Origin of the sequence: Algibacter pectinivorans, assembly GCF_900112595.1 — a bacterium.
In the GTDB taxonomy this organism is placed as follows: domain Bacteria; phylum Bacteroidota; class Bacteroidia; order Flavobacteriales; family Flavobacteriaceae; genus Algibacter_B; species Algibacter_B pectinivorans.
In genome coordinates this window covers 115,343-213,698 of record NZ_FOMI01000008.1, presented here as the reverse complement: position 1 = coordinate 213,698, position 98,356 = coordinate 115,343, and the positions used below count along the sequence as shown (strand labels likewise).

At 32.8% G+C, this 98,356-nt stretch carries 89 protein-coding genes and 2 tRNA genes (1 of these 91 only partly in view); 27 read left to right on the top strand and 64 right to left on the bottom strand.

Going from position 1 to position 98,356, the window contains the following annotated elements:
* From BMY96_RS12690 to BMY96_RS12625, 14 genes are all read right to left on the bottom strand, one after another.
* A partial coding sequence (locus tag BMY96_RS12690; protein WP_139205256.1) for a transposase occupies positions 1–284 on the bottom strand: 284 nt, incomplete at its 3' end.
* Positions 285–811: 527 nt separating this feature from the next.
* Positions 812–1,516 (bottom strand): response regulator transcription factor, encoded by a 705-nt coding sequence (locus BMY96_RS12685; RefSeq protein WP_092852737.1) that lies wholly within the window; start codon positions 1,514–1,516, stop codon positions 812–814.
* A 2-nt stretch (positions 1,517–1,518) separates the two neighbouring features.
* Complete coding sequence (locus BMY96_RS12680) at positions 1,519–3,051, bottom strand: sensor histidine kinase (protein ID WP_092852763.1); 1,533 nt, start codon at positions 3,049–3,051, stop codon at positions 1,519–1,521.
* A 115-nt stretch (positions 3,052–3,166) separates the two neighbouring features.
* A complete protein-coding gene (coaE, locus tag BMY96_RS12675) occupies positions 3,167–3,751 on the bottom strand; it encodes a dephospho-CoA kinase (protein WP_092852735.1) in 585 nt (194 codons plus the stop codon).
* Entirely contained in the window at positions 3,748–4,704 is a 957-nt protein-coding gene (locus BMY96_RS12670) for a CdaR family protein (protein ID WP_092852733.1), read from the bottom strand. Before BMY96_RS12670 ends, coaE begins: the two co-directional genes overlap by 4 nt.
* The gene (locus BMY96_RS12665) at positions 4,704–5,711 is read right to left on the bottom strand and encodes a glycosyltransferase family 2 protein (protein ID WP_092852731.1); all 1,008 of its coding nucleotides are present in this window, start codon (positions 5,709–5,711) and stop codon (positions 4,704–4,706) included. Before BMY96_RS12665 ends, BMY96_RS12670 begins: the two co-directional genes overlap by 1 nt.
* Positions 5,712–6,047: 336 nt before the next feature.
* The gene (locus BMY96_RS12660) at positions 6,048–6,872 is read right to left on the bottom strand and encodes an enoyl-ACP reductase FabI (protein ID WP_092852729.1); all 825 of its coding nucleotides are present in this window, start codon (positions 6,870–6,872) and stop codon (positions 6,048–6,050) included.
* Between the two features lie 56 nt (positions 6,873–6,928).
* Entirely contained in the window at positions 6,929–8,581 is a 1,653-nt protein-coding gene (gene recN, locus BMY96_RS12655; RefSeq protein WP_092852727.1) for a DNA repair protein RecN, read from the bottom strand.
* 76 nt (positions 8,582–8,657) lie between these two features.
* Positions 8,658–9,545: a type IX secretion system protein PorD gene (gene porD / locus BMY96_RS12650; protein WP_092852725.1), complete on the bottom strand. Its 888-nt coding sequence runs from the start codon at positions 9,543–9,545 to the stop codon at positions 8,658–8,660.
* The gene (gene coaBC / locus BMY96_RS12645) at positions 9,538–10,749 is read right to left on the bottom strand and encodes a bifunctional phosphopantothenoylcysteine decarboxylase/phosphopantothenate--cysteine ligase CoaBC (RefSeq protein ID WP_092852723.1); all 1,212 of its coding nucleotides are present in this window, start codon (positions 10,747–10,749) and stop codon (positions 9,538–9,540) included. Before coaBC ends, porD begins: the two co-directional genes overlap by 8 nt.
* Positions 10,750–10,835: 86 nt before the next feature.
* On the bottom strand, positions 10,836–11,165 hold the full coding sequence (locus tag BMY96_RS12640) for a DNA-directed RNA polymerase subunit omega (protein ID WP_175473573.1): 330 nt from the start codon (positions 11,163–11,165) through the stop codon (positions 10,836–10,838).
* A gap of 11 nt (positions 11,166–11,176) precedes the next feature.
* Complete coding sequence (locus BMY96_RS12635; protein ID WP_092852719.1) at positions 11,177–12,016, bottom strand: outer membrane protein assembly factor BamD; 840 nt, start codon at positions 12,014–12,016, stop codon at positions 11,177–11,179.
* A gap of 118 nt (positions 12,017–12,134) precedes the next feature.
* Positions 12,135–13,013, bottom strand: coding sequence for a 4-hydroxy-tetrahydrodipicolinate synthase (dapA, locus tag BMY96_RS12630; RefSeq protein WP_092852717.1), 879 nt, complete (start codon positions 13,011–13,013; stop codon positions 12,135–12,137).
* A gap of 3 nt (positions 13,014–13,016) precedes the next feature.
* Positions 13,017–13,538 carry a DUF6913 domain-containing protein gene (locus tag BMY96_RS12625; protein ID WP_092852715.1) on the bottom strand — a complete coding sequence of 174 codons (522 nt, stop codon included), beginning with the start codon at positions 13,536–13,538 and terminating at the stop codon, positions 13,017–13,019.
* A gap of 58 nt (positions 13,539–13,596) precedes the next feature.
* Here BMY96_RS12625 and BMY96_RS12620 point away from each other — a divergent pair, with 58 nt between their 5' ends.
* The 3 genes from BMY96_RS12620 to BMY96_RS12610 all read left to right on the top strand — a co-directional run bounded on the left by BMY96_RS12620 (position 13,597) and on the right by BMY96_RS12610 (position 15,743).
* Entirely contained in the window at positions 13,597–14,355 is a 759-nt protein-coding gene (locus BMY96_RS12620) for a 5'-nucleotidase C-terminal domain-containing protein (RefSeq protein ID WP_175473572.1), read from the top strand.
* 3 nt (positions 14,356–14,358) lie between these two features.
* Positions 14,359–15,276 carry a bifunctional metallophosphatase/5'-nucleotidase gene (locus BMY96_RS12615; RefSeq protein WP_092852713.1) on the top strand — a complete coding sequence of 306 codons (918 nt, stop codon included), beginning with the start codon at positions 14,359–14,361 and terminating at the stop codon, positions 15,274–15,276.
* A gap of 68 nt (positions 15,277–15,344) precedes the next feature.
* Positions 15,345–15,743: a DoxX family membrane protein gene (locus BMY96_RS12610; RefSeq protein ID WP_092852711.1), complete on the top strand. Its 399-nt coding sequence runs from the start codon at positions 15,345–15,347 to the stop codon at positions 15,741–15,743.
* Here BMY96_RS12610 and BMY96_RS12605 read toward each other — a convergent pair.
* The 4 genes from BMY96_RS12605 to BMY96_RS12590 all read right to left on the bottom strand — a co-directional run bounded on the left by BMY96_RS12605 (position 15,733) and on the right by BMY96_RS12590 (position 19,873).
* A complete protein-coding gene (locus tag BMY96_RS12605; RefSeq protein ID WP_092852709.1) occupies positions 15,733–16,464 on the bottom strand; it encodes a hypothetical protein in 732 nt (243 codons plus the stop codon). The two genes, BMY96_RS12610 and BMY96_RS12605, sit on opposite strands and share 11 nt — an antisense overlap.
* 78 nt (positions 16,465–16,542) lie before the next feature.
* Entirely contained in the window at positions 16,543–18,540 is a 1,998-nt protein-coding gene (gene ligA / locus BMY96_RS12600) for an NAD-dependent DNA ligase LigA (protein ID WP_092852707.1), read from the bottom strand.
* Positions 18,540–19,385, bottom strand: a complete 846-nt coding sequence (prmC, locus tag BMY96_RS12595; protein ID WP_092852705.1) for a peptide chain release factor N(5)-glutamine methyltransferase — start codon at positions 19,383–19,385, stop codon at positions 18,540–18,542. The genes ligA and prmC overlap by 1 nt, the downstream gene beginning before the upstream one ends.
* Positions 19,382–19,873, bottom strand: a complete 492-nt coding sequence (locus BMY96_RS12590; protein ID WP_092852703.1) for a GNAT family N-acetyltransferase — start codon at positions 19,871–19,873, stop codon at positions 19,382–19,384. Before BMY96_RS12590 ends, prmC begins: the two co-directional genes overlap by 4 nt.
* A gap of 54 nt (positions 19,874–19,927) precedes the next feature.
* On the opposite strand from BMY96_RS12590, the gene BMY96_RS12585 reads away from it, so the two are divergent.
* Genes BMY96_RS12585 through BMY96_RS12570 form a run of 4 tightly spaced genes read left to right on the top strand, consistent with a single transcriptional unit; the run spans position 19,928 to position 22,608 of the window.
* On the top strand, positions 19,928–20,383 hold the full coding sequence (locus tag BMY96_RS12585) for an LEA type 2 family protein (protein WP_092852701.1): 456 nt from the start codon (positions 19,928–19,930) through the stop codon (positions 20,381–20,383).
* Between the two features lie 2 nt (positions 20,384–20,385).
* Entirely contained in the window at positions 20,386–21,390 is a 1,005-nt protein-coding gene (ribD, locus tag BMY96_RS12580) for a bifunctional diaminohydroxyphosphoribosylaminopyrimidine deaminase/5-amino-6-(5-phosphoribosylamino)uracil reductase RibD (RefSeq protein ID WP_092852699.1), read from the top strand.
* Complete coding sequence (locus BMY96_RS12575; RefSeq protein WP_092852697.1) at positions 21,383–21,994, top strand: HAD family hydrolase; 612 nt, start codon at positions 21,383–21,385, stop codon at positions 21,992–21,994. The genes ribD and BMY96_RS12575 overlap by 8 nt, the downstream gene beginning before the upstream one ends.
* A gap of 5 nt (positions 21,995–21,999) precedes the next feature.
* A complete protein-coding gene (locus BMY96_RS12570) occupies positions 22,000–22,608 on the top strand; it encodes an IMPACT family protein (RefSeq protein WP_092852695.1) in 609 nt (202 codons plus the stop codon).
* 1 nt (position 22,609) lies between these two features.
* On the opposite strand, the gene BMY96_RS12565 is transcribed toward BMY96_RS12570, so the two are convergent.
* Entirely contained in the window at positions 22,610–23,008 is a 399-nt protein-coding gene (locus tag BMY96_RS12565) for an acyl-CoA thioesterase (RefSeq protein ID WP_092852693.1), read from the bottom strand.
* 188 nt (positions 23,009–23,196) lie between these two features.
* On the opposite strand from BMY96_RS12565, the gene dnaA reads away from it, so the two are divergent.
* The 3 genes from dnaA to BMY96_RS12550 are packed head-to-tail and all read left to right on the top strand — an operon-like array spanning position 23,197 to position 25,812.
* The gene (gene dnaA, locus BMY96_RS12560) at positions 23,197–24,624 is read left to right on the top strand and encodes a chromosomal replication initiator protein DnaA (RefSeq protein WP_092852691.1); all 1,428 of its coding nucleotides are present in this window, start codon (positions 23,197–23,199) and stop codon (positions 24,622–24,624) included.
* Positions 24,625–24,639: 15 nt separating this feature from the next.
* Positions 24,640–25,089, top strand: coding sequence for a low molecular weight protein-tyrosine-phosphatase (locus tag BMY96_RS12555; protein ID WP_092852689.1), 450 nt, complete (start codon positions 24,640–24,642; stop codon positions 25,087–25,089).
* 6 nt (positions 25,090–25,095) lie between these two features.
* Positions 25,096–25,812: an SAM-dependent methyltransferase gene (locus tag BMY96_RS12550; protein WP_092852687.1), complete on the top strand. Its 717-nt coding sequence runs from the start codon at positions 25,096–25,098 to the stop codon at positions 25,810–25,812.
* A gap of 6 nt (positions 25,813–25,818) precedes the next feature.
* Here BMY96_RS12550 and BMY96_RS12545 read toward each other — a convergent pair whose 3' ends face one another.
* From BMY96_RS12545 to dapF, 5 genes are all read right to left on the bottom strand, one after another.
* Entirely contained in the window at positions 25,819–26,478 is a 660-nt protein-coding gene (locus BMY96_RS12545) for a lysozyme family protein (protein ID WP_092852685.1), read from the bottom strand.
* 110 nt (positions 26,479–26,588) lie between these two features.
* Positions 26,589–27,473, bottom strand: a complete 885-nt coding sequence (locus BMY96_RS12540; RefSeq protein ID WP_092852759.1) for a DUF2279 domain-containing protein — start codon at positions 27,471–27,473, stop codon at positions 26,589–26,591.
* 26 nt (positions 27,474–27,499) lie between these two features.
* Positions 27,500–28,543 (bottom strand): endolytic transglycosylase MltG, encoded by a 1,044-nt coding sequence (mltG, locus tag BMY96_RS12535; RefSeq protein ID WP_092852683.1) that lies wholly within the window; start codon positions 28,541–28,543, stop codon positions 27,500–27,502.
* Positions 28,544–29,068 (bottom strand): GNAT family N-acetyltransferase, encoded by a 525-nt coding sequence (locus BMY96_RS12530; protein WP_092852681.1) that lies wholly within the window; start codon positions 29,066–29,068, stop codon positions 28,544–28,546. It abuts the gene before it with no gap.
* The gene (gene dapF / locus BMY96_RS12525; RefSeq protein ID WP_092852679.1) at positions 29,065–29,838 is read right to left on the bottom strand and encodes a diaminopimelate epimerase; all 774 of its coding nucleotides are present in this window, start codon (positions 29,836–29,838) and stop codon (positions 29,065–29,067) included. Before dapF ends, BMY96_RS12530 begins: the two co-directional genes overlap by 4 nt.
* Positions 29,839–30,149: 311 nt before the next feature.
* On the opposite strand from dapF, the gene BMY96_RS12520 reads away from it, so the two are divergent.
* The 3 genes from BMY96_RS12520 (at position 30,150) to BMY96_RS12510 (ending at position 33,972) form a co-directional block, all read left to right on the top strand.
* The gene (locus tag BMY96_RS12520; protein ID WP_092852677.1) at positions 30,150–31,553 is read left to right on the top strand and encodes a trypsin-like peptidase domain-containing protein; all 1,404 of its coding nucleotides are present in this window, start codon (positions 30,150–30,152) and stop codon (positions 31,551–31,553) included.
* A gap of 182 nt (positions 31,554–31,735) precedes the next feature.
* Entirely contained in the window at positions 31,736–33,184 is a 1,449-nt protein-coding gene (locus BMY96_RS12515) for a glyceraldehyde-3-phosphate dehydrogenase (RefSeq protein ID WP_092852675.1), read from the top strand.
* A gap of 158 nt (positions 33,185–33,342) precedes the next feature.
* A complete protein-coding gene (locus tag BMY96_RS12510; protein WP_092852673.1) occupies positions 33,343–33,972 on the top strand; it encodes a tRNA (guanine-N1)-methyltransferase in 630 nt (209 codons plus the stop codon).
* 59 nt (positions 33,973–34,031) lie between these two features.
* Here BMY96_RS12510 and BMY96_RS12505 read toward each other — a convergent pair whose 3' ends face one another.
* The 4 genes from BMY96_RS12505 to BMY96_RS12490 form a co-directional block, all read right to left on the bottom strand.
* Positions 34,032–35,333, bottom strand: coding sequence for a leucine-rich repeat-containing protein kinase family protein (locus tag BMY96_RS12505; RefSeq protein ID WP_092852671.1), 1,302 nt, complete (start codon positions 35,331–35,333; stop codon positions 34,032–34,034).
* 307 nt (positions 35,334–35,640) lie between these two features.
* Positions 35,641–35,722: transfer RNA gene (locus tag BMY96_RS12500), tRNA-Tyr, on the bottom strand.
* 174 nt (positions 35,723–35,896) lie between these two features.
* Positions 35,897–38,629 (bottom strand): TonB-dependent receptor, encoded by a 2,733-nt coding sequence (locus tag BMY96_RS12495; protein ID WP_175473571.1) that lies wholly within the window; start codon positions 38,627–38,629, stop codon positions 35,897–35,899.
* A 29-nt stretch (positions 38,630–38,658) separates the two neighbouring features.
* Positions 38,659–39,519: a GLPGLI family protein gene (locus BMY96_RS12490; protein WP_092852669.1), complete on the bottom strand. Its 861-nt coding sequence runs from the start codon at positions 39,517–39,519 to the stop codon at positions 38,659–38,661.
* A 191-nt stretch (positions 39,520–39,710) separates the two neighbouring features.
* Between BMY96_RS12490 and BMY96_RS12485 the strand changes: the two genes are divergently transcribed.
* Together BMY96_RS12485 and BMY96_RS12480 are read left to right on the top strand one after the other, a co-directional pair.
* On the top strand, positions 39,711–40,490 hold the full coding sequence (locus BMY96_RS12485; RefSeq protein ID WP_092852667.1) for a hypothetical protein: 780 nt from the start codon (positions 39,711–39,713) through the stop codon (positions 40,488–40,490).
* A gap of 4 nt (positions 40,491–40,494) precedes the next feature.
* Complete coding sequence (locus BMY96_RS12480; protein WP_092852665.1) at positions 40,495–41,109, top strand: deoxynucleoside kinase; 615 nt, start codon at positions 40,495–40,497, stop codon at positions 41,107–41,109.
* A gap of 231 nt (positions 41,110–41,340) precedes the next feature.
* On the opposite strand, the gene BMY96_RS12475 is transcribed toward BMY96_RS12480, so the two are convergent.
* The 3 genes from BMY96_RS12475 to BMY96_RS12465 all read right to left on the bottom strand — a co-directional run bounded on the left by BMY96_RS12475 (position 41,341) and on the right by BMY96_RS12465 (position 45,483).
* Positions 41,341–42,339 carry an App1 family protein phosphatidate phosphatase gene (locus BMY96_RS12475; RefSeq protein ID WP_092852663.1) on the bottom strand — a complete coding sequence of 333 codons (999 nt, stop codon included), beginning with the start codon at positions 42,337–42,339 and terminating at the stop codon, positions 41,341–41,343.
* An 83-nt stretch (positions 42,340–42,422) separates the two neighbouring features.
* Positions 42,423–44,819, bottom strand: a complete 2,397-nt coding sequence (locus BMY96_RS12470) for a sodium-translocating pyrophosphatase (RefSeq protein WP_092852661.1) — start codon at positions 44,817–44,819, stop codon at positions 42,423–42,425.
* A gap of 130 nt (positions 44,820–44,949) precedes the next feature.
* On the bottom strand, positions 44,950–45,483 hold the full coding sequence (locus BMY96_RS12465; RefSeq protein WP_092852659.1) for an inorganic diphosphatase: 534 nt from the start codon (positions 45,481–45,483) through the stop codon (positions 44,950–44,952).
* A 217-nt stretch (positions 45,484–45,700) separates the two neighbouring features.
* Here BMY96_RS12465 and BMY96_RS12460 point away from each other — a divergent pair, with 217 nt between their 5' ends.
* From BMY96_RS12460 to BMY96_RS12450, 3 genes are all read left to right on the top strand, one after another.
* On the top strand, positions 45,701–47,920 hold the full coding sequence (locus BMY96_RS12460; RefSeq protein ID WP_092852657.1) for a M1 family metallopeptidase: 2,220 nt from the start codon (positions 45,701–45,703) through the stop codon (positions 47,918–47,920).
* The gene (locus BMY96_RS12455) at positions 47,895–48,593 is read left to right on the top strand and encodes a hypothetical protein (RefSeq protein ID WP_092852655.1); all 699 of its coding nucleotides are present in this window, start codon (positions 47,895–47,897) and stop codon (positions 48,591–48,593) included. The genes BMY96_RS12460 and BMY96_RS12455 overlap by 26 nt, the downstream gene beginning before the upstream one ends.
* Before the next feature lie 119 nt (positions 48,594–48,712).
* A complete protein-coding gene (locus BMY96_RS12450; protein ID WP_139205255.1) occupies positions 48,713–49,006 on the top strand; it encodes a hypothetical protein in 294 nt (97 codons plus the stop codon).
* 1 nt (position 49,007) lies between these two features.
* Here the strand turns inward: BMY96_RS12450 and murA are convergent, their stop codons facing one another.
* The 3 genes from murA to BMY96_RS12435 form a co-directional block, all read right to left on the bottom strand.
* On the bottom strand, positions 49,008–50,318 hold the full coding sequence (murA, locus tag BMY96_RS12445; protein ID WP_092852651.1) for a UDP-N-acetylglucosamine 1-carboxyvinyltransferase: 1,311 nt from the start codon (positions 50,316–50,318) through the stop codon (positions 49,008–49,010).
* Between the two features lie 7 nt (positions 50,319–50,325).
* On the bottom strand, positions 50,326–50,976 hold the full coding sequence (locus BMY96_RS12440; protein ID WP_092852649.1) for a DUF4290 domain-containing protein: 651 nt from the start codon (positions 50,974–50,976) through the stop codon (positions 50,326–50,328).
* A 67-nt stretch (positions 50,977–51,043) separates the two neighbouring features.
* The gene (locus tag BMY96_RS12435; protein ID WP_092852647.1) at positions 51,044–51,337 is read right to left on the bottom strand and encodes a DUF493 family protein; all 294 of its coding nucleotides are present in this window, start codon (positions 51,335–51,337) and stop codon (positions 51,044–51,046) included.
* 269 nt (positions 51,338–51,606) lie between these two features.
* Between BMY96_RS12435 and BMY96_RS12430 the strand changes: the two genes are divergently transcribed.
* The 6 genes from BMY96_RS12430 (at position 51,607) to BMY96_RS12405 (ending at position 56,924) form a co-directional block, all read left to right on the top strand.
* Complete coding sequence (locus tag BMY96_RS12430; protein ID WP_092852645.1) at positions 51,607–52,146, top strand: AAA family ATPase; 540 nt, start codon at positions 51,607–51,609, stop codon at positions 52,144–52,146.
* A 1-nt stretch (position 52,147) separates the two neighbouring features.
* Positions 52,148–54,055, top strand: coding sequence for a RecQ family ATP-dependent DNA helicase (locus BMY96_RS12425; RefSeq protein ID WP_092852643.1), 1,908 nt, complete (start codon positions 52,148–52,150; stop codon positions 54,053–54,055).
* Positions 54,056–54,172: 117 nt separating this feature from the next.
* Positions 54,173–54,631: a hypothetical protein gene (locus BMY96_RS12420; protein WP_092852641.1), complete on the top strand. Its 459-nt coding sequence runs from the start codon at positions 54,173–54,175 to the stop codon at positions 54,629–54,631.
* 204 nt (positions 54,632–54,835) lie between these two features.
* Positions 54,836–55,783, top strand: coding sequence for a methionyl-tRNA formyltransferase (gene fmt / locus BMY96_RS12415; protein WP_092852639.1), 948 nt, complete (start codon positions 54,836–54,838; stop codon positions 55,781–55,783).
* A gap of 189 nt (positions 55,784–55,972) precedes the next feature.
* Positions 55,973–56,245, top strand: coding sequence for an HU family DNA-binding protein (locus tag BMY96_RS12410; protein ID WP_092852637.1), 273 nt, complete (start codon positions 55,973–55,975; stop codon positions 56,243–56,245).
* Between the two features lie 118 nt (positions 56,246–56,363).
* A complete protein-coding gene (locus BMY96_RS12405; protein WP_092852635.1) occupies positions 56,364–56,924 on the top strand; it encodes a YqgE/AlgH family protein in 561 nt (186 codons plus the stop codon).
* Between the two features lie 31 nt (positions 56,925–56,955).
* On the opposite strand, the gene BMY96_RS12400 is transcribed toward BMY96_RS12405, so the two are convergent.
* Together BMY96_RS12400 and BMY96_RS12395 are read right to left on the bottom strand one after the other, a co-directional pair.
* A complete protein-coding gene (locus BMY96_RS12400; RefSeq protein ID WP_092852633.1) occupies positions 56,956–57,798 on the bottom strand; it encodes an aminotransferase class IV in 843 nt (280 codons plus the stop codon).
* 166 nt (positions 57,799–57,964) lie between these two features.
* Positions 57,965–58,360, bottom strand: a complete 396-nt coding sequence (locus BMY96_RS12395) for an START-like domain-containing protein (RefSeq protein WP_092852631.1) — start codon at positions 58,358–58,360, stop codon at positions 57,965–57,967.
* 133 nt (positions 58,361–58,493) lie between these two features.
* On the opposite strand from BMY96_RS12395, the gene BMY96_RS12390 reads away from it, so the two are divergent.
* Positions 58,494–58,567, top strand: a tRNA-Met gene (locus tag BMY96_RS12390).
* A 122-nt stretch (positions 58,568–58,689) separates the two neighbouring features.
* Here the strand turns inward: BMY96_RS12390 and BMY96_RS12385 are convergent.
* From BMY96_RS12385 to BMY96_RS16030, 6 genes are all read right to left on the bottom strand, one after another.
* Positions 58,690–59,391, bottom strand: a complete 702-nt coding sequence (locus tag BMY96_RS12385; protein ID WP_092852629.1) for a WG repeat-containing protein — start codon at positions 59,389–59,391, stop codon at positions 58,690–58,692.
* Positions 59,391–60,356 (bottom strand): methyltransferase, encoded by a 966-nt coding sequence (locus tag BMY96_RS12380; protein ID WP_092852627.1) that lies wholly within the window; start codon positions 60,354–60,356, stop codon positions 59,391–59,393. Before BMY96_RS12380 ends, BMY96_RS12385 begins: the two co-directional genes overlap by 1 nt.
* A complete protein-coding gene (locus BMY96_RS12375; RefSeq protein ID WP_092852625.1) occupies positions 60,349–61,770 on the bottom strand; it encodes a tyrosine-protein phosphatase in 1,422 nt (473 codons plus the stop codon). Before BMY96_RS12375 ends, BMY96_RS12380 begins: the two co-directional genes overlap by 8 nt.
* Positions 61,770–64,070: a glycosyltransferase gene (locus BMY96_RS12370; protein ID WP_092852623.1), complete on the bottom strand. Its 2,301-nt coding sequence runs from the start codon at positions 64,068–64,070 to the stop codon at positions 61,770–61,772. The genes BMY96_RS12375 and BMY96_RS12370 overlap by 1 nt, the downstream gene beginning before the upstream one ends.
* A 217-nt stretch (positions 64,071–64,287) precedes the next feature.
* Positions 64,288–64,464 (bottom strand): hypothetical protein, encoded by a 177-nt coding sequence (locus tag BMY96_RS16035; protein WP_175473569.1) that lies wholly within the window; start codon positions 64,462–64,464, stop codon positions 64,288–64,290.
* A gap of 59 nt (positions 64,465–64,523) precedes the next feature.
* Positions 64,524–64,667, bottom strand: coding sequence for a hypothetical protein (locus BMY96_RS16030; protein ID WP_092852621.1), 144 nt, complete (start codon positions 64,665–64,667; stop codon positions 64,524–64,526).
* A 164-nt stretch (positions 64,668–64,831) separates the two neighbouring features.
* On the opposite strand from BMY96_RS16030, the gene BMY96_RS12360 reads away from it, so the two are divergent.
* Positions 64,832–66,652 (top strand): sigma 54-interacting transcriptional regulator, encoded by a 1,821-nt coding sequence (locus BMY96_RS12360; protein WP_092852619.1) that lies wholly within the window; start codon positions 64,832–64,834, stop codon positions 66,650–66,652.
* 49 nt (positions 66,653–66,701) lie between these two features.
* On the opposite strand, the gene BMY96_RS12355 is transcribed toward BMY96_RS12360, so the two are convergent.
* The 21 genes from BMY96_RS12355 to BMY96_RS12255 form a co-directional block, all read right to left on the bottom strand.
* Positions 66,702–67,946: an McrC family protein gene (locus BMY96_RS12355; RefSeq protein WP_092852617.1), complete on the bottom strand. Its 1,245-nt coding sequence runs from the start codon at positions 67,944–67,946 to the stop codon at positions 66,702–66,704.
* A gap of 3 nt (positions 67,947–67,949) precedes the next feature.
* A complete protein-coding gene (locus tag BMY96_RS12350; protein ID WP_217639601.1) occupies positions 67,950–69,911 on the bottom strand; it encodes an McrB family protein in 1,962 nt (653 codons plus the stop codon).
* A gap of 119 nt (positions 69,912–70,030) precedes the next feature.
* Positions 70,031–70,588: a hypothetical protein gene (locus tag BMY96_RS12345; protein WP_092852615.1), complete on the bottom strand. Its 558-nt coding sequence runs from the start codon at positions 70,586–70,588 to the stop codon at positions 70,031–70,033.
* An 18-nt stretch (positions 70,589–70,606) separates the two neighbouring features.
* The gene (locus BMY96_RS12340) at positions 70,607–70,963 is read right to left on the bottom strand and encodes a phospholipase D family protein (RefSeq protein ID WP_092852613.1); all 357 of its coding nucleotides are present in this window, start codon (positions 70,961–70,963) and stop codon (positions 70,607–70,609) included.
* Between the two features lie 99 nt (positions 70,964–71,062).
* Entirely contained in the window at positions 71,063–71,458 is a 396-nt protein-coding gene (locus tag BMY96_RS12335; protein ID WP_092852611.1) for a DUF6979 family protein, read from the bottom strand.
* A 149-nt stretch (positions 71,459–71,607) separates the two neighbouring features.
* On the bottom strand, positions 71,608–73,197 hold the full coding sequence (locus tag BMY96_RS12330) for an ATP-binding protein (protein ID WP_217639600.1): 1,590 nt from the start codon (positions 73,195–73,197) through the stop codon (positions 71,608–71,610).
* A complete protein-coding gene (locus tag BMY96_RS12325) occupies positions 73,197–75,197 on the bottom strand; it encodes an AAA family ATPase (RefSeq protein WP_092852609.1) in 2,001 nt (666 codons plus the stop codon). Before BMY96_RS12325 ends, BMY96_RS12330 begins: the two co-directional genes overlap by 1 nt.
* Positions 75,198–75,199: 2 nt before the next feature.
* Complete coding sequence (locus BMY96_RS12320; RefSeq protein WP_092852607.1) at positions 75,200–75,418, bottom strand: DNA modification system-associated small protein; 219 nt, start codon at positions 75,416–75,418, stop codon at positions 75,200–75,202.
* A gap of 33 nt (positions 75,419–75,451) precedes the next feature.
* Positions 75,452–76,435, bottom strand: coding sequence for a RhuM family protein (gene rhuM, locus BMY96_RS12315; RefSeq protein ID WP_092852605.1), 984 nt, complete (start codon positions 76,433–76,435; stop codon positions 75,452–75,454).
* Between the two features lie 19 nt (positions 76,436–76,454).
* Entirely contained in the window at positions 76,455–78,806 is a 2,352-nt protein-coding gene (locus BMY96_RS12310; RefSeq protein WP_092852603.1) for a DEAD/DEAH box helicase family protein, read from the bottom strand.
* 15 nt (positions 78,807–78,821) lie between these two features.
* Positions 78,822–80,774, bottom strand: a complete 1,953-nt coding sequence (locus tag BMY96_RS12305) for a site-specific DNA-methyltransferase (protein ID WP_092852601.1) — start codon at positions 80,772–80,774, stop codon at positions 78,822–78,824.
* Positions 80,771–81,055, bottom strand: a complete 285-nt coding sequence (locus tag BMY96_RS12300) for a helix-turn-helix domain-containing protein (protein ID WP_092852599.1) — start codon at positions 81,053–81,055, stop codon at positions 80,771–80,773. Before BMY96_RS12300 ends, BMY96_RS12305 begins: the two co-directional genes overlap by 4 nt.
* Before the next feature lie 806 nt (positions 81,056–81,861).
* Positions 81,862–83,202: a Gfo/Idh/MocA family protein gene (locus BMY96_RS12295; RefSeq protein ID WP_092852597.1), complete on the bottom strand. Its 1,341-nt coding sequence runs from the start codon at positions 83,200–83,202 to the stop codon at positions 81,862–81,864.
* Between the two features lie 5 nt (positions 83,203–83,207).
* Positions 83,208–84,575 (bottom strand): 3-keto-disaccharide hydrolase, encoded by a 1,368-nt coding sequence (locus tag BMY96_RS12290; protein ID WP_092852595.1) that lies wholly within the window; start codon positions 84,573–84,575, stop codon positions 83,208–83,210.
* Between the two features lie 262 nt (positions 84,576–84,837).
* Complete coding sequence (locus BMY96_RS12285) at positions 84,838–86,247, bottom strand: purine-cytosine permease family protein (protein ID WP_092852593.1); 1,410 nt, start codon at positions 86,245–86,247, stop codon at positions 84,838–84,840.
* A gap of 182 nt (positions 86,248–86,429) precedes the next feature.
* Entirely contained in the window at positions 86,430–87,869 is a 1,440-nt protein-coding gene (gene aldA / locus BMY96_RS12280; protein ID WP_092852591.1) for an aldehyde dehydrogenase, read from the bottom strand.
* A gap of 129 nt (positions 87,870–87,998) precedes the next feature.
* On the bottom strand, positions 87,999–89,147 hold the full coding sequence (locus BMY96_RS12275) for an alpha-hydroxy acid oxidase (RefSeq protein ID WP_092852589.1): 1,149 nt from the start codon (positions 89,145–89,147) through the stop codon (positions 87,999–88,001).
* A gap of 11 nt (positions 89,148–89,158) precedes the next feature.
* A complete protein-coding gene (locus BMY96_RS12270; protein WP_092852587.1) occupies positions 89,159–90,448 on the bottom strand; it encodes a class II aldolase/adducin family protein in 1,290 nt (429 codons plus the stop codon).
* Between the two features lie 70 nt (positions 90,449–90,518).
* Positions 90,519–91,895: an FGGY-family carbohydrate kinase gene (locus BMY96_RS12265; RefSeq protein ID WP_092852585.1), complete on the bottom strand. Its 1,377-nt coding sequence runs from the start codon at positions 91,893–91,895 to the stop codon at positions 90,519–90,521.
* A gap of 11 nt (positions 91,896–91,906) precedes the next feature.
* Complete coding sequence (locus tag BMY96_RS12260) at positions 91,907–93,187, bottom strand: sugar isomerase (protein ID WP_092852583.1); 1,281 nt, start codon at positions 93,185–93,187, stop codon at positions 91,907–91,909.
* Positions 93,188–93,373: 186 nt separating this feature from the next.
* Positions 93,374–95,479, bottom strand: coding sequence for a bifunctional aldolase/short-chain dehydrogenase (locus BMY96_RS12255; RefSeq protein WP_175473568.1), 2,106 nt, complete (start codon positions 95,477–95,479; stop codon positions 93,374–93,376).
* An 853-nt stretch (positions 95,480–96,332) separates the two neighbouring features.
* On the opposite strand from BMY96_RS12255, the gene BMY96_RS12250 reads away from it, so the two are divergent.
* Complete coding sequence (locus tag BMY96_RS12250) at positions 96,333–97,379, top strand: GntR family transcriptional regulator (RefSeq protein WP_092852581.1); 1,047 nt, start codon at positions 96,333–96,335, stop codon at positions 97,377–97,379.
* A 42-nt stretch (positions 97,380–97,421) separates the two neighbouring features.
* Here BMY96_RS12250 and BMY96_RS12245 read toward each other — a convergent pair whose 3' ends face one another.
* On the bottom strand, positions 97,422–98,356 hold the end of the coding sequence (locus tag BMY96_RS12245) for an endo-acting ulvan lysase-like protein (protein ID WP_092852579.1). 1,549 nt of this gene lie beyond the right edge of the window; 935 of the gene's 2,484 nt are visible here — the last part of the coding sequence; the start codon falls outside the window, past its right edge; its stop codon occupies positions 97,422–97,424.

Sequence of the window (98,356 nt, the reverse complement as noted above, 5' to 3'; positions counted from 1 at the left end):
GCTCTGTTCTTTTGCTTTTCAAGTAGTTTAACTTGTTGTTCTAATTCTAATATACGTTGTTCTGGAGTTTTAGACATACCTTGTTGGATTGAGTATTGATAATCAAAGTTACCATATTTTTTTAACCAAGTTCGAACGGTAGAAGCAGCTTGAATGCCATATTTATTTAAAGCTCCTGTGGTGGTTAATAGACCTTGTTCTATTTCTTGAACAATTTGTAATTTTAGACTTAAACTGTAATCTTTTTGTGTGCGCTTTTTGTAATTTGAATCGAATGGTTTCATAAATAAATAATGTTAAGTGTAACACTATTTCAGGACGAGACATAATAATTATTTAAAAACCACTTTGCGAAAGCAAGGTGGTTTTTTTTATCTTATACCTTAGACTTTAAACAACTATTATATAAAAATATTAAAATACTTTTTTTTTAATTTTATTATTTAAATATGGGAAATACTCGACCTTGGAATCTTCAAATATTCCCTAATAGGTTTGGGTCTCTGCCTTAGAGTTTCTTCTTTAATTAAAAAAAGAAATGCAATTTTTCAAAATCTATCACATAATTATTTAGTCTACCATGTTTAACAATTTAAATTATAGGGTTATTAATACATCCGGTAAACTCATAAACAACGATTAAGAAACATTACTAAACTAGAGTAAATTGAGCCCAATTCAGATCTAGTATCAAATAACTAGGCTAATAAGAGCTGTTAAAGCATACCAGTAGATAAAAAGTTATAAAATAAAAATTAAGCAAAAAATCCAACTATAAAGTTGGATTTTTTAATTTCATAAATTAATATATTTAACTATTTACTACCAAACGAAAACCTTCACCGTGTATATTAAGTATTTCTACTTTGTCGTCTAATTTTAAGTATTTACGGAGCTTAGCAATATACACATCCATACTACGAGATGTAAAATAATTATCGTCGCGCCAAATTTTTGTTAAAGCCAATTCACGCGGCATTAGATCATTTTCATGCAACGCCAAAAGGCGTAATAATTCATTTTCTTTTGGTGATAACTTTACAGGATTTGCTCCATCAAATTTTAAGAAACGTAATTTTGAGTTTAAATCGAAACGTCCAATTTTAAATTCAAACTGTTTACTATCCGAAATTGTTTCGGTAGCCTTACGTTGTATAATCGCTTTAATTTTCATTAATAGAACTTCGCTATCAAACGGCTTATTTAAATAATCGTCTGCGCCTACCTTATAACCCTTTAAAACGTCTTCTTTCATCGTTTTAGCTGTTAAAAATATAATTGGTACATCGGTGTTTTTTTCTCTTATTTCTTTCGCTAAAGTAAAACCATCTTTATACGGCATCATAACATCGAGTATGCATAAATTAAAATCGTCTTTTTTAAATTTCTCGAAACCTTCCATTCCATTTTTAGCATGCGTTACTTCATAATCATTCATTATTAAATAATCTTTAAGTACAGTCCCGAAATTTGGATCGTCTTCTACTAATAATATTCTTTTTTTAAATTCTTCCATAGTTATGATATTAGTGGAAGCTTTATAATAAAAGTGCTTCCTTTTTCTTTTTCTGATTCTACTGATACATGTCCTTGATGGTCTTCTACAATTCTTTTAACATAAGCCAAACCTAATCCATGTCCTTTTACATTATGAATATTTCCTGTATGCTCTCTATAAAATTTTTCGAAAACACGCTTAGCTGCTGCCTTACTCATACCACTACCATGATCTTTAATTTTTAGTATAATATTTGTTCCCGCATTTTCTGTACACACCTCAATTTCTGGGGCTTCTGGCGAATATTTTATAGCATTATCTAAAATATTTACTATGACATTAGTAAAATGAGTTTCGTTTGCTAAAACCGATGATGTCTCTGCTCCAAAAAAGGTTTTTATATAACCTTGTCTATCTTCTACAATTAGTTCTACGTGGGTTAAAGCATCTTCAATTAAGTCGTGTAAATCCACTCTATCCTTACTAATATTAAGTTCGTTTTTTTCTAGTTTAGATATACGTAAAACATTTTCTACCTGAGCGTGCATGCGCTTATTCTCTTCCTTAATCATTCCAAGATATCGTAATACCTTTTCCTTATCGTCTATAATTTTAGGATTTCTTATAGAATCTATAGCCAAATTTATTGTTGCTATTGGTGTTTTAAATTCATGCGTCATGTTATTAATAAAATCTGTTTTTATTTCTGAGATTTTACGTTGTTTAACCAACTGAAATAAGGCACTTGAATACGCTAATATTATGATTGATGTGAATGTTATAGACAACAAAATCATTCCTATAACACCAGATAAAATAAACTTTCGGTCGTCCGGAAAGTTTACATGTAATCTATAAGGTGTTTGATTGTTTTCGTCATAAAAAATAGGCACTTTAAAACTAGAATTAGGATCGTACTCGAAATTATCACTTTTAACCTTAGTTGCTAAATTGTTACTATAAATGGCAAACTCAAAGTCAATATCTATCTCATCCTTTTTTAGTTTTTCTGAAAGCAGTTTTTTTATTTCATTTTCCGATACTCGCTTGTGTATTGGATACGTTTTACGCATTTCCTTAAACCCACGCTCGAAACTTAAACGCTGCGCCTCATCGATACTACCACTTCTAATAATTTTTGATATCGGGCTTTTAATATCCTTATTAGAATCTGTATTACCACTATAAATCTCGGTAGTAGATTTTGTTGTAATATTCTTAATATCAATACTATCTAAACCAATGTCAAAGAGCGAAGACGTTAGTTTATAGTTTTCTTCTAATACATCACCTCTATAAACAAACATTTCTTTTGTGCTGTTGTTTTTTTGATAAATTAACAACTGCGAAACGGCATCTTCATCTGCTTTTTTCTCACTATCTAAGCCTAAAAACTTAGAAAAATATTGTTCCGATTCGTTTTCTTCGATAGTATTAGAAACGTAATTAAGTGCCTTAATAACGTTAAACTTAAAACGCTCTTTTTCGTTGTTAACCGAATCGTTAATATAATAAGCTTGAATTGCTATAATACCTATTAGAGATAAACTCATAAGTATTATTAACAAAATGAATAATTTTTTGCCCATCAATCAAAATTAACATTTTAACATTTAGCAATCTTATGTTTTAACCTTACATTAACAAAAATGTTAAATTTTAACGTATTTATTGTTTAATAAGAAGTTTCTTATGGATTTGAAGCACTTGATTTATGGTTTCTTCAAGATTGGTGTTTTCAATTACAAAATGAGAATGTTTAATTTTTTCCTCATCTGTCCATTGATTTTTCATGATGGCTTCAATTTTCTTTTTTGAAGTATTGTCGCGTTTTAACACACGCTCTATCCTTGTTTTTATAGGTGCAGTAACGGTAATTACATAATCGCAAGCCTTATCGCCTCCGTTTTCAAACAAAATAGCTACCTCTTTTATAACGTAAGGTGCCTCTTGTTTTAATGCCCATTTTTGAAAATGCTTGCCCACTCTAGGGTGTACAATAGCATTCATTTTTTCCAAATACGATTTATCATTAAAAATGATATTGGCTATAAATGGTTTATTTAACTGGCCATCTACATAAACCTCTTCGCCAAATAAAGCAATAAGCTTTCTTTTAATTACTTTCGATCTTAGCATTAAAGCCTTAGCCTCGTTATCTGCAATATAAATAGGTACTCCTAACTTAGCAAACTCTTTTGCTACGGTGGTTTTACCACTTCCTATACCGCCTGTAAGTCCTACTACAATCATTTTGTAATTATAAATTCTATGCGTTGTTGGCTAATTTTAGCATGCTGAACCAATTCGGGCGTTTGTACCAACTCCGGAATTAAAAAAGATTGCTCTTGGTTGGTTTTTTTAAAATCGCAAACCACCTTAAAATCTTTTGCTTTTATAGCATTAAAATTAGCTAAACTTACATAATATGAAACACTTACAAATTTAGGAAAATATTTAAGCTTTGTATTTATGGGCGCATTAATAACCGTAAACGGAATTTTAAGTGTGCCTTCTGTAAATTTTTCTATTTGCGCCTTTAATTCTACTTGGCTTACCGAGAATTTTAAATCGGAAACATTTTCGGGTAGTTTAAGTAAAGCTGTTTTTGAAATATTGGTTCTTACCTCGTTAAAAACTAAAGGTTCTGTTTCTACACTATTAATTTTAGAAACCAAAATATCTGGACCCACAACGGTTACCGAATCTGGAGTGGACGTAATTTCTCCAGTTATATTAAAACCTGGGGCAAAATTTATATCGGTTTGAAATGTAACGGGAACCTTTTTTACCATATTAACGCCATACCTAAATATTATGGGATCTGGCGATATATTTAATAGCTCTACATCCTTATCAAACTGTGTGTTGTTTAAATAGGCTTTGGATTTATTCCAAACAAAAACAGATTCTTTTTTAAAAACATCCTCACTAAAATCTATGGTAATTTTAGGTTGGTTCCAGTAATAAGACAACCACCTAAAGCCATGTGTTTTAAGCGTGATATTAATTTGCGTAGAATCGTTTAATATAACATTTTCTTGTGGTACGTTTACTTTTTGTACACCAAAAGCAATAGTATTGGTGTATTGTTTGGACAATTTGGTAAACATTAAAATTACAAACGATAAAAACAGAAATATAAAGAACACATTGATTCTTTTGTTTTTAAAGGTGGCAATAATGTTATCTTTTATTTTCTTCATTATTTTAATTTGAAAAATAATTTAGGAAAATGTGTTTCTGGTGTTTTGTTTAACACTGAAACCGCTAAAGTAGATTTTAAAAACCCATAACCATAACCAAAAAACTGAATTAATATGGCCGGAATTGCTAATACTGAAACCACGATGTTTTTAGTAGTAATTAAAGCCAAAACAAATGCTAAAGCAAAGTAGCACGCATAACCTAGTAAAAACCACTTAAACCCTATTAAAAACAGCAAAATGGATATTAACAACCCTAAACTAAACAGCGCAGGAAACCAATAGGTTATTTTTTTAGTTGAAGGGTGCCATTTGTTTAAAATAGGACGTACCAAACCAAATTTGTTAACCTGTTTATAAAAGTTACTCCACGATATACGGCGCTTATGATACACAAAGGCTTCTGGTATTAACTTGGTTTTATAACCTAAATTCCAGAGTCTTATTGATAAATCTGGGTCTTCGCCCGGGTGAATTCTACCAAAACCTTTGGAGTCCTGAAACGCTTTTTTAGACAACCCCATATTGAAACTTCTGGGTTGAAAGGTATCAACGCTATTTTTATGTCCTCTAATACCACCAGTGGTGATAAAAGACGTCATGGAAAAATTAATGGCTTTTTGTAGGTTTGAAAACGACTCGTGTGCCGCATCGGGACCACCAAAACAATCTACATAATTGGCTTTTAAACTTTTATCGGCTTCTAGTAGATAGTTTTCGGGTAAAATGCAATCGGAATCTAAAATAATAAAATAGTTGCCTTTGGCCTGTTGCATGCCATAATTACGAGAATCTCCTGGACCGGAGTTTTCTTTAAAATAGTATGATATGTTTAGTTTATTGCTAAATGTATCTACTACAGCTTTTGATGTTTGCGTGGAGCCATCTTCGACAATTACAATCTCGAAATCAATATTACCCTTTAAAGCTTCAAAACTCTGTAAAAGCTCCTGAATTTCGTCTGGACGGTTGTATACCGGTATTATAAATGAATATTGTAATTGCATAGTACAAATGTAATTAATCCTGCTTAGCTGTGTTTTAATTATTACTATAATTTACTTGACATTAATGTTGCTTTAGTTTGTTTTACATGCAAACATAGCTTTATCCTTGTTAAATAATAAAACATGTATAATGGTTTGCACTTTTAGTTTACAAGTACTCCCGCGCTAGGGGTTGTAGCGGCATGCTTTTTTTGCTGCCATAAATGGTAAAAAAAGACCTGCCTACCGGCAGGCAGGTTTAGCGGAAAGCCCAACCCTTCAGGTAGCGCCCTTATTTTTTAAGCAAAAAAAAAGAGCACCGTAATTAGGATGCTCTTTTTTAGATATGTTGTTTGTTTATTTTTTGTCTTCGGCTTCTACAAAAGCACTCATTACAGCATCGCTTACTCCCATGTTGCTAAAGCCTCCATCGTGAAATAAGTTTTGTAATGTTACACGTTTTGTTAAATCGCTAAATAATGATACGGTATAGTTTGCACAGTCTAACGCGGTTGCATTACCAAGTGGCGACATTTTATCGGCGTAAGCAATAAAACCATCGAATCCTTTTACTCCACTACCAGCAGTTGTTGGTGTTGGCGATTGCGAAATGGTGTTTACACGTACATTTTTGTCTCTACCAAAAAAGTATCCAAAACTACGTGCCACGCTTTCTAAATATGCTTTATTATCGGCCATATCGTTATAATCTGGAAAAACACGTTGCGCTGCCATATAGGTTAAAGCTACGATACTTCCCCACTCGTTCATAGCATCTGCTTTGTAAAGCGTTTGCATAACTTTATGAAAAGACATTGCAGAAACGTCTGTTCCTTTTTGTGTCCATGCATAATTTTGGTCTGTATAATGTTTTCCTTTACGTACGTTTATTGACATACCGATTGAATGTAAAACGAAATCGATTTTTCCACCAAGAATTTCCATAGATTGTTCTACAAGGTTTTTTAAATCTTCTTCTGAAGTTGCATCGGCAGGAATAATTTGAGAACCTGTTTTTTCGGCTAACTCATTTATTTGTCCCATTCTCATGGCAACCGGAGCGTTTGTTAAAACAAATGTGCCTCCTTCTTCATGAACACGTTCGGCAGTTTTCCAAGCGATTGAGTTTTCATCTAAAGCTCCAAAAATAATTCCTCGTTTACCTTTTAATAAGTTATACATATGTATTGGTTTGTAAGTTGATTTTATAATTTGTTTTTAGGTGTCAAATATACTAATTAATTGAGTAATTCTTTGGCATGAGCTATTGCAGATGATGACATTTCTGTACCACCCAACATTTGTGCTATTTCTACAATACGCTCGTCGTGATTTAGCTTTACTAAATTGGTTTGCGTTACATCGTCCACATCTTCTTTATACACCTTAAAGTGCGAGTGCCCTTTGGCCGCCACTTGTGGTAAATGTGTAATAGAAAAGACCTGCATTCTTTTACTCATTTGTAACATAATATCGCCCATTTTGTTTGATATTTCGCCAGAAACACCTGTGTCGATTTCATCGAACATAATGGTTGGTAATTGTATGTATTTTGCTAAAACCGATTTTATGGCTAGCATAATTCTAGAAAGCTCGCCACCAGAGGCTGCTTTTTTAAGCTCGTTAAAACTACCGCCTTTATTTGCCGAAAACAGGAAAGATAACTCGTCTTTTCCGTTAGCAAAAAAGGTTTTACCAAACTGTGCTTCTATTTTAAACTGTGCATTTGGCATGCCTAAATCTGCCAAAATGGTTTCTAACTGCTTTTTTAACTCCGGAATAACCTTTAAACGCTTGTCGTGAATGCCTTTAGCAATAGTATTTAATTGACTTTCTTGCGTTGTGATTTCTTCTGATTTCTTTAAAATATTAGCATCTAAATTTTCGGTAACCGAAACTTTTTCTTCTAGCTGATTTTTAATTTCTATTAATTCTGCTACGTTGGATGCTACATGCTTTTGCTTTAAACTATGAAGCATTTTTAGTTTAGCATCGACAACCTCTAGCCTATCGGGATCTGCATCGATATTTTCTTGATGGTCGTTAACCTCGCTATACAAATCGTCCATTTCTATTAAGCTACTGGTTGCACGATTGTACAACTCCTCGTATTTAGAGGAATATGTAGCCAACTTTTGAAACACATTTTTTAAGCTTGTTAAAGCCGCTACAATACCTACTTCCTCTTCGCTTAAAAGATGGTCGGCTTCGGCAAGTTTTTCTTTTATACCTTCTATATTGTTTAAGGTTTCGTACTCTTCTTCAAGACTTTGCTCCTCATCTACAACTAACTTCGCTTCTACCAATTCGTTTAGCAAAAACGTATTATAGTCGTGTTCTTTAATGGCTTCTGCCTGAAACACTTTAAGTTCTTCTAGCTCTTTTTGAAGGGTTTTATATACTTTAAGTTCGGTTTTATAGTTTAATAAAGCGTTGTCGTTATTAGCCAATGCATCGATAACTTGAAACTGAAAATCGTTACTTGTTAATTGCAGTGTTTGGTGTTGCGAATGCACATCAATTAAACGAGCACCCAAAACTTGTAGGCTAGATAAATTTACCGGCGAATCGTTTACAAAGGCTCTAGATTTACCAGATGGTAAAATTTCTCTTCTGATTATGGTTTGCTCTTCGTAATCAAAATCTTCGGCCTTAAAAAGTGATTTTAGCTTATAATTAGAAATATTAAAAACAGCTTCGATTACACATTTTTGTGAGGCATCTTTTAAGCTGCTTAAATCTGCTCGTTTACCTAAAATTAAAGATAGTCCGCCAAGTAAAATAGATTTACCAGCACCGGTTTCTCCTGTAATTATTGAAAACCCATCGTTAAAATCGACATGGAGTTTATCAATTAAAGCGTAATTTTTTATTGAAAGTTGCGTTAACATATTTCGTTATAGGTATGACGTGTTTTGTGTTAAGGTAATGGTTTATATAACCAATTAGAGTATCTTCAAAGTATTGTTACAACTTAATATTTTGCCATTTGCTACTGTGCATTGGTGCTACTTTTTGAAGCGTTTCATTTAAAGTAACGATATCAACCTGTGGTCCATCTGAAAATATTTGTTGGATTTCCTCGGCTTTTGCATCAAAAAAGGTACGTAGTAAAAAGGAATTAGGTCTTCGACTATTCATGTCTTTAAACGATTGTAAGGCCGATACAATTTCGCTTTTTCCTTCCTTTACATTATTGCTCATTACATCCAAACCGTTTCGGTGGTAATTATACATTACCGCTCTAAATTCTTTAAATGTTGGCGATAAGATATTATCAATTAATACAAATCTGCTTTGTAAGCCATCTTCTAATTTCCAACCCTGAAAATTGCCTTGTTGCGAATAGTTGGTAATAACTTGTGCTTGTTTAAAATACTCGTCGCCACCTTTTTCTGAAAACGAATCGGCGTCTAAGCCTAAAACCATATTAATATGAAACGCCAATACAGAAATTAAATTAGACTCAAACTGCGCTGGGTTGTATATTAAGTTCTGAAATTCGAGGTATCTAAAATTAAAATCTTTGTCGTTAAAATTATAAATAGGCGTACTATAAGATGAGCCATAAACCGGTCGTGAAGACTGTACCTGTAGCGTACCTTGAAAAGACTCGCCACTATAATTTGTTATGTTTAAAAAGAAATTGCAATTTATACGCTCTTGCTCTTTAAATGTTTTACTAGTCCATTTCGTATTATTTATAAACTCGGTAAGTTGTTTTTCTAGCGTTTTAAAAATGGGAAAGTTTTCGTTACCTGTTTGTTCTGCATTTACAACAACACTACAGTTTAACTCTTGAGAAAACCCTTTAATTCCGAAGCAAACTATGAATACAAGTAGAATATTACGCATTAATTTCTGATATAATTTTATTTAATAAATCTGAAGCAACTTCTGTTTTAGACTTTAACTGAAACTCTAAGATATTGTCCTTATCATCAATAAAAGTTACTTTATTGGTATCTGTTTTAAACCCAGCACCTTTGTCGTTTAACGAATTTAATACAATTAAATTTAAATTCTTTCTTTTTAATTTCCCTTTTGCATTTTCAAGCTCATTGTTAGTCTCTAAAGCAAAACCTACTAAAAATTGTTCTTTTTTAATAGCGCCTAAGGATGCCAAAATATCTTTAGTCTTTTCTAACTGTAAAGTTAACGTATCGGACTTCTTTTTTATTTTCTGACTAGCCACTACTTTAGGAGTAAAATCTGCTACTGCTGCCGAAAGTATAGCTATTTGAGAGGAATCAAAATGCTTATGTACTTCATTATACATATCGTTTGCACTAACAACAGGACAAACTTGAATATTAGAATGTGTAGTTTTTTGGTTTGTTGGACCAGAAACTAAAATAACTTCTGCACCTAGGTTGGCAGCAGCTTTAGCAATTTCGAATCCCATTTTACCACTAGAATGATTACCTATAAAACGCACAGGATCGATAGCCTCGTAAGTTGGACCAGCTGTAATTAAAACCTTTTTACCACGAAGCGGTAATTTACCCAAAACATCTTGCTCTATAAACGTAACAATATCTTCGGGTTCAGCCATACGACCTTCGCCAACTAAACCGCTTGCCAATTCGCCGCTACCTGCAGGAATCATGATATTATTGAAACTTTTTAGCTTTTTAAAAGACTCTAGCGTTGATGGATGCTTATACATATCCAAATCCATTGCTGGAGCAAAATACACCGGACATTTAGCGGATAAATAGGTTGCTAACAATAAGTTATCGCTGTTTCCATTTACCATTTTAGACAAGGTATTTGCCGTGGCAGGAGCAATTAAAAATAAATCGGCCCACAAGCCTAAATCTACATGATTATTCCAAATGGCATTTTCATCGTCTTGATTTGTAAAGGTAGAATGAACCGGATTTTTAGAAAGTGTTGATAAGGTTAACGGCGTAATAAAATCTTTAGCCGAAGGGGTCATTACTACCTTTACGTTCGCTCCAGATTTTATAAACAAACGTACAAGCGTAGCCGTTTTATAAGCAGCAATACCACCAGTTACACCCAATAATATGTTTTTTCCGCTTAATATACTCATAGCACTTTCTTTAATAAGCAAACAAACTCCAAGACCATTTGGTAAAACGGTTTTGGAGTTTATTTAATGGTGTTTAAATTTAGAAATTATTCTTGACTATCTTGGTCTGTATTTCTAAAATAAATTTTATCTGTTAACCATTCTTGAACAGCTAACGCGTGAGGCTTAGGTAATTTTTCGTAAAATTTAGATACCTCTATTTGCTCTTTATTTTCAAAGATTTCTTCAAGACTATCATTATAAGTAGCAAATTCTTCTAACTTATCGATAAGTTCCTTTTTAATCTCAGTATTAATTTGTTCCGCACGTCTTGAAATAATTGAAATTGACTCATAGATATTCTCTGTAGGCTCATCAATTTGATTTCTATCATACGTTACCGTATTAACTGGAGCATTGGTTTTTTTTAAATCCATTATTTTATAATTTAACTTTTTGTGCTGTAATTTTTTAACTCGTCGTTTATTTCTGTAATCATACTATTAACAGCTTCTTTGTACTTAGAATCTGAAAATGATTGTATAAAGGCTTCCGAATATTCCTTAGCATCTTCTAAACGTTTCTTTTTTAAATATACTAAACCAGATTGTAGTGTTCTTTTAACTTCTACACTATTAACTGCTAATTTATAAGCCGAATCTAGTCTGTAATATAACGCTTCCTCACGTAATTTAGAACCTGGAAAATCGAAAATAAAATTATCAAACGATCTTACCGACGCTGGATAATCTGATATTTGATTGAATTGCTTTGCTATTTCGAAAGCTTTCTTCTCTAATTTAAAATCTAATTCTTGCACCAAAGCACTTGCTTCTGATACATGATTAGAATCTAGATATACATTAATAAACTCTTGAAGCTTTTCAATAGCCTCTTTGGTTTCTGTTTGGTCTTTACTAAAAACTGGAGATAACAAATAAGCACTTTTAGCACTTAAAAAAGCTGCTTCTGCTACTTTTTCGCTTTTAGGATAACTTGAAGCAAAGCGCTCAAACTGATAACCTGCCACGTAATAATCGCCCATTTCATAAAATGAATTGGAGTAAAGATACATTAGTTTTTCTGCTTGAGGTTTACCCCTGTAACTAGGCACAATTTGAGCAAAAAGCTTATTCGCTTTTACAAATTTACCTTCATTGTACAAAGCCTCCCCCATTTTAAATTTTGTAGCTATAGCTCCTTCACCATCGGCTTTTAATACCTTTTGATACTCGCTACAACTGCTTAAAACAGTTAGAAATACTAATATGTAAAAAAATTTATTCATAGATTTTTAATGCAGCACGCAAAATTACGCTATTTATATGGATTTTAAAAATAATATTTAATAGCTAAAATAACAGCTAAAACACAGTAATTATAAGGTTTAAGTAATATTTAACACACTAAAATGATTTTACAAAATCTTGAATTTTTGCCTTAAGAGCATTAGATGCAGGAACTATTGGCAATCTTACACTGTCTTTGCACAAACTTAAAGCCTCAAAAACAGCCTTAATTCCGGCAGGGTTGTTTTCTTCAAAAATATAACCAATAACATCTATTAATTTATAATGTAATGCGAAAGCTTCTTTAGCATCGCCTTTTAGCCCTAAACGAATCATTTCTGAAAATTCTTTTGGATAAGCTTGCCCTATTACCGAAATAACACCGGCTCCACCTGCTAAAGTAACACTTAAAACCAAATCATCATCTCCAGAAATCACTAAAAACTCTTCTGGCTTATTTTTTATTAGCTCATAATATTGGGCCATATTATTTCCGGCTTCTTTAACTCCAACAATATTTTTAAAATCGTTAGCTAAACGTATGGTAGTAGCCACTTCCATATTTTTTGAGGTTCTACCCGGAACATTATATAAAATAACATCTATTGGACATGCTTGAGCAATCGCTTTAAAATGCTGATAAATCCCTTCTTGAGTTGGCTTACTGTAATATGGCGAAACAGATAAAATAGCATCAATTCCACTTAAATCTGTAGTATTAATTTCCTCTATAACCCCCATTGTATTATTACCACCAATACCTAACACTAAAGGCAAACGCCCGTTATTAGCCTTAGAAATAGTTGCAATAACCTCCTTTTTCTCCTGTTTTGTTAGTGTTACACTCTCTGCTGTTGTACCACAGATTACTAAATAATCTGTACCATTATCAATATTATAATTAACAATATTGGCTAAAGCTTTATGATCTATACTTAAATCTGAATTAAATGGTGTAACTAACGCAACTCCCGTTCCTACAAACTTATTATTCATTACTTATTTAATTTTTTTTAAAATTGTTAAATATTTAAACACTTCTTCTTTAAACAGATCGAATTGTTTTAAATTGGTTTTTATAATTAAATCATTTAAACGCTCGTCTGTTTGTAAAATTCCTATTTTAAATTTTGCTTTAGACTCGGCAGTAATTAATTTTAATTCTAAAATTTCTTTTTCATAATAACTAATCAATACATCAAACTCTTTATTTAAAAAGGTTTGTAATTCTGCATTTTTAATTGCGCCTTTCCAACCAAAATCCTTAGGATTATAACAATCATCCCAAGACAGTAAACTTTCTTTTTTACCAGAAGAAAAGGCAATAATCTTCATTCTATTTGGCCTAATTTTAATGTAATCGGCAAGTTTATCAAAGACTTCAAAATCATCAAATTCATCAACATTTATTATAACACCAAGGCTTACAACCTCGCTATTATTAACACTAACCTCACGGTTAGTTAACAATTTGTTCAAGTACTTTTTTATAGAATTTTCTTTAAAACCCTTTAAAATCATATATCTTTATACCTTTGCGCAAAGGTAGCAAAAGTACATTCAAATTATAGATTTTCTAATGAGGTTTACACATTTCTTTTTTTTGTTATATTTTTTTGTTTTTCTTAATTGTAAACAAGAAAAAATACAGCTTTATAAAATTGAGGGCAAACAAATAGCAATTTCCGACTCTATTACTGCAAATTCGGAAATAGAATCCTTTATTAAACCTTACAGAATTAATATTCAAAAAGATTTAGACAGTGTTTTGGCTTATTCTTTAGATACCTATTCTAAAACCGATGGCGAATTAAACACAGCTTTAGGAAACTTTATGGCAGATCTTATTTATAGCGAAGCCAACCCTATTTTTAAATCTAGAACTAAAAAAGATATTGATATGGTTTTATTAAACCATGGTGGAATAAGAGGCATTTTAAATAGAGGGAATATTTCTAAAAGAACCGCTTTTCAGCTCATGCCTTTTGAAAACAATATTGTTGTTGTAGCGCTTAAAAAACCTCAAATAGATAGTTTAATTGATTACCTATCTAAACAGAAAAAAGCGCACCCCATCTCTAAATTAAAATTAACTTTAGATAAAAATTATCATGTTATTGAAGCTAAAATAAAAGGAAAGGAGATTGTTAATAACCAAACCTATTACGTTGCTACAAGCGACTATTTATATAACGGTGGAGACAACATGAACTTTTTTAAACCGAACGACACCTTGTATAGGTTAGATTATAAAATTAGAAACGCTATAATTGATAATTTTATTAAACTTGATACCATCAAACCGGTAATTGACAATCGTTTTACCCAAATAAAATAAGATATGAAACGTAGAAATTTTATTCAAAAAACCTCGGCAGGAACAGCTTTAATGGCATTAGGAGGTCTTGGCTTACAATCTTTTTCGGGTACAAGCACGCCAACTAAAATTACAATTTTACATACTAACGATGTACACAGCCATATTGATTCTTTTAGCCCTAATGATGCTAAATATGCTAATAAGGGAGGTGTTGCAAGACGCGCCACACTAGTAGAGTCTATACGACATGAAAACCCTAACACGCTATTATTAGATGCGGGCGATATTTTTCAAGGCACGCCATATTTTAATTATTACGGGGGCGAATTAGAATTTAAACTCATGAGTAAGTTAAAATATGATGCTGCTACCCTAGGAAATCATGATTTCGACAATGGTATTGATGGTTTATACGCGCAATTACCTCATGCCGAATTTCAGTTTATAACGGCTAATTACGATTTTTCCAATACCATAATGGATACACATACTAGGCCTTATAAAACTTTTTATAAAGACGGTATTAAAATAGGCGTTTTTGGTTTAGGTATAAAACTAGAAGGATTGGTAGCACCAAACATGTTTAAAGAAACAAAATATTTGGATCCTATTGAAAGCAGCCAAGAAATGACACGTATTTTAAAGGTAGACGAAGCTTGCGACTTAATTATATGCCTATCACACTTAGGTTATCATTATAAAAATAACCCGAACAAAATATCCGATTTAGCACTTGCCAAAGCGACAAAGGACATCGATTTAATTATTGGCGGACACACACATACATTCTTACCAAAACCAACTATTGTTAAAAATATTGAAAACAAAAACACATTAGTAAATCAGGTTGGTTGTTATGGCATTAACTTGGGTAGAATAGACTTTTATTTTGATGCCGATAAAAACAAAACAGCCAACGGAACTTCAATTATTATTTAATACCTTGTCATGTTTTTTAGTTAATAGCGTCTAACTCCTTAACAGACGGGTTTATTAACTATAATTACATGAAAAAACACATACCACTCATTTTAAGAATAATAGTTGCTGGAATATTAATTCAAACCCTGCGCTTTAAATTTTTAGCTCACCCAGATAGTATTTATATTTTTAATAAAGTAGGCTTAGAACCTTATGGCAGAATAGGCATAGGTTTATTAGAGTTAATATCTGGCGTCTTACTACTAATACCAAAAACTGTGTGGATTGGAGCTAGTTTAACAATAGGTATTCTTGGAGGCGCAATACTTATGCATTTAACTTTACTTGGCGTGGTAATAAAAAATGATGGCGGACTGTTATTTGGAACAGCTGTACTTACTTTTTTACTGGCAATGATAATTCTATATTTGTCTAGAAGAGACATTCCTTTATTTATAAAAACATTAACTAATTTTAATAAATAAAATTATTTATTTTAGTATTAACGTTGGTCATAGAAGCTTGATAATAAAATAAATTAAAAGATAACAACATTAACGTAGTAGACAAAAAACTAAGAAACTGCCTGTTATCTATGTATATATAAGCAACATCCATTATTTCGGAAAAAACTATACTTACAGAGCCTAAAAATATAAATAGTGATTTTCTGTTATCTCTACAAAAAAAGTTAATCATACCTACAAAAAACAAAGTAAGAATTATAACATTATAAATTAACTCAAAATAATAATCTATTTGATATACCAAATTAGACTTTATAAAACCATTTAACACTGAAAACAAATAAATATTCAAAAAAAGCAAAACTAAACTATGAATTTTTAAGTATTTAAAAACGTATCCAAAATTAATTAAACGTACTATTTTTACAATAAGAAAAATATAAGCTAAAATATAAAGTGCGTTACCCGCAAAATATTCAAAATCATTTGCAATAACCGCAGATGAAAAAGTCATATTCCCCATAACTATTGTTAATAAATCTGACAGGGAGTAGCATATTAAAAACGCCCAAAATAAATTATTTTTAGAAGTAATATAGAAAGTATAACCAATGGTTATAAATGGAACCAATAACGAACGTAAATGAAGTGCTAAAGTTTCACTACCGCTAAACTCATTAACAGCAAATAAAACATAACATATAATAACTATTACAACCAAAAATTTTGGTTTAGACATAAGATCGCATTAAAATTCTAACGCAAATATATGTTATTAATCGAATAAAAAATACTTTTTATCGATTTTTATAAGTTTTTAATTTAACATACGTAAGAATTCAACCTCATTTATTATTAAAACATTAAGCTTCTCAGCTTTTTCTTTTTTACTTGGCCCCATATTACTACCTGCCACGATATAGCTTGTTTTTGAAGAAATTGAACTACTCACCTTACCTCCATTATCTTCTATAGCTTTTTTAAGTTCGTTTCTAGAAATAGTTTCAAAAACACCCGTAACTACTACTATATTTCCTTTTAACAATTCTGTTTGTCCGCTTAATTGCTCTTCTGTTAATTCAAACTTTAACCCAAACGCTCTTAAGTTATTTATAATTTCTATATTCTCTTCGGCAGCAAAAAAGGCAACAACACTTTCTGCTATTTTTATTCCTATTTCATCTACATTAACTAGTTCTTCTTGAGTCGCATTAATAACCGCATCAATATTCTTATAATGTTTGGCTAATTTTTTAGCTACCGTTTCGCCAACGTAACGAATGCCGAGAGCAAATAAAACGCGCTCAAAAGGTACTTTAACAGATTCTGCAATACCGTTTATTAAATTATCGGCACTTTTTTCGGCCATACGTTCTAATGGTAAAACTTGCTCCTTTGTTAATTTATATAAATCGGCATAGTTATTTATCAAGCCTTCATTAACTAAAAGCGCAACAGTTTCGCCTCCTAAACCATCAATATCCATAGCTTTTCTAGATATAAAATGCTGGATTCTTCCTATAATTTGAGGATTACACCCATTATAATTAGGACAATAATGCTGTGCTTCGCCTTCTTGCCTTACTAATTGTGTGTTGCACTCTGGACAGGTTGAAATATAAATTGTAGGCTCTGAGTTTTCTGGACGTTTAGTTAAATCTACACCCAAAATTTTTGGTATAATTTCGCCACCTTTCTCTACATACACTTCATCATTAACCCTAATATCTAATTTCGCAATTTGATCAGCATTATGTAAAGAGGCTCGCTTAACAGTAGTTCCTGCTAACTCAACAGGCTCTAAGTTTGCCACTGGTGTTATAGCCCCCGTTCTACCAACTTGATAAGTAATACTGTTTAAGCGCGTAGAAACCCGTTCGGCTTTAAATTTGTATGCCATAGCCCAACGAGGTGCCTTGGCGGTATACCCCAACTCATCCTGCTGCTGTAAATTATTAACTTTAATAACTACACCATCTGTCTCGTATGGCAAATCATGACGATGCACATCCCAGTATTCAACAAACTCCAATACACCATCAATAGAATCAACTAATTTAGCCGCATCAGGTACTTTAAAACCCCATTGTCTAGCTTTTTCTAAACCTTCAAATTGTGTATTAACACCTAAATTAGTTCCTGTTAAATTATATAACAAACATTCCAAAGGACGTTTAGCGACTTCGGCACTATCTTGTAGTTTTAAACTTCCAGACGCCGTATTCCTTGGGTTTCTGTAAGGCTCCTCGCCTATTTCAATGCGCTCCTCATTCATTTTAATAAACCCTTCAAAAGGCAATACAATTTCTCCTCGTATATCGAATTTTGGTGGAAAATCGCCTTTTAATTGCAATGGCACCGACTTAATTGTTTTAATATTAGCCGTTACATTATCGCCTTGAAAACCATCGCCTCGAGTTACAGCCTTAATAAGTTTACCATCTTCATAGGTTAAGCTAATAGATGCGCCATCATATTTTAACTCGCAGGTGTATTGAATATCACCATCTATTAATTTTTTTATACGTGTTTCCCAGTCTTGCAAATCTTCTTTAGAATAAGAGTTATCTAAAGAATACATACGATGCTCATGAACTGTAGTTTCAAAATTTTTAGTAACAGCCCCACCAACACGTTGCGTTGGCGAATTAGCATCGAAAAACTCCGGGTGTTTAGCCTCTAAAGCCTGAAGCTCTTTTAACTTTATATCGAAATCGAAATCTGAAATAGTTGCATTATCAAGTACATAATAGTTATAATTATGCGTTCTTAATTCGTCTCTAAGGTTTTGGATGTGTTGCTCTACTGTGTTCATTAAATTTTATCACCTTTTATCATTCTATCTTTCTTAAAGATATCTTGTTTTAACTCTATATTCTTAAAATTGTTATCGTTTAATAAAGTAATCATACTTCGACCCAAAAACTCATTAATTTCAAAATACAACTTACCTTTTTCTTTTAAATTTACTTTTGCAAAATCTGTTATGGCTTTATAAAAAAGTAACGGGTTTTCGTCCTCTACAAATAATGCCAGATGCGGTTCGTGTTCTAAAACATTTGGTTTCATTTGCGGTTTTTCCTTTTCGCGAACATAAGGCGGGTTGGATACAATAACATCAAATTTTAAATGTTGAATACAATCTACATTTAAAATATCGACCTTAAAAAAAGTAACATCTACCCCATTTAACTTAGCGTTTTGTTTTGCCATTTCTAAAGCATCCTCACTAATATCTAAGGCATAAACCTTAACGTTTTCTAGATTTTTGGCTAAAGAAATAGCAATACAACCACTTCCGGTGCCAATATCTAAAATGTTTACAGCAGGATTATTATCGGTTTGCTTTATAACACACTCTACCAACTCTTCGGTTTCGGGTCTTGGAATTAAAACGCTTTCGTTTACTTTAAAAGTTAAACCATAAAACTCTGTTTCTCCAATAATGTATTGTACAGGTTTTTGTTCTTTTAACAATTGCAAGGCTTCTAAGATCTTTTCTGTATCCTTTACCTGGTAATCCAAATCCATGGCTAATTGAATTCTAGACACATTAAAACAAAAATCGATAAGCATAAAAAAGAAACTATCCACTTCTTCTATACCATAATCTGCATCTAAAACCTCATGAAACCTGTATTGTATATCTTTTAACTTCATAAATTCTTAATCATCCATACACCACAAGAATAATGCCCTGTATTCCCTAATGCGCCATCTAAATGCTTAAAACCGTAACTCTCATAAATATGAATAGCGGCTTTAAGTTGCGATGCAGATTCTAAATAACACGATTTGTAACCTAAGGCTTTTGCTTTTTCAATACATTTTTCGAACAAGGCGCGTCCATAACCTTGACCCCTTACCTCTTTAGAAAAATACATCTTTTGAATTTCACAAGTATCAGTATCCGAGGCCGATAATGGTTTTACACCTCCACCACCTTCTACCTTACCATTGCGCTCAATAACAAAATATGCATCGTTATTATTTTGATAGGACTGAAACATTTTCGAAGTTTCAGGATCGGTATATGCTGTACCTTCCAAAGGAATATTAAACTCATGAAAACAAGATCTTATAACAGCTTCTATTTCTGTATTATCTTGAGGTTCAATTTCTCGAATAACTATAGTATCTTTACTCACTTTAAATGGTCTATTATAAAGAAGTGAAGATACGCTAAATCGAAAAAAACCGGAATGAAAAACCTAATAATCTTATCAACAATCTGTTTTCTATTTTTGAATTGCTCGGTTAATGAAAAACCACAATTTATAGGTTTAGAGGATATTCAGATTTCAGAATCCACTTCAAAATACATTACGTTTACCGCCGAAGCTAGATTTATTAACCCTAATGATATTGGAGGCGAATTGCAAACCGATGAAATAAAGGTTTTTATAAACAATAACGAAATGGCTACAGTTTCGACAGAAAAATTTGAAGTTCCCGCCAAAAACGAGTTCTCTATCCCTTTAAAAACCAAAGTACCTACCGATAGTATTTTTAGCGATAAGAATTTAAGTGGATTACTAGGTAGCCTATTTAGCAAGAAAGTAAAAGTGCAGTATAAAGGCGAGATTAAATATAAAGTTTTAGGGTTTTCGCATTATTATAATGTAGATGAAACCGAAGACGTAAAAATTAAATTTTAAAAGTGAACATTCACGAAACCTACATAAAACGCTGTTTAGAAATTTCTAAAAATGGCCTAGGAAACACCAGACCAAACCCTATGGTTGGTAGTGTAATTGTGCATAACAATAAAATAATTGGAGAAGGCTACACTAGTGCCTATGGCGGCAATCATGCCGAAGTAAACGCCATAAATTCTGTTTTAAACAAGGATGTATTAAAAGAGGCAACCATTTACGTAACGCTAGAACCTTGTTCGCATTACGGAAAAACACCACCTTGTAGCGACCTTATTATTAAGCATAACATACCAAATATTGTAATTGGCTGTATAGACGATAACGAAAAGGTAGCTGGAAAAGGTATTAAAAAACTAAAGGAAGCCGGTTGCCATGTTATAGTAGGCGTTTTAGAAAAGGAATGCAAAACCCATCATAAGCGATTTTTCTCCTTTCACAATAAAAAACGGCCCTATATTATTCTAAAATGGGCAGAAACCAACAACGGTTTTATTGCTCCAAAAACAAGAAACGAACAAAAACCCGTATGGATTACCAATAGCTTTTCTAGACAACTTGTGCACAAATGGCGTACAGAAGAACAAGCTATTTTGGTAGGCACAAACACGGTTTTACAGGACAATCCAACCTTAAATGTTAGAGATTGGACAGGAAAAAACCCCACACGACTAGTTATCGATAAAGATGAAAAGCTTCCTAAAACGCTAAACATTTTTAATACCGAAGCCGAAACCATTGTATTCTCAAAAAACAATATAGATTTTTCTAAAAACATAGGACTACAAATTTGCGATGCACTTTATAACATGGAAATAAATTCTGTAATTATTGAAGGTGGTGCTAAAACGCTTCAAACATTTATTGACGACAATTTATGGGACGAAGCCAGAGTTTTTATTGGACCAACCACTTTTGTAGATGGTGTTAAAGCACCTAGACTAAAAGGAACCTTAATTTCTGAAGAAAACATACAATCAGACAGACTTAACATATACATAAATGATTAAAACTATAATTTTCGATTTTGGTAATGTATTTATTAATTTAGATATTGAAGCCGCTCACAAACATGCCCTAGAAGCTTTTAATATTGAAGCACTATCAGACGAAATGCTTGGTTTTAATAGTTTTTATGAGCAAGGATTAATTTCTACTAAAGAATTTCTCGACTTTTATTCCCAAAATTTCCCAAAACTATCAAAGCATGAACTTATAGATATTTGGAATTTTATGTTGAAAGATTTTCCTGAAAGTCGATTAACTTTTTTAAAGGAATTAAAGCAGTCTTCAAAATATAAATTGATTTTATTGAGTAACACCAATGAACTTCATATTGACTTTATTAAAACAAATGTTTCATTCTATAATGAATTTAAAAACTGTTTTGAGGCCTTCTACCTTTCTCACGAAATTAACTTAGTAAAACCAAATAAAGACATTTTTAATTTTGTTTTAAACCAAAACAAGCTTAAAGCTGAAGAATGTCTTTTTATTGATGATAATAAGGACAATATCGACGCTGCAAATACATTAAACATAAAAACCTGGTTAATTAACCCTGAAACCGAAGATGTTAAAAATCTATTTACCACTAAAAAAGACTTGTTTTAATACATTTGATAGAAAAAGATACATATAACACCATAACCAAAGCCACAGAACCTGTTTTACACAAAGATAAAAACAGTAAGTTTTTTGGGTACGCATTTCCTTTAACCAACGAAGAGGACATAAAACTGCATCTAGAAGCATTAAAAAAACAACACCACTCGGCACGACACTGGTGTTATGCTTACCAGATAGGTACCGAAACCATATCTTATCGTGCAAACGACGATGGAGAACCCAGTAATTCTGCAGGTATGCCAATTTATGGACAAATTCAATCCTACAATCTTACTAACGTATTAATAGTAGTAGTACGATATTTTGGCGGCGTTAAATTGGGTGTTGGCGGATTAATTAGCGCTTATAGAACCGCCGCACAATTAAGTCTAGATGCCGCTACCATTATTGAAAAAACAATAAACATAGATTACCTAATAACGTTTGGTTACAAAAACATGAACACCGTAATGCGTGTTATAAAAGAAAAATCTTTAAACATTATTAATCAAAAATTAGAGCTAGATTGCAATATCATCATTTCGGTTAGAAAAAGTGAAGCCCAATCTGTTTTTCAAATTTTCGATAGACTCTACGAGATTAAAATAAAAAAACTCTAAGCTATTTTTCTAATAAATCTAAAAAATATTGAGGCGCTTTGGTTGGTCGCCCTGTTTTCATATCAACAAACACTAAAACCGTACTCGCAGTAGTTAAAATTTCTCCTTTTTCGTTCGTAATTTCATACTCAAATTCAATCTTAACATTAGGCTTATTTTTGAGTTGAGTTTTTACATTAATTACATCATCATAACCCGCTGATTTTTTATAGTTTACATTTAAAGAAACTACAGGAAGCATAATACCATTATCTTCCATAGATTTGTAAGAAACACCAAGTTTTCTTAACCACTCAATACGCCCCATTTCAAGATATAAAGCATAATTACCGTGGTAAACAACCCGCATTTGGTCGGTTTCACCATATCTCACTCTTATTTGTATTTCGTCGAATTTCATAAGTCTATTTAAATATTTTTTTGTAGCTTCGGCTATGGGTTAAACATGAGGAATTATTTCTAAAAATTCAATAGTAAATCATTTTTTTTTTAAGAATTTTGTTCACATATTTGCCCCACCTTACACAAGGTGTTATGAATCGCTATTATTCATAAAAATCTAACAAAAAAAGTCACAAAAAATAAAACATGAGTATAACTGCGCAATCGGTTTGGAATAACTGTCTAGAATTCATAAAGGATAATATCCAACCGCAAGCATACAAAACTTGGTTTGAACCAATCAAGGCAGTTAAACTTACTGACACGTCACTAAGTATTCAGGTGCCTAGTAAATTCTTTTACGAATGGCTAGAAGAACATTATGTTAAAATATTAAAAGTATCACTTACCAAAGAGTTAGGGGAAACGGCCAAATTGGTTTACATTATTAAAATGGAAAACACATATGGTAACAAACAACCGTTTACAGAAAAAATTCCTAGTGCTAACAGAGGTGCTTTAAAATCTCAAGACGTTGATGTGCCTTTAAACAATAAAAGTCCAGAGTTACGCAATCCATTTGTTATTCCTGGAATTAGAAATGTAAAAATAGAATCTCAACTTAATCCAAACTATAGTTTTGAAAATTTCTTAGAAGGCGATTCTAACAGATTAGCAAGAAGTGCAGGATTAGCGGTTGCCAATAAACCTGGTGGCACATCATTCAATCCATTACTAATTTTTGGTGGTGTAGGTTTAGGAAAAACACATTTAGCGCACGCTATAGGTGTAGATATTAAAGATAAATATCCAGAAAAAACCGTTTTATATATTTCGGCTGAAAAATTTACACAACAGTATATTGATGCCGTTAAAAAGAATAATAGAAATGATTTTATTCATTTTTATCAAATTATTGATGTTTTAATCATTGATGATGTACAATTCCTATCTGGTAAAACAGGTACACAAGATGTATTCTTCCATATATTTAACCATTTACATCAAAACGGAAAGCAAGTTATTTTAACAAGTGACAAAGCTCCGGTTGATATGCAAGATATAGAACAACGTTTATTATCGCGTTTTAAATGGGGACTTTCAGCAGAATTACAAAATCCAGATTTTGAAACTCGCGTATCCATATTAAAAAACAAACTATATCGCGATGGTGTTGAAATGCCAGACGATATTATAGATTACGTTGCCAAAAACATTAAATCTAATGTTAGAGAGCTTGAAGGTGCTATTATTTCTTTAATTGCGCAATCATCTTTCAACAAAAAAGAAATTACAATTGATTTAGCTCGCGTTATTGTTGAAAAATTTGTAAAAAACACAAAACGCGAAGTTTCAATAGACTACATTCAAAAGGTCGTGTCAGATTATTTCCAAATGGATATCGATACACTGCAGTCTAAAACTAGAAAACGCCACATTGTTCAAGCACGTCAATTAGCCATGTTTTTTGCTAAAAAATTCACTAAGGCATCATTGGCAAGTATTGGTTCTCAAATAGGAAAGCGTGATCATGCAACCGTTTTACATGCTTGTAAAACCGTTGACAACCTATCTTCAACAGATAAACAATTTAGAAAATACGTTGAGGATATTAGTAAAAAGCTTTCTGTTTAAGATAATACAATTATCATGACTAAAATTTTAATGGTTTGCTTAGGAAACATTTGTCGTTCTCCTCTAGCTGAAGGTATTTTAAAGTCAAAACTATCAAAGGATTTTATAGTGGATTCTGCCGGAACTGCCAACTACCATACTGGGGCTGCACCAGATAAACGCTCTATTGCTGTTGCAAGAAAATATGGTTTAGATATTTCAAATTTAAAAGGCAGACAATTCAACGTTACCGATTTTGATACATTTGATTTGATTTATGTTATGGATCAATCTAATTACAACAACGTTATTAAGTTGGCTAGACATAAGGAAGACATTGCAAAAGTAAAACTTATATTAAACGAAGTACACGAAGGTAAAAATTACGAAGTTCCAGATCCATATTACGGCGGTGATCATGGTTTTGAAAATGTTTACCAAATGTTAGATGAAGCTTGCCAAAACATTGCCGATAATTTATTATAACCTCCTATGAAAATAAAACTAGGCAAACTATACCTTATACCAACAACCTTAGGCGACAACGAACCATTAGAAGTTTTACCTATTAGCGTAAAACAAGCTATAGACAACATTGACACCTTTATTGTTGAAAACGACAAAACGGCAAGACGCTTTATAAAACGCATAAGTCCGGAAAAATCGCAGCCATCATTAAACATGTTTCATTTAAATAAATTTACCGATGAAGCAGATTTACCTACATTTTTACATCCGTGTATAAATGGTGTAGATGTGGGTTTACTTTCTGAAGCAGGTTGTCCTGGGGTAGCAGACCCAGGAGCCGATGTTGTAAAAATTGCCCATCAAAAAAACATTAAAGTTGTACCGCTAGTAGGACCATCTTCTATTTTAATGGCTATTATGAGTTCTGGAATGAACGGACAGAGCTTTACTTTTAATGGTTATTTGCCTATTGATAAGGCTGAACGCAAAGCTGAAATTAAACGTCTTGAGCGTTTATCGTTCGAGCAAAACCAATCGCAAATATTTATTGAAACACCATACAGAAATAACAAAATGCTTGAAGATCTTTCGGCTGTTTTGGAGAACAACACCGATATTTGTGTAGCCTGCGATATCACATTAAGAACCGAGTTTATAAAAACGCAAACCGCAAACCAATGGAAAAAAAATAAGGTAGACCTTCATAAAAGACCTACCATATTTATAATTCATAAAAGTTAAAACCTATTATATAGCTTTAGCTTTTCTATTTGCTTTAACAAAAGAGGTATCATAACCAGAAAAACGTTTCATGTAATAGTGTACCGTAGTACCATAGCCATCGGCAAAATTATCCAAGCCGTAGCTCCTTAAGTACTTTTTTACACTTCCTGGGCCGGCAAGATGCGCTGCAGCTAACATACCCGATTCTGTTATAATAATACCATTAATACGTTTACCAACAAAGTTTTTAATATCTCTTCTTAATATCCATTTGTTACGTGCAGAATTAGCAATAAATGCTTTTTCTTGTAGCTTTGGGCTTTTTAGAAACTTTTCAGGGTTATGTATACCAATAAGCTTTAATGTTTCGGAGCCAAATTGATATTTACCTAAATACCCGTAAGTATTTACACTAGAGTAATCGCCTCCAGACTCTTTAAAAGCCAAAGCCTCTTTAAAACCAACAAAAGATTTTCCTAAGTAAGGTGAGAATTCAAAATCAGAATCCCATAACTCCGATTCATTTTCGTTCACAGCAGCAATATTACTAACCGTGTAATTTAAGTCTAAGCCTTCAGTTGAGTACTTGCTTAAATCGATTGTTTCATTTGATTGAAACGACACATACAATAGTGTTAATATTGTAAGCGTAATAGTTACGAATCTTCCAATATTCCTTATCATAATTTTAAATTTTTTCGATATATATACAAATTATATACATCGTGAAATTTGAGCGTGCAAAAGTACACCTTTTTTCAATAACTTCAAAATTAATCGATTAAGTACACACTCTACATGTAGAATAGATGAAATACAGCGGTTTTTTTATTGAATTCTATGGTAGGTAAAGGGATTTTTATCATGTTAAAAACATCGAAAACAGAGCTTAAAAGCTTAGAGTTTGTTTTTATAGCTTTTAAATTTACATCCAAACTTAAATAGTATTGCCTATAGCGCCCATTGGTGTTTATTAATTGACTATCAACACCTTCTACCCCTGTTAACATGCCATCGGCACCATAGCCAACGGCTACATTTAGCCATTTAGGAACCCTACTTTCTTTAAAAAAAGAATGTATGTTTGCGCTAAGCCAATAGGTTTGGCCGTTATAATCTTTTAAGGTTTGCTCTAGGAAGGTTTCACCTAGCTTATCTGGACGTTGTTTGGCGTACTTAGTTTGATGAAAACTGTATTTTAAGGCAATGCGTTGCTCTTTCCATAGTAATTCTTGCCCAATATAGAGTCCTGTTCCTGCTCCGTTGGCTAAAATATCGCCCCATGAAAATCCCCATTCGGATGAAAATCCATCCAACACTTCAACGGCCGATAAAAACGAAAAACCTAAAGTAGCTCCGTAAATTAATTGATGCTTTTTGTTAACACCGCTCCAATGTAATAATTGAGCTCCATGCTTTCCTAATTGATAAGACGTAAACAAATGACCCAATTTATCCATTTGTAACCATTGATTATTATCGTTTGTGGTATGAAACTTAGATTGTTCAAAATCGGCATACCACAGTTGATTTAATCCAACCAATGTTAAGCCACCTATAGCAGCTTCGGTAATAACCACAGCATTTCGGCGTGGTTTATTAAGTGTGTCGCTTGGGGTTAAAAAGGCATTTAGTTTAGATTGCGAAAAAGAAGCCACCGGCAACAAAACAAAAAGCATAATATGTTTTAACACCCAAAAACGCACTATTTATTTATACCTTGAGATGATAAATAACGCTGATATTCTCTAGCATTTACATTATGTTGCGCTAAGGTTTTGGCAAACTTATGGAAGCCATAACGTTTAGCATCGGCAGCAAAATATAAATAACTATGCTTTTCATAGTTTAATACCGCATTTATGGCCGATATATCTGGCATGGCGATAAGTCCTGGAGGTAAGCCTCTATTCTTATACGTATTATAAGGCGAATTAATGTCTTTATGAACATTAAGTACACGTTTTATAACCGTATTTTTGTATTTAGGAAGTTGGTAAGCCGCAAATTTTAAAGTAGGATCTGCTTGAAGTGGCATTCCTATACGTATCCTATTCATGTAAACTCCGGCAATTCTTGGCTGCTCCAATGCTTGTTTAGACTCTTCGTACACTATAGACGCCAATGCGATAACTTGATCTTGCGATAAACCAATGGCATTTGCCTTTTTAATTTTAGCATCGGTCCAGAATCGTTTGTATTCCTTTAACATACGTGCTCTAAAATCTTCGGCAGATGTGTTCCAGAAAAACTCATAACTATTTGGTAAATACATACCTAAAGCTGTAGCCTCTTTAAAACCGTTTTCGCTTAAAAAAGCACTATCCTTCATGGCATTTAAAAGGGATATGCTATCTGCTTCAATTTCTTTTGAAACACGACCTGCTAATTTTTCGAGTGTACTTTGATTATTAAAAGATACTTTAATTGGCAAATTTTTGCTTCGAATAGAGTTTATAATATCGTTATTGGTCATGCCCTTATTTATTTGGAAACGACCAGCTTTTACATATTTGGTATACTCCTTACGTTCGGCTAAATTATCGAACGACTCTATATCGTCTAATAAAGGTTCTAACTGCTCGCGAACCTCTTGATAGCTTGCACCTGTAGGCACAAAAATATAAGCGCTGTCGTTATTAAAAGCAGTGTTTGGTTTTAACATGGCTTTATATACAAAATTGGCGAAAAAAGCAGCCACAATTAGGCCTATAACTAAAATTGCTAAAAGTATTTTTTTTATGTACATCTATTTATTAATAAGCTGATATAGGTATTCGTTTTTATAAGAACCATTTACATAGTTCCAGTCTTTTTTTAGTCCTATTTCTTTAAAACCTTGATTTAAAAACAGTGTGATGCTAGCTTCATTCTCTTCTGAAATATTGCAGTATAACTGATGTAAATCGAGATGTGTAAAACTATAGTTAATTAATAGCTTTAATGCCTCTCGTCCATAGCCTTTTAATCTATTGGTAGATTCTTTAACCAAAATCCCCACGCCCGCTCTTCTGTTTTTAAAATCGAAATCGAATAAATCAATCATTCCCAATGCCACATCGTTATAACTTGAAATAACCAATCTTAATTGTTTTACTTCAAAAATATCTTTGTGCGCATGCTCTAAATACTGTTTAATTAAAAACCGAGAATATGGGGTTTGGGTATTACTAATTTCCCAAATAGACTCATCGTTTTCGATGGTATGGATAAAGTCCAAATCTTCGGGCTCTAAAGCACGTAAATATATGTTTTCGCCTTTTAGAGTAATCATATACTACCTTTAAAAACCAGTTTTGCAGGACCACTTAGCCATACATTTTTATAAACGCCGTTCTCCACATTAAAACTTACTTTTAGTTTTCCGCCTTGTACATTTAAATGCACTAGGTTTTTTTCGGTTTCACCAATGTAATGCATAGCAATAGCTACGGCTGTTACACCGGTTCCGCAGGACAAGGTTTCGTCCTCTACACCGCGCTCGTAAGTTCGCACTCTAAACTCTGTGTCCGATTGTTTTTTTACAAAATTAACATTGGTACCAGCCTCATTATAAGGTTCGCCATAGCGAATATTAGCGCCTTGGATTTTAATACTAAAATCTTCAATATTAGGTTCGAATTGTACATGATGCGGCGACCCTGTATTTAAAAACACATGGCTTTTATGGGTTTCGATTTTAGACACATCTAGCATTTGTAAATTAACAATATCGCCTTCTACCGTGGCATGATGTAAACCATCGATAGCCTCGAAAACGGCTTTATCTTTAATAACGCCCAATTGCTTAGCAAAGGCTACTAAACAACGCCCACCGTTACCACACATGGTACTTTCGTTACCATCGGCATTGTAATACACCATTTTAAAATCGTGTTCTGGATGGTTTTCTAGTAAAATTAGTCCGTCTGCTCCTACTCCAAACCGGCGGTCGCATAAAAAAGCAACGCGTTTGGTATCGTTTTTATCGAATGTTTGCTGACGATTATCAATCATCACAAAATCATTCCCTGTTCCTTGGTATTTATAAAAAGTTTGCTGCATAATGTAGCACAAAGATAAAGAAGTGATTTAAATTTTTTAGGGTAATATTAAAGCTAGTTATTAATTGCTACATTTTATTGGTAAGTGCGCTAGGGATAGCAATGGAAAGCCCACAGGGAGGCACGACCGAGGACTTGTAATGTATAGCCCGACCCTTGTGGTAGCGCCCAAATACTGATTTTTTTGGAGTGTTAAATGAGCGTTAAAATTAGCGTTAAAAAAAGTTAAAACAAATTTATGTATTCAATAAATAATTATTTTTAATCGTTAAATAGATTGAAATAATTTTAAAACACATAAGATTGAAGCATATGAAAAAGATTTTAACATTAGTTTTTGTATCGGCTTTGGGTGGTATTTTTACTTTGGGAGCATACACGTTTTTTTTAGAAGAAAAACAACCCGTTGTTGTTGCCCAGGCAGCCGAAAACCCTACGTTTTTACCTACTAGCAATACGCGTCCTTTATTTAGTGCCGAAGATAAAATAGACTTTACCGTAGCTGCCGAAAACACGGTAAACGCCGTGGTGCATGTTAAAAATGTGACACTTAGTAAAGGCACTTATACCATGCAAGATTTGTTTTCTGGACGATCGTCTGAACGCGCACAAACGGGCACGGGTTCTGGTGTGATTATTAACGCCGATGGGTATATAATTACTAATAACCACGTTATTAAAAATGCGCACGAACTGTCTGTTACTTTAAACAACAACAAAACGTATACCGCGGAGTTGGTTGGCGCAGACGAAAAAACAGATATTGCCCTTTTAAAAATTAATGCCGAGGAGGAATTACCGTTTGTTACTTTTGCGGATTCTGATAACGCTAAAATTGGGGAGTGGGTTTTGGCGGTTGGTAACCCTTTTAATTTAACATCGACGGTTACGGCGGGTATTATTAGTGCAAAATCTAGAGATTTATCGGGTACTAGCAGACAATCGTTTATACAAACCGATGCCGCAGTTAACCCAGGAAATTCTGGTGGTGCGTTGGTAAATACCAATGGTGAATTGGTGGGTATTAATACCGCTATAACATCGCAAACGGGCTCTTATGTTGGGTATTCTTTTGCTGTACCTAGTAATATTGCTAGAAAGGTGATTGAAGACATTATGGAGTTTGGTAACGTACAAAATGGTGTTTTAGGGATACAAGGTGGTGCCTTAAACAGTATTAATGCCGAAAAAATTGGAGTTACAGATACCGAAGGTGTTTATATTGATGATGTTGTTGCAGATTCTGGTGCGGAAAAAGCTGGTATTAAAAAAGGAGACATTATTAAAGAGATTGACAATATTAAAGTATCTAAATTCTCTGATTTAACTGGGCATTTAAGTGCTAAACGTCCTAACGATGTGGTAAACTTAATAGTATCTAGAGATGGCGATTTAAAAAGTATTCCTGTTACATTGGCTAAAAACGACACTTTTACTATGCCACTAGTAGGACGCATTAAAGATGCTAAAACTAAAGATTTAAAGAAATATAATGTGACTTACGGTGTAAAAATTGTAGATCTGGATGAGCAATATGCCGAATATTGGAGAAAGAATGGTATTGAAGAAGGTTGTATTATTACCTCTATTAACGACACTAAAGTTAAAAATGTAGAAGATGTGCAACGTGCCTTAAGAAATAAATCTAGATACGAAGCTTTAAGACTAGAAGTTATAAATACCAATGGCGATTTAGAACGCTATAATTTTAGATAGATGATATACTTAATTAAAACCAATTATAGGTTTTAATTACCGAAATCCAGTTCCAATTAATTTTAATAACCCTTTAAATATACTTAGTATTTAAAGGGTTATTTTTTTCGTTAAAATGCTTTACGAAAACGTTTGAAATATGGTATTTTAGCCAAAACACCACAAACTAAACTTTATACATTATGGGTTCTAATAAAACTTATGAAAAAGAATTAGCTTTTCAGGCTGATAGAAGAAAAGCAACCGTAGAATTTATAAAAGCCGTAAGCAATTTATGGTATGACAAATCGATTGAATTGGTACTTTTTAAAAACCAATTAATAGATAGAAATGTGAGCGAGATATTAAACTTGCATGAATATGCTGGTAAATTTGTACAAAAGCCTATTTCTATTTTCGATTCGGTTGAAATTGCACAAGCTATTAAAGCCCTAAACGTCCCTCCTGCCAAGTTAGATATTGGAAAGCTAACGTACGAATACCATTTAGACGACAATAAGCATAATAACGCTAAGGCCTTTGTATCTCACAAACTCAAAGATGCCAGTAAAAATGGAAGTTTTGATCCTAAAGACGTTGTACTTTATGGTTTTGGTAGAATTGGTAGATTGGTGGCCAGAGAACTTATGGCGCGTACCGGAAAAGGGAGCCAATTGCGCTTAAGAGCCATTGTAACACGTGGAGCTATTGATACGCAAATATTAGAAAAAAGAGCTGCCCTTTTACGTAACGACTCGGTACATGGTGATTTTTCGGGTAACGTTACAATTGATGCTAAGCAGAATGCTCTAATAATTAATGGTACTACAGTACATATAATTTCGGCAAATACGCCAGAGGAGATAGATTACACGACCTATAATATTAATAACGCATTAGTTATAGACAATACTGGTGCCTTTAGAGATAAAGAAGCCTTGAGTAAGCATTTAAAATCGAAAGGCGTTAAAAAGGTTTTATTAACAGCGCCAGGAAAAGGCATTCCAAATATAGTGCATGGTGTAAACCATAAGGAAAACAACCCAGAGCAAATAGACATATTTTCGGCAGCCTCATGTACTACAAATGCCATAACCCCAATTTTAAAAGTTATTGATGAAAGTTTCGGCGTAAAAAGTGGCCATTTAGAAACTATACATGCCTATACTAACGACCAAAATTTAGTCGATAATTTTCATGGTAAATACCGCCGTGGAAGAGCGGCAGCCCTTAATATGGTAATTACAGAAACCGGAGCTGGAAGTGCGGTGGCCAAAGCATTACCCAGTTTAGAGGGCAAATTAACATCCAACGCAATTAGGGTACCTGTACCAAATGGATCTTTAGCCATTTTAAATTTAGAAATTAAAAATAAAACCTCGCTTATAGGCGTAAATTCGGTTTTAAAAAAATATGCCTTAGAAGGCGATTTGGTAGAACAAATTAAATTTGAATTAAGCGACGAACTGGTATCTAGCGATATTGTTGGCTGTTCTGCTCCATCCATTTACGATAGTAAAGCTACCATTGTTAGAAAAGATGGTAAAAACATCATTTTATACATTTGGTATGATAACGAATATGGTTACAGCCATCAAGTTATTAGGCTTGCAAAATATATTGCCAAGGTAAGACGTTATACCTATTATTAATACCTATTAAATTTAAACGTATTTTTAATAATCTATTATTGAATTCTATTCGTATATAAAATAGCCTCATTTTTATGAGGCTTTTTATTGATTTTTAATCGATTAATTAACTATATTTTTTAAATTCGCAAACCAAATACAACCAAAAAGCATTTAAAATGAATCCTATCAAATCTTTATGTCTACTATTATTTAGCTGTTTACTAAGCTTTAATTCATTTTCTCAAAACACTACTGAAGACGACGACCAATTATCCTTATATAAAGGAACTATTGATAATCAATTTGAATATATTCTAAAAAAATCTGGAAATTTTAAAGGCACTAACGGGCAACCCTACGAGGCCGTTAAGTTGAGTATGTTATTAGCGTTACGCGCGCATACTCTAGATTCTCTAAAAACAGTACATAAAAATTTAGCAGAAACAAAGGCTGTAGTTTCTGCGCAGGCTAAAGAAATTTCGGCTTTAAAGGCGAATCTTTCTAATACGCAATCCGATTTAGAAACCACAAACTCCGAAAAAAACAATATTTCTCTTTTTGGAATGCAAATGAGCAAAATAAACTACAATGTACTTATGTGGTCTATTATTGGTGCTTTATTAGCGTTACTAATTTTGTTTATTTACAAGTTTAAAAATAGTAATGCTATAACCAGAAAAGCAAATCATAATTTAGCTGAAATTGAAGAAGAATTTGATGAGCACCGCAGAACAGCATTAGAGCGCGAACAAAAAGTGAGACGCCAGTTACAAGACGAGATTAATAAACAGAAAAAAGGAAAATAAATTCTTATTTCTACAACTTATACAAAAATCTGTAATTTTTAGTTACGGATTTTTTTTATTTAAAAAGTATTTAAAACCTCTGTAATTTCTGAAAAACTAGGGCGCTCTATTACCTCTGGCTTAGTACATTCTTGTATTAGTTTTAGCCAATTATTAAGTTGGCCATCGTTAAAAGTATCTTGGTTAACTACATGTAAAACATCTTCTAACAGGCACCCAAAAGCTCTTACTTCTATGCGTTGTATATTTGGTGCAATTTCCCAATTTACATTATAAAAACTAGCTGCTCCAAAATCGCCTAAATAACAATCTGCTGTTTTATTTATTAAGATATTATGTGCATAAAAATCGCCATGATTAATACCCTTTTCATGTAATTGTGTACTTACCGAAGCCATACCCTTAGCTATTTTTAGCAACTGGCTAGCCGTAAAACTAGAGGTTTCATCAAATACATCTCTTGTGCATGTTTCTAAACTTGGAGGATTTCCTAAATTACTATAATTGGATGCTATAAGTTCCATTATTAAAGCACTTTTACCATCTGGATGATTTTTTATTTTACCCAAAATAGGTATTAAATTCTTATGGTTTCCGGCCGCTATGGAGGCATCCATTTCATCTTCGGGTAAACCATCGCTAGTTACCGCGCCTTTAAACACTTTTATAGCAACATCCTCTTGCTTTTGCTCCCAATGTGCGTGGGAAATAAATCCAGAAGCACCCTCGCCAATTAACGTTTTAATAGTGAAATGGTCCCAATTATACGATTCTAGATTGTTCTCACCTGGTATGCTTTGCGCTGCAGGATTTCCTCCAAAGGCTATCCATGATAATTTAGGCAACTTAAATAACCAATTAGGAATCACCTTTAAATGGTTTGCCGAAATACGTAAAAGCTCCAAGTTTACACAGTTTGCCATTTCGACGGGTAATGCTTCAATTTTATTTCCTGATAAGGCACATTTACGGAGCCTAACTGCTTGTCCTAAACTTTTTGGTAATGTCTTAATTTTATTATCAGTTAAAATAAGCCAGTTTAGTTTGGGTGGAAATGCATCCTCAGGAACTGTTGTAATATGATTGAATTTAAAACCAATCATACTCAAATCAGGACACCGAGCTAAAACCGAAGGAAAGACTGTAAACTTATTATTTGCAAAAAATAAAATTCTTAATTTCTTTAGTTGGGCAAAACTATCTGGCAATGTAGAAAGGTCGTTACCCGATAAATCTAGAATTTCTAAGGTATCGGCTAGTTTTAAAATGTCCTCTGGAAATGTTTTTAACCCACAGGCTAATTTTAATCTTTTAAGGCCAATTAGCTGTCCAGATTGCAATGCTTCTAAAGTATGTGTCATGAATATATTTTCTGCGTGCAAATCTAACTATAATGCATTAGAATTTACAAGTAGAAGTGAGTAAAGCACAGGATTAAATATTCTTGTTCCTTTATTGCCTAAAGAAAAAGTTACGTTAGAATAATAATCTGTTTTATAAAGCTAAACTAAGTAGAACAGGATTACATAGCCCTGTACCCCACTCCTAAAAATGAAAAGGAACGCAGTTATTACAGCTTACTTTTTCGTTTCTATAAAAACACTAAAATAGGTTTTACATTTTTATAGAAATAAAAAAAGTCTGCCAAGGCAGACTTTTCTAGTTAAGTGGGGAGAGCAGGATTCGAACCTGCGAAGACGTAGTCAGCAGATTTACAGTCTGCCCTCGTTGGCCGCTTGAGTATCTCCCCAAAACTGACCGCAAATATATTATTGTTTCTTAATTCTGCAAAGATAAAATGAAGAATTTAATATATTTTTTTGATTTTTTCTTATTGCTCATATTTCAGCACAAAAAGAAAAGAAAACCTTGAGGATTTAAAATGACATCCCGAGTGTTAATTCGGGATGCCTAACCCATTATATTACAACTCGTAACGTATTCTTAAAGTTACAAATCGAGGCTGAATAAACGTTTCTGAACTAAAAACAGACAAGTTTGTTGCACTATTTCGTACTCGAGAATCTATATCTAATAAATTAGTAGCTTTTAAAACATATTCCCATTTGGATCCCTCATTTTTTCGGTATGCTAACGAGGCATCCCAAGTTTTAAAGGATTGTGATGGGTTTACACCATCGTCCTGATTGCTATATGTAAAATCGGTTTCGAAAGTTACCGACTTCCAAATGTAGGCATCAAAATTAATAGATGGCGCCTTAGTAACAAACTTTGTAGAACTAGAACCTTGATCGTTATTTGAAACGCTATAACGGTATCTTAACCTAGCGTTTGGTGCTTCTCTAAAATTAGTTCGTAATTCTGGTGTGTAGCTTTGTGTAAACTGCTCGTTTAACGACTGCTGCCCTTGAATAAACTGATTAATTTTACTGTAGTTTAAACCAGTTGTAATTCCGGCTTGCAATTTCCCAAAAGTACGTTGTACACGACCGCTAGCCGAAACACTTTCATCGGCAAAATTAGAGTTAAAAAATGTACTTGTTCTTATTACATTATCAAAATCTGTTAGACTTCGTATTTGATCGATATTCTTATTATAAGCAAGTCGCGCATACACATTAGTGTAATTAAAAAGATTAAAACTTCTGTAAAACAAACTTAAATTATGCGATAAGGCATTTTGTAGTTCTGGCTCGCCGTATTGAATGCTACTAAAACTATTAAATACTAAGCCCTGTGCTAAATTTGTAACATCGGTAAACTGATTTTGCATTTGATAGCGCAGTGTTAAACTTTCGCTTTTTTTAAGCTGAATTCGGGTTTCGAAATCTGGTAACAGCTTAAAGAAACTATCTTCGAACGTTTCACCAAACTGGGTATTTTTATTTCCGTAGGCATGTACAGAAAACCCTGGTGTTATGGTAAACTTACCCGTTTTTAAAGTATAATGTGCTCCTAAATATACATCGGTAAAATTATACTCGGTGTCATTTTTTGCTAAACCATCATTAAAACTTGGGGTTGGTTCAAACTGTGAACCATCTTCTAAAAACTGAAAGATCTTCGAGTTAAACTCTTGTCGGCTATAAATAGTTCCTAAGGTAAAATTGATATTACTCTTGGCATTAAGAATATTGTAATAATCAATTTTAGCATCAACTTGGTTCGATTTTATACGTTTATTTTGCCCAATATCGTAATAATCTAAATTTGTTAAAAACCCTATGGCATCTGCAGTTGTATCAAAAGCATCATTGTCTTCATCCTCATTATTATCAGGATCATTTAACAATAATGCATTGTAAAACGGATCTTCATTTTTAATTAAATGTTGGCCTTCAAAAGCAAAAATATTAGTTTCGTTTAAGGTGTAATAATAATTTAAACTTTGACTAATACTAAAAGGCGTAGCTTCATCTAACTGTGTGGTATTACCAAGAACAGAAGAAAATAAGTTTTGATTTTGTGTATCTTTAGAGAATCGCCCTAAAATATCATAGTCTAATTGATTATTAATATTAGGCTTATAGGCTGCACTAAGTTTTAGTAAACCTTGATTAGAACGTTCTTCGCTATTTTGCTCGGTAGCTTCGTCTGGAATCCCTAGATCGGAATCTGTATACTGCACCAAACTTTTTTCTTTTGATAAAATATTGCTACTATTAAAAATAGCAAATCCACTTAAATCTAAATTTTTGTTAGGCGAATAACTAAAATTTGTTGCCGCCAATTTGTTTTTAATTTCTAAAGCATTGTTTTGCGACGTTAAAAAATTAAGACTGTTATTTCCTAAACTAATACTTGTTCCGCTGCTTCTACTTGGCGCTCTAAAACCACCACCAAAACCACGCAAATCTTGGCGCGTTAAAGCTAAATCGCCTGTATTATTTAAATCGCCAATAAAGTTTAAGCTAAACTTAGGGCTATAATAAAATAATTTTGGCTGCAAAATGTAGAGTTCATCGTTAGTTGAAGCGCCTCCTCCTGCAGTTATATTGCCAAACCAAAAATTCTCTTTTCCTTCTTTAAGTTTTATATTAATAGCAACATTATCTTGATTATTGGTAACACCACTTAATTGACCAACTTCTGAAAAATTACGGAGTACTTGTATTTTATCGACCGCATTGGAAGGAATGTTTTTAATACCTAATTTGGTATCGCCATCAAAAAAATCTTTTCCATTAACCATTAACTTGCTAACCACGTTGCCTTCCACTTCTACTTGCCCATCATCATTTATTTCGACACCCGGAAGTTTTTCTAATACATCTTCGAGCTTGCGTTCTGTTCCGTTTTTAAAAGAATCGGCATTATAAATTAAGGTATCGCCCTTTACGGTAACAGGCATTTCGTATGTTAACTCGATTGCATCTAAGGCGTTATCGGCTTCTAAAACAATATCCTTAACCACATCGTCATTTACAATTGTAATGGTTTCGGTATAGGTTTTCATCCCTATATAACTTACCTGTATACTGTATGTACCATTTTTAGCTAAACTTATTCTGTAAAACCCTGCCTGATCTGTAATGCCGTAGGACTGCAAGGTTTTTGTTTCTTGATTAATAGCTATTACGTTTGCCAATTCTAATGGCGCGCCTATGCTATCTTTAACAATACCCTCTAATTTAATTTGAGACATTGCGGTATTAGCAAAGCCAATTAAAACTATTAATATAAGTTTCTTTATCATTATGAATTGGTTTCTAAAAATTCAAAAAATTAACGCCCTCTTCCGCCGCCTGGTCTTCCGTTTCCTCTACCACGATTGGCTCTAAATTCTTCCATTTTTTTAGTAACAATCTCTTTATATTCGGCTTGTGTAACAACCGATCCCTTTTTAGGGGCTTTAATTTCAGTTTTTTCTTCTGGATTAATAACAATTTTAGAACAAAGCATAACCGTATTGCCGGCGGTTACTTCTAAAATTAAACCAGGCAACCCCCAATAATCTGCTGGTCCTTGGCTAACAGGTATTTGTGGTGTGTACCACGCTGTAACTTCAACTATTTTTGGTTCGTCCTTTTTAGCCTCATCGCCTTCTTTATCATCATCGTTACCTCGTCTTGGTGGCCCAAACCCAACTTCATTAGATACTTTTTTAGCAGTCGCTTTAAAGCATAAATATTGCCCTATTTGTTTGGTTTCTTTTCCCATAACCCACTCTAAAGGCTCCATGTCTTCTTTAATTAAAAACTGCTTTCCAAAAAACTCTTGGTCTTGTAAATACAGTTTTTCCTTAACGTTTTTGTATTGTGGCCCTGGAGCAAAACTACTTGCAAACCCTCCAAAGCCTCTTCCAGAATTTACAGGAGACGATAATTTTTCATCTTCAACAAAAATGGATTCTTCCTTGTTAAAAGTTAAAACATACGTTTTTTCTAACATAGACTTAAAACGCGTTTCCAACTCTTTTTTACGCTGTTCGGTCATTTGCTCGCCACCTCTATTAAAACGACTCAAATCCATAGTTGTTTTAGAAAAATAGTAAGCTTTACCTTGAAAATCCTGTTGTGCATGTAGTGATACACTAACCAGCAAAACTAGGATTAGCGTAAAAATTGTAGTGTTGTTGTTTTTCATTATCAAATTATAAAAAGATTATACTTTAAACCAAAAGTAGTTTTTAAACTACGGTTTAGACCTTGCCAACACCCAACAGTTTAATTTAAAAAAGTTAATATTTAGTTAAAATAAAACAATAAAAAAGCTGAGTAGCGTTTTATTAACAACCAACGTATTACTGGATTGATTTTTGTATTTTTCAAGCTGCAATGAAATACACTTACTATATTTTTATTTTTTTCTTCGTTTCCATTAGCGCACAAGAATCTGTAGCTATAAAGTTTATAGATTCTGTAAACTTAAAAACCGAAACCCTAATATCGGTGGATAATTTTAATACTGTATTTTATGTTAACAACAATATTCTTCATAAAAAAACAGACACTAAAACCATAACCTACAACAACTTACAACTTGGTAACTTAAGTATTGTAAATACCTTTAACCCATTAAAAATTAATCTGTTCTACAATGATTTTAATACAGTTGTTGTACTAGATAATCGCTTAGCAGAAGTTTTTAAAATAGATTTTAACACCCTATCGCCCTATAAAAACGTATCGCATATATCTACGGGTTACGATAATACACTTTGGATTTTTAACCAAGATTTACAAAAACTAGAATTGTTTGATTATAAAACTAAAACCACTCGTGCACAAACGACTCCTGTACAAAGCGAAGTTCTAGATATAAAAAGCAACTATAACTTTTGTTGGCTATTAACTAAAAACTATCTGTACACCTATAATTACTTTGGCAGTTTAGTCAAAAAAATAAAAAATACGGGGTATACCACTCTAACTGAAAGTAATGAAAATATTATTTTAAAAAGCGAAAACACATTATTTTATATACCAAAGGACAATGACGTAAAAATCCCCATCGATACATCTAATTTATTAATAAATCAGTTTTTTGTAGTCAACGAAACCTTGTATATTTACAGCAATAATGTCCTAAGTAAATATCAACTTAAAATACTGTAACACCATGCACATTGCTATAGCCGGAAATATTGGCGCAGGAAAAACTACACTCACCAAATTATTAGCAAAACACTACAACTGGGAAGCCCAGTTGGAAGACGTGGTGGACAACCCATATTTAGATGATTTTTATACCGAAATGGCACGTTGGAGTTTTAACCTTCAGGTTTATTTTTTAAACAGCAGATTTCGTCAAGTTTTACAAATTCGTCAAAGCGGAAAGGACATTATTCAAGACCGTACTATTTACGAAGACGCCCATATTTTCGCACCAAACTTGCACGCCATGGGTTTAATGACCAATCGCGATTTCGAGAACTACACCTCGCTTTTCGAACTTATGGAATCTTTAGTAAAAGGGCCAGATGTACTTATATATTTACGCAGTTCTATTCCAAATTTAGTATCGCAAATTCATAAACGCGGACGCGACTACGAAAATTCAATTAGCATCGATTATTTAAGTCGACTAAACGAACGTTACGAAGCGTGGATTCATGGTTACAACAAAGGTAAATTACTTATTATTGATGTAGATAATCTAGATTTTGTGGATAATCAAGAAGATTTAGGACACGTAATAAATACTATTGATGCTGAGATAAACGGATTGTTTTAATTAAATTTTTAGGGCGTTACGTTTCACTAATTCGCATACCAAGCCAGATTTAAAAACCTTAGTCCATCGTAAAACGTCGGGCTTGAAGGCTGTCTTGAGCAAAGTCGAAAGGTTACAAGTCCTCGCACCTCCTGCGTCGGGCTGTGGGCTATCCACTACAATTCCTAACGCAACTACCCGCCAAAGTAATTACACAAAATTAAATTTGGTTTATCTATAAAAAGCATGATTCTATTTTATAAAACCATGTAATCTAGCGTGTGCTATAACAGCATCGGCATGCTCTACCAATAACACAGGAATAGTTTTATAACCATCATACAACGCCTTTACACGTAACATTTTCTTTTTATGGTTAACACTTCTTAAATAAATAGCCAAAATTCTACCCGGAAAAGACTCCGATACTTCCTTATAAATGTAAGGATCATGCTCTCCAATATCGCCAATAAGTATAAACTTTAAATCCGGATACGTTTTTAAAATGCTTACAATCTCCTTATGCTTTTGGGGTTTTTCTCCTTTTTGCTTTTTAGCAAACGGTCTAGGGAAACTTCTAAGTATTATAGGGCCTTTAGGGAAATTATTTTTATTTAAAAACAACTCCAAATACCTATATAAATTCCATGGACTATGGCTTACATAAAATATAGGGTTAGCCTCCTGCTCTGCTTTACCACGATGTAAAAGGTGGTAAAATTCTGGTGCCCCTTCTAACGGCAAGCGTTTTCCTGCCGATGTAAGCAAGGTATTTATTAAGACGCGCCATTTTAAAATAGATGTTAAACCCGTGTGTAAAATGGTATCGTCAATATCGCTAATAACCCCAAAAGATGCCTTTTTTGAAGGAATAAGCATGTTTCCTGGAAATCTATTATCACTTTGAATAGTTCTTTTTAAATGCTTCGTATTATACGAAATCTCCAAGGGCACCCAACCTTCAGTATTTGCAAACGTCTCTAAATTTTCAACAACTTCATTTATCAAGAAATAGCCTTTCTTGTCTGTTTTGGTGTAAAAAAACTTATCATCACCAACTTTAATTCTAAGTTCGGTATTTTTAATTTCGTCGGTTTCAAAACGCTTCCATGCATTAAAAAGAAGCTTAAAAGCACCTTGTTGTTCTAGGTTTATACTTTCATCTTCTATGGCGCGACCTCTTAAATACAAATGATTCGAGGTACCGTAGGTTTGAAATGCTATTATTTGAAGCGGATCTTTCTTAAACATATGGGTTTAAAAATACAAAAAACCACGATAATGGCGTGGTTTTTATGACAACACATTTTAACTTTTAAAATATGAGCAGATATTTATTTCTCAATCACTTTATCTATAATTTTTGTTTCTATTTTTACGCTTTCATCAGCAGTATTATAAGCCTTAACTTGTGCTCTTACTTCTGCTTCTGCACCTTCAAAAGTCTCATAACTAGTTGAAGACTCTCCATTTTTAGTAGTAACCGTTTTAACGACTGCCTTAACTGTACCATCTTCATTATTCGTCATTTCAACTTTAACTTCTTTAGAAACTTCAACCTGTTCATTAGTATTTAAATTACTAGCATAATCGGTAATCCCATTGGCATTCATTGCAATACTAGGTGCAATTACAAGTGCAACTACCGACATTAATTTTAATAAAATATTTAAAGAAGGACCTGAAGTATCCTTAAACGGATCTCCAACGGTATCTCCTACAACAGCAGCTTTATGAGCATCTGTGCCTTTCTTGCCTTGCTCCTCAATAGTTTTTTTAGCATTATCCCAAGCACCACCGGCATTCGACTGAAAAATAGCCATTAGCACACCACAAGTTGTAACACCGGCAAGAAGTCCGCCTAACATTTCGGCGCCACCTAAAAAACCAATGGCAACGGGAACGGCAATAGCCAATAAACCTGGTAACACCATTTCTTTAATAGAAGCTTTAGTTGAGATATCAATACATTTTCCATAATCGGCAACACCATCGGCGTCATCAAAAATGGCTCTTTGTGCTGGAGTAGCTTTAGACATATCAGAATCAACAGCTCTCATAACTTCTAAAGCCGCTTTTAATTTTGGTATATCTCTAAACTGGCGTCTAACTTCTTCAATCATGGCCATAGCAGCGCGACCAACAGCATTCATAGATAATGCAGAAAATACAAATGGTAACATCCCACCAATTAATAATCCCGCCATAATTTTTGGTTGAGACACATCAATGGCTACAACTCCTGCCGTTTTCATAAAAGCAGCAAATAAAGCTAATGCTGTTAAAGCCGCAGATGCAATAGCAAACCCTTTTCCAACGGCAGCCGTTGTATTACCAACAGCATCTAATTTATCTGTACGTTCTCTAACCTCACTAGGTAATTCTGCCATTTCAGCAATACCACCAGCATTATCACAAATTGGTCCGTAAGCATCAACAGCTAATTGAATACCTGTGTTAGCTAACATACCAACCGCGGCAATAGCAATACCATATAATCCAGCAAAATGATGCGAAATCATAATCGCAGCAGCTATTAAAAGTATTGGAATCATGGTAGACATCATACCAACACCTAAACCAGCTATAATATTTGTTGCTGCTCCCGTTTCGGATTGCTCAACAATAGACATCACAGGTTTTTTTCCTGTAGCCGTATAATATTCTGTTATTTTACCAACACCTAAACCAGCCACTAAACCAGCAATTGTTGCCCAAAATACACCCATCGCTCCAAAAGGTAAACCTTCAACAGCCTCAGGGATTAATGAATTAATTATGAAATAAGACGCTACAACCATTAAACCTGCAGAACCAAATTCCCCAATATTTAACGCTGTTTGTGGATTTCCACCATCTTTTACTTTTACAAAGAATGTTCCTAAAATGGACATTAAAATACCTACAGCACCAAGCACTAAAGGCAAGTAAACAGCTCCTAAACCATCAAAATTAGGTGTTAAGATAAACGCTCCTAATACCATAGTACCAATAATTGAACCGACATAAGATTCAAATAAATCGGCTCCCATACCAGCAACATCACCAACATTATCCCCCACGTTATCTGCAATAGTTGCCGGGTTTAAAGGATGATCTTCTGGAATACCAGCTTCTACCTTACCAACTAAATCTGCTCCAACATCGGCAGCTTTAGTATAAATACCTCCACCAACACGCGCAAACAATGCAATAGATGAAGCCCCTAAAGAAAACCCTGAAAGCACATTAAGAACCATTGATAAATTTTCTGCTCCAGGCCACATGGATTGGTATATAAAAAACAAACCACTTAAACCTAAAATGCCAAGACCTACAACACCTAATCCCATAACAGCACCACCAGCGAACGCTACTTCTAGAGCGCGCCCTAGCGATGTTCTAGCAGCCTCGGTAGTTCTTACATTGGCTTTGGTTGCTACCTTCATACCAATAAATCCGGCTAATGCCGAACAAATAGCTCCAATAATAAATGATAAGGCTACCATACCATTAGATCCTACTTCATTAGTTCCTTTAAAGAACAATAAGACCGCTACAGCGGCTACAAAAATGGCTAAAACTTTGTATTCGGCTTTTAAGAAAGCCATAGCGCCATCGGCTATATTTTTAGCGATACGTGACATTTTTTCATTTCCAACGGCTTGTTTTGAAACCCATCCGCTTTTTAGAAAAACGAAAATTAAAGCTGCAACACCAAAAAGAGGTAAAAATTTTACTATTAATTCCATATTAGTTAGTCGGTTTTAAATTAATTAATTTTTTAACTAAGTGAAAATATGAAAATATATGTGATAAAAAAAACCATCTTTAATTAAAGATGGCTCATTTTATTTGCAGTTATTTTAAGAATCCAATAATTTAGATTGTAAAAGTTCGTTTTTTCTTGTGCTCACTTTCATCATAACGCTTAACACATTCTTGATAAATTTTAAGAGCTGCCTCGGCATTTCCCCATCCTCCTGTATCAACTTTTTTCTTCTCTAAATCTTTATATACTTGAAAAAAGTGTTCAATTTCTTTTAATCTATGTGGGTTTAAATCTGCAATATCCATTTTATTACTCCAAATAGGATCAGAAACAGGTACGCATATTACTTTTTCATCCGGCCCCTTTTCATCAGTCATATAAAAAACACCAATAGGCCTAACTTCCATTACAACCATTGGGTAAGTGGGCTGGTGCCCTAAAACCAATACATCTAATGGATCTTGATCTAAGGCTAAAGTTTCTGGAATAAAGCCATAATCTCCAGGATACATCATAGAAGAGAATAACATACGGTCAAATCTAATTTTGTTTAATGCAAAATCATATTCGTATTTATTTCTACTTCCTTTAGGTATTTCAATTAGCACATCAAATGTTACAGATTGTTTCTTTTTTTCACTCATATTACTTTAGTTTTAATAGCCTTTATATATCGCTTATAAATTTACTTTTTAAGAAGACAAATGTAAACAACACTTTACCCTTTAGCAACTTTAAAACTAGACATTAATATTTTTTTAATAAGACTTTAATTTTAATCAACCTTATTAAGTGTTTATTATCAACTACATCCAACAATTTATTATCTTGTGCATGACTAACTCAATACCCTAAAAAATTATGCGTTTTTTCTTATTTTTTGTAATTACCTCCCTTTTTACAGTACAGGCACAAACTAAACCTTGGCAAGGCAAGTTTGAACCTATTGATAATATGATAGCCGCACCTAACACGTATAGAACCGCAAGTGGCGCACCCGGAAGTGATTATTGGCAGCAACGCGCCAACTATAAAATTAAAGCCGTTATAGATGAAACCAATAATACCTTAACCGGCGAAGAAACGATTACCTATTTTAATAATTCTCCTGATGATTTAAGTTATGTATGGATTCAGCTAGAACAAAACGTCAATAAAAAAGAAAATGAAGATTTTGGCAACTTAAGAAATAGCATGAGAGACTCCATGACTACTAGAAACCTACAGTTTTTAACTAGAGCCATAGACTTTCCTGCCGGTTATTCTATAAAATCGGTAACAGACGGCAGTAATAATAAACTAAAAACCATGGTTAACAATACCATGATGAAAGTAAAACTAAGTACTATTTTAAAATCTGGCGAATCCACTAAAATATTAATCTCTTGGTCTTATCCAATAACTGACAGAAGCATGTATTTACTATCTCGAGAAGGTTATGAGTATTTCCCTGAAGATGACAACACTGTCTATTTAATAGCCCATTGGTTTCCTAGAATGGCGGTGTATAGCGATACTGAAGGTTGGCAAAATCAACAATTTCAAAAATTAGGGGAATTTGCCTTAGAGTTTGGAGATTACGAAGTTGAAATAACAGTACCTGAAGATCATGTAATTGCTTCCACTGGCGAGTTACAAAATAGTGACGCTGTATTAAACAAAACTCAAAGAAAAAGATTAGAAGCTGCCAAAAAATCTTTTGACAAACCCGTAATGATTATTACCAAAGAAGAAGCTATAGCCAACGAAAAACAAAAATCTACCAATAAAAAAACATGGAAATTTAATGCAACTAATGTTAGAGATTTTGCCTTCGCTTCTTCAAGAAAATTTATTTGGGATGCCCAGGCTGTAAAATTACCTACTAATACAGTTATGGCTATGTCATTTTATCCCAAAGAAGGTTTACCTGTGTGGCAAGAGGTATCTACCGAAGCCATTAAACACGGTTTAGAAGTTTACTCTGAAGCTACTTTTGATTATCCTTATCCTGTTTGTATTTCGGTAAACACATCCAATATTGGTATGGAATTTCCTATGATTAGCTTTAATGGCGGAAGACCAATTAATGGTGAAATAACCGAAAAGGCTAAACAATCTATGATTGGTACTATAATCCATGAAGTTGGACACAATTGGTTTCCTATGATTGTAAGTTCAGACGAACGAAAATGGATGTGGATGGACGAAGGTTTAAATACCTTTTTACATCACAGAACACTAAAAGAGCGCTACCCTAGTTTTGCAAGTGTAACACCGCAAACTATTGTGCCTTTTATGAGTGGCGATAAGAACATTTTACGACCAATAATGACCAATTCTGATAATGAACTTATGACGCAATTTGGCTCTAACTTTTACCAAAAACCAACGGTTGGATTGCAAATGTTAAGACATTCTATTATTGGAAAAGAACTTTTTGATGAAGCCTTTAAAGAATATGCGAACCGATGGAAATACAAACACCCTAACCCTGCCGATTTATTTAGAACTTTAGAGGATGCCACGGCAACAGATTTAGATTGGTTTTACAGAGGATGGTTTTTTACTACCGACCACGTAGACATGGAATTAAGTCATGTTAAATGGTTTAAAGTTTATGAGGATGAGTTAAATATTGAAGACAAAAAAGCAACATCGAAAGCTAAAATAGCATCGCAAGCTAATAGCAGCAAAACCATTAATAAAGATTTTAGTAACGGACCAGAAGTTATTACCATGACCGCTACCCCAGATAAGGCGTACGGGCAATTCCTTTCTAGAATTGACGAAGATGAAGTACGAAAACAAGTATCTGGAAAAAATATTTATGAAATTACTGTAAAAAACATTGGAGGTTTAGTTATGCCGGTAACCATAAAATGGGAATTTAAGGATGGAACATCCGAAATAGATAGACTTCCTGCAGATCTATGGCGCAGGAACGAATACGAAATTCAAGAAACTTTTATAAAGGAAAAAGAAGTAATTTCTGTAACTTTGGATCCTAACTTTGAATTTGCAGATACAAACACAGAAAACAATAGTTTCCCTAGAACAGAAACCATCTCAGAATTTGAAAGATTTAAACAAAACAAATAACAACGTACTCATAAAACAAATGCCATATCGTTTTTTAAAGTATTGCTTTACAACACTGTTTTGTTTGTGTGTTATCTTAAATGTTAGTAGTCAAAATAATGAGATAGACAGATTAAAGAAAAAAGAAGATATTCATAAAATTCTTTTTATTGGTAACGATATTATTTCTACTCACAATCTACCCGCTGCGGTAAAGAAAAAAGCGAAGTATTCTGGTTATACCATAGAAACTAAAATGATTGCTACTTCAAACTACAATTATTCCGACCATTGGAATAAAAGTGGTGTACAAAGTTTAATAAGCAGTAAGGTTTATGATGTGGTTGTTATTCAACAAAACCCCACTAATCGCATTAATAGTTACGATAATTTAGTCGATTACAGTAACAGGTATAGTAAACTTTGTAAAGAAAACAGTGTAATATTGGCCTTTTTTATGTGCTGGCCAACTCTAGATCACTTTATTACATTCGATACCGAAATACTAAATTACCAACTTGTTTCAGAAACCAACGATGATGTATTATGCCCTGTAGGACAGGTATGGAAATCGTACTTCGATAAAACTAAGAAATTTGACTATTACGGCGATGATAATTTCCTTCCTTCTAAAAAGGGAAATGATATTGCGGCGCAAGTTGTATTAAAAAGCATTTCAAAACACCTCAGGTAAAACTCTTTTTTTTTGCCTAAACCTAAGCAAACACATTATCAATAAAAACATCTTTAAACCCTAATTTTATTGGGTTTTCATTATTATTTTAAACGCTGAAAAACATAAAATACGTACTTATGCGTATTTTACGAATCCAGATTTTGGCCTATATTTACACTAAACCCATTAATTACCAAATAGTTATGATACGCCTAAACTTAAAACCTTCAGTTATTAAAAATATTAATTTTAATAAAAAAGATGAAATGCTAGAGATAGAATTTAAACGACATATAAGTACAGCACAATGCATAAACATACCACTATCTATTCTAAAAGATTATGTTGAAACATTAAGAAACGACCAAGAAAACGAAAACGAATTTCAGCCAAATTTAACCGTAGTACATTCTAACTTCAAAGCGTCGTAAACTAGTTTATACGCTCTATTCTAGCTCCAATTGCTCTTAATCTTTCGTCAATATTCTCGTAACCACGATCAATTTGTTCTATATTTTGAATTGTAGAGGTTCCCTTTGCAGAAAGTGCAGCAATTAACAATGAAACTCCAGCACGAATATCTGGCGATGTCATGGTAGTAGCCTTTAAAGTCGATTTATAATCGTGACCAATAACAGTAGCGCGATGCGGATCGCAAAGAATAATTTTTGCGCCCATGTCTATTAACTTATCCACAAAGAATAAGCGACTTTCAAACATTTTTTGGTGTATTAAAACACTACCTCTAGCTTGGGTAGCAACAACCAAAATAATACTTAGTAAATCTGGTGTAAATCCTGGCCAAGGCGCATCAGAAATAGTTAATATAGACCCGTCAATAAAGCTTTGTATTTCATAACCATCTGTATGCGCAGGAATATGAATATCATCACCTTGTTTTTCAACCGTAATACCTAATTTTCTAAACGTTTCAGGAATTATTCCTAAATCATTCCAAGATACATTTGTAATGGTAAGCTCACTTTTTGTCATAGCAGCAAGCCCTATCCAACTTCCTATTTCAATCATATCAGGAAGCATTCTATGCTCGGTACCACCTAAACTATCAACACCATCAACAATTAACATATTAGAACCCACACCACTAATTTTGGCGCCCATTCTATTTAGCATTTTACAAAGTTGTTGCAAATACGGTTCGCAAGCTGCGTTGTATATAGTGGTTTGGCCTTCTGCTAACACAGCAGCCATCAAAATATTAGCAGTTCCAGTTACAGAAGCCTCTTCAAGCAACATGTAAGTACCTTTAAGTCTTTTAGCTTCAACACCATAAAACTGCTCCTCTTTGCTGTAACCAAATTTAGCACCAAGTTTTATTAAACCTTCAAAATGAGTATCTAAACGTCGTCTACCAATTTTATCGCCTCCAGGTTTAGGAATATATCCTCTACCAAAACGTGCTAATAAAGGGCCAACAATCATTATAGAACCGCGTAAACCACGACCATCAATTTTAAATTGATCGGACTCTAAGTAGTCTAAATCAACATTATCTGCCTTAAAGGTATAAGAGCCTTTTGCTAGTTTTTCTACCTTTACACCTAACTTTTTTAATAAGCTTATTAGTTTATTTACATCAACAATATCTGGGATATTATTAATTGTTACAAGTTCTGGAGTTAGTAACACAGCACATAAAATTTGTAATGCTTCGTTTTTGGCACCTTGAGGTTGTATTTTTCCTTTTAGTTGGTGACCACCTTCAATTTTGAATGTTCCCATGCTTTGATTAGTAGCGTTTTCTTTGACGGTTATTAGAATTCTTTTTCTGGTGCGATTTCTTATTATTGTTGTTAGAGTATTTCCCTTTAGTACGCAATAAGCTTGTAGAGTCTGATAAATCCTCATCTGAGCTCTTTAAGTTTAATTTACCACCAGAAAGCTCGTATAAATGGTCAAAAATAACAGCATCCTCAACGGTGTCCTTATTCCAATTTAAAAAACACTTTTTCATGTGGTTGGCAATAGTAAACGTTAAAGCCTCTTTAAGCTCGCCCTCTTCCCAGGTATTTGCCACATCAATCATGGTTTTAATATTGTTTCCGTAAAAACGATATTTTGGAAAATTTTGTGGATATTCCAATGGTTCAGGACGCTCTTCGTAAATTTCCTTGGTAGGAATTTCGTAAGGCGAATCAACATCCAATTCAAAATTAGACATTATAAAAAGCTGATCCCAAAGTTTATGCTGAAAATCTGGAACATCTCTTAAGTGCGGTTGCATATTACCCATTACGGCAATAATAGCCTTAGCTACCTTATTACGTTCCTCTTTTGTTTCAAGTGTTTTAGCATGGTTAATCATTTTTTGCATATGGCGACCATACTCAGGAATAATTAAATGTTCACGCTCGGTGTTGTATTCTAAATTATCTATCAAAATAAATGTGTAGAGTTATATGTTTTTGCATGTAGTATTCTATGCATGCGCAAAATACGAAAAAAAACTAAAGACTAATCACACCCTCAACCTTTTCTGCAACTTCTTTGTATTTAGTAATAACAGCATCGGGGTTTTTCATGGTAACATTAATAGAAACACTAGTATACTTACCGTTTTTAGACTCCTTAGTTTCAATAACAGCGCCTAAATAGTTAAAAATAGATTCTATTTGCTCTATCTTTTCCTTATCAGAAATTACAATAAATTTATACAAATACTCACTAGGCCAAAGCGAGGTATCTTCTAATTGGATTTTTAACTTTTTGTAAAACTCTTCAGAATTTGGAGGTGTGCTCATAATTATAAATTAAACTACAAATATACGGCAGCAAACCACATTTAAAAACATTAAATATTATTATTTGGGCGCTACCCAAAAAGGGGTCGGGTTTTTCATTTCAAGTCCTCGCACCTCCTACGTCGGGCTGTGGGCTATCCACTACAACCCCTAGCGCAACTATACGCCAGCAAAATACAGTGCCAAAAACCACAGCCTATATACAATAGTTAGGCTTCTACTTTTTTTTCATCATTAAAATTCCGATTTTTACGGCAAATAAAACAGCATTGAGCACAAACAAAATAGTAATTACAGGTGGTCCCGGAACCGGAAAATCTACTTTAATTAACGCATTAATACAACAAGGCCATATTTGTCTCGAAGAAATTTCGCGACAAGTAACCCTAGATGCTAAAAAGGATGGTGTAGACCAACTATTTTTAACCAACCCTTTATTATTTAGCGAACGCCTTTTACAAGGCAGGCAGCAACAATTTTTAGAAGCCGACCTCTATAAAAACCAAACCGTTTTTTTTGATCGTGGTGTGCACGATGTACTTGCCTATATGGATTTTATTGGAGACACTTACCCCGAAAACTTTGTGCAAACTTGTAAAAAAGCCGTTTACAATTTGGTTTTTATATTAAAACCCTGGGAAGCTATTTACACAAGCGACAACGAGCGCTACGAAACCTTCGATCAAGCACAACAAATACACGACCACCTAGTTAACACCTACAAATCCTTTAATTACAAACTTATTGATGTACCTTTTGGTACCGTTAAAGAACGTACAGATTTTATTTTAAACACCGTTAATATGTAGTATGGAACATCCCATTTACATATTAGAACGCTATTGGAAATACACAAGTTTTAGGCCGCAACAAGAAGCCATAATTAATGCAGTTATTGCAGGCGAAGACACTTTTGTATTACTACCAACAGGTGGCGGAAAATCGATGTGCTTCCAAATACCAGCTTTGGCAAAAAAAGGGATTTGCATAGTCGTTTCGCCGTTAATAGCATTAATGAAAGACCAGGTTTTAGCCTTAAATAACAAAGGTATAAAAGCCATGGCTATTACTAGCGGCATAACGTATAAAGAGCTTGACACCCTTTTAGATAATTGCATTTACGGTAACTACAAGTTTTTATACCTATCGCCAGAGCGCTTGCAACAAGAGTTGGTACAAAGCCGTATACAACAAATGCCGGTAAACTTAATAGCTGTAGACGAGGCGCATTGCATCTCGCAATGGGGCAGCGATTTTAGGCCAGCATACAAAAACATTACGTTATTACGCCAACTACAACCCAGTGTAAATGTGGTAGCCTTAACCGCTTCGGCAAAACCAGAAGTGGTACAAGATATTGTAAACGAGTTGGATTTTATAGATCCTAAAATATTTAAACAATCGTTTTATAGGCCAAATTTGGCGTATATGGTTTTTCATGAAAACGATAAATATTATAGGCTAGAAACCATATTAAAAAAAAACAGTGCATCGTCTATAATCTATGTTCGTAACCGAAAACAAACGCTAGATATAAGTGCCTTTTTAAGTTCTAAAAAAATTACTGCTACGCATTATCACGGCGGACTTTCAAATGTTGAGAAAGATGCAAACATGGCGGCTTGGTTAAACAACCAAAAACAAGTTATGGTAGCCACCAATGCCTTTGGTATGGGCATAGATAAGCCCGATGTAAAAACCGTTATTCATCTTACTTTACCCGAAAGTATTGAGAGTTATTTTCAAGAAGCTGGTCGTGTAGGACGAAACGGCGACAAAGCTTTTGCTGTAATTTTAAAAAACGATAGCGATAAAGCTTTGGTTAAAAACCAATTTTTAAGTGTGTTACCTACGGTAAGCTTGGTAAAACAAGTGTATAGAAAGTTGTGCAACTATTTTCAAATATCGTATGGCGAAGGCGAATATTTAACCTTCGATTTCGATTTTAATACCTTTTGTAAAACCTATAAATTTAGTGCTATAACCTGTTATAATGCCTTGTTAATATTAGACAGAAATAGCATAATAACCTTATCCAAACAATTTAAAAACAAGGTAACCGTACAATTTATAATTTCAAACAAAGCCTTGTTTAACTATTTGGAGACGCACCAAAATTTCGGAATTATAGTAAAATCTATTTTACGCCTTTATGGCGGTGTGTTCGATCATGTTACAAAAATAGATCTTAAAAAGATTTGCGAAAAAGCAGCCATATCCGAGGGCAGATTAACCAATATATTACAAGAATTAGAAAAGGACGAGATTATTACATTAAACCTAGCAAAAACCGATGCACAAGTTACGTTTATTGAACCTCGGGAAGATGATAAAACCATAAACCGAATAGCTAAAACTATCGAGCAACAAAATAAATTAAAACAAGGGCAAGTAAAAGCCATGTTAGATTATGTTGAAAACGAATTGGTTTGTAAAAGTATACAGCTACTCTCCTATTTTGGTGAAACCGATGCTGAAAACTGTGGCATTTGCTCGGTGTGTATACAAGCCAAGCATGATAAAAAAAAGCCTGCAGATGGTAAAACGCTTAAAAAACGTATTATTGAGTTGCTTGAAAATGGCGACCAATCGTCGCGCGCTATGGTAAAACAATTACAATGTGAGCAGGAGGCTTTAAAACCTGTACTAAAATTATTATTAGAACACCAAATAATTGTAATTACACCAACAAATACTTATAAATTAAGCCATTTATAGGTGTGAGTTATTTGACTTTGTAAAAACTTTCTAATACCTTCGTTTAACGCTGGAAATTAACTTTAAAAACCATTTTAAAGTTGCTAATTTTAATACCATAGCAAGAACGTAAACTAAATGACTATTTTTAAACACATTAAACCTAAAAATGAGAGGATTAAAGTTAACGTAGGTATTAAGACGTTAAAACAAATAATCGATTCCAAGGAGAAAAAAATTCACTTTAAGTGGCTATCAGAAGATAGTTTTATAATTAGTTTAAATTTTTCGTTTGGCTCTAGCCGTTTATTTGATACGCATTACGCAAACACCAAAAGCGATATTATTGCTACGGGTACATTAAAAGCAATAAATGATTTTGAAACAGAAATAAATTTAACTACTAAAAGTAAATACTGGTTAATGTATTTACTTTTACCTCCTATTGGAATGTTATTAATTGAGTTTATTTTTAATTTAGGAATTCCAGTAGCATTTTTCTTTTTATTCCCAATACTTTATATTCTAATAGTATATGTGGTACAGCAAGAAGATAAAAAACTTTTAAAACGCTTTAAAGAGCTCTTAAAACAGTAAACTATAGTCGAAAAAAAAGCTTATTTACATAATAAACGAACCACAGTAAGAATACTATTTTTTTAAAATAAAAAGACAGAATTAAGCAAACATACCCGCGTTAGGGATTGAAAAGGATAGCCCACAGCCTGACGAAGGAAGTGCGAGGACTTGTATTGGAAAGCCCGACCCTTTATGGGTAACGCCAAAATATAAAAGAAAAAAATGAAAGATTTAAGAATTGTTTTTATGGGCACACCAGATTTTGCCGTTGCCACATTACAAACATTAGTAGAACATAATTATAATATAGTTGGTGTTATTACTGCACCAGACAAACCTGCTGGACGTGGCAGAAAACTTAATGAGAGTGCTGTAAAGCAATATGCCAAATCGCAAGATTTAACAATTTTACAGCCTACTAATTTAAAAAACGAAGCCTTTCTTGCTGAATTAAAAGCCCTTAATGCTAACTTACAAATAGTTGTAGCGTTTAGAATGTTACCAAAACAGGTTTGGCAAATGCCAGAATATGGTACGTTTAACTTACATGCATCACTACTTCCTAATTACCGAGGTGCAGCGCCAATAAATTGGGCTATTATAAATGGTGAAACTAAAACTGGGGTTTCTACCTTTTTTATTGATGAGAAAATTGATACGGGCGATATGATTCTGCAAGAGGGCATTGCTATTAAGCCCGATGAGAATGCTGGTAGTTTACATGATACCCTAATGGCTATTGGAAGCGCGTTGGTATTAAAAACGGTTGGTTTAATTGAAAATGGCAAGGTTGAAACCATTAAGCAGAAGGACACTAGTGATATTAAAACAGCTTACAAACTTAATAAGGACAACTGCAAGATAGATTGGAAGGCTCCTATGGATGCTATTTTTAACCATATTAGAGGTTTATCGCCTTATCCTGCTGCTTGGTGTACCTTAATAAATGATGATGAGGCTTTAGATATTAAAATATATAAGGTAGAAAAAGAGAAAGAACAACATAATTTAGAGGCTGGAAAGATAATTTCTACAAAGAAAACACTAAAGGTAGCAGTAACAAATGGTTACATAATTATTAAAGAAATTAAACTTCCCGGGAAACGCGCTATGGATATAACATCGCTTTTAAACGGTTATACTTTTAATGAAAATGCTAAAATGCTGTAAAGCCTTATTATCACTCATATTTAGTTATTATTCGACAAATAACACTTCCTTTATTAACAAATGCTATAAGTTATTAACAAAACCGGGGATTTCCCTTGCTGTTACTTGTGTGGTTGAAGAATCCGTATAAATTTGTAAAGGATTTAACAAAAATGTTTAACCGAATTATTAATAATTTAATTTTATATTATGAACAAAACAGATTTAATCGACGCAATGGCAGAACACGCTGGAATTACTAAAGCAGCTGCTAAAAAAGCTTTAGAATGTGCAATTATTGAAATTGAAGGTGCTTTACAAAAAGGTAACAGAGTTTCTTTAGTAGGTTTTGGATCTTGGTCAGTTTCTAAAAGAGCTGCTAGAGAAGGAAGAAATCCTCAAACTGGTGCTACAATCAAAATAAAAGCTAAAAACGTAGTAAAGTTTAAAGCTGGATCTGATTTATCAAATGCAGTAAACTAATTATTTACTTCTTAGTAGAAAAAAGCTTCCAATTTTTTGGAGGCTTTTTTTTATATTACCATTAAGAGTTGCATTTTAAATAAATAAATGTTAGATTTAGTTATTAATTGCTCAAAATATGGTTACAACAAAGCCCAAAAAAGGAGATCTATTAATTGCAGAACCAGCAATAATTGGCGATGTTTCTTTTAATCGTTCCATAGTACTACTTGCAGACCACTCAGATGAAGGCTCAATAGGTTTCATACTAAATAAACCCTTAGAATATAATATAAACGACCTTATCCCAGAGGTAGAAGCTACATTTAAAGTTTATAACGGTGGCCCTGTTGAACAGGACAACCTTTACTTTATACATAAAATACCGCATTTAATTCCTAATAGTATTGAAATTTCGTTAGGTATTTATTGGGGAGGCGATTTTAGTAAAGTGGCCGAACTTATTAAGGATAATACCATTAAAGAAAATGACATTAAGTTTTTTCTGGGGTATTCTGGATGGGAAACTAGCCAGTTGGTTAACGAGCTTAAAGCCAACTCGTGGGTAGTATCTAAAAACACCTACGAAAAGAACATTATAGAAAAAGACTACGAAAGTTTTTGGAAAGAAAAAATGTTAGAGTTTGGTGGCGAATATAGTATTTGGTCTAACGCACCTGAAAATCCAAGTTACAACTAAGATTTTAACTTCTGTTTAGCGTAAAATTGGACTAACCCAATCTTATCTTTACATTTAATTTTTGCAGTAATAACTTAGCTACCGCATTATCATAACTTTTTTTCCTGTATTTACTAACGGGTTGTATACCCGTAATAACATTGGTAATGAACATCTCGTCGGCTTTTTGAATTTCGAATGGCGAGATAGAATCTTCTTCCAGTTGGTATTCTGGTAATGTTTTAATGATATTTATTAACTGCGTGCGCATTATACCTTTTAAACAGCCATCGGTTAAAGGGGGCGTTTTAATAGTGTTTCCTTTTACCAAAAACACATTACCGTTTAAAGCTTCTACTACGTGTTTATTTGTATTAACTAATAAACAGTTGTTTAAATTGTTTTCTTTGGCGTAAATACTTCCTACTATATTTAAAGCTTTATTATTGGTTTTTAGCGTAGATAATAAACTTGGTGACACATAATAATCTTTAAATAAATCGACCTCATAAAAATCGTTGTTTAGCAAGTAAAAGTTTTCTGTAAGTGGTTTTACCGAAATTATAAAACTAACATCTGCCGTGGTTGGGGTGTAAAGTCCGCCTTCGTTTCTATGCATTTGTAATTTTACTCGTGCTGTTTCTTTTAATTGACTATTAACCCCTAAGGTTTTTAAAATTTCGGCTTCTAAAAACTCCATTGTAAAGGCCATTGGTATTTCCATACGCAAAATACGCATAGATGCCATTAACCTAAAATAATGGTCTTCCCAAAACAATATTTTACCGCTAACTACTTTTATGGTTTCAAAAAGCGCATCACCATAAGCATACCCTCTATTTTGTATTGATAGTATTGTGTTGTTTTCTGATAGTGTTCCGTTAAAATTTATCATAAAAAAATATAGAGTTTACCTTGTTTTAAAAGCGCCACAAATATAATTAAAATAGCTTGGTGCCATCTTACTTAGTTTAATATAAATTTATGCGAATAAAATAGAAAAACCCCGAAGCGCTAGCCCCGAGGTTTTTATGTTTATTTTTTGTTTGTAACATTAAGTATTACGCCGAGCCTAACACTTGCTTTAAGCTAGAAATTTGGTTGGTCCATAACATTTTAGACTCTGCAACCTCATCGTCGTCATCGGCAAAATCGGTTATCATTAAGGATACGTCTTTAGTGATTTCGTCAACTTGAATTCTTATTTCAAAATAGCAAGATAATCCGTCTTCTTCATCTTCAATCCATCTGAATTTTACACGTTCTCCGCTTTTTTTATTAAGTAACTTTGCTTGTTCTTCACTATCATCCCAAATAAAGGTAAACAATTCGCCACGAGAGTTTACATTATCTGAAAACCACTCGGATAAACCTGAAGGCGTTGAGATATATTGATATAATAATTGTGGAGAAGCATGAATAGGAAATTCTATTTCAAATTTAACTTTATCGTCCATTATTTATGTTTAATATTATTGATGCTCAATATATACATAAATTGATAAGTTAAGCAAGAAAATTTAATAATAATTTCTTCAAATTCTGTTTGTGTAGTACAATATTGTTTTTATATTTGCAGCCTCAAATTATGGCGAGGTAGCTCAGCTGGTTAGAGCGTCGGATTCATAACTCGGAGGTCGCGGGATCGTGCCCCGCTCTCGCTACAATTAAAACCAGAAAAGTCAAGAATTTTATTCTTGGCTTTTTTTGTTTTAAAGAAGTCGAATACTTTACATAAACAGATCTGACTCTCAAATATAAATTACTGCCCATGTATTAATTAGATTTAAATATCCAAAACAACCACACCCATTTCGTTAATAATTTGTTTTGTGTTTATTAAAGTATCTACAACGGCAAATCCATTATAAAAAGGCTCAACCATATTATAGCGCTCGCAATAAAGTTCATTACCTTCTTTATCAACATGAAACCAACCTCTTGTATCTTTTGCTGTGGCATAACATTTATGAAAAACCCCTAAATCTAAAAACTCTTTACTATTTAAAAAATTACCGTTTTTATCGATATGCTTATAAAACCCATTTAGTTGCTTCACGCAAGCATAACCATCCTTAAAATCTCCAACAAATTTATATTTTGAATCATAGATAGAGTTTCCATCCAAATCGATATGAAAATACTGATTGTTTAAATCTCTAACAGAACATATGTTTTCTTGATAATTACCTGTCCAAGCATAGTTTTCACTATACAAGCGCTCTCCTTTTTCGTTAATATGAAACCATAAACTTTCATCAATTACACTTGCCCGATTAAAATAAAAACCAAAGGTTCGGTCGTAACGTTCCTTATAAACTTCTACACCATTAATATCGATATGATACCAACCTGATTCATCTTTAACAGGAGCAATTCCTGGATTATGAAATTTCAAAACGGCATCATATTCTTTATTAAAAAGTATCTCATCATTATAAATAAAAAAATTACCCTTTTCTGAAACTTTTATATCTCTCCAATCCATTACTTCTTAAATATTAATACAGTTTGTAATTCATTTAGTTTTTTGGCTTCCATAAACCTAAAATTAGATTGATTTGCTAATGCGATATACTCGTAAGACGATCGCTCATAACCCTCGCACATACATAACATATTTAGGGATAATAGAGATAAATCTACACCTATCTTATCTGAACAATTTTCAATAATATATAACGATCCATTTTCAGGAAGCGCTTGGTAAACATTATTTATAATTTGATTTGCCTTTTCATCGTTCCAATCATGTAAAACCCTAGATAATATTATAGCCTCTGCTAGTTTCGGTATTTCTATAAAAAAATCACCTTTTATAGGTTTAACGTTATTCTCTAAATGGCATTTATTTATAACCTCATCGAGATCAAACAAAAAACACTCTACATCTGGTAGATCCTTTTTTATATTAGAAATTGCAGCCCCATAACCACCTCCAACATCCATTACGCTTTTATGAATATTAAAGTTAATTACGTCAATTATGTTTCGGTAATCATCTTTAGCATAAGCAAACATCGCCTTATGATAATGATTTAGTTTTTCTTCATCTTGATTTAAATAGTCAAAATACCCCATTCCGTATTTGTTTTCAAAAGCACTTTTACTTGTTTTAATGGAAACATCTAAGTTTATCCAGGCATCCATATGATCTCCTGACCAATTCAAACAAGCATATTTTAGAGAATCTGGGTGTTCCTCTGTTAAAAGAATAGTCCTTTCATTTAACTTGTAACTTCCTTCTACCTCATCTAAAAAGTTTATACTTACTAAACCTTTCAACAACAATTCAATATTTTTTTCTGGAACAGATAATAGTTTTGCTATCTGATATTTAGTTTTTCCTGTTTCATCTAAAACATCAAACAGATTTAATTTACAAGCAGCGTTTACTGTCATATATTTCCAATGTTCTGTAAAGAAAGATTTTAAAAACGCTCTATTACTCATTTAGCAACTTTATTTTTAAATCCATTATTTGCTTCTCTGTTAACCCACAAGACATTAAATATTTTAAAATCCCACCTTCGTTTTCTACAACATCAAGTGCTATTTTTAATTTATCTAAAGACACATCCATTTCACTCGTTAAATAATCTGTATTTAAATTATCTATTGGAGATCCCAAGAGTAAATGTAATAATGAAAAGATGATACCTGTTCTATCTTTACCTGCATGACAATGAATAGCAATAGCGCCTGTTTCTTCTTCCAAAATAGTTTCAAATGTTTTCTTTATAGAATCTTTACAACCCATAGCAAAAAAACGATACGCAATCTCGTGATTAGAACCCTCGTTATGCTTTTCTTTAAACCATTCTGGTTGATCCCAAGGATCGAATTGCGCTTTAACGTATTTGACTTGACTTAAAACTTCATCTGAATATGAAATTGCTTCTATTTCTCTATCCGCTCTTAAATCAATTATTGTTTTAATGTTATTTTCACGCAGCAATACATTTAGTTCTTCTGTGTTTTGAAATAAAGCTAATGCAGATGTTCTATAAACTAAATTATTTATCATTTTAGTATTAAATGCATTTGCATCTCTAAAATTCCAAAAGAAGTCACGCTCGTAAACCCATTCGCAAAACGCTTTTATCTCCTTATATTTATTAGTTGGAATTAGCTGTTCTATTGCACTGTAAAAGAAATCTAATAAGGCTCTTTTTCTTGTATTCCCTTCTGGAAGAAAAGTAGTGCCATTTAATTTAGAAAAACTAGCTTGAGCTTCTGCCGAAAGTTCACTCGTCATAAAGTTTTTTGGAAGAAAGTAATAGGCTGTCTTCCCTTTAGCTAAATAATTTAATTGAATGGCAATATGAAAAGCAATATTATAGAAATAGTAAAACTGATAACCATCACTCCTACTATGCTTCGATGAACAACTCTCAAACTCATATATAAACTTATCTATCAAGTTGTTTATATCTGAGGTATTCATATCCTTTTTAGAAGCTATAAGTTGTTTTAAATACGATTCTATTTGGGTACTCGCTTTATCTTTTTCATACAAAACGATGTCTTTCAGTTCTGAGATTTCTGATCCCAAAAAATCTCGATTTATAGCCTCTATGCTGTAACATAAACCAAACTCTAACTTTGGTAGTTCCTTGAAATAAACAACAACTTTATTTCTTAACTTAATATAGTGTACCGTTTTTATTTTTTCATCTAAACCATTTTTTATATTCGCTATAAAGTTCTGAATGTCAAAATTCTCGTCAACAATAAGCTTTATATCTAAATCTGAATTCCCTAAAGCTTCTTTCCTAGCATAAGAACCATATAACAGTGCAACATCGATATTTGATGTTCTAGGTAAAATAGTCTTTATCTTTTCTATAGTCTTTATATGTTTCATTATGCTACAGGTTTACGCATGACACAAGTTTTACAAACAGCTTTTGTTTTATAGTTACTCACCAAATCTTTATAGCGTCTACTATTAAAAACGTCTTGAATAGATTCTGTTTTTATATTACCAAAATCACCTAAAGACTGCCTTAAATTATCGGGCGCACAACAAGGTGATATTTTACCAGTTGCAGATATCCATAATTCTTGCTCTAAAAAAGGACATTCGTAATCTTCGCGAACCTCTTTAACGGCATCATCTTCAATGGGAATAATGTTTTCTAATAACACTTTTTCTCCATTTGGTTTTCTAAAGGTTTCTGCCGCAGCGTGCGCTTGTTTAACATAAATATTCCATTGCTTTACACTTTCTGGAGTTGCCGTCATAGACAATACTTTTATTTCATCAAAATGATCCCAAAGCTGATGCCCTTTCACGCGATCTACACCTAATTGAGCTGCTAGTTTGATAATATCCACTAATTCATGCATATTATTTTGCATAAATGTTAATTGCAATGTTACACGACAGAAATACCCATTTGTTTTAAAATACGCATCTCTATACGCTATAAACGCTTTTACATTAGCAATTGCTTTTTCAAAATCCAAACCATGCATCACTTCTTTGGAAGTTTCCGCAGTAGCACCGTTCCAACTTATTTTAACATCTGTAGTATTAGGCACTATTAACTTAGCCCATTCTAAAACAGACTTTTTAGGAAATGTACCGTTAGTGGTTAAATTAATTTTGACATCATGTTGTTTCGCTAAGTCAAAAATTTGATCGAATTGTTTATACAATAACGGTTCACCCATTGTAGATGGTATAATTTCCTTTACGCCCAATGCAGCCGCTTGCTCAAAAATTTGTTGCACGGTTTTAAAATCCATACGTCTGCGCTTCACACCAGTTTCTTTATAAAGCGTATCTATAAAGTTACTATACGGACTATGCTCCTCGCACATAATGCATTTTAAATTACAATCTTCCGGATTGGTATCAATTGTTACTCTCCAAAACTTACTAGTATGGGTATATTGCTTATATATATTTACTAATTGCTTACAATGCGCTACAATATCGGGCACGCCTCCATCCTCTGAAAACAAATAACCTTTACTTCCATACGTACGCATTTTATCTGGATTGGAGACTGCAAAGTTTAGCTGTTCTGCCAAGGCATCAACATCTCTATGTTTAAACAATAGCCCATTTACTTGATGCTTTACATATTCTTTCATCCCTCCAAAATCGGCAGTAATTACAGGAATTTTACAAGCTTGTGCTTCATGAATAACTAAAGGTGAATTTTCGCCCCAAATAGAAGGCACCACAATACAATCTACATGTGCAAAAACATCATTTGCCAAGTTATGGTTAATGTATTCGCCCATAAACTCCACTTTATTTTCTGAAGTTGCAGCCAATGCTTTTAATGCCGCTGTACTTTGTCCACTTTCTCTTCCATAAATTTTTAAAACAGCAGGTGTTTTAACTTGTTTAAAAGCTTGTATTAATTGGTCGATACCTTTTGCAGGAATATGCGTTCCTATATAACCAAAGGTGAAAAGTTCTTTTGTTTTTACTTTCTCCGTTTGCGTTAAATAATGGGTTGGAAAACCATAATCTAAATAAGTAATTTTGGATTTTGCTATATTAAAATCGGAAACAAACCGATCTTGAAGATATTTAGAAGGCGCAATAAACAAATCTACTTTATCTATTATCACTTTGGTTTCTTGCATTCTTCGGTTTACCCAATTGCTCCAATTATCGATATCTGTTTGTTCCTCTTCCTTGTTTCCACTAAAATAAACTTGGTAACAATTTGTAGCACACTTCTTGTCCTCTTGACCCGAACAAAGCATCGTGTTACAATCTTTACCAATACTACGGGTTAAAAATTGGCCTCTTGGGCACATTAACCAAAAATCGTGTAATGTAAATACGATTGGGATTTGCAAATCATTCAAAACATCTATTAAACCTGTAGATAAGTGATTTAAATGGCCAACATGCGCTATATCTGGCTTTAATTCTTCTACTAAAATTTTAAAATTATCATCTATGGTTTGATGCCTGTAACCATCTTTACCATTAGGATTATTAACAAAATAAAGATGTAAATTTGAGCTTACTTTTTGGTGACGGATTTCAAAATCTGGAGCATACGGATTCTGTTCTCTTGTAAAAACGGAAACTGCATTTTCTTTTGATAATTGGTTGCATATGGATTGGCTATAAACTTCCGACCCTGCATTATAATTTGGCGGATAGCCATGTATTATTTTTAATATGTGCATTTACTTTTATATTCTTTTTAAAAGTTGAAAAATAGTATTATTTGTAGTTTTTTATACATAAAAACGAAATAAGTCATGTTCATTTTACTTATTTACAATTGTTCTAATTTGTAATTCCTGTATCCCCAAATTTTGCAAAAACTGTTATTAATTTATCTCCTTTGGCAACAACAGTAAAACTTGTTACCCAAAGAATATCTTTCGCTAACATATAACCTTAATCTATAGCCTTCAAAATACCTTCCTTAGACAATGTGTATTCAACTTTAGAACTCCCCATAGGTTTCATAGCTCCTTTAACAAGGCACATAGAAACTAAAAAAGGATCTATTTGCCTTTGCATTAATCGTTCTTCAAAATGTGGCGTTAGCTTGTAATTCAGGATGTTTTTCATTTTATGACGTATTAAATTTTAATCTCGCCTTTAACTAAAAGGCGAGATTTGATTATTAATTACTTTTTAGAACTATTAGCTGCTGCACTTTGTGCCCGTGATGCAAAACTCCCTTTTGATACTCCTCCTGATTTTGATGTTTTTGCAGTACTACTTTGAATTCTAGATGCTGCTTTACTTGTCATTGGTTTTGATTTACTCATAATTTTTATTGTTTTAAATAATTAATATTACTTAACACTAAGACATAATCGTGCCACAAAAACGCACACACACGTAATAAACTAAAAATCAGCGATATAAATATTTAAAGCAAAAAATAAAAAAGATAAAAAAATATTTATAAATATTTAAATATCTTTACTTAATGAATAAAACATACATCACTTGGCATTACACGACACATGGCGTCGCATATCTTAAACATATTTTAAGCTGCTTTTACCAAAAAGAAAATGACTTACCTAAAAATTTCCATTTTGAGGACTTAAACCAAATGGAATTGAACACTATTTTCGATAACGCTAAAGATCAAGACGGCTTTGTTTTTGACAAGGTAATTTACTTAATTACCCAGCAAGAATCTTTCGACAAACTTTCAAGTAGAAGATTTAGTTATAAAAAAAACATTGTACACGACGATACAATAAAAATCCAAGGACTAAGCGACATTTATGATGAAATCACTTCTAACGATGATTTATGCTATAACCTTTCCAAAGAACTCTTATTTGTAAAAGAAAAGTATCCAGACAAACTTGATGCTTTTAAAAAATCTATTTGGAGAAACATACAACACTACCCTATTCTAGAGCAATTAAAATGGCTTAAAGAATACTCTAATTTCAATAACATCTATAAAGATAAACTAGAGATTGTTGAGCTAGACATAAATGACCTGCGGAATGAAAAGCTCATTGCTAATAAAGTTAACGCATGGCTAAAAAAGGACCATAAAAAACTTCAAAAATCTGAAAACATTATAAATGTTTCGCTAGGAAGCAATGAGACACAGGTGGTATGGCATATTTTATCTCAAGCTAATCAACTACCTTCAAATACTCGTTTTATAAAAACTTACGACGATAAATCTGATAAAAAAGAAAAAAGATTTAAACCATTCTCTATTAAAGAAATACCTATTAACCTTATTACTAACATTGGAGAAGATTTCAATTTATATTCAGACACAAAATCTAACCCTAGAAAACTCGTCAATAAAAAAATGAAAGTATTTCTAGAATCTGGATTTTCCATTTTATTACTAGGAGAAAGAGGTATAGGGAAATCTGATATAGCAAGTAAAGCTAGCCAAACATTAAAACACAAAGGAAAGTTAATTCAAGCAAATTGTGCTTCCTTTAATGATGATGACAACAAAGCAGAATCAGAATTATTCGGGTACGATAAAGGCGCTTTCACAGGCGGACTACCTGGTGGTAAAGAAGGATTAATTGAAGAGGCGAATAATGGAATTTTATTTTTAGATGAAGTGCACCATTTACCTATATTAGTTCAAGCTAAATTAATGAAAGCATTACAAACTGATGAACATAACAAAATGTCTATCAGAAAAATGGGAGACAGCAAAGAAATAAAAGTAGTATGTCGATTAATTTTTGCCACAAACAAAACCATTCAAGAATTAAGAACCTTATTACTTCCTGATTTTTATGATAGAATTGTACAACATGTTGTAAACATACCTCCATTAAGAGAAACCAAAGAAGATAGAATGAAAGACTGGTCTAATGTTTGGAAAAATTTAAGACTACCAGGAAAACCTCAACCACCAGATGACGAGAAATTAAATCAATGGATAAAAACATTACCGCTTTACGGAAACTACAGAGATTTACAAAAAATTGCCATGTACTATAATGCTTTTTCTAATTTTGATGATGAAACGAAAACTATGCTGAATGAAAAGACGCCTTTCTATTACACGAAACAAGAATTCACCAAATACCATACTATTGTTACAGAGTTAAAAGACGATAAATATAACTTCAACACAAACCAAACCACAAAAGAAATGCAAGCGGATTATTTATTTGAACTTCAGAAATGGGCTGTTGAAAAATTTGGAGGTAGAAACAAAGCTATTGAACATTTTAAATTATTAAAAGATACTGTAACCGAAAACACATTTAACAAATGGAAAAATAAATACTCCTTAAAAAAATAAATAAACCATCTCACTCAAAATCGATACTTTAGAAATATACAAAACACAACTAATCTTTTAAAAGATTTAGAATAGAATAACCTATCGCCCCACAAAGTGCACCACCCGCATCCAAAACAGAAACAAACCCCATTTTGCATAAGTGTTCCATTTTATGCGGGGTATTCTCCTGATCTAAGAAATAATCATCGGTTTTAAAGTTTTCAAACTGGTTTTCGGTATAATCACCAGGATATAACAACATCGCTTTTTCGGCATCCCAAAAACGGCAATAGGTGTACATTTGGCGCAAATCGCTCACGGAAGCTGTGTTTTTCTGTGGGCGTTTCCATTTGGTATCTATAATTATGATTTTTTCGCCTTGGCGCAATACAATATCAGGTCGTAATGTATTATTTCCCCAAAACGATTTCGCTTCTTGTCCTGAAACCTCAATATTGGTTCCTACGCAGGCTTTTTGCAATTGCTTTAAAATGTAGGTTTCCCACAGTTCATTCATATCAAACAGCAGCGATAGCATTTTTTCTTTACCGCTAGAAATATCTGGCGAATAGTTTAAAATTATTAGTCGTGCTAATTCTATAGCATTATTGTAAGCGTTAGATTTCCTGTTTAATTGAATGGCGTTAAGTTGTTTTGCGGTAATGGGTTTAGTGGTAACTTCTGGAAAATTCAATTGTACTCTATTTGCTAAATCTTGCAATCGAGTTCCGTTTGTAAACTGATTTACAATAGTAAGCGCTTTTTGCAATACTTGATGTAAAAAGTGATTACTATCATATACCTGGTGTGTGGTATAAAAGCGTTCTTTATGAACTAGATTTTTTCTTATATGTCCTGCAAATTCTAATTTACCTTTTAATGCTTTAGTGTTTTTAGATTGCTTTCTATATTGCTTTATTAGTCCTTTTCTAACTAGACTTTCTATTTCTAGCAAATACAATTCAAAGTACACTTCTAACAAATTAAGATGTTGTCTTTTTACATGTGCTGCTCCAGAGGATTGTGCTTTAAGCTTTCCACAAGTTTGTAGCATTTTTAATAAAACACCTTTCCATTTATTATCGTCATCATCCTTGTCTGCTTTCGGGTTAATTTCAATCGTTAAGCCATCTACCTGAATTACTCCTACATTTTGATTAAATTTAATACCTTTTGCAATAGGTTCAAAATAATTACCATCGTGATATTCGTTCAGTTTTAAAAGCGCATCTAAATGTACCTGCCTAAAACCTTGCTCACCAACATATAAGCGTTGATGCTCAAAAACAGATATGTTATTACGTTTTTTCAAAGCTTACTTTTCTTTGGTTTCTAGCAATTGTTTAACGGCATCAACACTATTTGATTCATCAATTAATTTTAAACTAAAAGTTGGTGTAATAAAATCGTTTTTTTCCTCATATTTAAAACTCGAAAACTTTATATTCTCATTCTTTTTTCTTTTAACAAAGCCTTTTCCTAGTACCAGTCCTATTTTTCCATAATCACCATAAAAATACTCTTGTAATAGTGGCACTATTTTATTGTTAAAAGCATTCGCCAATTTTTCTTCGTTATCCACGCCTACAAAATACGAATGCCCTATAGTGTGATCTCTATCAATTAGTAATTCTATACGTTGATTAATTGTTTCCAATACTTCAGACATGGAAACATCTTTAACAAATTCATTTTCAATAACCGTATAATCAGGCATCATTTCTTTAAACTCGAAACGCCTTCTTAAAGCTGTATCTAAAGCTTCTACAGAACGGTCTGCTGTATTCATTGTGCCAATTATATAAAGATTAGCAGGTACACCAAAATCAATTTTAGAATATGGTAATTTCACTAATAATTGTTCTACTTGACCAATACGCTTATCTGGCTCAATAAGTGTAATAAGTTCACCAAATATAGCCGACACGTTTCCTCTATTAATTTCATCTATTATAAGTACATAATTTTTGGCTTTACTGTCCGTATTTTCGACTGAAACCTTATATGTCTCCTTAATATATTCACCAATGGCAGTCGTGTAAGTTTTCCAATCCTTAATTATCCCATTTACAATATACTCACGCATCATTTCTTTAGTTATCCCCATTTCGGTTGCTATTTCTGTTTTAGGAATTGCAACAGCAGTTTCATTACTATTAATTCTAACATTAAATGGTTTTTTTTGAACTAAAGATTTTAATTCAATAGTTCCTGCTTCTACGACATCATTAACAAATTTTGAGTAAGCATCATCAAAATTACTGGAGCTTTTAATTTCAGAAGCTTTTTTACAAATATTCTTAAATATGCCATCTTCAATTTTATAATTTATACTAGATTCCTCAGAAACTGGAGGAACAGGCTTAATACCTTCTACAAAATCTTCATAACTTATGGATTGATGAAAGGTTGTAAAAACTATTTGTTCCGAATTACAGAGTTCAGTATATCTGTCCGAAATTAACTTTCTTTTATCCTTATTCGACAAGGTTTTGTCAATCCCAGTAATAAAATCTTTATCAATAATGGCAACAGACATCTCTTTCGTTGCATATGTTTTTCCTGTACCCGGAGGGCCATAAAGAATTTGGTTGATGGGCTTTAAAGAACGGTTTATTGTTTTTCTAGTATTAGAAACACCAACTGATTCTTTATTCAAATCACTTTGTTCTCCAAATTTTTCAAATCTAGCTAAAAGCTTTGCCCTCATATCTGCAAATACCTCTTTAGAAATTCTATGAGCTTCAAATTCAGGATTTACTCTTTTCTCTCCTTCTATTTGCCCATTTACGATAGGTATTATTTTTAACAAATCGTCCTCTACATCTACTAACATGTCATCTAAATTAGTATAATTCACTTTTTTAGGTTTGGTTCTTATAGTGAACATTTTATTTAAAGCATCACTCTCCCGAATCACTCCGATATTTTCTCTTATCGGCTCAACAAGAGCTTTTAACACATTTAAAACAGATTTGTTCTGCCTATCCCCTGGATTGTTTGTTTGCGTAAATTTAAAGTCATAACCATATCTAACGTAATCTTTAGATAATTTAAAAACTAAACCAATAAAATCTCCTGATGAACCTGGAAAAGTTACCGGAATACTCCAAAAAGTTACTGCAAAATATTTAGATTTTTCTGTTCCGATAAAATAATCTAATTCAGATCCTTTGGATGCTTTTTGCCTTAATGAAAATGTGAAATTAGAATCTTGTTTGTTTTTATTGCTTAACCAATTATATACTTCCCTTTCGTAATCTTTATAATCTATCATTAATTTTTTATTTTATTGACGTACATTAATTTTTACATCTTAAAAATGCTTTACCCTTTAAAAGAAGTGTACCTTATTTACTTTATCAAATAGCATAGCTATTTTAATTTATTTATAAGTTACCTCCAACTAGAATAACTATTTTTTAAAATAGGATTAGCCATACTTGTTTTTCCGTTTGAGGCTTTACCCGTTTCATGACAATATTTTTCAGGAAAATCATAATTTTCAAATTGCACCCAAGATCTATATGCATTATAGCTAAATGGCCGTTCTGGGTTAAAAGGAATCTCTTCGCCTGTTCTAATACAATATCCCACTTTTGGCTTTTTAGATTCTGTAAATAGCTTTTCTTTTTTAAGCTTCTTTCCGAAATCTGGTTTTTGGTCTTTTTCTAATCTTTTTTCCGATCTTGTTTTTAATACCGGAACCACCTCTTTATCCTCCAAACTTATAACATCTATGTCTTGATAAACAACACGCTCATAACCTCTTTTATTTGGGTCGAATGAGTCAAATAAATCCAACAACACCTCAGATCTTAGATAATTTTTACTTAAACCTAACAGCACCTTTTTAAAAACTGGACGTTTTATATATACACAATGAGCACTATCTTCCAATAAGGCATAATGTTGATCTGCATGTTCTTGATATACCTTTTCGGTTAAGTTCATTTTAGAGAAAGCCACTCCTTATTCCACATTATTTTCTGCTGAATAATCGTATAAATTCATTGATGTAATGATACCTTCAGATTCATTAACATAACTTTTAGCATGAAGCCTTGGCTCGTAAATAATGGATACGTTAGGAAAAGATTTAAAGTAATCTAAATCTTCACTTTTCATACTGCGGTAAAAATTATCTTCATTTTTACCAAATAAGATTCTTAGATATATAGATGGATCATTTTTAACTAAATTAAAACGTTCTTTAAAATGATCGTCTAGTTTTATGTATGGCGATGTAATTATAATAAACTTTTTGGCACTTGTAATAATACCATCAATAGCATTGTTAAGGTTGTCTCCTGTTAAAAACGTACTCATTATAGGTTAATTTATTTAATATTGGGGGTTAATTTTACTTTTATAACTTGTCCTTAATAACACCAATTAGCTAACGGCATTTTAAGATTTTGATTTATTTTAATTGAATTGAATTAATTTTTTGTTCCATAAAGCTAAAACAACATCCATTTGAGAATTATGTTTTTTCTCACCTAAAACTAATTTTTCTCTAACTTCTTTCCATAATTCATTTTTATTTAGGCATGGGTTTGTGGCTAATAGGTTTACTGCAGTAATGGCATATTTTTTATTCAAGTTTTCCTTTTTACGGGTAAAATAAGAACCCGATTTTATACCTTTTACCAAACCTGCTTCGCACAAACCTAAAAATGCATTTTTTGGACACCCTTTTAACTTAGCACTCTCAGAATCAAAGTTTTGAACAGCCGCTCTCCATGCTTCTATTGGGTTACCACCAATTAAAGCTGCTTCTTTTGCTGCTAAACCATATTTATTTTCCTTTTTCAAATTCATTTCGTTTCGTAGCTTTTTGGCCCATCCACTTTAAAGGAGAGCCAATAGTTTTAATATTTTTATAAAAGTTCTGTTACCAGTTTTTCCACGCATTATCGTGCCAAGGTATTCTAACTGATAAATGTTTTAAACTATAGCGTGGATTGTATTTATACAAATCTATCAACCTTAATTTTCTTGAATTTTTTACCCATACCAAGTGTAATTGCTGTTGCATCTTTAATAATTAATTCTCCCAACTCTAAACCTGCTATTGACTCCTTTATCTCTTGAAATTCGTTACCAGAAACCCCAAATAAATCTTTAATAACAGTATCAGTAATAGATTGCTGTTTCATAATTAAAGGATACTGAGCATTAGCATAAAAGTCAAAATATTTGGATTTATAACTATCCATATTCTGTGTTGCCAAAATGATACTCAGCCCTTTATTACGCCCAACTGCTATTAAACCTCTTAAAGGTTTGTTGTCAAAGTCTAGCATATAATGTGCTTCATCTATAATTGTAAAGTGACGGATTTCAACACATTCTTCCGATACTTCTTGTTTTGGTAACTTTTCATAAATAGTGTTGAGCTTAGATATTATAAAGTACACAATTGCTTTTGCCAAAGGACCATCTTTTGGATAACCATCCATTTTTACAATAAAACTATTATTTATTAAGTCTATATTATCTTCGGTAGCAAATAAGTTATTTCTAATTAATTGTTTTAAAACAGACTTAATACTATCATCTTTTAGACGGTCTTTTTTGTTTTGTAAATGGTTGTACTCATCTAAAATTATTTGAAAAGAAATTGGTTTATTCCTTGTTTTTCTGTAAGAAGCGATTACTGCTTCTGCTAATCTATTACTCATATTTGCACTCATACGTGCATTATCTATTGCACAGATAGCATTTGACAACTCAGAAGCATATAGATTTATTTCGTTCTGTGTTTTCCCTTCAAAGTTTTTAAACGGTGAAAACGGCAATGATTCCCTTATTGGATCTAAAATTGCTGTATCATCAATTTCAAAATGGCTGAACCACGAACGATTAGCAGGATCTGAAAATTCGCCTTTATAATCAAAAAACAGAAAGTTTACTGGATACGCTGTTTCTACTGTTAATGTACGTATTTCACGCATTAATACCGCCAAAAGATTAGATTTACCAGAACCTGTAGAACCTGCAATTAATATTTGTGTATTTGGTATTTGCCTACCGTTTAGGTTTAAGGTAGCAGGCATATCTCCTTCAAATAAACCAATATTTAAATCTAAGAATGGTACTGTGCCAAATGAAGCATTACCAGATTTTGCAGTAATTGTTAACCAATTCTCAAGATTATTATCGTCCATTAAATATTTTAAGCCTTGTTGCATCTCGTAATTAATTATACGACTACGATTAGCAGCTACTGCCCAATCGATATCTATTTGATTATAACGATATTTTATAAGACTTGACCACATTACTTGTAGGTTGAACTTAGTAAAGGTTGTTTCGTGGATTCTTAAACTATCCATTGCTACCTTTTCTACTACTGACCAAGAGCGTTTGTGATTTTGACTTAAACCTGCTGCTAATGTTAAACGTTGTAATAAATTATTATTTAACGTTAACTGCTTCGCTTCTTTGCGATATTCTTTTAGGTTTAATTTCTTTTCAATTTTATGTTTTAAAGGTAATAGGCTATCAATTAACCCTTCGCTTTGCCTTATATTATGTAATGCTATTTCTTCCATCATTAATTGTTTATAGAATTACCAAAATACCCTTCTGTAACATTTGTTTTTTGAGCTTCTTTATCTCTAAGTAATGTATATGCTTTGGCCACAAAAGGTTCTATTTTTTGCAAATCTGAATTAGGTCTTACCTCACTATCAGAACTTAATAGTATAGTTTGATGCGATAATTCTGGAAAGTAATTTTCTAACAAGGTGCTTCGGCTTGTTTCATCTAACACCCCCATAACTGTATCTATCATTACAGGTGGGTCGTAATCGCCAAATTCGTGTAATGCCTTTAACAACACTTGCACCACTACTTGTGTAGACGCTGTGTTTAGTTGACTTAAATAGATTTCGTTACCTGCTTTATGATAAATACTAAAGTTTAAATCTTTTAAATCTTCTGATAACTCTACACGATCTATGACATCTTGATAAGCCGCAAGATTAACGTTTAAATCATGTTTCATTTTATATTCTATTTTATCTTTTTTGTTTTTAAGCAGCGTATTTGCTATTTCATCAAACAAGGGTTGTAATTTTTTTAAAGCTTCAAATTTAGGGTCTGGTTCTTCTGTAGTTGGTATATCAAATTGTTGTAAACGTTTTGCTATCTTTTTTACTTCTTTATCCTTATCCTCAATTTCAGATTTCAAGGTTTTAATTGCACTTTCATTCTCTTCATAAGCTTTAATTAAAGAATAGTCTTTTCCTGTAATTTGTGCTTTTAAATCTTCTATTTGTTTTTTAATCTTGTGTGCGTTGGCAATATCTTTATCTAGATTTTCTTTACGATGGGTAATAGAATTGTACGGATTTTGATAATTACCATTTGCTAATTTTTTTAAAGCTTCAACTTCTGAAATTTGAAAATAATCGTATTCTAAATCTGTGTTTTTATCTTCTAATGATTTTAATACTTTATCTGCTAATTGACTTACTGACACGTCTTTTAAATTGTGCCCTTTATCGGCAAGTACGTTTACAGCTTTTATCAATACGTTTTCTACCACTTCTTTGTTTAAATGCGAGTAGGCATCTGCATTTGAAGTTTCACGTTCGTTTATAATTAAGGCAATATCATTTTGCAATACCTCAGCTAATTTTGGTAAGCTTACGTGCATTTCAAAATTTTTAATAAAATCGTTTACATCAGTTTTGTATTGCTTTTCCTCTTTATCTAGATTATTTAGTTCTTCTTCTAATTGTTTCACCTTATTGTTTAGTGTAGATTCTTCATTCATACCTGCCTTTAACGTATCGTACAAATCTTTATTAGACACTGAAAAATCTAGTGCTTCTTTACGTTTTCCTTTTAACTCGGTTAACGTTTCTTCTTCTTTACGTTTTTGTTCTACTAATTGTAAATATTCTTTCTTTTCATTTTCTAAATCGAGCATTTGAGCTGTATAGTCTTGCGTTAAGCATTCGGCTGCTTTAGCAAAAGACAAGTATCTATTGAAGCCCATAACATTTTCAATATTTTCTCGAATTACACGATTAAGACGGTCTTCTTTTAAAAGGCTCCCAGCCTCCATAGCATCAAATAGGAAATAGCGACTTAACTCTTCAGGTAGATTCCCTTTTATAATTTTATTTACTTGCGCTTCTTGTTCTGCTCTTTGCCCTGTAGGTGTTGCAGTACCGTATTGAAAAATGGAACCATTCATATTTAGTTTTACACTTTCTACAGGTTTTTTGGCTGTATTAAGCATATAGGTTCTTGTAAGCACATAGGACTGTTCTTGGTTTAGTACTCTGCCTGAAAAAAATAATTCTAATTCAATTTTTTCTTCAATTTTACCCAAAGCACCAGCATTAAGTAACTCGTTAAATTCTTTATCGTTGGATATGTTTAAGCCATACAATGCACCGTAAATAGCATCAAAAAAAGTTGTTTTACCACCACCATTAGCACCACCGATTAATACAATAGGTTTGTCTGGGTCTGTTTCTAGATTTATATCGAGTTCTAGGTATGTTTTAAAATTTTTAGCTCTTATTCTTTTTATTAACATAACTATTTTATTTTTTGAAGCGCTTTTTCCATTAGCTTTTTTAATGCCTTTTCGTCTAAGTCTTCATTTTTAATTTTTTTCTCGTGGTAGGCTTTTAAGAAATATTCTTTTAGCCACTCGGCTTCAACCTCATATTTTTCGCAAATGGCTTCTATGGTAGCCATATCATCTTTACGTATGCCGTAATGTATAAATAGTGAATCTAGTCCTTTGTTGCTCATAATACTATTTTTATATTGACTAAGGTTATTATCTTATTTTTTGTCTTTTAAATTTTTAATGTCTTGCTCTAACTCTTTAAGACTTTTTTCGTAGGACAAACGCTTGTTTTCTTCTTTGTATTTTTGATACTCTTTAGCCACTTTATTCTTAGCCATTTCTTGACTTATCTTACCTGCGTGGGTTAACAACTCTCTACCGTTTAATTGTAAAATAGCATCTAAACGTTGTACCCAATCTTTCATATACATTGGTGTTTGTTGTTGTACCATTGTTTCGGCAAACGCTAAGTATTGTTCTACAATAAGCCCTAGTAGACGCATTTCATCTTCGTTAAGATAGTTTTTAGCAACACCTGCTTCTGATTTGGTAACCGATTTGTTTTTTTTGTCGTACGCTAACATTCCCATTAGAGGTAATGATGCATCTACACTCCTATACACTAACTCTGCAGCTGTTTTTTGACTAATAGCCCAAAGTAACTTGTTTTGTACGATTTTAAAGAATTGAATGGTTTTTTCGTCTTTAGGATTATAATCTATACTGGTAGCATAAATGTCTTTTATTTTTTGATAAAAGAATTTTTCTGAGATACGTATTTCACGAATGCGGTTTTGCAGTTCGTTAAAATAGTTCATAGACGTACCGGTTTTAAAACGTTCATCATTAAGTGCAAAGCCTTTTATGATGTATTCTTTTAAACGCTGTGTAGCCCATATACGAAATTGTGTACCTTGTTGCGACTTTACTCTGTAGCCAACAGAGATTACTACATCTAAATTGTAAATTTTTACAGGTTTGTCTGAAGTACTAATGTGCATTTTTTGCACATTGCTTTTTTCATCTAGCTCACCTTCACTAAAAATTTTACCTATATGCTTGGTTATAACACTTCTATCCCTATTAAAGAGTAAAGCCATTTGTTCTTGGGTTAACCAAACGGTTTCTTCTTGAAGGCGCACATCTATTTTGATGTTCCCCTCTTGGTTGGTATAGATTAAAATTTCTCCTTTTTCCATTTTGTGAGCTATTTAAGTTTTAGAGTAATTCTGGTTTTAAAAACTCCCAACCTGTTAAGTCTTTTGTATCTTCTATTCTATTCGCACAAAACCTCCAATGATTAGAGTCTATGGGTTCTTCTATTAACACACCACCCAATAAATTTTCATTGTTAGCCTCTTGGTTGACTTTTTCTATATACTCTAGAAGTGCGTTGTGCTTTTTAGGTGCATCTAAATCTGAACGTTTTGTTTTGGTATCGAATAACCCAATTTTACCAGATTTGAATTTTATTACAAAATCTACATAAAATAAGCTAGGTCTTTCTAGCTTTTCATCTGCTTGCTTGATATAAGGCACAGCAAAATGTTCTTTTCCTGCATCTCCATTTTTGTACCACCATTCTATATGTTCGCTGTTTGCTTCTAAAAATTCTTTGAATCTTTTTTCTGGGCTAGATACACTTATGTATTCATAGAAAGGCTCCATAGCGTGATTTTCTATGTATTGTTTGTTGAAATTTTCGCTGTAGTAACGATATTCTGGCACTTCCCAACTTGCGTATTCTACTCTTCGTTTTTCATTCCCTTTTGCTTTTTGCCATTGCTCAAAACGTTCTAATGCTACTACAATTAACTCTTCTAGTAATCTTCTATTTTGAGGAAATAAATAGATACGTTTGGCTTCGTGCTCAAACAATCCTAAATAATATTCGGCAAAAAAGAGTAACACATCTCTTAGTTTTTTCCAGCTTTTGGAACGGTTAAGCCTAGTTATATTGTCATAACAAAAACGCTCGAACATTGTATTAAACTGATTCATAGTAATAGCAAACTGCTTGGTATGGTCTGCATTTACCATAATGCTATTTACAATATAAGGGTCTGCCTCAATATCTACAGGAATTGGTATTTGGTGGTCGTCTACGTTAAACTCCCAACCATTTTGTTGCATTGCTAATAAATTAGCTTCTTTTGCTTCTTTTAAATTCTCCTCTACTTCAGTCGTAAATAGATCTACATCTGGCAACATAGCTACATTAAAACGCTGCTCCATTAGGTTGAAAAAATGCGTTTGAAAGGTAGAGGTTAATACCCCTTTTGCAGTACGGTCGTTTACAATTTGAGCTGAGTTGATTTTATCGAAGCCCCAACCTCTGTCCTTTTTTCTTTTTGCTAATTGAAAATTAATAAAATCTGCATCAGAAGGTTCAAAGTTAATACGAGTGGCTTCTATATTGGTATATACATACCCATAATTTAAATCGTCGTTATTGTAGTGTTTACGGTGTGGCATACGCAAAATTCTACCCACGGTTTGAATACCAAAGGAAGGACTGTTTACGGTTCTATAACTTACCAATACGGCTGCTCTAGGACAGTCCCAACCTTGTGCTACTGCTTGTTTAAAAATCATTACATCTTGCATTGCATTGATGTCTTCAATACCATCTTTATCTTTTTCGCCACTTAGCCATATAGCCAGTCTTCCGTTTTGGGTAGTTACGTTGTACTCGGTATTTAAAAGCCCTACTAAGGTATCTCTAATAGACTTGTCTTCTGAACTTAAGGAAACGTTATCTGAAGGTAATTGAATTAGCAATAACGGATTTACTTTGTTGTCGCCTAACTCTTGCGCATATAACGCTTTTAGTTCTTCTTTTTTCTGAAAGGCTTTGCGAAGCAAATGCATATGTACATTTTCTCCGTTTTGCTCTTCTGGGTTTAAACCAATGTTTAAACGAATTCCTTTTTTAATAAGTTCTTGTTCTACAACTTTTTGTCTTGGTACAAATACCGATAATTGAGGACGTTGTATGTTATGTGCTGTAGCGGTTACCAATACTTCTACATCTGCTTCTATTAAATTACGTACTGCTATGGCTTGTTTACCACTAAAAGCACTTAAATGTGCTTCGTCTATTATTAGCACTATACTAGTATCGTTAGCCTGTGTGTTTTCTATTAGGGTTTCTAGGTTGGTATTGGTTTCGTTGTCTTTTCTCCAAATGTTTTTGGCAGAATGTATGCTGCTCCAATTAAGAAACAATAAATCTTTAGCGTTTAATATAGGATTGCTTCCTAGATTGTCTAAATCTATACAATTTAGTTTTTGGGTATCGCTATAAAGATTTTGCAAAGCGTGGTAACTTTGTATATGTAGCGTGTTGGGTGCTAACCATACAAAAGCCACATTGCTGTTATAGCCTGGTTTTAGTTGTAGCTCGTCTACCAGACGCTCTATATACGACGCCATCATTACGGTTTTACCCGAACCTGTTGGCGATTCTAATAAAATAGGGGTTTGCTTGGTAGGTTCTTTTAAAGCAGTATAGGTGTTTTCTAACAAACTGGTTACTGCTGTTTCTTGAAAATCTTTTAAAATGTACATTGTAAATTAAGAATTTTATGCCTCAGCAGTATTGTTGTTATACACTTGTTTTTTGTCTAATTTTAATGCTTTTATGGTACTTAGATATGCATTGTAAATGGCTTCTGGTAAAGGAACCACTTCTACTTTTTCTGCCACCTCATAAAACTCTTCTGCTAGTACTTCTTTTTCTGGGCTAAAGGCATATAAACGTACTTTTTCTGTGGTGTTGGTTAAGCTCTCTACCCAAGATATTAACTGTTCTTGTACTTGCAGCTGGTTTCTGGAATGGTAAATAGCCACTAGGTATTTACCGTTGTTGTTGGTAAATATTTGCGCTTGTTTTGGGCTAATGCTTAACTGGTGTTTTACCTCTGTATAACAATCTTCTTTTATGCATAATAGCTCTGTAGCTAATTGCGTAAGCTGGCGTTTGTTTTGTAAAGAGGGTTCTCTTTCTACAAAGGCGGTTTTGTAGTAGCGTAGGTTGTTGTTGGTATAACCCTCAAAAGAACCAAAACCTTTTATAACATTTAAACATCTTTGATATGTCGTGTTTTCACAAATATCATTTTCATTATTCGTAACTAAAATTACATTTCTATTGAAACCATCTTTATTATTTAATTCAAGAGCACTATGTAACGTCGAGCCTGAACCAGCAAAAAAGTCTAATATTGTAGTATTTTTATTAAAATGAGAATTTAAGATTCTATTTAGAAGCTTTAGTGGCTTTTTGCCATTTTTAAACTCCACACCACCCTCTGCTTCAAGACCTGTAGTTCTTATATCTGACCAAAAATCACCCGGATGTACCATTAAATTTGTATCAGCAAATAAAAACTGAACTCTGGGACTTTTCGATTCAGAAGAATAATCACCTTTAACAATATAAACGATTTTATCTCTTTTAGAAATAACTGAAAAATAATTTTGAGAAATATCGTTTCTTTTATCATCTGCTAATCTTTTAACAGAAGTAGAAGCTGCTGTTCTAACAATTCTCCAAGAATTTGTAAATTTCCATTCATCAATATGTTTTTTGGGGATTTTCAGGTCCTTAATTTTTTGATTAACACTTGTTAATTCAATTCTATCTAATATTTTGTCAATATCTTCTATAATTTTTTGTGAAGGATTAGACATATGTGCATCAATAAAATCTCTATCCTTTTTTTCGAAATTGTCTATGTAAATATTATATTCATTATCCCATTCATCTTTTTTAACACTTTCGATATCTAAATCTCTAATACCGGAAGGCTTAGCAAAAACTAGATACTCTTTATATTTTGGAATATTTTTTATCCTATTTGTTGCTCCCATTTTCAAACCACTTGCTTCACTCATTTTAACTGCAACTACTTTAGTTTTTTGATTAAACAATTCATCGAGTAAAATCTTCAATTGAGCTATTTCATTATCATCTATAGAAACACATAAAAATCCATCATCAGCTAAAAGTTGACGTGCGATTGTTAATCTTTTAGACATAAAAGACAACCATTTACTATGCCTATATTCGTCATCACTATCTACATAATCATCATTATATTTAAAATCTGTAGTGCCATCATCAGCTTTATTCCCTGTATTATACGGTGGATCTATATAAATGAGGTCTATTTTGTTTTCGTGGGTAAAGGTAAGTGCTGTTAGTGCGTGTAGGTTGTCGCCTTCTATGAGGATGTGGTTTGGCGTCTCGCCCCTCGACTCCGCTCGGGATGACGTGCTCGACGTGATATCGTTATTATTATGAGACCCTTCGACTGCGCTCAGGGTGACAGCATCGTTAATAATGGCACGCTCTTTTACTTCTTGCAGTACAGGTAGTTTGGTGCGTAGTTGCTCTTCTACATCTTCGGGTTTGTCTTCCCATACTAGGCCGTATTTTTTTTTGGTGTTTACCAAGTTTACCAAATAGGCACGTTCGTCTTGGTTAAGGCCTTCTAATGATTTTATTTTATTGAGTATGTCTTTTTTGTTCATGTGTTTTCCTTTGCAATTTTTAAAGCCAATTGAATACTTTCTATAGTATATTCTTCGTTAGAAGTATTTTTTAAAATACGGTCTGCTAACCAAAGGGTTAGTAATTCTTTTTTAGGTTGTTTAAATACATTTGCAAGCACAATAATATCTTCCTTTTTAAAAGGACGTTCGCCACGCTCCATTTTACTAAGCATAGCCGTGTCGGTTTTTAATTGTGCTGCAACCTCACGAATAAGCATTTGTTTTGCTTCTCGTAATTGCCTTATTTTTACACCAATCATTTATGTTTATTATAAAATTTATTTAAAAGTTGACTTGTCAATTTTTGACTAATGTAAGATTTTTTTTGGATATAGAAATACGTAAAACCGTAAATAGAGAAAGTTACATGGTTAACAACGGAGTCCACAAAACAGATAGTGTATTAGAATACATTTATATAATAAAAACCTTGTAATTTACTGTCTCTTTTTTATTCTTTTTGGTTGACATTTTTTATTTTTCTAGCTCACCAATTAAACAAAGGGCGTATTTTATACTATTAGCGCAGTTAATTATCTGTTTTTTCCACAAAAAACCACAATTTATAATTGACTAGATTCAATTGACTTATTATGGGAATCTGGCAAAAGCAACATTTTAATCATATAATAATTCTTCCTGGAGTGGTTTATTTCAAAATTATTGGTAACGCATTAAAATTAATTTTAAGTTCTAATTGATTAGCTCGATTTTGTATAACAACTCTTAAAGTATTTTTATTTTCGTCAGTAAAAAACTATTATCAATTAACTCTTTCTAATTAATTCCGTAATACAATTTTTTTGGTATTCCTATTTTCGAAATACTTTTTTCAAACCTTAAAAGTTGTAAATAAAACTAAAATAATTATTAAACTAAACAACCACATTAAAGAAAATAAAACTCTAAAAAAGTAAAAAATTCATATTAATAACCAATGAACCCCCCCGCTCTCGCTACAAGATAATTTAAGGAAAAGCTGAAGATTCGTCTTCAGCTTTTTTAATTCCAAAAAAAAGCCCATAAACTTTATGTTTATGAGCTTTTACATTTTTATTATTACTTACTAAAATACAGGATCCCATCCAGCTTCGTAAGTACGTGACCACAGTTTCATAGCGTCCCTGTTGTACATCATTCCTGTTTGGTGATCGATATCAAATCCGCTATTTATTCTATAAGCAATATTAGCATAATGCACCATAGCCATACTTATACTAGCATCGTCTATAGGAGCATTTAATTTAGCTTTGCCTCTAATGGCATCAAAAAGGTTTATAACGTGCTTTGTAGTGGTATCGCCACCGCCACCTAATGCCGTTCCTGCTTCATTTGATGAGGAATTATATTCTTTTACGAGCTTACCTCTACGATCGTATAACATATATTTACCTCTATCTACAAAAACCGAACCTTCTGTACCGTAAATTACTGTGCCACGTCCTGTGCTGTATGTTTTATAGCTATTTCGCGATTTCCCATCCCACTTTATAACCTTATTATCTTTAAACTTAAAAGTGGCATCCATATCATCATACATTTCCCAACCATCATTTAAATAATGGCGTTTTTCTGCTTCCACATAAATATGTTGCGGAAAATCTACTTGTAATGCCCAACGTGCTACATCCAACTCATGAGTTCCATTATTACCAGCTTCGGCAGTGCCATATTCCCAGCCATACCAATGCCAATTATAATCCCATGTTTCCGATGTGTAATCGCGTCTTGGTGCTGGTCCTTGCCACAATTCCCAATCTAAACCATTAGGAATGGCTGCGCTTTTTTGCAAAGGTACTGGGCCTCTACCATTATTGTAAAAAGCTACGGCTTTATAAGGTTTACCGATAACACCATTATGAATTTCGTTTATAATCTCGATGGTGTGCCCTGAGGAGCGTTGCTGATTCCCCATTTGCACCACTTTATTGAAATGCTTGGATGCCTTTACCAATTGCTCATTTTCATACATATTATGGCTACAAGGCTTTTCTACATACACATGTTTACCTGCTTTCATGGCCATTATAGAACCTGGTGTATGCCAATGGTCTGGTGTTGCATTAATTAAAACATCTACATTTTTATCATCTAAAACTTTTCTAATATCATTTTCCAATGTTGGATTATAATCAATATGCTCTCTAAACGCCTTTAAACCTTTTGTGCGCTGGCTTTCCATAACATCGCATAAATATAAAAGTTTAGCATTGCTTTCTTTTAACGCTATGGGTTGTTTAAAAGCGGCCATTCTTCGTCCTAACCCAGCTATAGCGACATGTATACGCTCATTAGATCCCACGATGTTATTGTAACTTTTAGCACTCATTGCCATGGCTGAATGTCCTATTGTAACAGCTGCTCCGGCTAAAGTTGTTTTTTTTATAAAATTTCGTCTTGATGTCATAATGCTTATAAGGATTTAATTTTAATGTTTTTAAATGCTACACGGTCGCCATGGTCCTGTAATAAGATTTGTCCTTTTTCTAGCAATCCAAAATTTGGCCATTTAGCATATTTACTTTCTGAAACAAGCTTTAAAAACGCTGCACTTCCTCGTTCGTATTCTAAAACTTTCATCCCATTTAACCAGTGTTCCACATGGTTGTTTTTTGAAATGATATAAGCGCTATTCCACTCTCCAATTGGCTTAATTGGTTTTTCTGGATTGGCTTGAATTAAATCGTATAAAGAACAAACCGTTCGGCTACCTTCATGACTTCCAAGTTTAGCATCTGGATGTACTGCATCGTCTAAAATTTGATACTCCAAACCTATAGAAGACCCAGGACCTTTATTAAGGTTAGTATCTACATAATATTTTATACCGCTATTAGCACCTTGAGTTAATTTAAAGTCTACTTTTAATTCGAAATCGCCATATAACTCTGTAGTAACAATATCGCCGCCTGCTGCTGATTCTGCTCCTCCAGAAGATAAAACAATAAGTTCGCCATTTTCTATTACCCAACCTTTATCAGGAAACGATTCTAGTTTAGCACCTCGCCATCCTTTAGTTGTCTTTCCGTCCCAAAGCATTTTCCATCCTTTTTTAGTTTCGTCTAAGGTTAGGTTGTTTTTTGTAATTACGGGTTGCAATGGTGTTTTTTGAGTGTACTTATCTAATTCCGTAGTTAAAATTTTTACATTTTTCCATGAAATTGTTGTGCCTTCTTTTTGTTTTCCGTGAATACTATGCACTTGTAACCCAATAAATCCAGAAGCCGTTTTATCGTCAATTAAATAAGAAGCAGGCACACCGTTTATCCACGTTTTTATGGTGTCTCCAATCGCCTCAATTCTGTAATGATTCCAATCATTTTGTTTAAATGCTTTTTGTGCGTCTTCATTACTCTCTAATGTATTTAACCATTTTCTTCTCCCTTCATCAAAAATACCGGCACTCCAAGCTCTTTTAGATGGATCGATTTCTACTTGGTAACCATGTACTCTTCCGTCCTGATAGTGAGGAAAACTATTGCTACGAATTTGGATTCCGGAATTCATTGTGGAATCTACTTTATATTCTAATTCTAGAATAAAATCATCGTAAAATTTATTTGTTGTTAAAAAGGTATTAGGAGTTTCTTTTACTGTAGTTCCAGTAATTACACCATCTTCTATACTATAGGTCGCTTTACCTCCCTTTATGTTCCACCCATTTAAGGTGTTATTTTCTATTAAATTTTCCCAAGGTATATTATCATTTTTATTTTCTAAACAACTAGAAAAAGAAGCTATAACTATTGCTAAAAAAAACCAATTATTAAATTTGAACATATATTTATATTTAATTATTAAAAATTTAAAACAATTTATTCCTTTTAATAAAAATTACTATCCTGTACTAGTCGCTATTTTTCACATAAGCTACTAATAACATCAACCCAGTTTTAATTTAATAGTAAAAACTATAAAGAGAGAAAAGCCATTATACATTATTAATGTATAAAGTGAAAAAATAAATATAAAAAGCAAAAAAAAAAGAATCATTAACAAATGTTTATGATTCTTTTTTTTGCTTTTTAGTTATTAAGTAAAACTATTTTTTTTGAGAGTATTTACTCAATATTAAAAATAAAACACCACATAATATCCAAGCAGGTAACGTTACAAAAGATAAGAATACATCAAACTGAATGGAAATAAAATAAAACACCCCAAAACTAATAGCCCATGCCCAAAACACAGACTTATTAAATGAAAGATTAGCTACTTCTGCATAATTCTTGATAATACCCGCCTTTTTATGAAAGAAGTGTTCAAAAACTATAATTGCACCAAAAGGAGCCAATATAAAACCGTATAAAGCCACAAATCCTAATAATTTCATTGCAAAGGCTGGAAATAATCCTGCTATTGTTGCTATAGTACCAGCTAAAATAGTAACTTTTGCTGTAGAAAGTTTTGGTAAAATAGCTTGAAATGCAAGACCTGCTCTATAAATTGTTGGGTTAGCTGTAGTCCAACCAGCAAGTACTACTGCTATAATACCTAGCACACCTATAGCGTTATATGCCATAGGACCTGGAGCTACTGGAGGTGCAGAATTAGTTGATAAAAATGCCTGCGCCTCAGGAGATTTTAAATAAACAGCATATAATAAAGCTGCTGCTATCCAAGCCATATAGTGGCCTACATACATGCCTGCCGCTGTGGCCCAACCTGCCTTAGCTTCTTTAGCAAACCTAAATACCGATAAATCGGACATTCCAATATGCATAGCACCATTAGCAAACCAAGACCATATAACAACATGCCAAAATGTAAATTTTGTTTGGCCCGGAAAAGGTTCTCCTCCATCTCCCCATATATTCCAAAAATCTGAAAAACTATCGACTCCTAATTGCCCTAGAGCAACTATACCGCAAGCAACAAATGCTAATACAATTATAGGGGACATCCAATTGGCAGCCTTAGTAACCGTATCGTAACCTCTTGCTGCTATTAAAGAAATAACGGCACCTATAATGATTACTATTATAATCCAAGTCATTCCATTAGGAAGTGTATCGTCTAATTTAGGCATTGGCATATTAAAAGGAATACCAACAGCAGTAGCAGAAACCGTTATCATAGATCCGGCTAAAAAACAAAATAATATACCATTAGCAAGATTATATCCCGTTACTAACTTTTTACCACATATTTTTTCTAATTGAAAGTATAATGTTAATCTGTTTTTTACGGCAATTTCTGCTGTTAAAAATCTCCAACTTAAAACCGCCAAAAGGTTTCCAATTAATAACCCAATAATTAAATCGAAGGCACTAACTCCGGCTGTTAAAAACAAAGGTCCAATCATAAACTCTGTACCTGCAGCATGCTCACCAGCATACATGCCAATAAAACTCTTCCAACCTTTTAATTTAGATTGCGGTACAGGTGTTCTTTCAAATTCTCCTCCAGAGTCTTCTTGTAAAATGCCTTCTTCTTGTTGGTATTGAGTCATAATAGTGGTTTAGTTAAGTTTTATGAATAATTAACTTTTTAATAAAGTTACTAAATTTTAATTACGAAAATATATGGAACAATTTATAACTCTATCCTGTACTGTGCCGTTTTTATATCCGTTTAAAAAAAAAGCTCAGTTAATAAATTTAACTGAGCTTTAAAATTAAAATAAAAAGATTATTAATAATATTGGGCATAAACTACACGTGTATGCAAATACTCTTCCATACCATGCTTACCATCTGCTCCTCCTACTCCAGATTTTTTCCAACCTGCATGAAACCCTTGTATGGCTTCAAAATGCTCTCTATTCACATAAGTTTCACCAAAATGCAATCCATTTGTAGCTCTCATAATATTATTATAATTTTCAGAAAATATAGATGAAGTTAGTCCAAATTGGCAATCGTTTGATAATGCAATGGCTTCATCTAATGTACTAAACTTCATGACTGGTAAAACGGGTCCGAACACCTCTTCCTGAATAATCTCCATATTTTGAGAAACATTCGTTAAAAGTGTTGGCTTGTAGAAATAACCTTTATCGAATTTCTCGTCGCGTTTTCCTCCTACCAAAACTTCTGCACCTTCTTTTTTGGCAAATTCAACCATCTCAGAAATTTTATCTATTTGAGCTTTAGATACTAGGCTACTCATATCTGCATTTGTTCCTGTTAAAGCATCCTCTACTGTTACTTGACTCATTTTTTTAGTCAATTTATCGACAAACTCATCATAAATACGGTCTTCTACATACACGCGCTCTGCACAATTACAAACCTGTCCGCTAAAAATAACTTTAGACGCCACTATAGCATTTACGGCTAATTCCATATTAGCATCTGCACATACTATTGCAGGAGCCTTTCCTCCCAATTCTAAAGACACTTTAGTAATATTTTCTGCAGCTGCACTAATAATTTGTTGGCCAGCACCAACGCTACCTGTTAAGCTTATAATACCAGTAATTGGACTTTTTGATAGTGCATTACCCACCGTGCGACCAGAACCACAAACAAAATTTAAAACGCCTGTGGGCAAATCGATTTTTTGAATTAAATCTGCAAATTCCATCACCGTATTTGGAGCCTCAGAACTTGGTTTAATAACACAGGTATTACCAGTTATTAAAGAGGCTGCTACTTTTCTAGCCATTACGAAAAATGGAAAATTCCACGGGCAAATACCTACGGCAACACCAATTGGTACTTTATGAAGATAAATGTGCTCTTTTTCTCGATCGCTTTGAATAATTTCACCCTCAATACGTCTTGCCCAACCCGCATTATAATCAAAATAATCGGCTGTTACATCTATTTCTACTTGCGCTAAACCAATAACTTTAGCTTGTTCTTTAGATAATGTTTCTGCTAAAAACACTCTATTTTCTCTAATAACATCTGCCATTTTATGTAAAAAGGCAGCTCTTTTAATTGCTGGTAAAGCTTCCCACGCTGGTTGAGAGGCTTGTGCTGCTTCTAATGCGTGATTAGCATCTTCAACTGTTCCTGTTGATATTGTACTAATAATTTCTTCTGTACACGGGTTAAGTATTTCAATCACCGATGAGGCATTGGAATCTATAAACCGACCGTTTATATATTGTTTATAATGTTTCATAACGTTAAAATTGGATTAATTTTACTATAAATAAATTCCATAAATTATTTAATGACATTTCATTTTTTATTTGATATAAACAAAAAAAAATGAAAATCATAAAACCTTTAAAAATTGATAATAAAAAAATTATCGAACTAAATGATATGGAAAATCTGTTGTTTTTTCGCAGCAAAGTTGTTCCATAACCTGCTGTAATTCTGTTTTTAATAGCGATATTGTGTGGTCGCCTCCTTTTTTACCAAGAGCAGAAACGCCATACATAAAAGAGCGCCCCATAAAAGTAAATTTAGCACCACTTGCCATGGCTCTAGCAACATCTGGTCCTGAACGAATACCGCTATCCATCATTACTTCAATTTGATCTCCGTACTTTTCTGCAATAGTAGTAAGCGGTTTAATTGTAGATTCTCCTGCATCTAATTGGCGCCCACCATGATTAGAAACAATTATTCCATCAATACCAAGCCTTATTGCTTCTTCAGCATCGTACTCTGAAGCCACACCTTTTAAAACAAGTTTTCCTTTCCACATATCGCGAATAGGTTTAATTTTCTCTTCATTCAATCGACCGCTAAAGGTTTGGTCCATAAATTTACCTAATTGTTTTAAATCTAAACCTTTAGGCATGTAAGGTTTAAGCGTTGCAAAATTAGGCTGACCATACTTAAGAGTTTGAAGCGCCCAATCTGGCCTACCAAAAGCTTGTAAAATATTAGATATATTCATTTTAGGCGGCATTGCTAATCCATTTCTTATATCGCGAGGTCTAAAACCAAAAGTAGGAACATCACATAAAATAACAAGTACAGGACATTCTGCAGCCTCTGCTCGTTTTAATATATCGTCTCTTAATGAATTTTCTGTAGGGTGGTACAGTTGAAACCAAGCTTTTCCTTCTGTTAACTCACTTGCGCGCTCAATACTTGTTGTTGTAACTGTACTTAAAATAAATGGTATATTATGCTCGAAAGCTGCCTTAGCTAAAATTTCTGGAGCATTGGGCCACATTAAACCTTGAAGCCCAACAGGAGCTATTCCAAAAGGTGCATCGTATTCTACACCAAATAATTTGGTTTTTAAAGTAGAGCCATGATGTGCTCTTAAATAATTTGGTTTTAATTGAACATCTCTAAGTTCTGAAGTGTTTCGTATTAAATTTACATCTTCATTACAACCACCATCTAAATATTCGAATGCAAATTTTGGTATTTTCTTTTGAGCTCTCGTTCTCAAATCATCTATTGAGGGATAACGGGTATCAAACTTTATAGCCATAATATTTCTTTTTATGATAAAAACTTTTTTCTTAAATCTTCTACCTGTTCATCATTTATAGGTACTAATTCTCCTAAAGAATTACCTAAAACAATAGACTTTGCACTAAACTCTGCTACTTCCAAATAATCGAAAGTTTGCAATAATTTATCGCCGGTAATTATTACCGAGTCGTTTTCTATTATTAATGCGGTATCACAATTATCTACAATTTCTGAGCTACAATTTTTTCTGAAATGGTTACCGTATTTAACAGCGTTAATGTCTTGTAAAAAGATCCAACTTTCCGGAATAGTTCGCACATTCAAATAGCTATTTGTTACTCCAAACGCCATTAAATAGGGCGATTGCGTCATAATTATAGAGTTAACATTTGGATTACGATTATAAATCTCTTGATGAATCCAAGAAGCTCTACTAGGCTTTTTTCCTGCTTCGCGTTTACCATCTTTAATTTGAACAATATCATCAATTTCTAAATCCCATCTATTTACGCCTGTTGGAGTAATAAGAAAATCATTATCCTTCCAGCGCATGGACACAGTACCGTATGAACTTATCATTAAACCTTGTTGACAAGAGCGTTGAACAATTTTACAAATCTCTAGCCGTTTTTCAACTTCCTCCGCAGGATATGATGTAGTTTCCATTTCTGGCAATACTCCAGTAGCCTGTGCTTCAAATTCATTTATCTGTTCATCGGTTAAATAATTAGGTGTTCCTATTTGAGAACCATAAAGTATAGTACTAGCACAAAATTCTAGTGCTTCAAACCTCTCAAAAGCGTCGGTTAAATCACTTCCTCCTAACACAACGCCATGGTTTTCCATAATAACAGCCTTGTATCCTTTATTGAACTCATCTGCAATAACTTCACCTAAGTCCTCACTACCAGGTAATCTATATTTAGCATAGCCAATTGGTCCACAAATATGTTTCGCTTGAGATATAATATTAGTATTAGGAATTTTACGCACAATACTAAAAGATACTAGCGCGGGAGGATGTGCATGAATTACGGATTTAATATCTGGTCTTGCCTCATAAATAGCTTTATGAAATGGAAATTCTGACGATGGTTTATGCTTACCAATAATACTCCCATCTTTTTTTACACAAATAATATCTGATGGCCTTAATGAGCCTTTATCAATTGCTGAAGGTGTAACCCAAATATCGCCTTGCTCATCAATAATAGAAATATTTCCTCCAGAGGTCGTGGTCATACCTCTTTTATAAATCCTATCTATAATTTCGGTTATCTGATTTCTGGGATGTATTAATTTTATGTTTTTAGACATTTTTAATGATTTGGAGTTTGTTTATTTAATATACATATATCTCTATTAAATTTTGGCTAAATTAAAATGCTTAACCGCTAATTATAAAAGGTACATGCTTTTTAAGAGCGTAATTTTTCTTAAGAAATTTAGAGTTTAGCTTGGTATCTGAAATGGAAATTGCAGCACCCAATGCTGAGCCTAAGGATGCATTTGTTGTTCTTAATTTTTTATCTCTAAAATAATGAGACAGTAGCTTAATGTAAACATCGTTATCACTAAAACCTCCATCTACATATAATCTTGAAATAGTATCATTTCCTATAGCTTTATTTATACATTTAATTTGAAGCAAGACTAACTCCGTCATTAACTGGTGGTAGGCATGTTCATATTCTGTATAAGCAATTTGAGTTTGTTCTGGCATGTCTTCATCTGTCAAGCCTTCCCATTTATAGTAATGTTTAAAATCTTTTATAATTTCAAAATAAGTATCATAATCAAATTTTACAGTACGGTGGTAATCATCATTTACACCAAAATGTTTATCTAATTTTGCTACTTGTAACTTATATTCATTACCTAAAAATAATCGTGATGCTTTAACAGGCTTCCCATTAATACGCATGTAATTGATGGCGTCCTTATCGCTAGTATCTTCAGAAATAGGGTTTTTAGTAAATGGATTAAAAGCAATACTCCACGTACCTGTAGAAATTAATATAAATTTCTTTTTAATACTTCTTACGTAAGGAAGTAGTGCCGCAGAACTATCGTGAATACCTACACCTATTTTAATGCGGTTTCCATTATAATTCATGTTTATACTTGTTTCTGTTGAAACAATAGGCGGCAAAATTTTATTAATTTCAGAATTATAAACCCAAGTATGATAATCTTTTTTACCATAGTCCCATAGCGCGGTATGACAACCTATACTTGTATATTCACTTAAAGGAATACCTGTGAATATGTAACTAAGATACTGCGGTAAATGCAGTGAATATTTTATTTTTTTATATACTTCTGGTTTTTCTTTTTTCAACCAAAATAATTGTATACCTGAATTTAGCATACTCAAATCTGCACAACCTGTATTCTTTAAAAATTCTTCTCTAGGGCCATATTCCTCAAAAAATTCTGATACAACTTTTTCTGGTAGCGGTTTGGTGTAATTATATAGAGGCGTTAATGGTTCACCATTTTCATCAATGTGTACAAAACTTGCTCCATAAGTAGAAAAATTAATAGCTTTAACATCAAATTCTTCAGCATTTAAAATTCTATTGAATACTTGCTTAAGCCATTTTTGTAACGCAGGAAGGTTTTCGGTTGGATGTCCGTCTTCATCTGTAATTTCATCAAAAGATATATATTCTTTATACACTTCCTTAAAATCCTTGTCAAAAAGAAAAAACTTTTTATTGGTTTTACCTATATCAAAAACTGCTGTTACTTTTTTTCTCATAATTAAATAAATTATAGTCCTGTTGCTACAGTATTTTTTCCTCTTTCTTTAATAAGGCTAGCTCTAACGTCTAGAGATCGATAAGCATTTATTGGACTTAAAACTCCTCCTTTATTTAATCTTGCTTTTTCAAGTAAAGGTCTTACATCTGTACGATAAGCACCTTGTAAAATCTCTTGACACTTAACAACATCGTTATCCAATTGCGCAGCCTTTAAGGCTTTTTGGTCAATTAATAAAGCTTTAGCATAAGCCTCTTGAATTGCTTCTAAAGATTGTATTAAATCTTCTAAAGGGTCTTTAATATTATGACTAGCATCAATCATCCACGCTAAATCTGGATTTTGAGGGTTGTTTTCCATCCCATAAACTAGTTCGTTAAAAATTAAGAAAAGTGCATATGGTTTAATACTTCCCACAGTTAAATCGTCGTCTCCATATTTACTATCGTTAAAATGGAATCCACCTAATTTACCTTTTAATTGTAAGATTGATACTATTTGCTCTATATTACTATTAGGTAAATGGTGCCCTAAATCTACTAATGTATAAGCTTTATCTCCACACCCATTGGCTAACATTAATGATGCTCCCCAATCTTGAATAACTGTACTGTAAAAGTTCGGTTCGTATGGCTTATATTCTACTAACATTTTCCAGTCGTCTGGTAAACCTTTGTATATATCTATTAAGCTGTCTTGTGTGTTTTGGAATGCTGTTTGAAAGTTGTTTTGACCTGGAAAACTAGAACCGTCTGCTAACCACACCGTTAAAGCTTTAGAACCTAACTTATCTCCAATTTTAATAACATCTAGGTTATGTTGGATGGCCTGTTCTCTAACCGCTTTACTTACATTACTTAACGACCCATATTTATATGTTTCGGCAGCATCTTTTTGGTCTTGAAACGTATTAGAATTAACAGCATCAAATTTAATATTTAAAGCATCTGCTTGCTCTTTAATAGCAGCATAATCTGTAGGAATATCCCATGGTATATGTAATGATACGGCTCCTGCAGTTTGAGTTAAACTATGTAAAATACCAACATCATCAATTTTCTGCTCTAATGTTGAAGGTTCTCCATAAAAAGAAAAACGACCAAAACGAGTACCTCCTGCTCCTAAAGCCCAACTAGGGATAGCCACTTGAAATTCAGCTAATTTTGAAACAATATCAGAAACGTTGTGACCATTTCCACTTAATTTATTAGATAAAAAGTCAAAATTATCATTATGATTTTCTAAGCCTTTTTTGTTATAATCTGAAATTTGTTCTTTTTGTATTTTCATGTGGTATTATTTTATTTTTTTAATATGTATGACTTAACTATAACCATACAACTTAAGTACTGATTTTAATATAGCGCTATATTATAATTTTAAAATATAACAAAAAAGAAACTTCCATAAACTTCAATATGAAACTTTGGAAGACTTCTTTTTAGTAAATAAACAACTACTATATTTTTTTATATATTATCTTACAAATGCATTAGCCATTCCTCCGTCTACATTGATAATGTTCCCTGTTGATTTATCTAAAATCCCAACTAACGAAAACACTCCATTAGCAATATCATCTGGCGTAATAATTTCATTTAATAAATTTCTTTTGGCATAAAAAGCTGGTAATTCTTCAACAGTTATACCATTAGCTTTAGCACGACCTTCTGCCCATGCACCTTCCCATATTTTGCTTCCTACAATAACACCATCTGGATTTACTGTATTTACTCTTATTTTATCTTTTGCCAATTCAGCAGCTAATAAACGCACCATATGTTGTTGAGCTGCCTTTGCAGTACCGTAAGCTACATTATTTGGTCCAGCTACTAACCCGTTTTTACTGGCTATAGAAATATAGTTTCCGCCTAAACCTTGTTTACGCATAATAGCCGCAGATTGTTTTGCTAAATCAAACTGACCTTTTACTAAAATGTTTTGTAAAATATTCCAATCTTTATCGGTTGTATCTTCTAAAGGTTTAGATATTGCAAGTCCTGCACTATGTACAATAATATCCACCCCTCCAAATTCTACACATGCCTTTTTATAAGCTGATGCAATTGATTCTGTACTAGTAACATCGCAAATAGCGTAGGTTGACACATCTCTTTTGTAAGTAGCATGTGCTTCTTTTAAACTATCTTCATTAATATCTGTAAGTACTACGTTGGCACCTTCAGCCGCTAATTTATCAGCAATAGCTTTACCAATACCTCCTCCAGCACCAGTAACAAATGCTACTTTACGAGATAATGGCTGCTCTTTTGGCATACGTTGTAGCTTAGCTTCTTCCAATAACCAATACTCAATATCAAAAGCTTCTTGTCTTGGTAAAGATGTGTACTCGGTAATGGCTTCTGCACCACGCATTACATTAATAGCATTTATGTAAAACTCATTAGCAACACGCGTAGTTTGCTTGTTTTTAGCAAAACTAAACATACCAACACCTGGATAAATAATAATTACAGGGTTTGCATCACGCATGGCAGGACTATTTGCTTTTTTACAAGTATTATAGTAATCTGCATACTCTTGTCTATAAGCTTCAAAAGCTGGTTCTAATTTCTTTAAAACAGCATCCGCATCTGCTAAATCTTCATTTTTATCTAAATCTAATACTAATGGCTGGATTTTTGTTCTTAAGAAATGATCTGGACAAGATGTTCCCATAGGAGCTAAACGCTCTAAATCATTACTGTTAATATATTCCATTACCACATCGGTGTCAGAAAAATGCCCTATCATTCTATTTTCAGAAGAACATAACCCTCTTAATAAAGGCATAATTTGAGCCGCTTTATCTAAACGCTCCTCTTTTGGTAAACTTTCTATTTTTTGTCCGCCAAAAACAGAACCTTTTTCTTTAATTTTCTTTTCTATAAATTCAGAAGCCATTTCAATAACCTCTAAACTATTCATATAACATTCAAAAGAAGTATCTCCCCAAGTAAATAAACCATGAGAACCTAAAACGATACCTCTGATACCAGGATTATCTGCTAAACATTTTTCTATTTGAAGTCCTAAATCGAACCCCGGACGTTGCCAAGGTACCCATCCCATAGTATCTCCCCAAATTTCTTTGGTAACTTTCTCACTATCTTTTGCTGCAGCCACAGCAATTAGAGCGTCTGGATGCAAGTGATCGATATGAGCAAATGGTAACAAACCATGTAACGGCGTATCAATTGATGGTGCTTTACTATCTAAATCAAAAATACAGTGATTAAATAATCCAACCATACGATCTTCATCTTCTAAACCACCATAAACATTTTTTAAATCACGTAATCGTTTTGTATAAATGCCTGCAATACCACTTCTATTTAAAGTTCCTATGTCTCCACCAGAACCTTTAATCCACATCACTTCAACATCTTCATTTGTAAGAGGGTCTTTTTCTATGGTTCTACAACTTGTGTTTCCACCTCCATAATTTGTAATTCTTAAGTCTGCTCCTAAGATATTTGAACGGTATAAAAACAAATCTACTTGATTATCTCCAAACTCGGCTGCCTTTTTATCGTCCCATAAATAATCGACGTATTTAAAACTCTTAGTAATTTCTTTCATGTTAAATATATTTAGATAAATAATAATATCAAAAATATATCCCTTAGTAAACTTTTGTATCCTGTACTGTACCGTAATAGTAAATATTGTTTTACATAAGTATATACCTAACCATACAACAAATCAAATAAAACACGTAATAACAATGCTTTTAAAAACTTCTAGTTAAGACTTTTTTTTTAAAGCCTTACTAAATAAATAGACTTATAGTATGTGTTTTAAATTAATGCAATACTTTAAACTATTTATGATGAACCTTTGTTTATTCGGGGTGAGTAATATGAGAAATTTCCTTTTTTCCTTAAAACCATACACTATTTTAGAATAGCTAGATTTTAAAATTAAAACTTTAAATTAATAAACTAATAAATACTAATTATGGCAGATGTTTTTAGTATTTGTTTTGGTTTATGACTAATTATTAATGGAATTATTTATTTTAATAAATAATAAATATCCAAACTGTTTAAAATAATATCACTTTAGTTTAAAAAGGGTTAAAAAAAAAAAAAAAAACATTAATTATTTATCCTAATTTATGTTAAAACCTTTAAAAGTAAAATTACTTGTGCAATCTATACACTCTACAAACAAGGCATTGAAAGAACAAACGTACAACAAAGTTATAGGAGTTTTACATACTTTAGCAGACACAAATATAACTATAGAAGCAAAATAAGTACACTATATTTTTTTTGTATAAACATAATTGTAAAAATTGCCTGTATTTGACGTTAAATAAAGGATAAAATTTTATTGAAACTCCTTTATTCAATTACTTTTTTGTAATATTAAATTCTATTTATAAATTTAACTTTTATAATTTTTGCCATCTACTAATAAGCTTACAAAAATGAATCTAATAAAATTCATAAAAATAGACGAAAACTCACGGGTTCCAAAATATCAACAAATTATAGATTCTATAATTAATAACATCTCTGTGGGTAATTTAACAATGGATCAAAAGATTCCGTCTATTAATATGTTTAGCGAAGAGTTTTACCTATCTAGAGACACCGTAGAAAAAGCTTACAGTATTTTAAAGAAAAGAAATATTATAACCTCTATACGTGGTAAAGGTTACTATATTTCTAGAACTAAATTAATCTCTAAAGTCAATATTTTATTTTTAATTAATAAATTGAGTTCTTATAAATTGAGAACTTACAACCATTTTATTGATGCTATTGGAGGTAATTCTCATACCGATTTACATATTTATCATTGCGACGAATCTTTGTTTCTAAACCTTCTTGATAAAAATAAATCGGCATATGATTATTTTGTAATTATGCCGCACTTTAAAACAGATGATTTAAAGCATATAAGCTTAACAGATGACGTTATTAAGTCCCTAAAAAAAATACCTAAAGATAAACTAGTAATACTTGATAACATAAAACCCAATATAAATGGAAATCTAGTAGAAGTATACCAAGATTTTGAAAATGATATATATTTTGCTTTAAAGGAAGCCTTACCTAAAATAAAAAAATATAAAAAGATAATGCTAATCTACCCCGAAACGGCAGTTTATCCTTACCCTAGGCGAATCTTACACGGATTTAGGAAATTTTGTGTTGAACATAAACTTGATTTTGAAATTCTAGAAAAGGTTTATGATGATATGATTTTAAAAAAAGGAGATTTATTTATTACTATTGAAGAAGCCGATTTAGTAAACCTTGTTAAGCAAGTAAGGGAGGACGAATATAAATTAGGCACCGACATTGGTATTATATCGTATAATGATACGCCATTAAAAGAGCTTTTAGGTATTACGGTAATATCTACAGATTTTAAAGTAATGGGAGAAACGGCAGCAAACATGATTTTAAATAAACAGAAGGGAAAAGTAAAAGTACCTTTTAATTTTATTGATAGAGATTCTTTATAAAACGGATTAATTACAAATTACTTAAAAATAAAAGATACTCGACTACAAATTAAATTCTTTATAAGCCGAATTATTTTCATTCATATTTATAATTTCATCTTTATAAATTAATTTTTTACCTTCTCCAACATAAATGTTTTGCAATATCTCTTTTTCATTTAATGTAATTACCGCAAAAGTGCCTTTAAAATAGATATCTAGTTCTTTATCTTGAAAAACAGAATCCTTCGATTGCGTAATAACGTATTGAATAAGTTTATTTGAAGGCGTAGTACTCTCAATTTTTAAACCTTTATATACACCTGCTTGCTCAATTTTTTCAACCGATGAAATTGTTGGTGTTTCTGTTTGGCTATACGCTTCATAAACCACCACAAAAGGGTTATCCCAAGCAGCACCTCTATTGCGAATTACCAATGTAGGCGTTGGTAATGTATCGTAAGGCTTTGGGGCTTCAAAAGTATGCGGCGCTTTTACTTGTGTGTATTCTCGGTTTTCAAATCCTGGAATGTGCAATTGCATATATATTGAACCGGCGTGCAATTGTTCAACATTAAAAGTTGCCTTAACAGCCTCGTTATAAGGCCTCGATGTTTTTACATCCTTAAAAAAGTGCCATCCAGGATTTCTATATGTTCCTCTATCCCATTTAGCATTAGCACTTTGGTTGTATTTTTCTGGTGTACTTTTAAAAGCCATATTACTGTTTTCAAATGCCAAAGTATCCCCAATATTATGATATAAATAATCATGAAACTGGTTTGGTAATTTAGACTTTGAACGAAAAACATCTACATAATATCCTGTGGTTGGTGAAGTTCTAATTAATGCAAGTGTACGTTCTTGTGTGGCTTCTGCTTTCATACCACCATTATCCTCAAAAGTTGTTTGGCTAAACGAATGGTATGGAGAAACGCCCTTTGTTCCCACTTGAGGTTCCATGGAAACAACTTCAACGGTATTAATACCTAAATTAC

Coding starts and splice junctions, on each gene's coding strand:
- BMY96_RS12685 (WP_092852737.1), bottom strand. CDS start 1,516: ATGGAAGAATTTAAAAAAAGAATATTATTAGTAGAAGACGATCCAAAT.
- BMY96_RS12680 (WP_092852763.1), bottom strand. CDS start 3,051: ATGAGTTTATCTCTAATAGGTATTATAGCAATTCAAGCTTATTATATT.
- coaE (WP_092852735.1), bottom strand. CDS start 3,751: ATGATTGTAGTAGGACTTACAGGCGGTATAGGAAGTGGTAAAACCACC.
- BMY96_RS12670 (WP_092852733.1), bottom strand. CDS start 4,704: ATGAAGAAAATAAAAGATAACATTATTGCCACCTTTAAAAACAAAAGA.
- BMY96_RS12665 (WP_092852731.1), bottom strand. CDS start 5,711: ATGCAATTACAATATTCATTTATAATACCGGTATACAACCGTCCAGAC.
- BMY96_RS12660 (WP_092852729.1), bottom strand. CDS start 6,872: ATGTATAACTTATTAAAAGGTAAACGAGGAATTATTTTTGGAGCTTTA.
- recN (WP_092852727.1), bottom strand. CDS start 8,581: ATGTTAACGCAACTTTCAATAAAAAATTACGCTTTAATTGATAAACTC.
- porD (WP_092852725.1), bottom strand. CDS start 9,545: ATGCGTAATATTCTACTTGTATTCATAGTTTGCTTCGGAATTAAAGGG.
- coaBC (WP_092852723.1), bottom strand. CDS start 10,749: ATGAGTATATTAAGCGGAAAAAACATATTATTGGGTGTAACTGGTGGT.
- BMY96_RS12640 (WP_175473573.1), bottom strand. CDS start 11,165: ATGGATTTAAAAAAAACCAATGCTCCAGTTAATACGGTAACGTATGAT.
- BMY96_RS12635 (WP_092852719.1), bottom strand. CDS start 12,016: ATGAATAAATTTTTTTACATATTAGTATTTCTAACTGTTTTAAGCAGT.
- dapA (WP_092852717.1), bottom strand. CDS start 13,013: ATGAATAATAAGTTTGTAGGAACGGGAGTTGCGTTAGTTACACCATTT.
- BMY96_RS12625 (WP_092852715.1), bottom strand. CDS start 13,538: ATGATTTTAAAGGGTTTTAAAGAAAATTCTATAAAAAAGTACTTGAAC.
- BMY96_RS12620 (WP_175473572.1), top strand. CDS start 13,597: ATGAGGTTTACACATTTCTTTTTTTTGTTATATTTTTTTGTTTTTCTT.
- BMY96_RS12615 (WP_092852713.1), top strand. CDS start 14,359: ATGAAACGTAGAAATTTTATTCAAAAAACCTCGGCAGGAACAGCTTTA.
- BMY96_RS12610 (WP_092852711.1), top strand. CDS start 15,345: ATGAAAAAACACATACCACTCATTTTAAGAATAATAGTTGCTGGAATA.
- BMY96_RS12605 (WP_092852709.1), bottom strand. CDS start 16,464: ATGTCTAAACCAAAATTTTTGGTTGTAATAGTTATTATATGTTATGTT.
- ligA (WP_092852707.1), bottom strand. CDS start 18,540: ATGAACACAGTAGAGCAACACATCCAAAACCTTAGAGACGAATTAAGA.
- prmC (WP_092852705.1), bottom strand. CDS start 19,385: ATGAAGTTAAAAGATATACAATACAGGTTTCATGAGGTTTTAGATGCA.
- BMY96_RS12585 (WP_092852701.1), top strand. CDS start 19,928: ATGAAAAACCTAATAATCTTATCAACAATCTGTTTTCTATTTTTGAAT.
- BMY96_RS12575 (WP_092852697.1), top strand. CDS start 21,383: ATGATTAAAACTATAATTTTCGATTTTGGTAATGTATTTATTAATTTA.
- BMY96_RS12565 (WP_092852693.1), bottom strand. CDS start 23,008: ATGAAATTCGACGAAATACAAATAAGAGTGAGATATGGTGAAACCGAC.
- dnaA (WP_092852691.1), top strand. CDS start 23,197: ATGAGTATAACTGCGCAATCGGTTTGGAATAACTGTCTAGAATTCATA.
- BMY96_RS12555 (WP_092852689.1), top strand. CDS start 24,640: ATGACTAAAATTTTAATGGTTTGCTTAGGAAACATTTGTCGTTCTCCT.
- BMY96_RS12550 (WP_092852687.1), top strand. CDS start 25,096: ATGAAAATAAAACTAGGCAAACTATACCTTATACCAACAACCTTAGGC.
- BMY96_RS12545 (WP_092852685.1), bottom strand. CDS start 26,478: ATGATAAGGAATATTGGAAGATTCGTAACTATTACGCTTACAATATTA.
- BMY96_RS12540 (WP_092852759.1), bottom strand. CDS start 27,473: ATGCTTTTTGTTTTGTTGCCGGTGGCTTCTTTTTCGCAATCTAAACTA.
- mltG (WP_092852683.1), bottom strand. CDS start 28,543: ATGTACATAAAAAAAATACTTTTAGCAATTTTAGTTATAGGCCTAATT.
- BMY96_RS12530 (WP_092852681.1), bottom strand. CDS start 29,068: ATGATTACTCTAAAAGGCGAAAACATATATTTACGTGCTTTAGAGCCC.
- dapF (WP_092852679.1), bottom strand. CDS start 29,838: ATGCAGCAAACTTTTTATAAATACCAAGGAACAGGGAATGATTTTGTG.
- BMY96_RS12520 (WP_092852677.1), top strand. CDS start 30,150: ATGAAAAAGATTTTAACATTAGTTTTTGTATCGGCTTTGGGTGGTATT.
- BMY96_RS12515 (WP_092852675.1), top strand. CDS start 31,736: ATGGGTTCTAATAAAACTTATGAAAAAGAATTAGCTTTTCAGGCTGAT.
- BMY96_RS12510 (WP_092852673.1), top strand. CDS start 33,343: ATGAATCCTATCAAATCTTTATGTCTACTATTATTTAGCTGTTTACTA.
- BMY96_RS12505 (WP_092852671.1), bottom strand. CDS start 35,333: ATGACACATACTTTAGAAGCATTGCAATCTGGACAGCTAATTGGCCTT.
- BMY96_RS12495 (WP_175473571.1), bottom strand. CDS start 38,629: ATGATAAAGAAACTTATATTAATAGTTTTAATTGGCTTTGCTAATACC.
- BMY96_RS12490 (WP_092852669.1), bottom strand. CDS start 39,519: ATGAAAAACAACAACACTACAATTTTTACGCTAATCCTAGTTTTGCTG.
- BMY96_RS12485 (WP_092852667.1), top strand. CDS start 39,711: ATGAAATACACTTACTATATTTTTATTTTTTTCTTCGTTTCCATTAGC.
- BMY96_RS12480 (WP_092852665.1), top strand. CDS start 40,495: ATGCACATTGCTATAGCCGGAAATATTGGCGCAGGAAAAACTACACTC.
- BMY96_RS12475 (WP_092852663.1), bottom strand. CDS start 42,339: ATGTTTAAGAAAGATCCGCTTCAAATAATAGCATTTCAAACCTACGGT.
- BMY96_RS12470 (WP_092852661.1), bottom strand. CDS start 44,819: ATGGAATTAATAGTAAAATTTTTACCTCTTTTTGGTGTTGCAGCTTTA.
- BMY96_RS12465 (WP_092852659.1), bottom strand. CDS start 45,483: ATGAGTGAAAAAAAGAAACAATCTGTAACATTTGATGTGCTAATTGAA.
- BMY96_RS12460 (WP_092852657.1), top strand. CDS start 45,701: ATGCGTTTTTTCTTATTTTTTGTAATTACCTCCCTTTTTACAGTACAG.
- BMY96_RS12450 (WP_139205255.1), top strand. CDS start 48,713: ATGCGTATTTTACGAATCCAGATTTTGGCCTATATTTACACTAAACCC.
- murA (WP_092852651.1), bottom strand. CDS start 50,318: ATGGGAACATTCAAAATTGAAGGTGGTCACCAACTAAAAGGAAAAATA.
- BMY96_RS12435 (WP_092852647.1), bottom strand. CDS start 51,337: ATGAGCACACCTCCAAATTCTGAAGAGTTTTACAAAAAGTTAAAAATC.
- BMY96_RS12425 (WP_092852643.1), top strand. CDS start 52,148: ATGGAACATCCCATTTACATATTAGAACGCTATTGGAAATACACAAGT.
- BMY96_RS12420 (WP_092852641.1), top strand. CDS start 54,173: ATGACTATTTTTAAACACATTAAACCTAAAAATGAGAGGATTAAAGTT.
- fmt (WP_092852639.1), top strand. CDS start 54,836: ATGAAAGATTTAAGAATTGTTTTTATGGGCACACCAGATTTTGCCGTT.
- BMY96_RS12410 (WP_092852637.1), top strand. CDS start 55,973: ATGAACAAAACAGATTTAATCGACGCAATGGCAGAACACGCTGGAATT.
- BMY96_RS12405 (WP_092852635.1), top strand. CDS start 56,364: ATGGTTACAACAAAGCCCAAAAAAGGAGATCTATTAATTGCAGAACCA.
- BMY96_RS12400 (WP_092852633.1), bottom strand. CDS start 57,798: ATGATAAATTTTAACGGAACACTATCAGAAAACAACACAATACTATCA.
- BMY96_RS12395 (WP_092852631.1), bottom strand. CDS start 58,360: ATGGACGATAAAGTTAAATTTGAAATAGAATTTCCTATTCATGCTTCT.
- BMY96_RS12385 (WP_092852629.1), bottom strand. CDS start 59,391: ATGGATTGGAGAGATATAAAAGTTTCAGAAAAGGGTAATTTTTTTATT.
- BMY96_RS12380 (WP_092852627.1), bottom strand. CDS start 60,356: ATGAGTAATAGAGCGTTTTTAAAATCTTTCTTTACAGAACATTGGAAA.
- BMY96_RS12375 (WP_092852625.1), bottom strand. CDS start 61,770: ATGAAACATATAAAGACTATAGAAAAGATAAAGACTATTTTACCTAGA.
- BMY96_RS12370 (WP_092852623.1), bottom strand. CDS start 64,070: ATGCACATATTAAAAATAATACATGGCTATCCGCCAAATTATAATGCA.
- BMY96_RS16035 (WP_175473569.1), bottom strand. CDS start 64,464: ATGAAAAACATCCTGAATTACAAGCTAACGCCACATTTTGAAGAACGA.
- BMY96_RS16030 (WP_092852621.1), bottom strand. CDS start 64,667: ATGAGTAAATCAAAACCAATGACAAGTAAAGCAGCATCTAGAATTCAA.
- BMY96_RS12360 (WP_092852619.1), top strand. CDS start 64,832: ATGAATAAAACATACATCACTTGGCATTACACGACACATGGCGTCGCA.
- BMY96_RS12350 (WP_217639601.1), bottom strand. CDS start 69,911: ATGATAGATTATAAAGATTACGAAAGGGAAGTATATAATTGGTTAAGC.
- BMY96_RS12345 (WP_092852615.1), bottom strand. CDS start 70,588: ATGAACTTAACCGAAAAGGTATATCAAGAACATGCAGATCAACATTAT.
- BMY96_RS12340 (WP_092852613.1), bottom strand. CDS start 70,963: ATGAGTACGTTTTTAACAGGAGACAACCTTAACAATGCTATTGATGGT.
- BMY96_RS12335 (WP_092852611.1), bottom strand. CDS start 71,458: ATGAATTTGAAAAAGGAAAATAAATATGGTTTAGCAGCAAAAGAAGCA.
- BMY96_RS12330 (WP_217639600.1), bottom strand. CDS start 73,197: ATGATGGAAGAAATAGCATTACATAATATAAGGCAAAGCGAAGGGTTA.
- BMY96_RS12325 (WP_092852609.1), bottom strand. CDS start 75,197: ATGTTAATAAAAAGAATAAGAGCTAAAAATTTTAAAACATACCTAGAA.
- BMY96_RS12320 (WP_092852607.1), bottom strand. CDS start 75,418: ATGAGCAACAAAGGACTAGATTCACTATTTATACATTACGGCATACGT.
- rhuM (WP_092852605.1), bottom strand. CDS start 76,435: ATGGAAAAAGGAGAAATTTTAATCTATACCAACCAAGAGGGGAACATC.
- BMY96_RS12310 (WP_092852603.1), bottom strand. CDS start 78,806: ATGTACATTTTAAAAGATTTTCAAGAAACAGCAGTAACCAGTTTGTTA.
- BMY96_RS12305 (WP_092852601.1), bottom strand. CDS start 80,774: ATGAACAAAAAAGACATACTCAATAAAATAAAATCATTAGAAGGCCTT.
- BMY96_RS12300 (WP_092852599.1), bottom strand. CDS start 81,055: ATGATTGGTGTAAAAATAAGGCAATTACGAGAAGCAAAACAAATGCTT.
- BMY96_RS12295 (WP_092852597.1), bottom strand. CDS start 83,202: ATGACATCAAGACGAAATTTTATAAAAAAAACAACTTTAGCCGGAGCA.
- BMY96_RS12290 (WP_092852595.1), bottom strand. CDS start 84,575: ATGTTCAAATTTAATAATTGGTTTTTTTTAGCAATAGTTATAGCTTCT.
- BMY96_RS12285 (WP_092852593.1), bottom strand. CDS start 86,247: ATGACTCAATACCAACAAGAAGAAGGCATTTTACAAGAAGACTCTGGA.
- aldA (WP_092852591.1), bottom strand. CDS start 87,869: ATGAAACATTATAAACAATATATAAACGGTCGGTTTATAGATTCCAAT.
- BMY96_RS12275 (WP_092852589.1), bottom strand. CDS start 89,147: ATGGCTATAAAGTTTGATACCCGTTATCCCTCAATAGATGATTTGAGA.
- BMY96_RS12270 (WP_092852587.1), bottom strand. CDS start 90,448: ATGTCTAAAAACATAAAATTAATACATCCCAGAAATCAGATAACCGAA.
- BMY96_RS12265 (WP_092852585.1), bottom strand. CDS start 91,895: ATGAGAAAAAAAGTAACAGCAGTTTTTGATATAGGTAAAACCAATAAA.
- BMY96_RS12260 (WP_092852583.1), bottom strand. CDS start 93,187: ATGAAAATACAAAAAGAACAAATTTCAGATTATAACAAAAAAGGCTTA.
- BMY96_RS12255 (WP_175473568.1), bottom strand. CDS start 95,479: ATGAAAGAAATTACTAAGAGTTTTAAATACGTCGATTATTTATGGGAC.
- BMY96_RS12250 (WP_092852581.1), top strand. CDS start 96,333: ATGAATCTAATAAAATTCATAAAAATAGACGAAAACTCACGGGTTCCA.